The 110922-nt window shown below is 69.9% G+C and carries 105 protein-coding genes (2 of these 105 cut by a window edge); 46 read left to right on the top strand and 59 right to left on the bottom strand.

Going from position 1 to position 110922, the window contains the following annotated elements; translation table 11 throughout:
• Positions 1-474: the 3' portion of a cob(I)yrinic acid a,c-diamide adenosyltransferase gene (cobO, locus tag MFF24_RS16055; RefSeq protein WP_238225552.1), read on the top strand. Its footprint begins 129 nt before the window's first position; the window shows 474 of its 603 coding nt (coding positions 130-603); its start codon lies beyond the left edge, outside the window; the stop codon is at positions 472-474.
• 402 nt (positions 475-876) lie between these two features.
• Here the strand turns inward: cobO and MFF24_RS16060 are convergent, their stop codons facing one another.
• Complete coding sequence (locus MFF24_RS16060) at positions 877-3030, bottom strand: methyl-accepting chemotaxis protein (protein ID WP_238225553.1); 2154 nt, start codon at positions 3028-3030, stop codon at positions 877-879.
• Positions 3031-3377: 347 nt separating this feature from the next.
• Here MFF24_RS16060 and MFF24_RS16065 point away from each other — a divergent pair, with 347 nt between their 5' ends.
• Positions 3378-3737, top strand: a complete 360-nt coding sequence (locus MFF24_RS16065; protein ID WP_238225556.1) for a helix-turn-helix domain-containing protein — start codon at positions 3378-3380, stop codon at positions 3735-3737.
• Positions 3738-3777: 40 nt separating this feature from the next.
• On the opposite strand, the gene fae is transcribed toward MFF24_RS16065, so the two are convergent.
• Positions 3778-4317: a formaldehyde-activating enzyme gene (fae, locus tag MFF24_RS16070; RefSeq protein WP_108942851.1), complete on the bottom strand. Its 540-nt coding sequence runs from the start codon at positions 4315-4317 to the stop codon at positions 3778-3780.
• Between the two features lie 276 nt (positions 4318-4593).
• Here fae and MFF24_RS16075 point away from each other — a divergent pair, with 276 nt between their 5' ends.
• Complete coding sequence (locus tag MFF24_RS16075) at positions 4594-4848, top strand: hypothetical protein (protein ID WP_108939438.1); 255 nt, start codon at positions 4594-4596, stop codon at positions 4846-4848.
• Positions 4849-4854: 6 nt separating this feature from the next.
• Here the strand turns inward: MFF24_RS16075 and MFF24_RS16080 are convergent, their stop codons facing one another.
• Positions 4855-5301, bottom strand: coding sequence for a hypothetical protein (locus tag MFF24_RS16080; protein ID WP_166058890.1), 447 nt, complete (start codon positions 5299-5301; stop codon positions 4855-4857).
• 584 nt (positions 5302-5885) lie between these two features.
• On the opposite strand from MFF24_RS16080, the gene MFF24_RS16085 reads away from it, so the two are divergent.
• From MFF24_RS16085 to MFF24_RS16095, 3 genes are read left to right on the top strand one after another with little or no spacing between them, the layout of a single operon-like run.
• Entirely contained in the window at positions 5886-6797 is a 912-nt protein-coding gene (locus MFF24_RS16085) for a sulfurtransferase (protein ID WP_373322703.1), read from the top strand.
• 44 nt (positions 6798-6841) lie between these two features.
• Positions 6842-8026 carry a YeeE/YedE family protein gene (locus tag MFF24_RS16090; RefSeq protein ID WP_238225558.1) on the top strand — a complete coding sequence of 395 codons (1185 nt, stop codon included), beginning with the start codon at positions 6842-6844 and terminating at the stop codon, positions 8024-8026.
• Positions 8027-8074: 48 nt separating this feature from the next.
• A complete protein-coding gene (locus MFF24_RS16095) occupies positions 8075-8425 on the top strand; it encodes an MmcQ/YjbR family DNA-binding protein (RefSeq protein ID WP_238225560.1) in 351 nt (116 codons plus the stop codon).
• 27 nt (positions 8426-8452) lie between these two features.
• Here MFF24_RS16095 and MFF24_RS16100 read toward each other — a convergent pair whose 3' ends face one another.
• From MFF24_RS16100 to MFF24_RS16120, 5 genes are all read right to left on the bottom strand, one after another.
• On the bottom strand, positions 8453-11353 hold the full coding sequence (locus MFF24_RS16100; protein ID WP_238225563.1) for a PAS domain S-box protein: 2901 nt from the start codon (positions 11351-11353) through the stop codon (positions 8453-8455).
• Positions 11354-11404: 51 nt separating this feature from the next.
• The gene (locus tag MFF24_RS16105) at positions 11405-13495 is read right to left on the bottom strand and encodes a hypothetical protein (RefSeq protein ID WP_238225565.1); all 2091 of its coding nucleotides are present in this window, start codon (positions 13493-13495) and stop codon (positions 11405-11407) included.
• Between the two features lie 88 nt (positions 13496-13583).
• A complete protein-coding gene (locus tag MFF24_RS16110) occupies positions 13584-16418 on the bottom strand; it encodes a DUF4159 domain-containing protein (RefSeq protein WP_238225567.1) in 2835 nt (944 codons plus the stop codon).
• Between the two features lie 13 nt (positions 16419-16431).
• Complete coding sequence (locus MFF24_RS16115) at positions 16432-17346, bottom strand: DUF58 domain-containing protein (RefSeq protein ID WP_238225569.1); 915 nt, start codon at positions 17344-17346, stop codon at positions 16432-16434.
• Positions 17347-17357: 11 nt separating this feature from the next.
• Positions 17358-18368: an AAA family ATPase gene (locus tag MFF24_RS16120; RefSeq protein ID WP_238225571.1), complete on the bottom strand. Its 1011-nt coding sequence runs from the start codon at positions 18366-18368 to the stop codon at positions 17358-17360.
• A 199-nt stretch (positions 18369-18567) separates the two neighbouring features.
• Here MFF24_RS16120 and MFF24_RS16125 point away from each other — a divergent pair, with 199 nt between their 5' ends.
• From MFF24_RS16125 to MFF24_RS16145, 5 genes are read left to right on the top strand one after another with little or no spacing between them, the layout of a single operon-like run.
• Positions 18568-19002 (top strand): PaaI family thioesterase, encoded by a 435-nt coding sequence (locus MFF24_RS16125; protein ID WP_238225573.1) that lies wholly within the window; start codon positions 18568-18570, stop codon positions 19000-19002.
• Complete coding sequence (locus MFF24_RS16130; RefSeq protein WP_238225575.1) at positions 18999-19583, top strand: DUF1285 domain-containing protein; 585 nt, start codon at positions 18999-19001, stop codon at positions 19581-19583. Before MFF24_RS16125 ends, MFF24_RS16130 begins: the two co-directional genes overlap by 4 nt.
• A complete protein-coding gene (locus MFF24_RS16135; RefSeq protein ID WP_238225578.1) occupies positions 19580-20320 on the top strand; it encodes a CoA pyrophosphatase in 741 nt (246 codons plus the stop codon). The genes MFF24_RS16130 and MFF24_RS16135 overlap by 4 nt, the downstream gene beginning before the upstream one ends.
• Before the next feature lie 36 nt (positions 20321-20356).
• Positions 20357-20614: a DUF6111 family protein gene (locus MFF24_RS16140; RefSeq protein ID WP_108939451.1), complete on the top strand. Its 258-nt coding sequence runs from the start codon at positions 20357-20359 to the stop codon at positions 20612-20614.
• Positions 20611-21897 carry a CCA tRNA nucleotidyltransferase gene (locus tag MFF24_RS16145; RefSeq protein WP_238225580.1) on the top strand — a complete coding sequence of 429 codons (1287 nt, stop codon included), beginning with the start codon at positions 20611-20613 and terminating at the stop codon, positions 21895-21897. The genes MFF24_RS16140 and MFF24_RS16145 overlap by 4 nt, the downstream gene beginning before the upstream one ends.
• Positions 21898-22087: 190 nt before the next feature.
• Here the strand turns inward: MFF24_RS16145 and MFF24_RS16150 are convergent, their stop codons facing one another.
• From MFF24_RS16150 to MFF24_RS16170, 5 genes are all read right to left on the bottom strand, one after another.
• Positions 22088-22489, bottom strand: a complete 402-nt coding sequence (locus tag MFF24_RS16150; protein WP_108939453.1) for a F0F1 ATP synthase subunit epsilon — start codon at positions 22487-22489, stop codon at positions 22088-22090.
• Between the two features lie 79 nt (positions 22490-22568).
• Positions 22569-24020 (bottom strand): F0F1 ATP synthase subunit beta, encoded by a 1452-nt coding sequence (atpD, locus tag MFF24_RS16155; RefSeq protein ID WP_108939454.1) that lies wholly within the window; start codon positions 24018-24020, stop codon positions 22569-22571.
• Positions 24021-24045: 25 nt separating this feature from the next.
• The gene (locus MFF24_RS16160; RefSeq protein ID WP_166058903.1) at positions 24046-24936 is read right to left on the bottom strand and encodes a F0F1 ATP synthase subunit gamma; all 891 of its coding nucleotides are present in this window, start codon (positions 24934-24936) and stop codon (positions 24046-24048) included.
• Between the two features lie 189 nt (positions 24937-25125).
• A complete protein-coding gene (atpA, locus tag MFF24_RS16165) occupies positions 25126-26655 on the bottom strand; it encodes a F0F1 ATP synthase subunit alpha (protein WP_108939456.1) in 1530 nt (509 codons plus the stop codon).
• A 70-nt stretch (positions 26656-26725) separates the two neighbouring features.
• The gene (locus tag MFF24_RS16170; RefSeq protein ID WP_238225582.1) at positions 26726-27295 is read right to left on the bottom strand and encodes a F0F1 ATP synthase subunit delta; all 570 of its coding nucleotides are present in this window, start codon (positions 27293-27295) and stop codon (positions 26726-26728) included.
• A gap of 222 nt (positions 27296-27517) precedes the next feature.
• Here MFF24_RS16170 and MFF24_RS16175 point away from each other — a divergent pair, with 222 nt between their 5' ends.
• Positions 27518-27739 (top strand): hypothetical protein, encoded by a 222-nt coding sequence (locus tag MFF24_RS16175; protein ID WP_238225584.1) that lies wholly within the window; start codon positions 27518-27520, stop codon positions 27737-27739.
• 11 nt (positions 27740-27750) lie between these two features.
• On the opposite strand, the gene hemH is transcribed toward MFF24_RS16175, so the two are convergent.
• Entirely contained in the window at positions 27751-28821 is a 1071-nt protein-coding gene (hemH, locus tag MFF24_RS16180; RefSeq protein ID WP_133087961.1) for a ferrochelatase, read from the bottom strand.
• Positions 28822-29017: 196 nt separating this feature from the next.
• Between hemH and MFF24_RS16185 the strand changes: the two genes are divergently transcribed.
• From MFF24_RS16185 to MFF24_RS16205, 5 genes are all read left to right on the top strand, one after another.
• A complete protein-coding gene (locus MFF24_RS16185) occupies positions 29018-29989 on the top strand; it encodes a class I SAM-dependent methyltransferase (RefSeq protein ID WP_133087962.1) in 972 nt (323 codons plus the stop codon).
• A gap of 7 nt (positions 29990-29996) precedes the next feature.
• Positions 29997-31499: a bifunctional metallophosphatase/5'-nucleotidase gene (locus MFF24_RS16190; protein ID WP_238225586.1), complete on the top strand. Its 1503-nt coding sequence runs from the start codon at positions 29997-29999 to the stop codon at positions 31497-31499.
• A gap of 10 nt (positions 31500-31509) precedes the next feature.
• Positions 31510-32208, top strand: coding sequence for a uracil-DNA glycosylase (locus MFF24_RS16195; protein WP_238225588.1), 699 nt, complete (start codon positions 31510-31512; stop codon positions 32206-32208).
• Positions 32209-32653: 445 nt separating this feature from the next.
• Positions 32654-33889 (top strand): HlyD family secretion protein, encoded by a 1236-nt coding sequence (locus MFF24_RS16200; RefSeq protein WP_108939462.1) that lies wholly within the window; start codon positions 32654-32656, stop codon positions 33887-33889.
• Entirely contained in the window at positions 33871-35889 is a 2019-nt protein-coding gene (locus tag MFF24_RS16205; RefSeq protein WP_238225590.1) for a glycosyltransferase family 2 protein, read from the top strand. Before MFF24_RS16200 ends, MFF24_RS16205 begins: the two co-directional genes overlap by 19 nt.
• A 233-nt stretch (positions 35890-36122) precedes the next feature.
• On the opposite strand, the gene MFF24_RS16210 is transcribed toward MFF24_RS16205, so the two are convergent.
• Complete coding sequence (locus MFF24_RS16210; protein WP_238225591.1) at positions 36123-36326, bottom strand: hypothetical protein; 204 nt, start codon at positions 36324-36326, stop codon at positions 36123-36125.
• A gap of 144 nt (positions 36327-36470) precedes the next feature.
• The gene (locus MFF24_RS16215) at positions 36471-37367 is read right to left on the bottom strand and encodes a peptidylprolyl isomerase (RefSeq protein WP_238225593.1); all 897 of its coding nucleotides are present in this window, start codon (positions 37365-37367) and stop codon (positions 36471-36473) included.
• Positions 37368-37772: 405 nt separating this feature from the next.
• Here MFF24_RS16215 and secA point away from each other — a divergent pair, with 405 nt between their 5' ends.
• Together secA and MFF24_RS16225 are read left to right on the top strand one after the other, a co-directional pair.
• Complete coding sequence (secA, locus tag MFF24_RS16220) at positions 37773-40679, top strand: preprotein translocase subunit SecA (RefSeq protein ID WP_238225595.1); 2907 nt, start codon at positions 37773-37775, stop codon at positions 40677-40679.
• 7 nt (positions 40680-40686) lie between these two features.
• Complete coding sequence (locus MFF24_RS16225) at positions 40687-41097, top strand: GNAT family N-acetyltransferase (RefSeq protein ID WP_238225596.1); 411 nt, start codon at positions 40687-40689, stop codon at positions 41095-41097.
• 6 nt (positions 41098-41103) lie between these two features.
• On the opposite strand, the gene ampC is transcribed toward MFF24_RS16225, so the two are convergent.
• The gene (gene ampC, locus MFF24_RS16230; protein WP_238225598.1) at positions 41104-42270 is read right to left on the bottom strand and encodes a class C beta-lactamase; all 1167 of its coding nucleotides are present in this window, start codon (positions 42268-42270) and stop codon (positions 41104-41106) included.
• 55 nt (positions 42271-42325) lie between these two features.
• On the opposite strand from ampC, the gene MFF24_RS16235 reads away from it, so the two are divergent.
• Together MFF24_RS16235 and MFF24_RS16240 are read left to right on the top strand one after the other, a co-directional pair.
• On the top strand, positions 42326-43159 hold the full coding sequence (locus MFF24_RS16235; RefSeq protein ID WP_238225600.1) for a 4'-phosphopantetheinyl transferase family protein: 834 nt from the start codon (positions 42326-42328) through the stop codon (positions 43157-43159).
• Between the two features lie 161 nt (positions 43160-43320).
• Positions 43321-43767, top strand: coding sequence for an NUDIX hydrolase (locus MFF24_RS16240; RefSeq protein WP_238225602.1), 447 nt, complete (start codon positions 43321-43323; stop codon positions 43765-43767).
• Positions 43768-43771: 4 nt separating this feature from the next.
• Here the strand turns inward: MFF24_RS16240 and MFF24_RS16245 are convergent, their stop codons facing one another.
• From MFF24_RS16245 to MFF24_RS16295, 11 genes are all read right to left on the bottom strand, one after another.
• On the bottom strand, positions 43772-45028 hold the full coding sequence (locus tag MFF24_RS16245; protein WP_238225605.1) for an extracellular catalytic domain type 1 short-chain-length polyhydroxyalkanoate depolymerase: 1257 nt from the start codon (positions 45026-45028) through the stop codon (positions 43772-43774).
• 91 nt (positions 45029-45119) lie between these two features.
• Positions 45120-45569, bottom strand: coding sequence for a ribbon-helix-helix domain-containing protein (locus MFF24_RS16250; protein WP_238225726.1), 450 nt, complete (start codon positions 45567-45569; stop codon positions 45120-45122).
• A gap of 204 nt (positions 45570-45773) precedes the next feature.
• The gene (dnaQ, locus tag MFF24_RS16255) at positions 45774-46484 is read right to left on the bottom strand and encodes a DNA polymerase III subunit epsilon (RefSeq protein WP_238225607.1); all 711 of its coding nucleotides are present in this window, start codon (positions 46482-46484) and stop codon (positions 45774-45776) included.
• A 268-nt stretch (positions 46485-46752) separates the two neighbouring features.
• Positions 46753-46980, bottom strand: a complete 228-nt coding sequence (locus tag MFF24_RS16260) for a type II toxin-antitoxin system HicB family antitoxin (protein ID WP_166058915.1) — start codon at positions 46978-46980, stop codon at positions 46753-46755.
• A gap of 373 nt (positions 46981-47353) precedes the next feature.
• Positions 47354-47983, bottom strand: coding sequence for a dephospho-CoA kinase (gene coaE / locus MFF24_RS16265; RefSeq protein ID WP_238225609.1), 630 nt, complete (start codon positions 47981-47983; stop codon positions 47354-47356).
• A complete protein-coding gene (locus MFF24_RS16270; protein WP_238225611.1) occupies positions 47980-48816 on the bottom strand; it encodes a shikimate dehydrogenase in 837 nt (278 codons plus the stop codon). Before MFF24_RS16270 ends, coaE begins: the two co-directional genes overlap by 4 nt.
• Positions 48817-48844: 28 nt before the next feature.
• Positions 48845-49846, bottom strand: coding sequence for a cation diffusion facilitator family transporter (locus tag MFF24_RS16275; RefSeq protein ID WP_238225614.1), 1002 nt, complete (start codon positions 49844-49846; stop codon positions 48845-48847).
• Between the two features lie 14 nt (positions 49847-49860).
• Complete coding sequence (locus MFF24_RS16280) at positions 49861-50505, bottom strand: Maf family protein (RefSeq protein ID WP_238225616.1); 645 nt, start codon at positions 50503-50505, stop codon at positions 49861-49863.
• Complete coding sequence (locus MFF24_RS16285; protein WP_238225618.1) at positions 50489-52156, bottom strand: glycosyltransferase family 61 protein; 1668 nt, start codon at positions 52154-52156, stop codon at positions 50489-50491. Before MFF24_RS16285 ends, MFF24_RS16280 begins: the two co-directional genes overlap by 17 nt.
• Before the next feature lie 149 nt (positions 52157-52305).
• Positions 52306-53451 carry a glycosyltransferase family 61 protein gene (locus tag MFF24_RS16290; protein WP_238225620.1) on the bottom strand — a complete coding sequence of 382 codons (1146 nt, stop codon included), beginning with the start codon at positions 53449-53451 and terminating at the stop codon, positions 52306-52308.
• Positions 53452-53457: 6 nt separating this feature from the next.
• Entirely contained in the window at positions 53458-54288 is an 831-nt protein-coding gene (locus MFF24_RS16295; protein WP_108939478.1) for a pyruvate, water dikinase regulatory protein, read from the bottom strand.
• A 744-nt stretch (positions 54289-55032) separates the two neighbouring features.
• On the opposite strand from MFF24_RS16295, the gene hemE reads away from it, so the two are divergent.
• The 3 genes from hemE to MFF24_RS16310 all read left to right on the top strand — a co-directional run bounded on the left by hemE (position 55033) and on the right by MFF24_RS16310 (position 57042).
• The gene (gene hemE / locus MFF24_RS16300; RefSeq protein ID WP_238225622.1) at positions 55033-56133 is read left to right on the top strand and encodes a uroporphyrinogen decarboxylase; all 1101 of its coding nucleotides are present in this window, start codon (positions 55033-55035) and stop codon (positions 56131-56133) included.
• Positions 56134-56173: 40 nt separating this feature from the next.
• Positions 56174-56614, top strand: a complete 441-nt coding sequence (hemJ, locus tag MFF24_RS16305; protein ID WP_133087981.1) for a protoporphyrinogen oxidase HemJ — start codon at positions 56174-56176, stop codon at positions 56612-56614.
• Positions 56615-56700: 86 nt separating this feature from the next.
• Positions 56701-57042 (top strand): lysozyme inhibitor LprI family protein, encoded by a 342-nt coding sequence (locus MFF24_RS16310; protein WP_133087982.1) that lies wholly within the window; start codon positions 56701-56703, stop codon positions 57040-57042.
• A 107-nt stretch (positions 57043-57149) separates the two neighbouring features.
• Here the strand turns inward: MFF24_RS16310 and hisG are convergent, their stop codons facing one another.
• From hisG to MFF24_RS16330, 4 genes are all read right to left on the bottom strand, one after another.
• A complete protein-coding gene (gene hisG / locus MFF24_RS16315) occupies positions 57150-58127 on the bottom strand; it encodes an ATP phosphoribosyltransferase (RefSeq protein WP_238225625.1) in 978 nt (325 codons plus the stop codon).
• Positions 58124-59278 (bottom strand): ATP phosphoribosyltransferase regulatory subunit, encoded by a 1155-nt coding sequence (locus tag MFF24_RS16320; RefSeq protein WP_133087984.1) that lies wholly within the window; start codon positions 59276-59278, stop codon positions 58124-58126. Before MFF24_RS16320 ends, hisG begins: the two co-directional genes overlap by 4 nt.
• Before the next feature lie 106 nt (positions 59279-59384).
• Positions 59385-60272 (bottom strand): TIGR01459 family HAD-type hydrolase, encoded by an 888-nt coding sequence (locus MFF24_RS16325; RefSeq protein ID WP_238225626.1) that lies wholly within the window; start codon positions 60270-60272, stop codon positions 59385-59387.
• A 145-nt stretch (positions 60273-60417) separates the two neighbouring features.
• Positions 60418-60930, bottom strand: a complete 513-nt coding sequence (locus MFF24_RS16330; RefSeq protein WP_166061382.1) for a TetR/AcrR family transcriptional regulator — start codon at positions 60928-60930, stop codon at positions 60418-60420.
• A gap of 281 nt (positions 60931-61211) precedes the next feature.
• Between MFF24_RS16330 and MFF24_RS16335 the strand changes: the two genes are divergently transcribed.
• Positions 61212-64628: an acyl-[ACP]--phospholipid O-acyltransferase gene (locus tag MFF24_RS16335; protein WP_238225628.1), complete on the top strand. Its 3417-nt coding sequence runs from the start codon at positions 61212-61214 to the stop codon at positions 64626-64628.
• Positions 64629-64820: 192 nt separating this feature from the next.
• On the opposite strand, the gene MFF24_RS16340 is transcribed toward MFF24_RS16335, so the two are convergent.
• Complete coding sequence (locus MFF24_RS16340) at positions 64821-65078, bottom strand: type II toxin-antitoxin system Phd/YefM family antitoxin (RefSeq protein WP_238225630.1); 258 nt, start codon at positions 65076-65078, stop codon at positions 64821-64823.
• Between the two features lie 106 nt (positions 65079-65184).
• On the opposite strand from MFF24_RS16340, the gene MFF24_RS16345 reads away from it, so the two are divergent.
• Positions 65185-65883 (top strand): DsbA family protein, encoded by a 699-nt coding sequence (locus MFF24_RS16345; protein ID WP_238225632.1) that lies wholly within the window; start codon positions 65185-65187, stop codon positions 65881-65883.
• A gap of 7 nt (positions 65884-65890) precedes the next feature.
• On the opposite strand, the gene mbfA is transcribed toward MFF24_RS16345, so the two are convergent.
• Positions 65891-66883, bottom strand: coding sequence for an iron exporter MbfA (mbfA, locus tag MFF24_RS16350; RefSeq protein ID WP_238225634.1), 993 nt, complete (start codon positions 66881-66883; stop codon positions 65891-65893).
• A 49-nt stretch (positions 66884-66932) separates the two neighbouring features.
• Positions 66933-67955: a gamma carbonic anhydrase family protein gene (locus tag MFF24_RS16355; RefSeq protein WP_238225635.1), complete on the bottom strand. Its 1023-nt coding sequence runs from the start codon at positions 67953-67955 to the stop codon at positions 66933-66935.
• Positions 67956-68105: 150 nt separating this feature from the next.
• On the opposite strand from MFF24_RS16355, the gene MFF24_RS16360 reads away from it, so the two are divergent.
• Positions 68106-68558: a molybdenum cofactor biosynthesis protein MoaE gene (locus MFF24_RS16360; RefSeq protein WP_108939489.1), complete on the top strand. Its 453-nt coding sequence runs from the start codon at positions 68106-68108 to the stop codon at positions 68556-68558.
• Positions 68559-68644: 86 nt separating this feature from the next.
• The gene (locus tag MFF24_RS16365; RefSeq protein ID WP_238225637.1) at positions 68645-69850 is read left to right on the top strand and encodes an AI-2E family transporter; all 1206 of its coding nucleotides are present in this window, start codon (positions 68645-68647) and stop codon (positions 69848-69850) included.
• A 140-nt stretch (positions 69851-69990) separates the two neighbouring features.
• Here the strand turns inward: MFF24_RS16365 and mqo are convergent, their stop codons facing one another.
• From mqo to MFF24_RS16380, 3 genes are all read right to left on the bottom strand, one after another.
• Positions 69991-71655: a malate dehydrogenase (quinone) gene (gene mqo / locus MFF24_RS16370; RefSeq protein ID WP_238225728.1), complete on the bottom strand. Its 1665-nt coding sequence runs from the start codon at positions 71653-71655 to the stop codon at positions 69991-69993.
• Between the two features lie 268 nt (positions 71656-71923).
• Entirely contained in the window at positions 71924-72598 is a 675-nt protein-coding gene (locus MFF24_RS16375) for a hypothetical protein (RefSeq protein WP_238225639.1), read from the bottom strand.
• Positions 72595-73785, bottom strand: coding sequence for a hypothetical protein (locus MFF24_RS16380; RefSeq protein WP_238225641.1), 1191 nt, complete (start codon positions 73783-73785; stop codon positions 72595-72597). Before MFF24_RS16380 ends, MFF24_RS16375 begins: the two co-directional genes overlap by 4 nt.
• Before the next feature lie 309 nt (positions 73786-74094).
• On the opposite strand from MFF24_RS16380, the gene MFF24_RS16385 reads away from it, so the two are divergent.
• The gene (locus tag MFF24_RS16385; RefSeq protein ID WP_238225643.1) at positions 74095-75471 is read left to right on the top strand and encodes a hypothetical protein; all 1377 of its coding nucleotides are present in this window, start codon (positions 74095-74097) and stop codon (positions 75469-75471) included.
• A gap of 43 nt (positions 75472-75514) precedes the next feature.
• On the opposite strand, the gene MFF24_RS16390 is transcribed toward MFF24_RS16385, so the two are convergent.
• From MFF24_RS16390 to zwf, 6 genes are all read right to left on the bottom strand, one after another.
• Entirely contained in the window at positions 75515-76678 is a 1164-nt protein-coding gene (locus MFF24_RS16390) for a VWA domain-containing protein (RefSeq protein WP_238225645.1), read from the bottom strand.
• Positions 76675-79002: a DUF5682 family protein gene (locus MFF24_RS16395; protein WP_238225647.1), complete on the bottom strand. Its 2328-nt coding sequence runs from the start codon at positions 79000-79002 to the stop codon at positions 76675-76677. The genes MFF24_RS16390 and MFF24_RS16395 overlap by 4 nt, the downstream gene beginning before the upstream one ends.
• A gap of 8 nt (positions 79003-79010) precedes the next feature.
• Positions 79011-80111, bottom strand: a complete 1101-nt coding sequence (locus MFF24_RS16400) for an ATP-binding protein (protein WP_238225649.1) — start codon at positions 80109-80111, stop codon at positions 79011-79013.
• Complete coding sequence (locus tag MFF24_RS16405; protein WP_238225652.1) at positions 80108-81691, bottom strand: DUF5691 domain-containing protein; 1584 nt, start codon at positions 81689-81691, stop codon at positions 80108-80110. The genes MFF24_RS16400 and MFF24_RS16405 overlap by 4 nt, the downstream gene beginning before the upstream one ends.
• Positions 81691-83064: an SWIM zinc finger family protein gene (locus MFF24_RS16410; RefSeq protein ID WP_238225654.1), complete on the bottom strand. Its 1374-nt coding sequence runs from the start codon at positions 83062-83064 to the stop codon at positions 81691-81693. Before MFF24_RS16410 ends, MFF24_RS16405 begins: the two co-directional genes overlap by 1 nt.
• A gap of 330 nt (positions 83065-83394) precedes the next feature.
• On the bottom strand, positions 83395-84870 hold the full coding sequence (zwf, locus tag MFF24_RS16415; RefSeq protein ID WP_238225656.1) for a glucose-6-phosphate dehydrogenase: 1476 nt from the start codon (positions 84868-84870) through the stop codon (positions 83395-83397).
• A 350-nt stretch (positions 84871-85220) separates the two neighbouring features.
• On the opposite strand from zwf, the gene MFF24_RS16420 reads away from it, so the two are divergent.
• The 3 genes from MFF24_RS16420 (at position 85221) to MFF24_RS16430 (ending at position 86479) form a co-directional block, all read left to right on the top strand.
• On the top strand, positions 85221-85469 hold the full coding sequence (locus MFF24_RS16420; protein WP_238225659.1) for a type II toxin-antitoxin system ParD family antitoxin: 249 nt from the start codon (positions 85221-85223) through the stop codon (positions 85467-85469).
• On the top strand, positions 85466-85756 hold the full coding sequence (locus MFF24_RS16425; protein WP_238225661.1) for a type II toxin-antitoxin system RelE/ParE family toxin: 291 nt from the start codon (positions 85466-85468) through the stop codon (positions 85754-85756). The genes MFF24_RS16420 and MFF24_RS16425 overlap by 4 nt, the downstream gene beginning before the upstream one ends.
• An 81-nt stretch (positions 85757-85837) precedes the next feature.
• Positions 85838-86479: a uracil-DNA glycosylase family protein gene (locus MFF24_RS16430; protein ID WP_238225730.1), complete on the top strand. Its 642-nt coding sequence runs from the start codon at positions 85838-85840 to the stop codon at positions 86477-86479.
• A 50-nt stretch (positions 86480-86529) separates the two neighbouring features.
• Here the strand turns inward: MFF24_RS16430 and MFF24_RS16435 are convergent, their stop codons facing one another.
• On the bottom strand, positions 86530-88374 hold the full coding sequence (locus MFF24_RS16435; RefSeq protein WP_238225663.1) for an FUSC family protein: 1845 nt from the start codon (positions 88372-88374) through the stop codon (positions 86530-86532).
• 281 nt (positions 88375-88655) lie between these two features.
• Here MFF24_RS16435 and pyrF point away from each other — a divergent pair, with 281 nt between their 5' ends.
• Both pyrF and MFF24_RS16445 read left to right on the top strand, forming a co-directional pair.
• On the top strand, positions 88656-89354 hold the full coding sequence (gene pyrF / locus MFF24_RS16440; protein WP_238225665.1) for an orotidine-5'-phosphate decarboxylase: 699 nt from the start codon (positions 88656-88658) through the stop codon (positions 89352-89354).
• Positions 89355-89356: 2 nt separating this feature from the next.
• A complete protein-coding gene (locus tag MFF24_RS16445) occupies positions 89357-89701 on the top strand; it encodes a DUF1330 domain-containing protein (RefSeq protein ID WP_108939504.1) in 345 nt (114 codons plus the stop codon).
• Between the two features lie 139 nt (positions 89702-89840).
• On the opposite strand, the gene MFF24_RS16450 is transcribed toward MFF24_RS16445, so the two are convergent.
• Positions 89841-90467 (bottom strand): TetR/AcrR family transcriptional regulator, encoded by a 627-nt coding sequence (locus MFF24_RS16450; protein WP_108939505.1) that lies wholly within the window; start codon positions 90465-90467, stop codon positions 89841-89843.
• A 236-nt stretch (positions 90468-90703) separates the two neighbouring features.
• Here MFF24_RS16450 and MFF24_RS16455 point away from each other — a divergent pair, with 236 nt between their 5' ends.
• The gene (locus tag MFF24_RS16455; protein ID WP_238225667.1) at positions 90704-91489 is read left to right on the top strand and encodes an SDR family NAD(P)-dependent oxidoreductase; all 786 of its coding nucleotides are present in this window, start codon (positions 90704-90706) and stop codon (positions 91487-91489) included.
• A 159-nt stretch (positions 91490-91648) separates the two neighbouring features.
• Here the strand turns inward: MFF24_RS16455 and MFF24_RS16460 are convergent, their stop codons facing one another.
• Together MFF24_RS16460 and dut are read right to left on the bottom strand one after the other, a co-directional pair.
• Positions 91649-91849 carry a hypothetical protein gene (locus MFF24_RS16460; protein WP_096484556.1) on the bottom strand — a complete coding sequence of 67 codons (201 nt, stop codon included), beginning with the start codon at positions 91847-91849 and terminating at the stop codon, positions 91649-91651.
• Between the two features lie 202 nt (positions 91850-92051).
• Positions 92052-92546 carry a dUTP diphosphatase gene (dut, locus tag MFF24_RS16465; protein ID WP_238225670.1) on the bottom strand — a complete coding sequence of 165 codons (495 nt, stop codon included), beginning with the start codon at positions 92544-92546 and terminating at the stop codon, positions 92052-92054.
• A gap of 103 nt (positions 92547-92649) precedes the next feature.
• Here dut and MFF24_RS16470 point away from each other — a divergent pair, with 103 nt between their 5' ends.
• The 3 genes from MFF24_RS16470 (at position 92650) to MFF24_RS16480 (ending at position 94899) form a co-directional block, all read left to right on the top strand.
• A complete protein-coding gene (locus MFF24_RS16470) occupies positions 92650-93387 on the top strand; it encodes a DUF429 domain-containing protein (RefSeq protein ID WP_238225672.1) in 738 nt (245 codons plus the stop codon).
• 39 nt (positions 93388-93426) lie between these two features.
• On the top strand, positions 93427-93975 hold the full coding sequence (locus MFF24_RS16475; RefSeq protein WP_238225674.1) for an NUDIX hydrolase: 549 nt from the start codon (positions 93427-93429) through the stop codon (positions 93973-93975).
• Positions 93976-94212: 237 nt separating this feature from the next.
• Positions 94213-94899, top strand: a complete 687-nt coding sequence (locus tag MFF24_RS16480) for a carbonic anhydrase (protein ID WP_108939509.1) — start codon at positions 94213-94215, stop codon at positions 94897-94899.
• Between the two features lie 343 nt (positions 94900-95242).
• On the opposite strand, the gene MFF24_RS16485 is transcribed toward MFF24_RS16480, so the two are convergent.
• On the bottom strand, positions 95243-95953 hold the full coding sequence (locus MFF24_RS16485) for a DUF4142 domain-containing protein (protein WP_133088009.1): 711 nt from the start codon (positions 95951-95953) through the stop codon (positions 95243-95245).
• A 122-nt stretch (positions 95954-96075) separates the two neighbouring features.
• Between MFF24_RS16485 and MFF24_RS16490 the strand changes: the two genes are divergently transcribed.
• From MFF24_RS16490 to bfr, 4 genes are all read left to right on the top strand, one after another.
• Entirely contained in the window at positions 96076-97215 is a 1140-nt protein-coding gene (locus MFF24_RS16490) for an acyltransferase family protein (protein ID WP_283214515.1), read from the top strand.
• Positions 97216-97340: 125 nt separating this feature from the next.
• Positions 97341-98204 (top strand): universal stress protein, encoded by an 864-nt coding sequence (locus tag MFF24_RS16495; RefSeq protein WP_108939512.1) that lies wholly within the window; start codon positions 97341-97343, stop codon positions 98202-98204.
• A gap of 366 nt (positions 98205-98570) precedes the next feature.
• Complete coding sequence (locus tag MFF24_RS16500) at positions 98571-98840, top strand: (2Fe-2S)-binding protein (protein WP_108942857.1); 270 nt, start codon at positions 98571-98573, stop codon at positions 98838-98840.
• 44 nt (positions 98841-98884) lie between these two features.
• Positions 98885-99382, top strand: coding sequence for a bacterioferritin (bfr, locus tag MFF24_RS16505; RefSeq protein WP_108939513.1), 498 nt, complete (start codon positions 98885-98887; stop codon positions 99380-99382).
• Positions 99383-99422: 40 nt separating this feature from the next.
• On the opposite strand, the gene msrA is transcribed toward bfr, so the two are convergent.
• Both msrA and msrB read right to left on the bottom strand, forming a co-directional pair.
• Positions 99423-100169, bottom strand: coding sequence for a peptide-methionine (S)-S-oxide reductase MsrA (gene msrA / locus MFF24_RS16510; RefSeq protein WP_238225678.1), 747 nt, complete (start codon positions 100167-100169; stop codon positions 99423-99425).
• Between the two features lie 41 nt (positions 100170-100210).
• The gene (gene msrB / locus MFF24_RS16515; protein WP_238225680.1) at positions 100211-100714 is read right to left on the bottom strand and encodes a peptide-methionine (R)-S-oxide reductase MsrB; all 504 of its coding nucleotides are present in this window, start codon (positions 100712-100714) and stop codon (positions 100211-100213) included.
• A 691-nt stretch (positions 100715-101405) separates the two neighbouring features.
• Between msrB and metX the strand changes: the two genes are divergently transcribed.
• Positions 101406-102623: a homoserine O-acetyltransferase MetX gene (gene metX, locus MFF24_RS16520; RefSeq protein ID WP_166058953.1), complete on the top strand. Its 1218-nt coding sequence runs from the start codon at positions 101406-101408 to the stop codon at positions 102621-102623.
• Between the two features lie 5 nt (positions 102624-102628).
• A complete protein-coding gene (gene metW, locus MFF24_RS16525; RefSeq protein ID WP_238225682.1) occupies positions 102629-103315 on the top strand; it encodes a methionine biosynthesis protein MetW in 687 nt (228 codons plus the stop codon).
• Between the two features lie 115 nt (positions 103316-103430).
• On the opposite strand, the gene MFF24_RS16530 is transcribed toward metW, so the two are convergent.
• The 3 genes from MFF24_RS16530 to MFF24_RS16540 all read right to left on the bottom strand — a co-directional run bounded on the left by MFF24_RS16530 (position 103431) and on the right by MFF24_RS16540 (position 104879).
• Complete coding sequence (locus MFF24_RS16530) at positions 103431-103700, bottom strand: BrnA antitoxin family protein (protein ID WP_238225684.1); 270 nt, start codon at positions 103698-103700, stop codon at positions 103431-103433.
• Positions 103701-103713: 13 nt separating this feature from the next.
• Positions 103714-103998, bottom strand: a complete 285-nt coding sequence (locus MFF24_RS16535) for a BrnT family toxin (protein ID WP_238225686.1) — start codon at positions 103996-103998, stop codon at positions 103714-103716.
• An 89-nt stretch (positions 103999-104087) separates the two neighbouring features.
• The gene (locus MFF24_RS16540; protein ID WP_238225688.1) at positions 104088-104879 is read right to left on the bottom strand and encodes a lysophospholipid acyltransferase family protein; all 792 of its coding nucleotides are present in this window, start codon (positions 104877-104879) and stop codon (positions 104088-104090) included.
• Between the two features lie 434 nt (positions 104880-105313).
• Here MFF24_RS16540 and MFF24_RS16545 point away from each other — a divergent pair, with 434 nt between their 5' ends.
• Positions 105314-106201 (top strand): phosphotransferase family protein, encoded by an 888-nt coding sequence (locus tag MFF24_RS16545; RefSeq protein ID WP_238225690.1) that lies wholly within the window; start codon positions 105314-105316, stop codon positions 106199-106201.
• Between the two features lie 11 nt (positions 106202-106212).
• Here MFF24_RS16545 and ggt read toward each other — a convergent pair whose 3' ends face one another.
• The 3 genes from ggt to MFF24_RS16560 all read right to left on the bottom strand — a co-directional run bounded on the left by ggt (position 106213) and on the right by MFF24_RS16560 (position 108817).
• Positions 106213-107997, bottom strand: a complete 1785-nt coding sequence (ggt, locus tag MFF24_RS16550; RefSeq protein WP_238225692.1) for a gamma-glutamyltransferase — start codon at positions 107995-107997, stop codon at positions 106213-106215.
• Positions 107998-108110: 113 nt separating this feature from the next.
• A complete protein-coding gene (locus MFF24_RS16555) occupies positions 108111-108392 on the bottom strand; it encodes a hypothetical protein (protein WP_133088020.1) in 282 nt (93 codons plus the stop codon).
• 236 nt (positions 108393-108628) lie between these two features.
• The gene (locus MFF24_RS16560) at positions 108629-108817 is read right to left on the bottom strand and encodes a hypothetical protein (RefSeq protein WP_108939524.1); all 189 of its coding nucleotides are present in this window, start codon (positions 108815-108817) and stop codon (positions 108629-108631) included.
• Positions 108818-109076: 259 nt separating this feature from the next.
• On the opposite strand from MFF24_RS16560, the gene MFF24_RS16565 reads away from it, so the two are divergent.
• Positions 109077-109448: a hypothetical protein gene (locus MFF24_RS16565; protein ID WP_238225694.1), complete on the top strand. Its 372-nt coding sequence runs from the start codon at positions 109077-109079 to the stop codon at positions 109446-109448.
• Between the two features lie 13 nt (positions 109449-109461).
• Here the strand turns inward: MFF24_RS16565 and MFF24_RS16570 are convergent, their stop codons facing one another.
• Together MFF24_RS16570 and MFF24_RS16575 are read right to left on the bottom strand one after the other, a co-directional pair.
• A complete protein-coding gene (locus MFF24_RS16570; protein WP_238225697.1) occupies positions 109462-110130 on the bottom strand; it encodes an OmpW/AlkL family protein in 669 nt (222 codons plus the stop codon).
• Between the two features lie 211 nt (positions 110131-110341).
• On the bottom strand, positions 110342-110922 hold the 3' end of the coding sequence (locus tag MFF24_RS16575; protein WP_238225699.1) for a GGDEF domain-containing protein. 679 nt of this gene lie beyond the right edge of the window; 581 of the gene's 1260 nt are visible here — the last part of the coding sequence; its start codon lies off the right edge, out of view — the gene reads right to left on this strand; its stop codon occupies positions 110342-110344.

Raw genomic sequence — 110922 nt, forward strand, 5'->3', positions numbered from 1 at the left:
ACGACGGCCGCCCTCGGCCTCGTGCTGCGGATGCTCGGGCGCGGGCACCGCGTCGGCGTCGTGCAGTTCATCAAGGGCGCGTGGGACACGGGCGAGGCCCGCGCGCTCAAACGGTTCGGCGATCAAATCGCGTGGCACGCGCTCGGCGAGGGCTTCACCTGGGAGACGCAGGACAAGGCCCGTGACATCGCCGCCTGCCGCAACGCCTGGGACACGGCGAAGGCGCTGATGGCGGATGGCAGCATCCGCCTTCTCGTCCTCGACGAGCTGAACATTGCGCTCCGCTACGATTACCTCGATCTCGACGCGGTGCTCGCCGACCTCGCCGCCCGGCGCCCCGACCTCCACGTCGTCGTCACCGGCCGCAACGCCAAGCCGGCCCTGATCGAGGCCGCCGACCTCGTCACCGAGATGGGCAGCGTGAAGCACCACTTTTCGGCGGGCGTGAAGGCGCAGGAGGGGATCGAGTTCTAAGGTTGCACGCGATTCTAGGCCAAAGCCAATCATACCAAATCCGGTTGATCCCTTCGGTATGGCTATCCCCCGTCATCCGGGACCGCGCAGCGGACCCCGGGATCCGCCCGTGATGCGGGAGGCCCGTCCCCTGCGAGGCCAGTCGTGGATTCCGAGTTCGCCTGCGGCGCCTCGGAGACTGAGGTCAATGCAAGGCCGAACTCTTTAAGCGGAAACAGTATCAGATCGACGTTGCAGGGCTGCTAAGGGTGGAAAGCAGCCCTGCCAGCTGGCCAGGACATTTTGGCGAAAAGCGGTCGCCTATTCTTCGCGCATTGATTCCCAGGTTTTTGAATAATCTATTTGATCTGCAACTATGACAATAGTTGCAGATTTCTGTAGTGCGCCAAGCCTTTGCCTGAACTAGGCTGCGCGGACGTTCGCGAGAAACTGCTCCATTTCGACGCGTAGCGCATTGGATTGCCCTGCCAGGCCTTTGGCGGCCGATGCAACGGCTTGAGCGGCATGCCCGGCGCCCTCAGCCTCCTGCGCGACCTCGGCGATGTTCGTGGTCACCTCCGAGGTGCCAGCCGAGGCCTGAGCCATGCTTCGCACGATCTCCTGCGTCGTTACACCCTGCTCCTCAATCGCGGTCGCGATGTTCGTGGTCACGCCGCTCATGGACTGGATCTGGCGGGCGATATCCTGGATTGCCTTAGCAGCGCCCGTGGTCGCTGCCTGGATCGCAGCGACTTGCTGGCCGATCTCGTCGGTCGCACGGGTCGTTTGGCTCGCCAACTCCTTCACCTCCGCAGCAACAACCGCGAAGCCGCGTCCGGCCTCACCCGCACGCGCCGCCTCGATCGTGGCATTGAGGGCAAGCAGGTTGGTCTGACTCGCAATGTTCGAGACTAGACCAACGACGTCCCCAATGCGGGTCGCCGCCTGGGCAAGAGCCGCCATCGTCTCCTCGGTGCACGAGGCTGCCTGCACGGCAGAAGCCGACATCCCGGCGGCCTGCTCTACTTGGCGGCCGATTTCCTCGACGGTCGCGCCGAGTTCCTCCGCCGCGGCCGCCACGGCATTGACGTTGTCGGCTGTCTGATGCGCTGCGCCAGCCACACTGGTCGAACGCTGTGCCGTTCCGGCAACCGCGTTTTGCATCGTGGCAGCCGAGCCCTGCAAGTCTGCGACCGCTTGTGCGACGCTGGTGACGATGCCCCCAACGGAGCGCTCAAACCTGTCCGCGAGGTCGCGCAGCAAGGAGCGGCGAGCCTGCTCCTCACGCAAACGCGCGGCCTCCGTGGTCTTGAGTTGCTCGGCAGCTTCTTCCAGTGACATGTCTCGGATTGTCACCACTGCTCGGGCGATGTCGCCGATCTCGTCGGAGCGCCGGCTGCCGGGAACCTCTGCCAGCGCCTGCCGGGCCGCGAGTGCCTTTAGAGCCCGGGTGAGCGCATCAAGAGGTGTGACGATCGACCGGGCGAACAGCAGGCCGAGGATAGCCGTGCCGACAAGTACCGCCAGTGCGATGAAGGCAAGTGTCCGCGACAGGGTCTGTACGGCACCGATTGCCTCGGCCTCCGCCTGCTCGGCCACGACCGTCCAGGGCGCGCCGAGCACCGACACGGTGGCGCTCGCTGCCATGTGAGTGCCATCGGCGCCCGGGTAGGTGAAACTGCCGCCCACAAGTTGGGCTGCTCTCAAGCCGAGGTCCGATATAGGCGCGCCAGCCTTCACACTGGGGTTGAGCGGTGGGTTTGAGCGTAGGCGCCCATCTGTGCCGGTCGCCAAGATCTGCCCGGTCTCACCGAGCCCTGCACGCTTCGTCAGCGTCCGATCGAACAGCGCCGGGGTGACGCGCAGCGCGACGAAGCCGATCCGCTCCGCGGCCTGTGCCGTGCCCATGGCGACGTTGGCGCGCTTGGTCATCGCGCGGCCGATGAAGGCCGAGGGACCCGTGCCGACCGGGTATGACGCAAAATCCTCGAAGGTCGTTGCCGCCGGATCCTGCCCCTTCAGACGTTCGACGAGACGAGCGAGGCCGGTTTCCTTGATGTTCGGATCATCGAGCGACTTGGCAAAGTCTTCGCCTTTGGTCGTCGTATAGACGATGCGGCCACTCTCATCGAGGAATATCAGGTCCGCATAACCCGGCTCGGCCACGATTCGGCGGGCCACCTCCTGCACCTTGGCGTGACGGCGCCCGTACATTGCTGTTGTCGGTGTGCTGTCGAGTGCAACCCGCGCCTCGACGGTTGCTGGCGATCGGAAAGCCTCGACGATCCCGGTGAAGTCGGGCTTGGCTGGGTCGAGGTTCTCGATGAGATCAGGGAAGTTCGAGACGATTTGGGGGTGTCCAGCTGCGGCCAGGAAATCGGCCTGCATGCGGTCCGCTACCAGTTCGATGCCGTCGCGCCGGGCCGCAGCTGCCAGTTCAAGGCGCGCACCTGCCGCCTCAATGAGGCCGGACTTAGCGGACGACCAACTGAAGCCGCCCATGGCCGCAGCGCTGATAAGGGCAAGACCGATTGTCGTTGCAGGCAGCCGGATCCCGAGCCGGGATGCGTTGATCATGGTGTTGCGTCTCGACGGCATACTCAAGAGATCGCTGGAATGCCCAGTCGAATCTTAACTTTCGTTTAAGTTGCATAAAATTACGCATCGCCTGCATAGATACATCACTGCTGAACGTTAGGCGCCGAATGCATAATCAGGCTGCGACTTTCCGGCCCTGCGAAATGACGCTCAGCCGTAGCACGCAGTCTATCCGCAAGCCCAGTCCCGACTCAGCTCAGGCCTTCAAGGGCCTGATGCACACGCCTGAAGTACGGTTTCCTGATAACGTAGGGAGGGCAGCTTAGGGTCGAAAGCGGCCAGGTCTTAGGGGCACGCTAATTCAGTAGAGACCTTGAAAGCCTGCCATGGAGATCCGCCCGATCCGCACGGGTGTCGACCTGACCGAGGCGTTACGAGAAATCCGCCGGCTCCGGGGCCCTGTGGGAACACCGGAGGGCGGCAAGCTCGATGTCTTGGTCACGCTGGCGGGCGCCTATAAGCGGGCACAGCCTCTGGCGCCGGAGAGCGATCCCGTCGAGATCCTTCACTTCGCCATCGGCGAGATGGGGCGGTCGCAGGCCGAGCTGGCCGGGCTTCTCGGCGCCCGCTCGCAGGCCTCCATGATCCTGAACCGCAAGCGTCCGCTCAGCCTGGAGCAGATCCGGCGGATCGCGGAAGGCGTGGCGGCTGCCGATCGCCGCCCTGGCGAGACCGTATCGCCTTGAGCGGGACGCGGCCTGAGCCGCGCCCCTCACCGACAAAGAATCAATACTCGATGATGTCTTCGAGCGCGTAGTGCTTCACCGTCTTGCGGTTGGCGATCAGCTCGTCGATCGTCGGCTCGCCCTTCATGGCGCGGGCGATGGCGAGCTTCGTCGCCTCGTAGTTGGTGCGGTAGAGATCCTTGCGGTCGAGGTTCTCGTCCTTGCCGCAGCGCTCGTCGAGCCAGATCGTGATGATCATGCACAGCTCGTCGAGCCCGTCCTTCGGCAGGATGCCCTCGATCACGCAATCGACGATCGCATCAGCCGTGGCCGCCTGGACCACGCCGCCGAGAAGCTCGGCGTACTCGGCCGTATGGATCGTGACCTTGGTGGTCATGATCGTGGCGGGGCGCACGAGCTGGTTGAGGTCGCGCACCACGAACATGCGGGTGTGGCCCTGCACCTGCCCCAGCATGCTCGCGAAACCGTGGCCCACGGGCCCGCGGGTGGAGCCGATCAGCACCTCCGGCATCGCGTCGGTGAACTGTCCTTCGGCCGCGAGCACGGTCGCCTCGCCGGTACGGAACCAGATCTCGGACATGTCGGTCATCCCATGATGGTGTGAGGTCGCGCCCGGCGGGCGGTCGGCGCGCAGACACCATCCCCGGCCACGCGCGTCAATCGCCTGCAGGCGCATCGGCGGCCTGCCTCGGCGGCTCTCCTTGGCGGGTCTCGGCGGGACCGCGACCGTCGCTTCCCGCGCCGAATGTCCCGCTGAAGCGACGCCCCTGGTCTGCGACCGGAAAATCGCCCAAGTAGAATCTCCGCTGTAGAATTGCCCGTGCCAGGATCGCACGAAACCGGAAGGACCGATTCGATGAGCGAGCCCGGCCAGGGCGACCGAAGAGGCGACAGGCGCGGCGAGCGGACGGGCCGCGAGGCGGGCTGGAGCCTGTCCGCCACGCCGGAGGGCGAGGGCGTGCGCCTGGAACTTGGCCTGCCCGATCTCGGCGGCCGCCCCGTCACCGCGGTGATCCGCCTCGACCGCGGCGAGGCACGGGCCTTCGCCCGGGCGCTGCTGGCTGCGGCGGGCGATGCGACCGAGCGGACCTTCGTCGAGCCCGACCGCTGATCCGGTTCAGCGCTGCGTGCGCCGTCCGGGCAGGCGGGGCACCACCGTGCCGCGCGGCTCCACCGGCGCATCGCAGGCGTAGGCGAACTCGGTCTGCAGGTCGCTGAACACCGTCTCGCCGGTGATCTTGCAATCCTCGCGCACGGTCTCGTCGAGATAGGTGCGCGCCGCCGTGCGGAAGCGCGCGGCGCGGGTCTCGGCGGGCGGACGGCCGGCGCCGAGGCTGCCGACGTCGCAGCCCGTGGCCTCGCGCAGGGCGTTCGAGACCACCAGAACCCGGCGGCGCTGGCGGTTGTCGTAGATCTCGTAGGGCTCGTTGCAGCCGATGGTGACGACCTGCGGCACTTGGCTGACGTAGGTCTGGGAGATGTAGCCGAAGCCGGTGCAGCCCGAGACGAAGAGGCTGACGCCCAAAGCGAGCGGGAGTGCGAGTCGCCGAACTGTCGTCGCCATCTGCCGCCTCATACCCGCACCATCGTCCGCCCGTCAGAATGGGCGAGAACCGGCGCATTGAAACAGTCCAGCTTGCCCGGTCAAGCCGGTGGCCGCGCGATGGCGTCCGCGCCTGTCCCGTGCAGGCCGGACTTCGAACCCCACGCCGCACGGCAAGCCCGAGCATAACACTCGGCGCCGTCGGCCTCCGTCAGCATCGCTCATACGGCACGGCCTGCGACCGAAATCAGCACCACGTTCGGAAGCTCAAGATAATCCTTCATCTTCGAGCAGGCCCTGCGGGAGCGATCTCTCGGGCCGCACGAAATAAACGGATGATTATTCCGTTGACCCGGCGCGCTCGTCACGGCGACATTGATGTGCGGTCCGGCCTCGACTGCACGCATCCGGCAACAGCCTCCCGAACGGGACTGATCTGCGGCGGGCGATCAACGAGGACGGACGGCCCCAACCCTCCCGAACCCGTCCTCCCGGAGCCCACGCGGCTCCGAACGACCTCGGCTGCCCATTCCGGAGCTTGTCCCGTGCTGCGCAAATCCGTCTTCCTGCTCACGATTGCCGCGGGCCTTCTCGCATCGACAGGCCTGTCCGCCGCGCCGGAGACGGCGGCCAGGGACAACACCACCAAGCCGGGCGCCGCGCAGGACAGCCCCCTCGTCTCGACCGAGTGGCTGGAGAAGAACCTCGATGCCAAGAACCTGCGGATCGTCGAGGTCAGCGTCGAGCCGGGCGTGTTCGAGCGCGGCCACATCCCCGGCGCTCAGAACGTCGCCTGGCACACCGACCTCGTCGAGACGGTGAGCCGCGACATCGCCGGCCCGGAGAAGTTCACCGCACTCGCCCGTCGCCTCGGCATCGACCGGGACACGACCGTGGTGCTCTACGGCGACAACAACAACTGGTTCGCCGCCTGGGGCGCCTGGGTGCTCGCCCAGTATGGCCTGACCGACAACGTCAAGCTGCTCGACGGCGGGCGCAAGAAGTGGGAGGCCGAGAAGCGTCCCTTCGACACGCGCAACACCGAGGTCGCCCCCTCGATCTTCACGGCGCAGGCGCCCTCGGGCAAGCTGCGGGCGCGCTTCGCCGACGTGCTGGCGGTGGCCAAGCGGGAGCGCGACGAGCAGATCCTCGACATCCGCTCGCCCGACGAGTTCAGCGGCAAGGTCATCGCGCCCGCCGGCGTGCAGGAACTGGCGATCCGTGCGGGCCACATCCCCGGCTCGGTCAACATCCCCTGGGCCAAAGCGGTGAACCCGGACGGCACGCTCAAGTCCAAGGAGGAGCTGAAGGCGCTCTACGCGGCGGCCGGCATCGATGGTTCAAAGCCGATCATCACCTCCTGCCGCATCGGCGAGCGTTCGAGTCACTCCTGGTTCGTCCTGAGCCGCATCCTCGGCTACGACGCGCGCAACTATGACGGTTCGTGGACCGAGTACGGCAACGCGGTGGGCGTGCCGGTGGTCAACCTCGCCGGCACCGTCTGGGGCGGCAAGTGAGCGCCGGACCCGCGGGAGAGGCGCTGCCTCTCCCACCCCAAAGCGTGAGCGCGTCCGGAGCCGGGCGCGCTCTTCCCGTTCGGGAAGCCGTTGCCGCGCTCATCGCTGCCGGGCTCGCGGCGGCGTCCTGGCGCCTCTCGGGCGAGCCCGGCGGCACGCGGCTGGCCCTGTCCCTCGTCTTCGGCGCGCTGTTCGGCCTTGTGCTCCAGCGCAGCCGCTTCTGCTTCTACTGCCAGTGGCGCGATTACCTGGTCGTGGGCGACCCGCGGGGAATGCTCGGCATCCTGGCGGCGCTCGCGGCCGGCGCGGCGGGCTACGCCGTGGTGCTCGGCGCCTGGATGCCGGACCCTTCGGGCACGCGCCTGCCGCCGGACGCGCATATCGGCCCGGTCGGGCCTGTGCTCGCTCTGGCCGGGCTTGCCTTCGGCGCCGGTATGGCGGTCTCGGGCTCCTGCATCAGCGCCCATCTCTACCGCCTCGGCGAGGGCTCGCCGACGGCGCCCTTCGCGCTGCTCGGCACCGGGCTCGGCTTCGCCCTCGGCTTCGCGAGCTGGAATCCGCTCTATCTCGCCAGCCTCTCCGAGGCGCCCGTGCTGTGGCTGCCGCGCCATCTCGGCTACGGCTTCAGCCTCGCGCTCACGCTGGCCCTGCTCGCCGCCCTGGCCTGGCCGCTGCTGCGCCGGCTGCCCGAGCCGGAGGCGCCGACCCGGCGCGATCCCTTCCACGCGGTGTTCGTGGCCCGCTGGCCGGTCTGGCTCGGGGGCCTCGCGGTCGGGGCGCTCGGGACGCTCGCCTATCTGCGGGTCGGCCCCCTCGGCGTCACCGCGGAGATCGGCGGTCGCTCCCGGCAGGCGGCGGGCGCGCTCGGCCTGCTGCCGGACCGGCTGGAGGGGCTCGACACCTTCCGCGGCTGCGCCACCGCCGTGCGCGATGCGCTGCTCACGCCCAACGGCCTGTTCATCGGCGGTCTCGTACTCGCCGCGCTGGCCGCCGCCCTCGTCGCCGGCCAGTTCCGGCCCGCCCTGCCGACGCGGGGTCAGGTCGTGCGCGGGCTGAGCGGCGGGATGCTGCTGGGCTGGGGCGCGATGACGGGGCTCGGCTGCAGCGTCGGCACGCTGCTGTCGGGCATCATGGCCGGCGCCGTCTCGGGCTGGGTGTTCGGCCTCGCGATGTTCGCCGGCGCCGCCGGGACGCTGTGGCTCGGGCGGCGCCTGGGGTGGCTCGCCTGACGCCGCTCGCGTCTTCCGTTCCCGGTCTCGATCCGCGATGATCCGCGCATGAACTGGAACGACGTCCTCGCCGTCGGCTTGGTGCTGCCGGAGATGGAGGCCGCGACCTCCTACGGCACGCCGGCGCTCAAAGTCCGCGGCACGCTCGTGACGCGCCTGCGGACCGAGGACGACAGTCTCGTCCTCCTCGAAGTCCCGCCGGACGAGAGCGACATGCTGATCGCCGCCGATCCCGAGACCTTCCACATCACGCCCCATTACGAGGGGCACGCGATCGTCCTCGCCCGGCTGGCGGCCCTGGAGCCGGAGCGGCTCCGGCCCTTCCTCCTGCGCCGCTGGCGGGCGGTGGCACCCAAGCGCCTCGTTGCGCGCTTCGAGACTGCGCAGGAGGAGGCGTGAGGCGCCGGCCCGTCGCGCGCGGCATCCCTACCCGCGTGAGATGATCTCGCGGATGCGCAGGCCGAGCGTTTCGACCACGAACGGCTTGGTCAGCACCGCCATGCCCGGTTCGAGCTGGCCGTTGCCCACCGCCGCGTTCTCGGCGTAGCCGGTGATGAACAGCACCTTGAGATCGGGGCGGGTGACGCGGGCGGCATCGGCCATCTGGCGGCCGTTCATGCCGCCGGGGAGCCCGACATCGGAGATGAGCAGGTCGATGCGCACGTCCGATTGCAGCACCTGGAGGCCCGAGGCGCTGTCGGCCGCCTCGATCGCGGTGTAGCCGAGATCCTCCAGAACCTCGGTCACCAGCATCCGCACCGTCGGCTCGTCATCGACCACGAGCACCGTCTCACCCCGCTCGGCGCGGGGCGCGTCGACCAGGGCGCCGAGCGCGTCCGGCGACTCGGCCTCGCCGTGGAAGCGGGGGAGATAGATGCAGACCGTCGTGCCCTGGCCGACCTCCGAGAAGATCCGCACCTGCCCGCCGGTCTGCTTGGCGAAGCCGTAGATCATCGACAGTCCGAGCCCGGTGCCCTGCCCGGTGGGCTTCGTCGTGAAGAACGGGTCGAACGCCTTGGCCCGGACGTCCGGGCTCATGCCGGTGCCGGTATCGGTCACGCACAGCGAGAGATAGGGGCCGGGCATTACCTCGTGCTGACGCGCGGCGCGCGGATCGAGCCACGTGTTGGCGGTCTCGATGGTGATGCGCCCCCCCTCCGGCATCGCGTCGCGGGCGTTGATGCAGAGGTTCAGGAGCGCGTTCTCGAGTTGCGGCGGATCGACCAGGGAGGGCCAGAGCCCGGCCGCGCCGACGACGTCGATGGTGATGGTAGGGCCGACCGTGCGGCGGATCAGATCCTCCATCCCCATCACCAGCCGGTTCACGTCGGTCGGCCGCGGGTCGAGGGTCTGGCGCCGTGAGAAGGCGAGCAGGCGATGTGTAAGCGCGGCGGCGCGCTTGGCCGCTCCCTGGGCGGCGCCCATGTAGCGATCGACATCCTTGAGCCGCCCTTGGGCAATGCGGGTCTGCATCAGCTCCAGGCTGCCCGAGATGCCGGCGAGCAGGTTGTTGAAGTCGTGGGCGAGCCCGCCGGTGAGCTGGCCCACCGCCTCCATCTTCTGGCTCTGGCGCAGGGCCTCCTCGGCCTCGGCCAGGGCACGGGCCTGCTCCCGGATCGCGGTCACGTCGCGCACCGAGGCGTAGATGAGGCCCTGGCGCGGCACGGTGTTCCAGGAGAACCAGCGGTAGCCGCCGTCGCGGGCGCGGTAGCGGTTCTCGAAGCCGAGCTGCATCTCGCCGCGGGCGAGGGCGGCGGCGGCCTCACGCGTCCGCTCCCGATCGTCGGGGTGGATGAAGTCGAGAAAGGGGACGGCCTTCAGCTCGGCCTCGCTCCAGCCCAGCGTGGCGCTCCAGGCCGGGTTGAGGCTGACGAAGCGGCCCTCGAAATCGGCCACGGCCAGAAGGTCGCTCGACGCCTGCCAGATCTGGTCGCGCTCGGCGGTGCGCGCCGCGACCTGCTCCTCCAGCGTCTCGTTGAGCCGGCGCAGGAGCACGATCGCCCGGTCGCGCTCCTCCGCCACGGCGCGGCGCTCCTCCACGTCGATGAGGACGCCGGGGAAGCTCAGCGGCGTGCCGTCGGGGCCATGATCGACCCGGCCGTTGGCCTCGATCCAGTAATAGCGCCCGTCGGCCCGCCGCACCCGGTACTGGTGGGCGTAGGCGCCGCCGCGTGCGATGGCGGCGTTGATCGCCTCCGCTAGCGCCGCCTTGTCGTCGGGATGGACCGTCTCGACCACCTGGGCGAGGCTCAGGCCCTCGCGGCCGAGCGCCGGATCGAGGCCGAAGGCGCGGGCGAAGGCCTCGTCCACGGTGAAGCGGTCGGTCGTCAGATCCCAGAGCCACGTGCCGACGATGGCGCCGGCCGAGAGCGCGAGCTGGACCCGCTCGGCGTTGACGCGGGCAAGCGCCTCGCTCTCCCGCAGCCGCCGCTCGACCTCGACCCGCTCGGTCACGTCGAGTTCGGCCACCACGCCGCCGACGATGGCGCCCGCGCGATCGCGGATCGGCGCGGCGTTGTTGAGGAAGAGCCGCCGCCCGCCGCCGTCGAACCGCTCGATCTCCACGAGTTCGCCGCGCACGGTCTCGCCGTTGAGGAGGGCGCGGGCCATGCCCCATTCCTCGGCGCTCAGGCGTTGGCCCGTCTCCGGCCAGTAGCCGACCCACTCGCCGTAGCCCTCCCAGTTCGCGGTCTCCGGCGGCACGCCCCAGAGCTCGCGGTTGGCGGGGTTGTCGCGCACGATCCGCCCGTCGGCATCGGCGATGATGACGCCGACGGGCAGCCCCTCCAGGGTCGCCGTGAGAAAGGATTCGCTGCGGCGCAGGGCCGCCTCGCTCTCCCGCTGCCGGGCCTCGGTGCGGACGCGCTTGGTCGTCTCGTTGGTGAAGATGAACAGGCCGGCGACGCGGCCCTCGCCGTCGAGAACCCGCGAGTAGGAGAAGCTCCACCACGTCTCGGCCTCGCCCCGGTCGGTGGCGAGCTTCCACGGCAGGTCCTCGAAGCGGCGGCTTTTTCCGGCGAAGGCGTCGTCGATGATCGGCTTGGCCTGGTCCCAGCCATCCGCCCAGACCCGGTCGAAGCGCTCGCCCATGGCCCAGGACAGGCGGGGGCCGAGCAGCGGGAAGTAGGTGTCGTTGAAGAAGAAGTGCAGATCCGGCCCCCAGGCCAGGATCATGCTCTCGGGCGAGTTGAGGATGAGGCTGAGCGCCGTGCGCAGTGATTCCGGCCAGGTCTGCGGGGGCCCGAGAGGATGATCCGTCCAGTCGCGCTCGGCGATCATGCGGGCGGCTTCACCGCCGCCGGCCAGGAACGGGAGGGATTCGATCATGCCCGACCGGCTTTACACAGGTGAAGCCCGGTCGGACAGAGCCATCTCAGGTCAGGCCGCGCGCCCGCGCCGCCCCTCCACCAGCCACATCGCCAGCACGGCGGCGGCGAGCGCCACCAGTGCCCACAGGCCGATGCCGAGGGGATAGACCTCGACGCCGCGCACGGTGGCGCTGTCGCTCGGGCGGAAGCCGATCCAGTCGGCGCCGCCGAGCCGGCCGCCGCGGGTGATCTGGAGCCGCGGCACGTCGAGGCCGCCACCCGTCGCCGCCACCCGGCGGATCGTGCCGCCGGAGCCGTCGGCGACACCCTTCAAGCGCTCGGTGTCGCTGAACACGTCGGCGAGCTCGCGCGGGTTGGCCGGGCCGACGCTGACGAAGGCGACGAGGTTGCCCGAGCGGATGGTGTGGAGCCCCAGTTGCTCGGCCTCGAAGGTCGCGGTGAACAGGCCGGTCTCGGCCTTGGTCAGGTCGAGGCTCCGCTCCCTTCCGGTCGGGCCGGTGATCGTGACGGGGCCCGCCTCCTCGGCCATGGTCTGGCGCTCGATGCGGATCTCGCGGCCGCGCCCCGTGGTCTGCGCGCGCAGCGCCTCCTCTTCGAGGGCCGGCTCCTTCATCAGCCAGTGGGCGAGGCGGCGCAGCAGGTCGAGATAGGGTCCGCCCTGCTGGTAGCCGCGGGCCCAGAGCCAGGCCTGATCCGACAGCATCAGGGCGACGCGGCCCTTGTCCTCGCGGGACAACGCCAGGAGCGGCAGGCCGTTGGCGCCGGACAGGATCGGCTGAACGCCCGGCCGGGTCTGCGCCGAGACGATGCGCAGCCAGTCGCCCCAGGCCGGCGGGTTGGCTTCCGAGCCCGGCAGCGCCCGGGTGACGGGGTGGCGGTGCCCGGTCTCGGTGAGCGCGGCCTTGAACGGCTGCTCGACCACCTTCATCGAGGGATCGCCCGGCAGGATCGTCGCGAGCCGGGTGCGGGCGAGGCTGGCGGGGCCTGCGAATTCCGGCCCGGCGGCGATGAGCAGCGCGCCGCCCTCGCGGACGTAGCGGACGATGTTGTCGAAATAGGCCTGCGGCAGCACGCTCTGATTGGCGTAGCGGTCGAAGATGATGAGGTCGAAATCCTTGATCTTCTGAACGAACAATTCGCGGGTCGGGAAGGCGATCAGCGAGAGTTCGGAGATCGGCGTGCCGTCCTGCTTCTCCGGCGGCCGCAGGATCGTGAAGTGGACGAGATCGACCGAGGCGTCCGACTTCAGCAGGTTGCGCCAGGTGCGCTCGCCCTGATGCGGCTCGCCGGAGACCAGCAGCACCCTGAGTTTTTCGCGGATACCCTCGATGGGGAGCACCGCGCGGTTGTTCACCGTGGTGAGCTCGCCGGGCAGCGGCTCGACCTCGATCTCGACCACGTTCGGGCCGCCATGCTCGATATGCGTGGTGAGCGAGAACGGCACGCCGGTCGCGATGCTCTGCCGGTCGATCGCCTCGCCGTCGCGGCGCACGGTGACGGTCGCCGTGCCGGTGCCGCCGCGCTCCATCACCTCGCCGCGCAAGGTCACGTCCTTGCCGACGATGCCGAAGCGGGGGGCCTCCAGCATCTTGATCTGACGGTCGCGCTCGTCCGGGCGGCCGGTGACGAGGACGTGCAGCGGCGCCTTCAGCCCGAGGGCGCTGAGCGAGGCGGGGATGTCGTGGACCACGCCGTCGGTGAGCATCACCACGCCGGCGATCCGCTCCGGCGGCACGTCGGCGAGCGCCTGGGTCAGCGCGGTGAACAGCTTGGTGCCGTCATCGCCCTCCGAGCCCTGCGCATCGCCGACTTCGATGAAGCGGGGCTCGATGTTCGTGAGCGTGCCGAAGCGGCGTTCCAGCTCGGCCTTGACCGCATCGGTCATAGCCGGGCGATCACCCAGGCTCTGCGAGCCGGAGCGGTCGACGACGATGGCGGCGACGTCCTTCACCGGGTCGCGGTCCTCGCGCACCAGCGAGGGGTTGGCCAGCGCGAGCACGACGAGGCCGAGGGCCACCGCCCGCAGTAGGGCCGTGCGCCCGCGGGCGAGCACGGCGACGACCGCGAGGATCGCGGCGAGCGCACCGAAGGCGGCGAGCACCGGCCAGGGGATGAGGGGGGTGAAGCTGAGGCTCAGCATGGGCTAGGGCCTCCTGTTGCAATGGCGGAAACCCCCTCTGCCCGCACGCGGGGAGAGGGGAAAACACGAAGGAATCGGCGCGCAGCCATCACTGTCCCAACCGCTCCAGCAGGGCCGGCACGTGGACCTGGTCGGCCTTGTAGTTTCCGGTCAGCGTGTAGATCACGATGTTGATGCCGCCGCGGAACGCCATCTCGCGCTGCCGCTGATCGCCGTTCACGGGGTAGAGCGGCTCGCCGTTGCGGCCGAGCGCCCAGGCGGCAGCGAGGTCGTTGCCGGTGATGATGATCGGGGTGACGCCGTCGCCGGCGCGCGCCGGGCGGCGCTCGCCGCCCTCGCCAGCGGGAGGAATCGTCTCGACCCAGGTCTGGCCAGTGCCATAGCGGCCGGGGAAGGCATCGACGAGGTAGAAGGCCTTGGTCAGCACGTGGTCCTGCGGCACGGGCTCGAGTTCCGGCACTTCGAGGGTCGCGAGCATCTTGCGCAGATACGCCGTCTCCGGGGTCGGCGGGCCGCCGGGGCGGGCGGTCTGGGCGTCACGGGTGTCGAAGATCACCGTGCCGCCGTTCCTCATGAAGGCGTCGATCTTGCGGATCGCCGCCTCGCTCGGCTGCGGACGCCCGGCGACGATCGGCCAGTAGATCAGCGGGTAGAAGGCGAGTTCGTCCTTCTCCAGGTTCAGGCCGGCGGGCTCGCCCGGCTCCAGGGCGGTGCGGGCGGCCAGCATCTGGCTCAGGCCCGATAGGCCGGCGCGACTTGCGGCATCGGTCGCGGCGTCGCCCGTGACGACGAAGGCGAGCCGCGTGGCGAGCGCCGATTCGATGCCGTTCGGCCGGTTGGCGGCCGGCTCCTGCGCCCGCACCGGCAAGGGAGTGCAGGCCAGCGCGAGGCCGACCAGCGCCGGCAGAAGCAGGGCGGCCGGCGCCGCCTTCCCGGGCGAACCTCGGCCGAAACTGCGAAAAAAGCCGCCGAGCCAGAGGCCGGCCAGGGTGTCGAGGGCGAGCAGCGCCAGCGCGAGGCTGAACAGCAGCGCGCGCAGGTCGAGCGTCTCGGCGCCCGCGAGCGAGCCCATCCGTGCCCCCTTCAGGCCGGTGAGGTCGAGAGGTTCGAGCCGATCGCCCGGCACCAGCGCGTTGACGGCGATGCCGCCCTCCGCCGTGCCGTAGAAGCCCGGCGGGTGCTCGGGGCCGGCGCGGTCGGCGAAGTCGGCGGGCACCGCGGTGGCGCTCGCCGGGGGTGAGCCGAGCGCGCCGAAGCCGTCGAGGGTCAGGCGCGGGGCAAGCAGCGCGGCCTTCGCCTGCCGCCCGTCGCCCTCGCCGAGCTTGGCCGAGGGGCCGGCCAGCCCGACGACCCGGCGCAGCATGTCCACGAAGAGCCCTGAGAGCGGCAGGTTCGACCACGTGGTGTCGGCGGTGACATGAAACAGCACCACGAGTCCCTGCCCGCGCTTGCCGGCCGTGACGATCGGCGTGCCGTCCTGGAGCGCCGCCCAGGTCTTGCCCGGCAGATCGCCGTCGGGCTCGGCCAGGATCTGGCGGCGCACGCCGATATCGGCGGGCGGGTTGAGGCCGGCGAAGGGGCTCTCGGGGGCGAAGGCCGCCAGCGTCTTCGGCCGGTCCCAGGAGAGGGTGCCGCCGAGCGAACGCCCACCCCGGCGCAGGCGCACCGGCACCAGCGGGTCGTTGCCGGCGGCGAGCCGCGGCCCGGCGAAGCGCAGGAGCAGCCCGCCCTCGTCCACGAATTGCTCGACCCGCGCCAGCGTGCGGTCGTCGAGCGCGCCGACATCGGCGAGCGCCAGCACCGAGACCTGATTGTCGAGCATCTGGCCGATGGACTCCGCCGTGCCCTGACCGGCGCGGGGCTGCTGCACGTCGGCGAAGGGGGTGAGCGCCTTGGCGAGGTAGTAGGTCGGCGCCAGCAGCGGCTGGGCTTGATCGAGCGTGCCGCCGAAGACGAGCCCGACCCGGCGGCGCTTGCCGCGCTCGTCCATCAGCACCACGGCGCCGGCCGAGCGCTCGCCCTCGATTTCCAGGCGGGCGATGGCGTTGCGCAGCTCCACCGGCAGGTCGAAGCTGACGCTCGTCTCCCGCGCCTCGGGCGGGAGCGTGAACCGGCTCTCGGCGAGCGGCAGGCCCTTCTGGTCGAGGGCCCGCACCAGCCCGGTATCACGGCCGTTGGCTTCGGCCCGCAGCACCTGGGCCGAAAGTTTTTCACCCGGCTGCACGGGAGAGCCTTCGAGGGCCAGCGCCGGAGAGCGCTCGGCCTTCAATACGGACACCGCGCTGCCGTGACGGCTCGCCAGTTCGCCAAGCCCTGTCGCGAAATCGCCGCTGCCCGCGCCGCGCACGCCGTCGCTGATCCATACGATCGAGGCGCCGGGCATCCGCTCCAGGAAGGTGCCGATCGAGGCCAGATGCGCGTCACGGTCGCCGAGATGTGGGCGCGGCTGGATCGCGCGCAGGCGCTCCAGGGCCGCGGCCGGGGCCTTCGCCTCGAAGGGTGCGGGCGCCTCGGCGCTTGCCACCAGGGCCACCGGGCGCCCGTCGCGGGCGGCGGCCTCGATCTCGTCGGTGGCCGCGCGCAGGCGCTCGCGCCAATCGTGGGCGGCGACGACTCCGTTGTCGAGGATGAGGAGCAGGGGGTTGCGTCCCGCGGCGGCGCCGATGCCGCCGGGATTCCACACCGGTCCCGCCACCGCGAGAATCAGGCAGGCGGCGGCGAGGATGCGCAGGAGCAGGAGCCAGGGCGGGGTGCGGGCCGGGGTCTCGCGCTTCGGCAACAGGTCGGCGACGAGCGCCAGCGGCGGGAAGGCGATGCGGCGCGGGCGCGGCGGCGTGACCCGCAGCAGTACCCACAGCGCCGGCAGCGCGACGAGGGCGGCCAGCGCGAGGGGAGCGGCGAAGGTGAGCGGAATCCCGAGCAATACGGTTCGCCTTTCAGCCGAGCCCGCGCGCGGCGGCGACGAGGGTGAGGACGCGCAGGGCTGCCTCGCTCGCCGGCCGGTCGGTGCGGTGGATCGTCAACGTCCAGCCCCGCTGCCGGGCGATCTCGGACAGGCCGTCGCGGTGCGCCGCGATGCGGCTCCGGTAGGCCTCGCCCCAGGCGCCGGCCTCACCGATATCGAGGCTCGCACCGCTTTCCGGATCGTGCAGCACGGCTTGGCCGGTGAAGGGGAAGCTCTCCTCCACCGGATCGACCACCAGCACGAGGTGGCCGCGGTTGCCGTGGACGGAATTGGCCTGCACCGCCTCGCGTACCCGGTCGAGGGGAGTCAGGAAATCGCTCACCAGCACGACCTCGTCGACGCGGCCGGGGCTCGCGTGCGGCGGCAGATCCTGGCTCAGCCCGGCCCGGTCGTTGACCAGCGCCTGGGCCAGGGTCTCGACGATGCCGCGGGAGGCGCTGGCGCGGGTGAGCCCGAGCAGGCCGACGCGCTCGCCGCCCTCCACGAATGTGTCGGCGAGCGCCAGCCCGAGCACCAGGGCCCGCTCGACCTTCGAGGTCTGGGCGAGATCCGAGGCGAAGCCCATCGAGGCGGAGCGGTCGATCCAGATCCAGATATTGTGGGCAGCCTCCCACTCGCGCTCGCGCACGTAGAGCCGGTCGTCGCGGGCGGAGCGGCGCCAATCGATGCGCGCCGCCGCCTCGCCGGTGACGAAGGGGCGGAACTGCCAGAAGCTCTCGCCCGGCCCGGCGCGGCGCCGCCCGTGCAGGCCGTGCGCCAGGGTGCCCGAGACGCGGCGCGACTCGAGCACGAGCCGCGGCATCACCTCGGCGAGCGCCAGCGCGCCGCCGGTCTGCGCACCGCCGGGGCGGCGGCTCTCGGCTTCGACGAGCCGGGTGGAGGCCATCCGCGCGGAACTCAGAGCTTGGCGGCGAGCTGGCCGATCAGGCCGGTCACCGTCTCGCCGTCGGCGCGCGCGGCGAATGTCACCGCCATGCGGTGCTTGAGCACCGGCTCGGCGAGCGCCTTCACGTCGGCGACGGAAGGGGCGACGCGGCCCTCGATCAGCGCGCGGGCGCGCACGGCCAGCGTCAGCGCCTGGCTGGCGCGGGGGCCGGGCCCCCAGAGCAGCTTTTTCGCGATGGCCGGATCACCACCCTCGGGACGGGCCGAACGCACGAGGTCGAGGATCGCGTCGACCACGGCATCGCCCACCGGCAGGCGCCGCACGAGGCGCTGCGCCGTGAGCAGTTGCTCGGTGTTCATCACGGTCTTGGCCCGCGCATCCTCGACGCCGGTGGTCTCGATCAGGATGCGGCGCTCGGCGGCGCGGTCGGGATAGCCGACGTCGATTTCCAACAGGAAACGGTCGAGCTGCGCCTCGGGCAGCGGATAAGTGCCCTCCTGCTCGATCGGGTTCTGCGTCGCCAGCACGTGGAAGGGGCGCGGCAGGTCGTGGCGCTCGCCCGCCACCGAGACGAAATGCTCCTGCATCGCCTGAAGCAGGGCCGATTGGGTGCGCGGGCTGGCGCGGTTGATCTCGTCGGCCATCAGGAGCTGGGTAAAGACCGGCCCCTTGACGAAGCGGAACGAGCGGCGGCGCTCGGCATCCTCCTCGAGAATCTCGGTGCCGAGAATGTCGGAGGGCATTAGGTCGGGCGTGAACTGCACCCGCCGCGCATCGAGCCCGAGCACGGTGCCGAGCGTCTCGACCAGCTTGGTCTTGGCCAGACCGGGGAGGCCGACGAGCAGGCCGTGGCCGCCGGCCAGGATCGTGACCAGGGCCAGATCGACGATCTTCTCCTGGCCGAAGATGACTCCGTGGATCGCCTCCCGCGCCTCATGAATCGCGGCGAGGCAGGTCTCGGCGGTGGCGACGATCCCGTCGTCGAGGCTCGTCGTGCTGGCCGGTCCGGCGCCCTGTGCCATGAAGTGAACCTTGCGATGACCGGGCGCGGTGGCCCGAAAGTGCCTGAGTCTGGCGCCGAACGCCGGCCGAACGCAAGCGCGGCGCTGCCGCGCGGCAGTTCGGCACTATATGGGCGGTCCAGGCGCGGCGGGCAGGACGCCCGCGACATCGTGCATCGCGGGGGGACGAGACCTCCGCAGTTCGGGGAGGCAAGATCGGATGACGGACGAGGAGCGCGCGGCCTTTCCGAAGGGGTGGGAGGCCTTCACCGATCCCGGCTTCATCGCTCATGTCGGGCCGGTCTATCACCGCACGGCCGGCGGTCGGAAGGAATTTGCCTTCCGTACCGACGAGCGGCACGGCAACCTCGTCGGCATCGTCCATGGCGGCATGCTGCTGACCTTCGCCGACCGGGCGCTCAGCATCGTCGTGCGGGACGCCTGCGAGGGCGCGCGGGCCGTCACCATCGAGATGTCGAGCCAGTTCGTCGGCGCGGCGCAGATCGGCGACCTGATCGAGACCGTGCCGGAGATCGTGCGCAAGACCGCCTCCCTCGTCTTCGTGCGCGGCACGCTGACCAGCGGCGGCCGGCCGCTGGCGGCGGTGACGGGAATCTGGAAGGTTCTGCGGGACAAGCCCGGCGACAAGTCATGACCCAGCCTCCCTCCGACGATCCGGCTTTGGCCCGCCTCAGCGCCGCCCTCGGCGAGGTCGGCCAACGCGGCCTGCCGCCGGTGGAGCGCTGGAACCCGGAGCATTGCGGCGCGATCGACATCCGCATCGCGGCCGACGGGACGTGGTTCCACAACGGCTCGCCGATCCGCCGGCCGAAGCTCGTGAAGCTCTTCGCCTCGATCCTGCGCAAGGAGCCGGACGGCTCGACCGTGCTCGTGACCCCCGTCGAGCGGGTGCGCATTCAGGTCGACGACGCGCCCTTCGCCGCCGTCGAGATGGCGGTGGAGGGCGAGGGCGAGGGCCGCCGCATCGCCTTCCGCACCAACGTGGACGACCTCGTGCCGGCCGATGCCGACCACCCGATCCGCTTCGCCGACGGGGGGGACGGGCTCAAGCCCTATCTCCATGTCCGCCGCGACCTCTGGGCCTTGGTGAGCCGCCCCCTGACCTACGATCTCGTGGAGATGGGCGAGGAGCGCGAGATCGACGGGCAGGCGTGGTTCGGCCTCTGGGCCGGCGGCCATTTCCACCGCATCGCCCCCGCCGGCGAGGCCGCATGAGGCTGGACGAAGCGGCGGGGCCATTGGAAGCGGGATCTTCGGAAGCGAGGTCCGCGGAGGGTGCGTCCCCGGATGCGTTCGGCCTCGACGGCTTCCTCGCGCGGGCGGAGACCCGCCTGAGCCACGTGCCGCCGGGGCCGGGCGTGCCGCTGTCGAACCCGCGCGGCGACCACGACCTCCAGCCGGAGGGCTTTGCTGTCGCGCCCGCCACGCCGCACCGGCCGGCCGCCGTACTGGTGCCGGTGATCGACCGCCCGGACGGCGTGACGCTGCTGTTTACGAAACGGGCCGCGCATCTGCGCGACCATTCCGGCCAAGTCGCCTTCCCCGGCGGCAAGGTCGATCCCGAGGACACCTCGCCGATCGACACCGCTCTGCGCGAGGCGCGGGAGGAGATCGGCCTGGAGAGCGAGGCGGTGCGTCCGCTCGGCTATCTCGATCCCTATCTCTCGGGCACGGGCTTCCTCGTGATGCCGGTAGTCGGCCTCGTGGCGCATGAGGCCGTTCTCATCCCGAACCCGGCGGAGGTGGCCGCCGTGTTCGAGGTGCCGCTCGCCTTCCTGATGGACCCGGCGCGGCATCTCGTCCGTTCGGCGGAATGGAAGGGCCGGACGCGCTACTTCTATGCCATCCCCTTCGCGGAGCACCTGATCTGGGGCGTCACGGCTGGGATCGTGCACAACCTCCAAGAACGCCTCTATCCCACCGCCTCGATCCCGGAACACCTCGACGCTTGACGGGCGCCCCGCGGCCCCTCGCAGATTGCGCCATCCATGCTCCGCCTCGTCCTTCAGGAAATCCTCCTGTTCTCCCTGCCCTTCCTCGCCTTCGCGGCGTGGCTGCTGTTCGCCCGGCGCTCGCCGCTCGACCATGCGGAGTGGAAGCCGCACTGGACTCGGCTGGTCCTGGCCGGGTTGTTCATCGTCATCGCCTCCCTGGTCATGGTCGGCCTGACCGGGGAACGCACCCAGGATGGCTACGTGTTGCCCCGCTTCGAGAACGGTCGGCTGGTGCCGGGCCATTTCCGATGAGCGCCAATCCGCTGCCCCCGCCGCTCCCCTCGCCGGTCCCACCTGCCCTTGCCGCGGACGGCCCCGCCCGCCTCCTGGCGCGGGCGGGCGTGCAGGCCTGCCTCGCCGCGCTCGATGGGCCGGGGGAGGAGACGCGTCTCGTCGGCGGTTGCGTACGCGACGCGCTGCTCGGCGCAAGCGTCAGCGACATCGACCTCGCCACCACGCTTCTGCCCGAGGCGGTGATGGCGCGCGCCCGCGCCGCTGGGATCAAGGCGGTGCCGACAGGGATCGAGCACGGCACGATCACCCTCGTCGTCGAAGGTCAGCCGCACGAGGTGACCACCTTGCGCGAGGATGTGGAGACCGACGGGCGCCACGCGGTGGTGCGGTTCGGCCGCGATTTTTCGCGCGATGCCGAGCGGCGCGACTTCACCATCAACGCGCTCTCGCTCGACGCGCAGGGCCGCCTGCACGACACGACGGGGGGCTTGGCCGACCTAACAGCCGGCCGGGTGCGCTTCATCGGCGAGGCCGCCACCCGTCTGCGCGAGGACGCCTTGCGGCTCCTGCGCTTCTTCCGCTTCCATGCCCGCTACGGACACGGCGCGCCGGACCCGGAGGGCCTCGCCGCCGCGATCGCGGCCCGCGACAGCCTGGACCGGCTCTCGCGGGAGCGGGTGCGCGCCGAGTTCCTGAAGCTGCTGCTCGCCCCCCGCGCCGTCGAAGCGGTGGCCTCGCTCAGCGAGACCGGTCTGCTGCTGCGCATCCTCGGCAGCGTCGGCGAACTCGGCCGCTTCGCCCGCAGCGCGGCGGCCGAGCCCGGCCTCGATGCCGTCGCTCGCTTCGCGGCGCTCGCCGTGCGCACGATCGAGGATGCGGACCGGCTGCAGGAGAGCCTCCGCCTGTCCCGCGCCGAGCACGCCCGCCTCACCGACTACGCCGCGGCGCTTGCGATTCTCCACGACCGGCCGGTGATCGCGGTGGAGGCGGTGCCGGCCCTGGTCGCGACCCACGGCACCGGGCCGTTGCGCACTCTCCTCTCCGCCCTCGACGGTGAGCCGCGCCCGCTCGTGACAGCCGAGGCGCGGAAAGTCCTCGACCGGATGGAGGCCTCGGGCATGCAGCCCCTCTTCCCCGTCACGGGCGCCGACCTCGTGGCGCGCGGCGTGCCGCCGGGCCGGGCGGTCGGAGCAGGGCTGAGGGCGGCCCGAGAACTCTGGCTCGCCAGCGGCTGCTCGGCGGATGCGGAGGCGCGGGAACGGCTGATCGCGCGGGCGCTGGAGGTGGCAGGGGCGCCGTAAGACGGGATCCGCCTGGTTGGTTGCGCCTCTCCGCCTCGCGATGACGGGATCGGGCAAAACCTGGGGCCATCCACCCGAAACGCGACAGGATGGCTTCCGCACACCGCCTCGCGAGCGCGCACGTCTTCCGCGAAAACGAAAAAGGCGCCGGTTTCCCGACGCCCTCCAAAATCCGAAACTCCGAAAAGACTCAGAGGCTCAGCGTGTGCTTGGCTTCCTGCATCTGGACGATCTGAGCGTTCAGGGCCTCGCGCTTGGCGTAGTCCTGGGTCGCGTCGCGGGCCAGCTCCGCCGCCTCGATCTCCTTGTCGAGCATGGCGGGGGTCAGCTCTTCGATCGGCGCGGCGCGCTCGGCGAGCACCGTCACGGAGGTCGGCCCGATATCAGCGAAGCCGCCCTGGACGTAGATGCGCTTGCCGTTGCCCGCCGTCTCGGTGACGGTGATGACGCCGACCTTGAGGGCGGTCAGCACCGGGGCGTGGCCCGGCAGCACGGTCATCTCGCCCTCGGCGCCGGGAAGCTGCACCGCCTCGACCTCACCGGAATACAGCGTCCGCTCGGGGCCGACGAAATCGAACTGGAAGGTGGCCATGCGTCAGGTGTCCGCGAGAGGTTGAGCGGTGCGCGGACCGGATCGGTTCCGCGCACCGGGTTGGAAGCGTCGGCCGTTGTTAGGCGGCGAGCTTCTTGGCCTTCTCCTGGGCCTCCTCGATGGAGCCGACCATGTAGAAGGCGGCCTCCGGCAGGTCGTCGTACTTGCCCTCGACCAGGCCCTTGAAGCCCTTGATCGTGTCCTCGAGCGCGACGAGCTTGCCCGGCGAGCCGGTGAACACCTCGGCGACGTGGAACGGCTGGCTGAGGAAGCGCTCGATCTTGCGGGCGCGGGCGACGGTCAGCTTGTCCTCTTCCGAGAGCTCGTCCATGCCCAGGATCGCGATGATGTCCTGGAGCGACTTGTAGCGCTGCAGGGTCTGCTGGACGCGGCGGGCCACGTCGTAGTGCTCCTCACCGAGGATCGCCGGCGAGAGCATGCGCGAGGTCGAGTCGAGCGGGTCCACTGCCGGGTAGATGCCCTTCTCGGCGATCGAGCGGGAGAGCACGGTCGTGGCGTCGAGGTGGGCGAAGGAGGCGGCGGGCGCCGGGTCGGTCAGGTCGTCGGCCGGCACGTAGATCGCCTGCACCGAGGTGATCGAGCCCTTGGTCGTGGTGGTGATGCGCTCCTGCAGGGCGCCCATGTCGGTGGCCAGCGTCGGCTGGTAGCCCACAGCGGAGGGGATGCGGCCGAGAAGCGCCGACACCTCGGAGCCCGCCTGCGTGAAGCGGAAGATGTTGTCGACGAAGAACAGCACGTCCTGGCCCTCATCGCGGAACTGCTCGGCGATGGTCAGGCCGGTGAGCGCCACGCGGGAGCGGGCGCCGGGCGACTCGTTCATCTGGCCGTAGACCAGCGCGCACTTGGAGCCCTCGGCCGAGCCGTTGTTCTCCTTGGGGTTCTTGTTGACGTTGGACTCGATCATCTCGTGGTAGAGATCGTTGCCCTCACGGGTCCGCTCGCCGACGCCGGCGAACACCGAGTAGCCCGAGTGGGCCTTCGCGATGTTGTTGATCAGCTCCATGATCAGCACGGTCTTGCCGACGCCCGCGCCGCCGAACAGGCCGATCTTGCCGCCCTTGGCGTAGGGGGCGAGCAGGTCCACCACCTTGATGCCGGTGACGAGGATCTGCGCCTCGGTCGACTGCTCGTCGTAGGACGGCGCCGGCTGGTGGATGGCGCGCAGGGTATCGGACACGATCGGGCCGGCCTCGTCGATCGGCTCGCCGATGACGTTCATGATGCGGCCGAGCGTGTTGTGGCCGACCGGCACCCGGATCGGCGCGCCGGTGTCGGAGACCTCCTGGCCGCGCACGAGGCCTTCCGAGGTGTCCATGGCGATGCAGCGAACCGTGTTCTCGCCGAGCTGCTGCGCCACCTCGAGCACGAGGCGGTTGCCCTGGTTCTTGGTCTCGAGCGCGTTCAGGATCTCCGGCAGGTAGCCGTCGAACTGCACGTCGACCACGGGGCCGATGACCTGGGTGATGCGGCCCTTGGAGTTGGAGGCCGTGGGGGAAGCGGTGTTCGCCATTGCGATGATTCCTCTTATGCGGCGGTCAGAGCGCTTCCGCGCCCGAAATGATCTCGATGAGTTCCTTGGTGATCATGGCCTGACGCGTGCGGTTGTAGACCAGCGTCTGCTTCTTGATCATCTCGCCCGCGTTGCGGGTCGCGGAATCCATGGCGCTCATGCGCGCGCCCTGCTCCGAGGCGGCGTTTTCCAGGAGCGCCCGGAAGACCTGGACGGTGAGGTTCTTCGGCAGCAGCGTCTCGAGGATGGTCTCCTCGTTCGGCTCGAACTCCATCGCCGCGTCCGATCCGGCGGCCTTGGCGGCGGCCGCGTCGGTCTGCGGTAGCTCGGCCGGGATGATCCGCTGCGCCGTCGGGATCTGCGAGATCACCGAACGGAACTCGGAGTAGAACAGGGTCGCCACGTCGAACTCGCCGGCCTCGAAGCGATTGAGGATGTCGTCAGCGATCTCGGCGGCGAAGGGATAGTCGACCGGCTTGTTGCCGCGGATGTCGCGCGAGGCGATGATCTGGTCGCGGAACTGGCGGCGCAGGATGTCGAGGCCCTTCTTGCCGACCGTGATGATCTTCACGGTCTTGCCCTCGGCCATGAGCCGGTTGGCGTGGTCACGGGCCAGACGCGCGATCGACGAGTTGAACGCGCCGGCGAGGCCCCGGTCGCCGGTGCAGACGACGAGCAGGTGGACCCGGTCCTGGCCCGTGCCGGAGAGCAGGCGCGGAGCGCCGACGCCGCCGATCAGGTTGCCGGCGAGGTTGCCGAGCACCAGAGCCATCTTCTCGGCGTAGGGGCGGCCGTTCTCGGCGGCGTTCTGGGCGCGCCGCAGCTTGGCGGCGGCGACCATCTGCATCGCCTTGGTGATCTTCTGCGTCGCCTTCACCGAGGTGATGCGGTTGCGCAGATCCTTCAAACTCGGCATCGGCGGATTTCCAGATCGCTCGCGGACGTCTCGGCGACGGCCGCTTCCCGGAAAGCGGCCGTCTGGCGTTGCTCTTCTAGAGCCCCCGGCCTGATCGCATCATGCCGAGGGCTCTAGCCCTTTGTTTTGACGCGCATTCTGACGCCGAACCGGCGGCCACGTCGTCGGAATGCGCTCCGATCGACCGCCTTACGCGAACGACTTGGCGATGTTCTCGATCACGCCCTTGAGCGTGTTGGCATTGGCGTCCGACAGGTCCTTGGAGTCGCGCACCGAATCGAGCCAGTCCTGATGCTTCGAGCGGAGCGTGCTCAGGAGCTGGTCCTCGAAGGGACGGACCTTCGCGACCGGCAGCTTGTCGAGGTAGCCGTTGACGCCGGCGTAGATCACCGCGACCTGCTCTTCCATCTTCAGCGGCGAGAATTGCGGCTGCTTCAGGAGCTCGGTCAGGCGGGCGCCGCGATTCAGCAGGCGCTGGGTCGAGGCGTCGAGGTCGGAGCCGAACTGGGCGAAGGCCGCCATCTCGCGGTACTGCGCCAGCTCGCCCTTGATCTTGCCGGCGACCTTTTTCATCGCCTTGGTCTGGGCCGAGGAGCCGACGCGCGAGACCGAGAGGCCGACGTTCACCGCCGGGCGGACGCCCTGGTAGAACAGGTCGGTCTCAAGGAAGATCTGGCCATCGGTGATCGAGATCACGTTGGTCGGGATGTAGGCCGAGACGTCGTTGGCCTGGGTCTCGATCACGGGCAGCGCGGTCAGCGAGCCCTTGCCGGCGGCGTCGCCCATCTTGGCGGCGCGCTCGAGCAGGCGCGAGTGGAGGTAGAACACGTCGCCCGGATAGGCCTCGCGGCCCGGCGGGCGGCGCAGGAGCAGCGACATCTGGCGGTAGGCCACCGCCTGCTTGGAGAGGTCGTCATACACGATCACGGCGTGCATGCCGTTGTCGCGGAAATACTCGCCCATGGCGCAGCCGGCGAACGGCGCGATGAACTGCATCGGCGCGGCGTCCGAGGCGGTGGCGGCGATGACGATGGAGTATTCCATCGCGCCCTGGTCCTCGAGGACCTTCACGAACTGGGCGACGGTGGAGCGCTTCTGGCCGATGGCGACGTAGACGCAGTAGAGCTTGGCGTTCTCGTCGGTGCCCGAATGGGCCGGCTTCTGGTTGAGGATGGTGTCGAGCGCGATCGCGGTCTTGCCGGTCTGGCGGTCGCCGATGATCAGCTCGCGCTGGCCGCGGCCGACGGGGATCAGGGCATCGATCGCCTTGAGGCCGGTGGCCATCGGCTCGTGCACGGACTTGCGCGGGATGATGCCCGGCGCCTTCACGTCGACGCGGCGGCGCTCGGTCGACTGGATCGGGCCCTTACCGTCGATCGGGTTGCCGAGGCCGTCGACCACGCGGCCGAGCAGGCCCTTGCCGACCGGCACGTCCACGATGGCGCCGGTGCGCTTGACGGTCTGGCCTTCCTTGATCTCGCGGTCGGAGCCGAAGATCACGACGCCGACATTGTCCTGCTCGAGGTTGAGGGCCATGCCGCGCACGCCCGACTCGAACTCGACCATCTCACCGGCCTGGACGTTGTCGAGTCCGTAGACGCGGGCGATGCCGTCGCCGACGGCGAGCACCTGCCCGACTTCCGTCACCTCGGCCTCCTGGCCGAAATTCTTGATCTGCTCTTTCAGGATCGCGGAGATCTCGGCGGCGCGGATGTCCATCGTCGGGCCTCTTTAAAGGTCGGGTGCGTGTCTGTTCGGGTGTCGGGTCGGTCGCGAGGGGTCAGGCCCCTCAGCGGGCTTCCCGCATGGCGAGACGGATGCTGTTGAGCTTGGTCCGGAGCGAGGCATCGACCATGCGCGAGCCGATCTTGACGACGATGCCGCCGATCAGGCTCGGGTCGATGTGGAGGTCGAGATCGACCTCGGACTTGGCGACGTCGCGCAGCGAGGCCTTGATCTCCTCGATCACGGCGTCGGAGGGCTTTTCCGCGACGCGGACCTCGGCACGGACGATGCCCTTGGCCTCGCGCACCTGCTCACGATAGGCGCGGATCATGCCCGGCAGGGCGAAGAGGCGGCGATTGGCGGCCGCGAGCTTGATGAAGTTGGCGGCCAGCCCCGAGATGCCCGCTCGCTCAAGCAGGGCGCCGACGGCAGCCGTCTGCTCCGAGGTCGAGTAGGCCGGGCTCTTCACGAGGCGGCGGAGATCCGCGCTCTCGCGATAGAGCGCGTCGAACGCATCGAGGTTCTTGGCAACGTCGTCGACCTGACCCTCGTCGCGGGCCAGCTCGTACAGGGCCAAAGCATAGCGGCCCGCCACACCAGCCAGCAGGGGACCCTCGGAACCGTTCTGCGCCACCCGTCGCTCTCTCTTATCCTTGCCCGCCGGTCCTTCTCGCCCGCCCGATCCGGCGGTGGCTCAAAGTCCGTGGGGATTGGAATTGCACCGGGCTCGGAAGGCCTTGAACGGTCTCCCCGCGGCGCGGCTGTCGCCTAGCATGCGATCCAGGGGGGCGCAAGGCAACGTTAGGGCCATGGTTGAGCGGATTGAGAGGGTCCCGTTTCCCGGAGCGGTGGCAAGATGGGGCGAAGTCCCCTCTCACTCATCATTCCGAGCCGCTGGTCGGCGGACCCGGACCCGAAGGCCCGCGCCGGAGACGTGCAGGCCACGACCAGCCTCGACGCCATGGCTCGGCCGCGCATCACGGATGGATTCCGGGTTCCGCCGCGCGGCCCCGGAATGACGACGCGGATTGCGAGCGGCCGGCGCCGCGGCCGCGTCAATCAGGATGCAGGCTTCTGAGCCGGAAACGCTCAGATCCAGCCCTGCAATTCCCGCCGCACAACGTGCTCGATCACCCGCATGCCGAGGTCGGAATCGTTGAGGCAGGGGATGAAGGCATATTTCTCGCCGCCGTTCTCCTCGAAATAGTGGCGGTTCTCGCCGTCGAGTTCCTCCAGCGTCTCCAGGCAGTCGGCAGTGAAGCCCGGCGCCACGATCGCCATGCGCTTGACGCCGGATTTCGCCAGCGCCTGCACGGTCTCGTCGGTATAGGGCTTGAGCCATTCCTCGTTGCCGAAGCGCGACTGGAACGTCACCCGCATCTGCTCGGGGGTGTAGCCCATCGCCTCGCGGATCAGCCGGCCGGTCTTGAGGCACTGACAATGGTAGGGATCGCCCTTGAGCAGGTAGCTCTTCGGCACGCCGTGGAAGGAGGTCAGGATCACCTCCGGCTCGAAGTCCAGCTTGGCCAGCCCCTCGCGGATCGAATCCGCCATGGCTTGGATGTAGACGGGGTCGTCGTGATAGGGCGGCGAGACCCGCACCGTCGGCTGCCATCGCATCTGCATCAGCGCCTTGAAGGCCTGGTCGCAGGCAGTGGCCGAGGTCGCGGCCGCGTATTGCGGATAGAGCGGCACGAGCAGGATTCGGTCGCAGCCCTGGTCCAGCAGCGCCTGGATGCGAAGGCTCACCTCGGGCTTGCCGTAGCGCATCGCCCAATCGACCACGACGGAATCGCCCATCGCCGCCTGCAGCTTCTCGCACTGGCCGCGGGTGATGGTCTTGAGCGGACCCTCGTCGCGCTCGTTGTTCCAGATGCTGGCGTAGTCGCGGCCCTTCGGCCCCGGCCGCTTGGTCAGGATGATGAGGTTGAGGAGCGGCCACCAGATCAGCCGCGGCACCTCGATCACCCGGCGGTCGGAGAGGAATTCCTTGAGATAGCGGCGCATCGGCCAGTAGCTCGTGCCCTCGGGGGTGCCGAGATTCATCAAGAGCACGCCGACGCGGCCGGTCTTCACCGCCGGGTGATCGGGCGGCAGCGCGGTGGGCGCGACCCGCACGGGGTTGCGCAGAAGGGTTTCGGGTTCGACGCGTTCGTTCATCGGATTTCCGGTCACGGGCGTCCCGCCTTCCTCAACGCGGCCTCAATGCGGCAAGCGATCCGGTTGTGCGGGCCGGCCGTTCGATCTAGAGCAGGCGGCTTTCCAAGGCCAAGATTCTCCGAAGTTCCGCTCGGAGCGTCCGGCCTTTATCTTGCGCAAACCCTTTGCCCGAAATCGCTCCGGAGGCCAGCGCGACATGCCGTCCCCCCGCTACTTCCTGAAGCACTTCGTGCCGTTTACCGGCTACCCCTACGAGGGGGCGCCGGCCGCGTGCAACCTGTGCGGATGCCGCGACGCCGTCACCGTGGCCGAGACCGACCGGCGGCTCAAGACCCTGCGCTCGATCGCCTGCACCCAGTGCGGCCTGATCCGCACCGACCCGATGCCGACGCCGGACGAGCTGGCCGAGTATTACGCGAGCGCCTACCGCGCCGATTACCAGCTCGCCTTTGCCGGCGGCCCGCCGCGCCACCACCTCAACCGCTCCGCCCGCGAGGCGAAGTTCCGCGCCGACCTGCTGGCGCCGAAGCTGAAGGCGGGCGCGCAACTGCTCGATTTCGGCTCAGGGTCGGGCGAGTTCCTGGCGGAAGCCAAGAGCCGCGGCTGCGAGGTGATCGGCGTCGAGCCGGGCCGCGACTACGCGACCTATGCCCGGACCCATCACGGCGTCGAGGTGCTCGACGAGGCCGAGGATCCGAACCGCTTCCCCGCCGGCCATTTCGACGTGATCTCGACGCACCACGTGCTCGAGCACCTGCGCAACCCGGCCGAGACGATGGAGCGGCTGGCCCGCTGGCTGAAGCCCGACGGCATCCTCTACGCCGCGGTGCCGAATATGGCTGCCACCGGCAAGCCGCCGCACGAGCGCTTCCACTTCGCTCATGTCCACGGCTACGTGCGCGAAACCTTCGACCTTCTCGCCCGCCGCGCCGGCCTCGTGCCGCATACCGAGTACTGGCGCGAGGACACCACGGTGGTCTACCGCAAGACCGACGCGCCCGCCGTGCCGCTGACGAATCCGGGGCTCGCCGACCGGCTCGCCGTCGATCTGAAGCCGATGTCGGCGGGGCTCTACTTCGCCTCGGGCGCCTGGATCTGGCCGGCGCTGCGGCGCAACGCCAAGGCGGTGCGGGACGGGATGGCCAAAGACGGGGTCGCCAAGCGCTGAGCCGGTGATGCGCCCGACCCGTCGGCAGACCGTCGCCGGGCTCGGCGCCAGCGTCTTTGCAGCCGGCACCGGGGCGGCGCTCGCGGGCACGCCGACCTTCACCCTGCTCCTCGTCAACGACATCTACGCGATGGAGGCGGTGGAGGGGCGCGGCGGCTTCGCCCGGCTCAACGCGGTGGTGAGGGCCGAGCGCGCCCGCGGCGTGCCGCTGCTCTACGCCCATGCCGGTGACAGCTTCTCGCCCTCGCTGATGTCGGGCTTCGACCGGGGCGCGCATATCGTCGAACTCCTGAACCTGGCGCCGCCCGACGTGTTCGTGCCGGGAAACCACGAGTTCGATTTCGGGCCAGCCGTCTTCGCCGAGCGCCGGAACGAAGCCCGCTTCCCGTTCCTCGCCGCCAACCTGCGCGGGCCGGACGGCGAACGACTGCCCGGTCTCGAGGATGCGCGGCTGATCGAACTCGGCGGCATCCGCGTCGGCCTCGTGGGCATCGCCCTGCAATCGACGCCGGAAAAATCGCAATCGGGAAATCTGCGTTTCGGCCCCGAGATCGAGACGCTGGCCCGCGAGGCGGACACCTTGCGCAAGACCGGCGCGCAGATGATCGTCGGCATCGCCCACACGGCGCGGGTGACCGACGACGCGATCGTGCGGGCGCGCCTCGTCGACATCCTGCTCTCGGGCCACGACCACGACCTCTGCGTCCGCGACGACGGGCAGGCGGTGCTGGTCGAATCGAGCCACGACGCCCACTACGTCACGGCCATCGACGTCTTCGTCACGCCGCGAGCCGACGGATCGGTGCGCTGGCGCGCCGCCTTCCGCATCCACGACACCGCCGAGGTGACCTCCGATCCGGAGACGGAGGCCGTGGTGCGGCGGCTCGCGGGCGAGCTGTCGCGGGAGCTCGACGTCGTGCTCGGCACGACGGAGGGGCCGCTCGACAGCCGCATCGCCACGGTGCGGGCGCGGGAGGCGAGCTTCGGCGATCTCGTCGCCGACGCGGTGCGGGCGGGCACGGGCGCCGAGATCGGCCTGATGAACGGGGGCGGCATCCGCGGCGATCGGCTCTATCCGGCCGGCGCAAGCCTCACCCGGCGCGACATTCTCAGCGAACTACCCTTCGGCAACACCACCGTGCTCGTGGCGATCGACGGGGCGACCCTGCGGGAAGCCCTGGAAAACGGGTATCGCGATCTCGGCCGCACCTCGGGCCGGTTCCTGCAGGTCTCGGGGATCGACGTGACCCTGGACCCGAAGGCTCCGCCCGGCCGGCGCGTCGTCTCGGCGACGGTGGGCGGGGCGTCCCTCGACGAGGCCCGCACCTACCGCGTGGCGGCCAACGATTTCATGCTGGGCGGCGGCAACGATTACGGGATGCTGGCCAAGGGCCGCGTCCTGATCGGTGGCACCGATGGGACCCTGCTGGCGAACACGGTGATGGCCTATATCCGCGCCCACGCACCGCTCCCGGCCGAGACCGGGGGACGGATTCGGGTTCTGCCATAGGGGATTTCGCGTGACCGGACCCGTCGAAGCCGCGCTCGAAGCGTTCCGCGCCAGCGGCTCCCCCTGGCTCGACCTGCCGTTCTTCCGAGAGGGCGCGGCGGACCGGGTCGCGCAAAAGGTCGATGCCCGCGTCGCCACCGGGGCGACGGTTCTGCCGGAGCCCGCGGCGATCTTCCGGGCGCTGACGCTGACGCCCCTGCCCGCGGTGAAAGCGGTGATCCTCGGCCAGGACCCCTATCCGACGCCGGGCGACGCCAACGGGCTCGCCTTCTCCTATGTCGGCCCGCGCCGCCTGCCGGCCTCGCTCAAGGTGATCCTGGCCGAACTGGTCCCCGAGGGGAAGACGCCCGACCTCTCCAGCGGCGACCTCACGCCCTGGGCGGAACGCGGCGTGCTGCTCCTGAATTCGGCGCTCACGACGGAGGCCGGCAAATCCGGGGCGCATCTGCGACTCGGCTGGGCGCAGCTCACCGACGAGGCGGTGGCCGCCGTCTCCGCCCGCGCCGAGCCGGCGGTGTTCCTGCTCTGGGGCGCCCAGGCCCGCGCCCGCGAGGGGCTGATCGACACGCGCCGCCACGGCATCGTCGCCTCGGGCCACCCCTCGCCGCTCAACCGCGCGCGGGATTTTCCGGGATCGCGCCCGTTCGACCGGGCGAATGCGTGGCTCGAAGCGCAGGGTCGCGCGCCGATCGACTGGCGGCTGCGTTAGGGCTGAACCCATCTCTTCGCGACGATGCAGGGGCCCGCTTCGGAACCTGCTTGGACCGCCGGAGTCCCCCTTGCGGGCCATCCGATCCGGGCCTTCGGGTGGACCGAACAGGCCGGAAGCGGGTCCTCTCCCTCGCGGCTGAGGGAGCCGCTGAGCGGAGCATCGCAAGATCCTGGATAGATCGCGACAGGCAACCGTCCGTGCCCGCCGGTCCGGCAGAGCGCGCTCGAACAAGGCCCTCCGGCGGCCAGCGCCGGAGGTCGCGCCTTCACCCGTAAAAACGCAGCAACATCGTTAAGAAAAATGCAACCATCGTGCGATTCCAAGGATCCGCCATGGCATTCCAAGCGTTTTCGCGGTTAATCATGAAGCAACTCATTTCACTTGCTTGAGCTAAATGCCTGAGCCAACAAGGCGCCGCGACGCCGTTTCAGGATGATGTGGCATGTTTTGGAACACGCGTGCTGTTCGCATTCTTGTTGGTCTGGCACTTCTAGCCACAGCCATCGTCGTGATGCTGCCGGGACTCACGGGTTATACTAGCCTCGATGGCACCGTGAACGCGCGCTTCGCCGTGCTGTCGGCACCGATCGAGGGGGTCGTGTCCGATACGCCCCCCAAGGTGGGGACGGCGCTTCCCGAGGATGCGGAGATCTTCCAGATCACGAACGATCGCATCGCCCGCACGGCGGAGGCGCAGCTCGATGCGGATCTCGGTGCGGCGCGCGAGCGCCTGAAGGCCCTGGAGGGGCAAATCGGTCAGCTCACCGCCCTCAAGAAGGAGCTCGCCGGGCGCCTCGGCGACTATCAGAAGGCGAGCCTGCAGAGCATCCAGCAGGAGATCATCATCCGCCAGCAGCGGATCAGCACGGCTCAGGCCAACCGTGTCTCCGCCGAGGCCGACCTCAGCCGCAAGCAGACGCTCGGTGCGACCGGCGTGGTCGCCAACAGCTCGGTCGAGGCGGCGAGGGCTGCGGCGGTCGCCTCAGGCAACGAGGGCACGATCGCCAAGGCCGAACTCGACCGCCTGCATCAGCAGCTCGACGCCCTGAAGCGCGGCACCTTCGTGGGCGAGGGCCGCAACGATGTTCCGTACTCGCAGCAACGGGGCGACGAGGTGGCGATCCAGCTCGCCAACGTCGAGGCGCAGGCCAAGATCGAACGGGCGCGGGTGCAGCTCCTGGAAAAGCAGCTTCTGATCGAGCGCGCCCGCAACGACAGGCTGTCGAGCGCCTCCATCCGGCTCCCGTTTCGCGGCGTGATCTGGCGCAACAACGTCGTCGGCGGCTCGAACGTGGTCGTCGGCAACGAGCTGACCCGCCTGCTCGACTGCCGGGACCTGTTCGTCGACATCCTGCTCGACGAGGTCGATTACGACCAGATCAAACCGGGCGATCCCGCGGAAGTGCGCCTTCTCGGAACCTCGGACGTGATCGCCGGACGCGTGAACTCCGTGCGCGGGTCGAGTGCGGCGGTGGAGGAGGTGACGCTCGCAGCCGTCCCGCCGAGAAGCAAGGGCAAGAATGCCCGCGTCCGGCTCATCCTCGATCAGAACGCGATGCAGACCGACTACGAGAACTTCTGCCATGTCGGACGCACCGTCCAAGTCCGGTTCGCGCGGTCCGCGGCCACCCTTCCATTCGTCAATTGGGTGAAGAGCCTGTGGTTCAGTATCTCCTAGAGCTGGACCTCGCTCCTCTCGCGCCGACCTGCCTCGTCGGAGCTTTCTTCTACATCTTCGCGACGAACTGGCCGCGGCAGAAGACCTGGGCACGGAGCATCGCCTGCGCCTTCGTTCTCGCGGTGGCGGTGCGTTATCTCCTCTGGCGCTTCTTTCACACCGTGCTGCCGCATCCCGCCGACGGCAGCTTTGCCTTCATCTGGACTTGGGCGGTGTTCTGCGTGGAACTCGGCGCCTTCGCCGACATCCTGCTCTTCCTCGTGGTGATGAGCCGCTCGGTCGATCGGAGTGCCGAGGCGAGCCGGCTGGAGCAGGCCTTTTTCGCGCGTCCGGAATCGGAATTGCCGACGGTCGACGTCTTCATCCCGACCTACAACGAGCCGCTCGACGTTCTGGAACGGACCATCGTCGGAGCGCTCGCACTCGATTACCCGCGGGACAAGTTCAAGGTCTACGTCCTCGACGACAAGCGGCGCGATTGGCTGAAGACGTATTGCGAGGAGAAGGGCGCGATCCACGTCACCCGGCCGGACAATTCCCACGCCAAGGCCGGCAACATGAACAACGGCCTCAAGGTCTCCACGGGCGATTTCGTCGCGATCTTCGACGCCGATTTCGTGCCCTACCGCAACTTCCTGCGCCGCACGCTGCCCTTCTTCACCGACCCGACGATCGGCATCGTTCAGACCCCGCAGCACTTCTTCAACAAGGATCCGGTCCAGTCGAATCTCTCGCTCGAAAAGGTCTGGCCCGACGAGCAGCGGCTGTTCTTCGACGAGATGGCCGCGAGCCGCGATGCCTGGGACGTGAGCTTCTGCTGCGGCTCCTGCTCGATCGCCCGGCGCGCCGCGCTCGACGTGATCGGCGGGTTTCCCCACGACTCGATCACCGAGGATCTGCTCACGACGCTGGCCATGCTCAACAAGGGCTACAAGACCCGCTACCTCAACGAGCGCCTGTCGATGGGCCTCGCGGCGGAGAACCTGAAGGGATACTTCGTTCAGCGGGGCCGCTGGTGCCGCGGCGGCATCCAGACGATCTACCTGCATAACGGCCCCCTGCGCGGGCCGGGCCTGAACCTGTTCCAGCGGGCGATGTTCCTGCCGCTGTCGTGGCTGATGCAATACACGACGCGGTTCGTGATTCTCGTGGTCCCGGCCGTCTACCTCTGGACCGGCGCGGCACCACTCTACTTCACCGGCTCGCAGGACATCGTCTTCTATCAGCTGCCCGTGCTCACGGCCTACTTCCTGCTGATGGGATGGCTGACGCCGACGCGCTACCTGCCGCTGGTATCGAGTGCGGTGGGCACCTTCGCGACCTTCCGCATGCTCCCCGTGGTGATCTCCAGCGTGATCAAGCCGTTCGGCGTGCCGTTTCGCGTGACGCCGAAGGGCAGCGGCAACGAGGAGAACGCCTTCGACGCCTACACCTTCTTCTCGATCGCCTTCTGGATCGCCGTCACGGCGCTCGGCCTCGTCATCAACATCGTGCCGGAATGGTCGCGCATCGGCGAGGGCGAGTTCTCGCTCGTCTCGGCCTACTGGGCGGCCCTCAACATCCTCGTTCTGCTGGTGGCGGCCCTGATCTGTTTCGAGAAGTCGCGCCCGCTCCTCGACAGTTTCGCGACCGACGAGCCGGCCCGAATCGTCGTCGCGGACCGGACCCTGGATGCGCGGATCGTCAGCCTGTCGCTCGACCGGGGTGTCGCGTCGTTCCCGACAGATCCCGGCCTGCGCCCCGGTGACCGGATCCGGATCGAGATGGAGCACTTCCCCCACCTTGACGCCACGGTCGAGGACGTGACGCCCGGCCGGCGTCGCAAACCGGCCTGCCTCCGCTTCTCCTACGCTCTCGCAGGCGAACGCCGCGACGCGATGATCGTCAGACTCTACACGGGCCAGTACTCGCAGGATATCGACGACATCGACAAGTCAGCCATTGCCCACGGCCTGTGGCACCGCCTTTTCGGGCGAGGCGGAACCTATGGTCCGGCCTGAGCCGACCTTCGCTTAGGCGACACCGAAGCCCCTGACGGCCGGGATCAGCGCGAGGCCGAGTGTCGACTGAAAGCGGCGATCCGATCACGGCTTCCCGCCCGCAACAGCTCCTGTCGGATCGCGTCGGTTGATCTCGGTTCGAAGAGACGCGCCCGATCGCACGGCGTTTAAAACGAAGCCGCCCCCGGCCGGGTGGCGCGGGGGCGGTTCTGATCGTCCGAAGGGGAAAGAGGTCAGGCGGCGATCTTGGTCGCGCCGACGATGGTGTTCTCGTTGGCCAGCCGGACGGCGGTGGCCGGAGCGCGGTGGGTCGCCTGGATGCTGGTCATCTCGCCGGCGGAGACATGCATGCCACCCTCGGAGCCGAAGCGCTCGGCCAGCATCACGACCAGGGTCACGTTGGCGATGGCAGCGGCGAGAACGATAAGGGCGATCATGGCGGGCACGTCCTTTGGTGCGATGCGATAAAGTCTATATCGCACCGCACCCTGGATCTTGGTATACCAGATACCGAAAGTCCGACATGCGGCCGGCGCATGCCGAAGCGCCGGCTCTCTCCGCCATTCCTACACCCACTTGCCTTACGGCTTCTTGGTCTCGCCCGCGGCCGGGGCGTTGCTGCCCGAGCGCTCGACCTTGGCCGCCTCGCGCAGCTTGACGATGGTGTCCTGCTGCGCCTTGCGGGTGAGGTACTGGTCGATCTGCTCCTTCATCTCGTCGAAAGTCGGCACCGGCTTCGTCCGCTTCTCCTCGACGCGCAGCACGTGCCAGCCGAACTGGGTCTTGACCGGGTCGGAGACCTGGCCCGGCGCCATCTTGAAGGCGGCGTCCGCGAACGGCTTCACCATCCGCTCCTGGGTGAACCAGCCGAGATCGCCCCCTTCCGTCTTGGAGCCGGGATCTTTCGACACCTCGCCCGCGATCTTGGCGAAATCCTCGCCGCCCTTGATGCGGGCAGCGATCGCCTTGGCCTCGTCCTCGCTCTCGACGAGGATGTGGCGGGCTCGCACCTCCTCCTCGGGCTTCATCGACTTCACGGTCTGGTCGTAGAGCGCCTTGGCGGCCTCGGGCGTCACCGCCTTCTTGGCCTCGCGCTCGAGGTAGTCGTCGAGCAGGAGCTTGTCGCGGAAGTAGGCGAGCTTGCGCTTGAACTCAGGCGCGTCGCCGACCTTGGCGGCCTCGGCCGCCTGCGCGCCGACCTTCAGATCGATCATGTAATCGACCAGCAGGTTCTGCTTGGCGCTCTCGTCGACGCCGGGCAGCGACAGGGCCGGATCCTCGCCCGCGAGCGCGAGGTCGGCACCGGTGATCGGCTGCCCGTTGACCCGCGCCACCACCGTGTCGGGCGAGGTTGCCGCGGGCGCCGGCGTCGCCGCTTTCGGGGCGGGCGTCTGGGCGAGGGCGACGCCGGACAGGCACGGCGCGGCGAGGATCAGCGCGAGGGCGCTCGCGCGCCGGAGGGAGAACGGAATCGGCATCGGAAGCGTCGTTCCTTGGGCGTCGTCCCCGCCGGGCCGGTCTTTACGCCGTCCGGCTTCGTCCCGCGGGGCTCGTCGGGATGCGGCAGGTGCCGCGAAGCGCGGACACAGGTGGAATCTCTTCGGGGCAAAGGCAAGCGTGGCCTTGATCGCCCCGCGCGCTCGTGACCGCCGGCCGGTGACGCTCGCGCGCGAAGAGCGCCGCGCGGAGCGAAAGCCTGAACCTGCGGCGGCGGGCGCCGGCGGTTGCAGCCAGCCAAAAAGCAGGGCCGGGCCACCGCTCGGTTGTCCGGTCCGGCACTACCGGATGCGCCTGCGGATATTTACCTCTATAAGCCCGCCCCATGACAGGCCGGCGGCCCCTGAAAATGCCGCCCGCGACGACCTCACGACCGCAGGTTCACGATGCTCGGTGCCCTCGCCAAGAAGATTTTCGGCTCGTCCAACGACCGCCGCGTCAAGGGTTTTCGCCCGCGCGTCGCGGCCATCAACGCGCTCGAACCGGAAATCAGCGCCCTGTCCGATGAGCAGCTGCGCGCCCGCACGCAAGCCTTCCGCGATCAGCTCGCCGCCGGCACCCGCCTCGACGACCTGCTGGTGCCCGCCTTCGCCACCGTGCGCGAGGCGGCCAAGCGCGTGCTCGGCCAGCGCCATTTCGACGTGCAGATGATCGGCGGCATGGTGCTGCACGAGAGCGGCATCTCGGAGATGAAGACCGGCGAGGGCAAGACGCTGGTCGCGACACTCCCGGTCTACCTCAACGCGCTCGAGGGCAAGGGCGTCCACGTCGTCACCGTCAACGACTACCTCGCCTCCCGCGACGCCGAGTGGATGGGCCGGGTCTACCGCTTCCTGGGGCTGACCGTCGGCACCATCGTGCACGGGCTCGACGATGGGCAGCGCAAGGAGGCCTATGCCTGCGACATCACCTACGGCACCAACAACGAGTTCGGCTTCGACTACCTTCGTGACAACATGAAGTACGAGCTCTCGCAGATGACGCAGCGGGGGCACCACTTCGCCATCGTCGACGAGGTCGACTCGATCCTCATCGACGAGGCGCGCACGCCGCTCATCATCTCGGGGCCGGTGGACGACCGCTCGGAACTCTACGTTGCCGTCGACACGATCATGCCGCGGCTGGCGCCCGAGCATTACGATCTCGACGAGAAGCAGCGTCAGGTTTCGCTGACGGAGGCCGGCAACGAGTTCATCGAGGAGGAGCTGCGGGCGGAGGGCATCCTCAAGGAGGGCGACCTCTACGACGCCCACAACGTCACCCTCGTCCACCACGTGAACCAGGCGCTTCGTGCCCACACCCTGTTCACGCTGGACAAGGATTACATCGTCAAGAACGACGAGGTCGTCATCATCGACGAGTTCACCGGCCGCATGATGCAGGGCCGGCGCTACTCGGAAGGCTTGCACCAAGCGCTCGAGGCCAAGGAGCGGGTGACGATCCAGCCCGAGAACCAGACGCTCGCCTCGATCACCTTCCAGAACTACTTCCGCCTTTACAAGAAGCTCGCCGGCATGACCGGCACGGCGTCGACGGAAGCCGACGAGTTCGCCGAAATCTACAAGCTCGACGTGGTCGACATCCCGACCAACAAGGAGATCGAGCGCGTCGACGAGGACGACGAGGTCTACCGCACCGTCGAGGAGAAGTACGACGCCATCATCAAGGAGATCGACAAGGCGCATAGCCGCCTGCAGCCGGTGCTGGTCGGCACCGGCTCGATCGAGAAGTCGGAGCTGATCGGCGAACTCCTGAAGAAGGCCGGCTACACGCTGCTCGACTATTCCGACCCGAACGCGCTGACCGACGTCTACAAGGCCGCCCGTGAGAACCGGGTGACGAAGCGCTTCGCCGTGCTCAACGCCCGCTTCCACGAGCAGGAAGCCTATATCGTGGCGGAAGCCGGCGTGCCGGGCGCCATCACCATCGCCACCAACATGGCCGGCCGCGGCACCGACATCAAACTCGGCGGCAACCTCGAAATGCGCATCGAGAAGGAACTCGGTCACCTCGCCGAGGGGCCGGAGCGCGATGCCGCGATTGAGGCGCTTAAAAGTGAGATCGCCGAGAACCGCGCCAAGGTGCTGGCGTCCGGCGAGAAGGCCGACCCGGAGGCCGGCCGCAAGAAGGACCTGCCGGGCGGGCTCTACATCATCGGCACCGAGCGCCACGAGTCGCGGCGCATCGACAACCAGCTGCGCGGCCGTTCCGGCCGCCAGGGCGATCCGGGCCGCTCGAAGTTCTACCTGTCCCTCAAGGACGACCTGATGCGCATCTTCGGGTCCGACCGCATGGACGGAATGCTGCAGCGGCTCGGCCTGGAGCAGGGCGAGGCGATCATCCATCCCTGGATCAACAAGGCGATCGAGAAGGCGCAGCAGAAGGTCGAAGCGCGCAACTTCGACATGCGAAAGAACGTGCTCAAGTACGACAACGTGATGAACGACCAGCGCAAGGTCGTGTTCGAGCAACGCCGCGATCTGATGGGTCAGGACAGCGTGCGCGACACCATCGACGAGATGCGCCACGGCGTGATCGACGACCTCGTCGCCGTCCACATCCCCGAGAACGCCTATGCCGAGCAGTGGGACGCGGAAGGGCTGAAGCAGCGCGCCCTCGACGTGCTCAACCTCGATCTTCCGGTCGAGGAATGGGTCAAGGAAGAGGGCATCGCCGACGAGGAGATCCGCGAGCGCCTGCGCAAGGCCTCCGACGAATCCTACGCCGCCCGCGTCGAGCGCAACGGCGCGGAGGTGATGGCCTATGTCGAGAAGCAGGTGGTGCTGCAGGTGTTCGACCACCTGTGGCGCGAGCACCTCGTCTCCCTCGACCACCTGCGTCAGGTGGTCGGCTGGCGCGGCTTCGCCCAGCGCGACCCGCTCAACGAGTACAAGTCGGAGGCGTTCGAGCTGTTCAACGGCCTCGTGGCGGCCCTGCGCGAGCAGGTGACGGCGCAACTCGCCCATGTCGAGATCATGCAGCAGCAGCCCGAGGATTTCCCCGGTGCCGGCTTCGAGGGGGCAGGTCTCGGTGAGCCGCAGCTTCCGCCGATGTTCGCCGAGCATCGCGACCCGACCACCGGCGAGAACGAGTTCGCCTATGGCGGCAGCGAGGGCGGAGCGGGCGGCGCCTACGGCTTTGCCGCGCGCGACCTCTCGGCGGATACGGCAGTGCTGGAGCGCAAGTCCGACGACCCCTCCACCTGGGGCCGGGTCGGCCGCAACGAGCCCTGCCCCTGCGGCTCGGGCAAGAAGTACAAGCACTGCCACGGCCGCTTCGCCACCGAGGCGTGAGCCTTCCGTGAGCGGCCCCATCGTCTACGGGCTTGAGCCGGATCTCGACGCGGAGACCTTTCAGGGTGTCCTCGTCGAATCCGGCCTCGCGCCGCGGCGGCCGGCCGAATATCTTGAGCGGCTCGACCGGATGCTCAGGGGCTCCGACCTGATCGTCACCGCCCGACGCGACGGGCGTCTCGTCGGTGTGGCGCGCACGCTGACCGACTTTGCCTTCTGCGCCTATCTCTCCGATCTCGCGGTCGCCCGCGACTGCCAGGGTCTCGGCATCGGCCGCCGGCTCATCGCGGAGACGCGGGCGGCGGCCGGGCCCGAGACCTCCCTGCTGCTCACCGCCGCGCCCGGCATCGAGGATTATTACGAGGCCATCGGCATGCCGCGCGTGCCGCACGCCTTCCGCTACGACAAGGAACGCTGAGCGGGCTCAAGGCGCCTCGTCCGCCAGCGCCTCCAGCACGGCATGCGCCGCCGCGATGCGGGCCGGGATCGGAAAGGCGCGGTTGGCGAGCATGACGAGACCGATGCGCTTTGCGGGCACGAAGGCGACATAGGCGCCGAAGCCGTTGGTGGAGCCGGTCTTGTTGAACAGCGTGGCGCCCTTCGGCGCTTGCGGCGGATCGAGCCGCGCGGCGGGCTGCGCCTCGAACCGCACGGAATCGGCATTGGCGGCCTGAAGGCGCTCGAGCGTGAGCGGATAGGGCAAGAGTTCCCAGCCGAGCGCCTGCACCATCTCCCCGGTCCGGGAATACCCGACACCGGTGCCTTCGACCGCCCGCCGTAGCGGCGGGTCGAGGCGGCCCGGATCGAGAAGATGGGCCTCGACGAAGCGGATCATGTCGGCGGCGCTGGATTTGACGCCGTAGGCCTCGGCATCGAGCACGCCCCGACTGACCCGGATCGGCCTGTCATTCCGGCCGTAGCCCCAGGCGTAGCGTTCCATCTCCGAGGCCGGCACGCGGATGAAGCTGTGCGCAAGGCCGAGCCCCGGAAACAGCCGGGTCTCCATCAGGTCGGCGAAGTCACCACCCATGGCCGCCGCGGTGGCGGCTCCGAACAGGCCGAGGCTCGGGTTGGAGTAGAGCCGCTGCGTTCCGGGCGGCGCGGAGGGCCGCCACTCGCGGAAATAGGCGATCATCGCCGCCGCGTCGGTGACGCCGCCGGGGAATTGCAGCGGCAGGCCGCCCGCGGTGTAGGTGCCGAGATCGAGCAGGCTGACGCGGTCGAGGGCGCTGCCCCGCAGCGGCGGCAGGAACCGGCTCGGCGCGTCAGCGAGCGAGAGCCGGCCGAGCGCCTGCGCGTAAGCGGCAAGCGTCGCGGTCAACGTCTTGCTGACCGAGCCGATCTCGAACAGCGTGTCCCGCGTCACCGGCCGCTGCCGCTCCCGGTCGGCGAGGCCGAAGGTGAAGACCGCGGAGTGCCCGCTCCGCGTTACGGCGACGGCGAGGCCGGGCACGTCGTATTCCTTCAGCAGCGGGCGGTAGGCCCGCTCCACGGCGGCGGCGATCCGTGTCAGCGGGTCTTCGGCCGCCGCGGGCCCCGAGCCGCACAGCAGGCCGCTCAGGACGAGGGCGAAGAGCCCCACCTTTCGCATTGCGGAAATGGCGCGTTTCCTTCTTGGCTGAGGCGAGCGAGGCGGACGGGCAGCCATGACGGGCGAGGAAAGTGCCGAAAGCGCGGCAGGACCGGAGGCCGCCCGCCCGCTGGTGCGGAGCCTGCGCCTCGGCCTCGACGCGCCCCGGACCGGCCCGATGCAGGCCGCGCTCGCCCTCGCCTGCGCCCCGCTCGACTGGCTGGACGCCCATCGCGCCGGCTTTCTGCACGCGGACGAGGAGGCGCTTCTCACCGACCGTCTCCACGCCCGGCGCCGCCACGGCCTGCTGATCGGGCGCTACGCCGCCAAATGCGCGCTTGCCGCGCTCCGGCCCGATCTCGATCCGCGGGCCCTGGCGATTCGGCCCGGCGTGCTGGAGCAGCCGGTCCTGTCCGGCGCGAGTTCGGAACAGAATCTCGGCATCAGCCTGTCCCATGCCGGCCCGGTCGCGGTGGCCGTCGCCTTTCCCGAGGCCTGCCCGATGGGAATCGATCTGGAGCGGATCCGGCCGGCCAACGTCGCGCTTCTGACCAGCCAGACCCATGCGGCCGAGCGGCGCCTCCTCGCCGCCCATCTCGCGGTGCCGGAGGCCGAGCGGCTGACGCGGCTCTGGTGCCTGAAGGAAGCCCTGTCCAAGGCCCTGCGCTGCGGCCTCACCGTGCCGCTCGACCTTCTCGCCGTCGGAGGCGTCGAGGCGAAGGCGACGGGCCTCGGCGCCACCTTCGCGAACTTCGCGCAATATCAGGGCCTGAGCCTCGCGGCCGGCAATCTCGCCGCCGCCCTGGTGCTGCCGCGCCCGCCGGCGGTGACGCTTGCGATCGATGCGAGGGAATGGGCAACGTTCCGGCACGCCCTGGCCGAGGCCGCGGCGTGGGAGCCGGGTGCGTAGCGTGCCCCGTCCGCATCCGCTCGCGACCAGGGCAGAGTGACACCGTCTCCAGCTGCTCGCTTCGCGTTGACCTCACCCGTCATCGCGAGCGGCAGCGAAGCAATGACGATCGCGGGACCGAAGGAATCGAGCGGACGTCGCATGGAAGGGATTGAACGATCATGACCACCTGGCGCCCGCCTCAAGCCATCCGCGTCAAGGTGATCGGGCTGGCTTGGCGCGGGGATGCGCTGCTGGCGGTCGAGGTCCTCGACGATAGCGGCCGGATCAAGGGTGTGCGTCCGCCGGGCGGCAGCGTCGCCTTCGGCGAAACCCGCGAGCAGGCCCTGGAACGGGAGTTTTCGGAGGAACTGGGCTGCGGCATCTCGATCGCCGGCCCCTGGACGGTGTTCGAGAACATCTACCGTCACGAGGGCGCGCTCGGCCACGAGATCGTCTTCGCCGCCGACATCCGCCTGCACGACGCGGCCCTCTACGACCGCGACGTGATCCGTTTCAGCGAGGACGACGGCACGGCCTGCACCGCGCGCTGGCTCGCCCCGGCCGCCCTGCCGGACGGCGTCGCCCTGTTTCCCGATGGGCTCGCGGCGGCGCTGGCCGCGCGGTGAAGGGTTACCCCTGCGCGCCCGGCAGGCGGTGGCTCAGGAAGAAGTCGAGCATCGCCCGCGAGGCATCCGGTCCGTTCGCGTCGGTGTAGCTGCCCGCCGGGCTGCCGCCCGACCAAGCGTGGCCCGCGCCCTGCACCGACCACGCCTCGACCTGTACCCGGCCCGCCTCGTCGGCGTAGCGGGTGCGGGTGTAGCTGTGGCCGCCCCCGTTCCCGCTCTCCCGCTTCGGCGTCAGCGCTTCGACGCCGGCCTGCGCCAGAACGGCCTCGGCGTTGCGGGGATGGACGGTGCCGTCGCCCTCGCCGTGGAAGACGATGGTCGGCACCCGCAGGGCCTGCGTCACCGAGCCTGCGCCGAAGCCGGCGGCCCCGCCGGGCTCGGCCGCGCCGGGCGCACCGACCCGCATCGCGGAGAGCGCCGAGGGCAGGTCGCGGGCACAGCCCGCCGCGAGCCCCGAATGCACGCCGAGCCCGGCGAACAGATCGGGATAGGCCCGGGCGATGTTGGCCGCCGCCGCCCCGCCCGCCGAGAGCCCGGCGATGTAGATGCGCGAGCGGTCGATCGGGTGCTCGGCGCAGACCGCGCGGACCAGCCCGGCGATGATGCCGGCCTCGCCCGATTCCCGGCCCTGGTCGCCGGGCTCGAACCAATTCCAGCACCTTTGCGCGTTGGCCCGGCTCGATTGGCGGGGATAGACGACGTAGATCCCCTCCTCCTCGGCGAGCACGTTCATGCGCGTGCCCGCCGCGAAATCGTCCGGCGACTGGGTGCAGCCATGCAGCATCACCACGAGCGGGCGCCGTCCGCTTCGCGGGCTCGGGATGAACAGCTTGTAGTCCCGCGCGCCCGCCGCGTTGGAGAAGCTGCGCGCGACGAACTGGCCGCCCTCCGGCTCGACGCCCTCGGATTCGAGGCCGTCGGCTCCGGGTGTGTGCCGGCCGCCGCCCACCAGCTCCCGCATAGAGGGGGCCAGCGTGCGCAGGCTCTGCATCATCTGGTCGATGCTTCCGCGCAGCCGCTCCGGGATCGGCGCCGCGTGCGTCGCATCCGTCTCCGCATCGAGCCGGCCCGCCGGGCCTTCGAGCCGCGGGAGAGCGTGGGGAGCCGCCGACGGATCGGTCGGTTGCGGCCTCTCGGACGGCAAGCCTGCGGCGCCGAGGCTGCGCTGGATCAGGGCCGTCGCCTCGCCGAGCCGTCCGGCCTGAGTCAGGCGGGTGGCCTCTGCCATATCGGTGAAGAAGGCGTTGTGACGTTCGGTCATGCGGGTCTCGCTTTCCGGGTCGGCGACGGGCGCGCGCGAGCGCAGCGGGTCACGAGGGGAGAGAGGTGTCCGGATTCATGGTTGTCCGGGGTCAGAGCAGGCGATCGGCCAGGGCCCGCTTCACGGCGGGACTGGCCTGGAGGCTGCCGAGCACTTCGATCGAGGCGATCGCGACGCTGGCGAGGTCGGCGGGAACGTCGTCGGCGATGACGGCGAGGCCGAGGACGCGGATGTCGAGCCGTGTCCCCATCGCCCGCGCCGTCTCCAGTTCGGCCCGGCCGTAGCGGCGCAGGCCGACTTCGATCGGGTTGCGGGCGACCGATTGACGGGTAATGTCGGCGTGCCGCTCGATCTGGTTGCGGACCGCCGTGCGGATGAAGTCGCTGCGGTTGGCGTAGACGCCTTCCGCGACGAGCAGATCGACATGCCCGAGATCGACGAAGCCGAGATTGACCGTGATCTTCTCATGGTCGCCGGATCTCGCCCCGCTCCGCACCACGATCGGGGCTTCGGGCCGGCTCGCCTGCATCCCATCCATCATCGCGCTCATCCCCGCGCCATCCACAGGGATGGTATGGGAACGCTCATGCTGCATCGCAAGGTAAAATTTTTTGCATTGCAGCAAGAGGGGGGGCGTCGGCTTCGATGGATGTCGGCGATCGTCCTTGGCGAACCGTCGGACGATCCAACGCGGAAGCGCGCGTTCGAAGAGCGACTTAGCGAGGCGTAACGGCAGAACGCCGCCTCACGGCTCCAAGTATTCCCGCCAGACGGCGTTTGTTCCGAGGCTCTCGACAAAGCTGCCATGCCGCAGGCGCTCCGCTTCGGTGAGCCGGCTGCGTATCGGCCGGGGTCCGACAGAGCCCGAATCAGGCAAGGCCGCGACCGTCACGCTTCCGGCGGGTTCGGCGATGCTGAGCCCCAGGCTGGTCTGCTTGCCTCCCAAGAGTTCGACGTAGACCTCGGCCAGGATCTGCGCGTCGAGCAGCGCGCCGTGCTTGACCCGGCGGGTGGTGTCGACGCCGTAGCGGTTGCACAGGGCATCGAGGTTGTTGGCCGCGCCCGGATGCTTGCGGCGGGCGAGCAGCAGGGTATCGACCACGTCCTCCAGCGGAATCGGCTTCGGTGCGGCGGGCCCGAGCTTAGCGAACTCCATGTTGAGGAAGCCGACGTCGAAGGGCGCGTTGTGGATCACCAGCCGCGCATCGCCGCAGAAGGCGACGAAGGCATCGACCACATCGGCGAAGACCGGCTTGTCGGCGAGCATGGCATCCGAGATGCCGTGGACCGCGAACGCCCCCTCGGACACCGCCCGCTGCGGGTTGATGAGCTGGTGATAGAATTTACCGGTCTGGACGTGGTTGATCAGCTCGACGCAGCCGATCTCGATCAGCCGGTCGCCGTTCTTGGCGTCCGTACCGGTGGTCTCGGTATCGAGGACGATCTCGCGCAGCATGTTTTTGGTTCCGTGGCCGGCGGGAAGAGTGCGATGGGCCATTGTCATCGGAAAGCGTTACCGAGGCAGGCAAGGCTTCGAGCTACCTCTCAGAGCGCAACCCTACTCAGCCGCAGCAAGGGCGGACGATCATGACGACAAGGCCTGACGGGTCTGAGCAGGGCTGGAGCTGATACGGTGCCATGTCAGATGAGGAGCGGCTCACCGCGGTTCGGGCCGATCCTGATGAACAACCTTCAATGCAGCGGATGCCACGAACGGCGCTGGATCAACCGACGGCGCGTAAGGGCGTGTGCGTGGGCTCCGGGATTCCATGGCCGAGTTCGCGTGCCATCTCGATCCAAGCATCGATCGCCTCGCGCACGTTCCGAAGCGCCTCCTCCGGGGTGTCCCCATCGGACATGCATCCGGGCAGGTCGGGCACCGTGGCAGCAAACCCGCCGCCATCGTCGGCGGTGAGTGGGGTGATCACGACCGGATAGGTGAGTTCGTTCATGGAGCGTCTCTAACTCTGTCGATGAACCGAACGAGGTCGCGGATGTAGATGGGTTTGATGGGTCTCTTCGCGGGAATGGTCAACTTCTCGCGTTGTGTCGGGTGACCCACCCCAAAGTGCGAACCACCGCCACGAGCGGATCGGCAATCGATATTGAACTCTGAGCAAACCGCTTTCACGTCCGCGATGGTCCATCCAGCCTTCGGATTGGCTCGCATCGCCTCAAGGCGCTTCGACATAGCGAATCATCTCCCAACAAATTGGAGACGATTTTTGCAAAACAGCCTTAAAAAGCCCTTTAGCGCGGAGTTTGCATCAATCGGGTTAAAGGGCTGTTAAAATAAAGCCACGCTTGGCTCCTCCTGAAGCCTTCTCATGCGGAAGGGATGGTTTGGGTTGTCAATTGCGAGACGATCCGCCCCACCTCGGCTTCCGCGTGGTCGAACCCGCGGCTCGTGTCGATCACGAAATCCGCCCGCGCCCGCTTCTCGGCATCCGGCATCTGCTTGGCGCGGATCGCCTCGAACGCGGCCTCGGTCATGCCGGGGCGGGCGAGCACGCGGGCTCGCTGAACCTCCAGCGGCGCGGTGACGACGAGGACGGCGTCGCAGCGGGCCTCGGCCCCGGTCTCGAACAGGAGCGGGATGTCGAGGACGACGAGCGGCGCGTCCGCGTGGCGAGCCAGGAAGGCGCGGCTCTCGTCGCGGACCAGCGGATGCACGATCGCCTCCAGCCGCGCGAGCTGTTCGGAATTTCCGAGCACCGCCGCGCGCAGCGCCGGCCGGTTGACGCCGCCCTCCGGCGTCAGGGTGCCGGGAAAGGCATCTCCGATCGCCCGCGCTGCGGCGCCGCCCGGCCCGTAGAGGGCGTGGACCGCCGCGTCCGAATCGTGGACCGGGACGCCGCGGGCGGAAAACATCGCCGCGGTGGCCGATTTGCCCATGCCGATCGAGCCGGTGAGGCCGAGCACCACGGGGCGGCGGGGTGGATCGGTCGCGCTCATGCCGCGGCAAGGTCCGCGACGATCTTTTGGCGCAGGGCCGGCGTCACCGCCGGGCGCAGGCCGAACCACGCGGCAAAGCCCGGCACCGCCTGGTGCAGCAGCATGCCGAGCCCGTCGACCGCCGCGAGCCCCCGCGCCCGCGCCGCGGCCAGAAGCGGCGTCTCAAGCGGCACGTAGACGATGTCGGCCACCGCCGCGCGGTCCGGGAGCGGGGCGAGGTCGAGCGCGAGCGGCGGATGCCCGGCCATGCCGAGCGAGGTCGTGTTGACGAGGAGCCCGGTCTCGGCGAGCGCCTCCGGCACGGCCTCCCAGGCCAGCGCCGCGACGTGATCGGGGTCGAATTCGGCCAGCGCCCGCGCCCGCTCGGGGCTGCGGTTGGCGACGCGGACCGAGAGCCCCCGCTCTACCAGACCGACGACGATGGCCCGCGCCGCGCCGCCCGCGCCGAGCACGAGGGCGGTCCCGCCGGTACGCTCGGCCCAGCTCTCACCGAGGCTCTGATCGAGATGGGCGATGAAGCCCGGCGCATCGGTGTTGTCGCCGCGCACGCGGTCGCCCTCGACGATCAGCGTGTTCACTGCCCCGATTCTTTGCGCACGCGGTGTCAGCGAATCCGCGAGGCGGTAGGCCGCCTCCTTGTGCGGGATGGTGACGTTGCCGCCGGCAAAGCCCGAACCGGGCAGCCCGCGGACAAACGCCTCGAAGGCGTCGGGCGCCACGTCGATGCGCTCGTAAGTGCCGTCGAGCCCGTGCTCGGCGAGCCAGTGGCCGTGGATCAGCGGCGAGCGGGAATGCCGGATCGGGTGGCCGACGACGAAGGCCCTGAGGGTCATGAAATCCTGCCGAAAACGTCGAGGGACATCACGCGGCGCAGCCCTTCGGCAGCGTGCAGGCGGTCTGCCCCTCGATCTCGATCTGAAGGGTGGCGTGGCCGATCCCGAAGCGCACCCGCAATTCGTCCGCGGTCTCCTTGAGGAAGTGCGGATGGTTCGCCTCGCCCGCCACGACGAGATGGGCGGTGAGCGCCGGCTCGGTGGTGCTCATCGGCCAGATGTGCAGGTCGTGCAGTCCGCGCACGCCGGGGCGAGCGGCGAGGTAGGCCCGCACCGCCTCCGGGTCGATGCCCGGCGGCACCGCGGCGAGCGACATCGCCACACTGTCGCGCAGCAGGCCCCAGGTCGCGGCGATGATGAGCGCGGCGATGACGAGGCTCACCAGCGGGTCGAGCCAATCGAAGCCGGTGGCGAGGATGACGAGGCCCGCGAGCACCACGCCGGCCGAGACCGCCGCATCGGCGACCATGTGCAGGTAGGCGCCGCGGATGTTGATGTCGCCCTTCGCGCCGTTGGCGAACAGCCAGGCGGTGAAGCCATTGATGCCGATGCCGATCCCGGCCACCACCATCACCGTGGTGCCGGCGACCGGCGCCGGTTCGAGGAAGCGCTGCACCGCCTCGACGATGATGCCGCCGGTGGCGACCAGAAGCACCACTGCGTTGAACAGGGCGGCGAGGATCGAGGAACCGCGCAGGCCGTAGGTGAAGCGGGCCGAGGGCGCGCGCTTGACCAGCACCGCGGCGATCCAGGCGGCGACGAGGCCGAGCACGTCGGAGAGGTTGTGGCCGGCATCGGCCACCAGTGCCATCGAGTTCGACAGCCAGCCGTAGAACGCCTCGACCCCGACGAAGCCGAGATTCAGCGCGATGCCGATCGCGAAGGCCGGCCCGAAATTTTTGGGGGTGTGAGCATGCCCCCCATGTCCGTAAGCGTGGGCATGGCTGTGCCCGGCCTGATCGTGGCCGTGATCCGAATGGGCGTGATCGTGCTGATGACCTTGCCGCTCACCCTGCCGATGGTCGTCCATCGTCCCTCGCCGTGTCAGAACGCCAGCAGGCCCATGCCCCGCAGCCGCGCGAGGAGAGGTGTAAGCGGCAGGCCGAGGATGGTCGAATGGTCGCCCTCGACCCGCTCGAACAGGTGGATGCCGAGCCCCTCGAGCTGGTAGGCGCCGACCGAGGTCGTCACCGCGACGCCCGCGAGCCGCAGATAGGCGTCGATGGCCTCCGCATCGAGGGGGCGCATAGTCAGCCGCGCCGTCTCCGCGAAGTCCTCCGCCCTGCCGTCGCGCAGGATCGCCACCGCCGAATGAAGCTGGTGGGTCCGGCCCTGGAGCCGGGCGAGATGGGCGTGCGCGGCCTTGAGATCGGCGGGCTTGTGGAAGATCCGGCCCTCGCATTCGAGCACTTGGTCGGCGCCGATCACGACGCGGCCGGGATGGCGGGCGGCCACCTCCGCCGCCTTGGCACGGGCAAGACGCCGCGCCAGGTCCACCGGGACAATCTCGCCGCCCTCGGCCTCCAGCGCGCGCTCGTCGATCCGCGCGGGCGCCGTCTCTACCGGCAGGCCGGCGCCCGTCAGGAGGTCGCGCCGGGTGGCGCTCGCCGAGGCGAGAAGGAGGGGCGCCGGGGCGCGCCAGAGGGAGGAGCCCGGGAGATCGACGGGCAGATCAGAAATCCCAGTCATCGAGGCACTGCTTCAGTTGGGTGGGGCAGATCGTGAAATCGGACTGCATACCGAGGCCCGGCCGGTCGCTGGTCCCGTGCAGGGCGTGGTAACCTCCACCCTTGAGGCTCGTCAGATCGAAGAAGAAATCATCGATCATGTCTCGGTTGGTCATGGCGAGGAGGCGCAGGCCGTCGGGCGCGAACAGGATGTTGGCGAGCGCCGCCCCCATCGCGCCGACCACCCGTTCCGCTCCCGCGAACAGGGCGACCTGATCGCGAAAGCTCAGCGTTTCGGGATGCACGGTGCGATAGCCCCGCTCGGCGAGCAACGCCTCGACCTCGGCCTCGTTGATCAGCCGCCGACGGCCCCAGCGGTTGCGGCTGACGTAGAGGCGAGCCGGGCCATCGCCGTCACCCATCGCCGTCCGGAGCCGGGCGGCGGCCTTCAGGATGAGGGGCGACTTCACCCAGGGCTGGACCGTCACCGGCGTCGGGTAGACCAGTTCGCGGAACCGTACCTCGCGCCGGCCGAGCCAGATCGCCTGTTCAGGGGCGATCCCAAAGGGCGCGAGCGAGTCGAGATAGACCGTCCGCATTCCCGGATGATCGTTGAGCACCACCCGGACGCGGCGCAGATCGACGGTCTCGCCCGCCTGCACGATCCTCGGCAGGCCCTCGACGATCCAGTGGCCGTAGTTCTCGTCCCATTCCTGGGTGAGCAGGACCGTCGTCTCGTCGACGTGCAGGGGCGCCGCCTCGGGGCCGGCCGTCTTGGGATTCGCAATCTCGACATGGGCCGTGCCGTCCGCGTGGAAGCGCAAGCTCTCGTTCTGCTCACCGGGCGGGATGTTGGTCAGGCTCTCACGAACCAGATGCTCGCCGCACCGGATCATCCCGGAGCGGAACACCACGGCGTCGCGGAGGGTGCAGACCAGGGATTCGGGCGGCACCACGGCCTCGTCGGCGTGTTCGGCGACGATCGCGGCGACCCAGTCCGGCGCACCGACGATCCGCGGCACGCCGCGGCGGTAGGACGGCCGGCCGAAGCTGCGTGCGGGCGGATCGGACAGATCGCGGGCGTCGGCGAGACGCAGCCGCCGGATCGCGCGGCGATGCTTCTTGAGGACACAGCCCCGATCCCGGACGCGGACGTGATCGGTTTCGGCGAGGATGGTCTCGGCCGCTCCGTCGTCCGTCTTCCGCGCCGGTTCCCCGAGCAGGCGGCGGGCCACGCCCTCGACGAAGCGGTATGGCTCCGGATCGCTGCCGAGGGAGAGGTCCGCGATGAGGTAGATGCCGCCTGGCGCGAGTTGCCCATAGAGGGCGCGCAGGCATGCGACGTGGCCCCGGCTTGCGCGGGCGCGGTGATCGGCGATGACGGCGGGCGCCGAGGAGAAGGCGAGCCGGGTGGCGAGGTCTTCGAGGAAGGCCGGATCGGCGTGGTCACCGGTCTCGACGTGCAGGCGGGTTGTGAAGCGCTCGGGCGCGGGCTCCGGCACGGCGCGGCGAACCGCGATGATCCGGGCCTGCGGGAAGAAGTCGTGCCACACGGCGACGTCTTGCCAGCCCTCATCGACTAGAACGACGACGACGATCGGTTTCAGGCGCACCGATGCGAACAGTTCCTCGTAGAAGGCGATCGCGTCGTTTTCGCCTTCGACCGCCGGCACCGGCTCGCTGCGACGCCATCGGCGCCACAGAGGGCGGAGCCGGAAGCGGCTAGGCCGCCCACCGGAGAGCCAGCTCACATCCGCATCTGGCATTGGTGGAAGATCCTGCGCGCCTCGTCCGCCGGCGACGGCGGCGGGCCGCGCGCCCCTCAAAGAAGGCCTTCGAGCCAGTCGAGGCCCATGTCAATGTCCTCAGACGCGATCGAGAAGCGGCCGTTAAGCCCGCAGGCGGTACCCACCACGTAGCCGCTCTCGTGTCCGAGGGCGTGGTCGAGGGAGCTTTGCAGGAAGCCGGTGTTCTGGCCGCCCTCCTGCAGGGACAGGATCCGTGCGCCGAACGGCACGAAGAGCGTGTTGTGCAGGCCCGATCCGTACTCGCCGCAGATCGTGCCGGCCGTCCGGAACAGCGCGACCTGTTCGCCGATGCCCATCGACTCCGGCCGGACGATGCTGAAGCCGCGCGCTTGCGCCTTGGCCTCGAACATCTCCCGTTCCACGAGATGGCGCCGGCCGAGCGTGCCGGGATTGATAGAGCGCGCGACGAGCAGCTTGCGCCGTTCTGGCTGTCGGCGACGCGCCGCGAAGGGCCAGGGGAAGCACGGCCCTGACCGGTTGCGTCCGCCCGGCAGGCGGCTGAGCAGGAAATCGCGGACCCGTCCCATGGTCGGCGAGGCCCGGCCCAGGAAGCGTAGCAGCGTCGGCACGACCAGAACCCGACATTCGACGAGTTCTGCCAGCCTGTCGTAGACAATGATCTGATCGTCGGCGATTCCCAGCAGCCGAAGCCATTGCCGCGCGAAGGCCGGGGTGTCGGCAGGCAGGAGATATCTCTGGCGGCGAATGTCGTAGCCGGCCTCCTCGAGCAGGACGAGTTTAGGTAGGAAATCGACCAGCCAGTGCCCGTAGAGCAGATGCCCGGCGCCGGCGAGCAGCACGACCTCGCCCTCGATCCGGCGCCGGCTCAGGCTCGTCCAGAGCCGCGCGATCTCGCGAGTCGCGTTCGCGGCGTCCTCGGGCGTCACGCCGAGCTGGTACGACCAAGCGAGCGCGCCATCGATCAGGATGTGTCCCGCCGCCGTCACCGCCGCCGGCCCAATGCGGTAGAGGCTGGTGCCGAGCTCGACGCTCTGCCCGAAATACTGCCGCAGCAGCAGGGGGGTGACCTGCCCGATCAGGAAGTCGGGCGGCCGGATCGAGGCACGTCGGGAGAGGCTGAGATCGGTCACGCTGCCGTGACCTGCCTCGACCGCCGTCCGCAACTCGACGATGGGCGGTGCTGCCAGGGTCGGTTCCATGCGCCTTCAGGTCGCGATGAACTTGAGGCGGTGCTCGCGGTAGAGGTCGAGGATCGCGGCAGCCGTCTCCTCGATCGAGCGGCGGGTCACGTCGATGGTCGGCCAGCGGTACTTGGCGCAGAGCCGGCGCGAGGCGGCGATCTCGTCGGCCACCGATTCCCGATCGACATAGGCCGAATTCTCGTCGGCCTTGAGGCTCAGCAGGCGGTTCTGGCGGATCTGCACGATCCGCTCCGGACTGGCGATCAAGCCGACGATCAGCACCTTCCTCGCCCGCTCGAAGCTCGGCGGCAGCGGCATCGACGGGACGAGGGGGAGATTGGCGGTCTTGAGCCCGCGATTGGCAAGATAGATCGAGGTCGGGGTCTTCGAGGTGCGGCTGACGCCGATCAGCAGCACGTCGGCCTCGTCGAGGTCGTCGGGCAGCGCCCCGTCGTCGTGGGCGAGCGTGAAGTTCATCGCGTCGATGCGCTTGAAATACTCGGCGTTGAGCATGTGCTGCGCGCCCGGTCGCTCGGTCGAGGTCGCGCCGAGATAGGAGCGCAGCAGCGCGTGCACCGGCTGGAGCACGTTGAGCGTCGGCGATCCGGTCTCGCGGCAGGCCTCCTCCAGGCGCTCGATCAGCTCGTGGCCGACCAGCGTGTAGAGCACGAGGCCCGGCGCCGCCTTGATCTCGGAGATCACCCGTTCGAGCTGCGCGCCCGAGCGCACCAGCGGGTAGACATGCTCGATCGCCGAGATGCCCTCGTACTGCACCGCCGCGGCACGCCCGACATTGATCAGCGTCTCGCCGGTGGAATCCGAGACGAGGTGGAGATGGAAGTAGCTGCGGCTCATCGTCGGCCCGTCTCTGCCATGACGCGTCGGTCACAGGGACGACTTGGCCGCCCCTGGGGATGCTTAGAGCATTTTTTCGCGCCAAGGCGATGCCGAATTGCCGGGCCGCCGTGGAGGCACCGGCGGCGCGCGGATGAATAGGCGGTCGCCGCGGTGCCTGGATCGCGTCCCTGAGCCTTGATGAGGATCGAGGCGGCACGCTCCGTCATCGCGCGGCTCGGCGAGAGCGATCCAGCGGCCCGACGCCACCGGTCAAAGCCGCCCCATCTCCACGCATTCCGCTGTGTTTTCAGAGGTTTGGAACGGGGCCACCCCCACGTGGTCCCCAGGGCGCGTCCAGGGAGTCGACAAGTGGGGACAATCCAGCCCTTTGGACACGCGACGGCGGGTTGTCCCGAAAACCGTCGACTCCGCCCTCAACATGCCGACCGCGAGCACATGTTGGAGTCGCCGGATTGGGAGAATCCGGGACCGAGGCGGCCATCAGGGCAGGCAGGCCCACGCAAGCCTCTGCTGAGCTTGGCCTATCGTGGACATTAGATCCAATCCGTTAAGAGGCGATTAACGCCGCGGCTGTGGGGAGGGCCTGTGGACGCGCTTGCGGCATCACGATCCAACGTCCAAGAGAAAAAACAGAGATTCTAGAATCTCTCTTTCTTTGAGTAGGGCCGGGGTGGGGATGGCGCGGTCGCGACCTCTCCGGACTCCCCCGAACGGCAACCAGGCAGGATGCGGGCTTCAGGCATGGCGGAGGCAAGGACGGCGGACAGGCCGGTGCTGCGGGTGATGTCGGGGGAGGCGATCTCCCCGCCCCCGGCCTGGATGATGCGCCAAGCCGGCCGCTACCTGCCGGAATATCGGGCGACGCGGGCGGAGGCCGGCTCCTTCCTCGACCTCTGCTACAATCCGGCCTTCGCCACCGAGGTGACGCTCCAGCCGATCCGCCGCTTCGGCTTCGAGGCGTCGATCCTGTTCTCCGACATCCTCGTGGTGCCCCACGCGCTCGGCCAGGACGTGCGCTTCGTCGAGGGCGAGGGCCCGCGCCTCGACGCGCTGCAGGGAAGGGCGCAGTTCGAGCGGCTGCGCGAGGCCGGCGACCCGGCGATCTTCTCGCATCTGGCGCCCGTCTTCGAGGCGGTGGAGCGCATTCGGGGTGCCCTCCCGAACGAGACCACGCTACTCGGCTTCTGCGGCGCGCCCTGGACCGTGGCGAGCTACATGATCGGTGGGCGCGGCACGGTGGATCTCGCCCCGGCCCGCGCGCTGGCGGTCTCCGACCCGGCGCTGCTCGACGCGCTGCTCGACCGGCTTGTCGCCGTCCAGACCGAGTATCTCGTGCGACAGCTCCGCGCCGGCGCCGACGCGGTGCAGATCTTCGAGTCGCATGCCGGCGTGCTGCCGGCTCTTGAGCAAAAAGCCGGCGTGCTGCCGGACTCCTCCGACGGCGATGCGCTCAAGCGCTTCTCGCTCGGGCCGATCGCGCGGATGGTCCAGGGCATCCGCGCGCAGGTGCCGGACGCCAAGATCATCGTCTTCGCCAAGGGATCGGGGCTCGAAGGCCATGCCCGGGTCGTGCCCGAGACCGGCGCCAGTGCCGTCGGTGTCGATTGGGGGGTCGATCTCGCGGCCATGCGGGCCCGTGTGCCGGCCTCGACGGTGACGCAGGGCAACCTCCACCCCGAGACGCTGATCGAGGGTGGGCGGGCCCTGGACGCGGCCGTGGACGCCATCCTGGAGGCGACGGCGGGCCTGCCGCACATCTTCAACCTCGGCCACGGCATCACCCCGCAGACGCCGATCGCCCATGTCGAGCAGATGCTGACCCGGCTCCGGGCCGGCCGCTGACCGTTCTTTTCGCGTTGCGTATCGAGGAGTTTCTCAGCCGGTGCTCGAGACCCTGTACCCCTGGATCAAGGCCTTCCACGTCATCGCGGTGATCGCCTGGATGGCGGCGATGCTCTACCTGCCGCGCCTGTTCGTCTATCATGCGGCGCTTCCCGCCGGCTCGCGCGTGCAGTCCGAGACCTTCAAGGTCATGGAGCGGCGCCTGCTCAAGGCGATCATGACGCCGGCCATGATCGTCACGTGGATCCTCGGGCTCTGGCTCGCGTGGCAGAGCGGCTACTACGCCGCGCCCTGGCTGCACGCGAAGTTCGCCCTGGTGCTGGCGATGAGCGGCGTGCACGGCTTCCTCGCCCGCACGGTCAAGGACTTCGCCGCCGACCGCAACACCCGGAGCCAGCGCTTCTACCGGGTCATCAACGAGGTTCCGACGCTCCTGATGATCGGCATCGTCATCCTCGCGATCGTGAAGCCCTGGAGCTGATTCTTTTTCGCAGAGGCGGGCACCGGGACGGGAACGGGCCGTTGGAAGGACAAAGCGTGGCCGTAGCCCGCGATGGAGCCTGTCCGATGCGTACCCCGTTTCTCGCCCTCGCCTTGAGCCTCGCCGCGGCCTCCCCTGCGGCGGCGGCCAGCTTTCCCTGCGCCAAGGCCGAGACGCCGGACGAGAAGACGGTCTGCGACACCCGTGCTCTCAACGATCTCGACGTCGAGATGGCGGTGCGCTTCGACATCCTCAAAGACCTGCTGCCGATGGGCAACCGCACCAAGATGCAGGACGATCAGGAGGCGTGGCTCAAGGACCGCCGCGCCTGCGGCACCGACGTCGCCTGCCTGACGGCGGCCTACGAGGGACGGCTCAAGGTGCTGCGGGGCGTGCTGTCGGAATTCGCCAAGCAGGGCGGGCAGTAGTCCGCATCGTCATCGCGAGGCGGAGCCGAAGCGATCCAGTGCGCCGCCCGATCCGGAGAGGTCGCGCTTCTGGATCGCTTCGCCATTCGGCTCGCGATGACGACGCGCTACAACCGCGCCAGCAGCCGCTCCGCCAGCGGGTTCTCCGCCGCGAAGGCGTAATCGATCCGCCGCACCGTCACCGCCCGCGCCCCGGCCTGGACCAGGGCGTCGGAGAGGTCGAACACCGCGTCCACGGGACAGCGCATCACGATCTCGCCGTCGGCGCCGCGCGGGGCGCCGTAGGGCAGCTCCGCCTCGTGCAGGCCGGCGAGGGTCGCCAGATCGATCCCGCCGGTCTCGGGCAGGCCGGCGCGCACTTCGCGGGTGGTGCGGGCGCGTTCCTCGGCCGCGATCCGGCCGAGCACGGTGCGTAAGGCGGCCCGCGCCGTCTCGCCCCAGGGCGCCTTCAGCGAGGCGACGAGGTTGGCCTCCGAGCGCAGCATCACCCCGTCGTCCAGAACCTTCAGGGCGTTGGCCGCGAGCGTGGTGCCGGTGGTGGTGATGTCGACGATGATCTCCGCCGAGCCCGCCGCCGGCGCGCCCTCGGTGGCGCCCAGGCTCTCGACGATGCGGTAATCGGCAATGCCGGCCTCGGCGAAGTGACGGCGCGTCAGGTTCACGTATTTGGTGGCGATGCGCATCCGCCGGCCCTGGCGCAGGCGCATCTCGCTGGCGACCTCGTCGAGGTCGCTCATGGCGCGCACGTCGATCCAGGCCTGGGGCACCGCGACCACCACGCTGGCATGGCCGAAGCCGAGCGGCGTCAGCAGCTCGACGCTGCCGGCCGGGTCGGGCAGCATCTCGCGGATCAGATCCTCGCCGGTGACGCCGAGATGGGCGGCGCCGCTGGCGAGCTGGCCGGCGATCTCGGAGGCCGAGAGGTAGCGCACCTCGACGCCGGGCAGGCCGGCGAGCGTGCCGCGATACTCGCGCCCGCCCGCCTTCTGCACGAGCTTGAGCCCGGCGCGGGAGAAGAAGGCGCTGGCATTCTCCTGCAGCCGGCCCTTGGAGGGGACGGCGAGGACGAGAGGGGAATCGGTCACGCGACACCTCCTTCAGCGCTTCCGTCGGTGCAGCGCGACAGCCAGAACGCGCAGCCCACCGCCGGCAGCGGCACCGGACTGCCGAGCTGCTGCAGCAGACCGTCGTAGCGACCGCCGCCGACCAGCGTCGGCCCTCCGCGCGCACCGGTCACCTCGAAGATGAAGCCGGTATAATAGTCGAGGTTGCGCGCGAACCCGCCGCTGAAGCGGAAGCGCTCGACCGCCAGGCCGCGGGCCGCCATGAAGCCGGTGCGCTCCTCGAACAGGGCAAGTGCGGCCTCCAGCCCCTCGTGGGCCAGCCCCGCCTCGCGGGCGAGCGCCCGCACCGCCGCCGCCGCGGCGTCGGGATCGCCGGAGATCGCGCAGTAGCGCTCGATCAGCTCGCGGTTGCCCGCATTGAGACCGGCACCCCCGTGCGCCTGCGCCGAAGCCTTGGCGAGGAAGCGCTCGGCGATGGCCCCGGCGCTGCGCCCGCCGACCTGCGAGATACCGGCGATCGACAGCACGTCCTCGACGAAGGCGCGAACGGCGCCCGCATCCTGGCCCTGGATCGCCGCGAGGAGGCCGGCGTGGCGATCTTCCGTCTGCGCGGCGTTGGCGACTTCGTCGAGGGAGCGCCCGGCGGCGATGGCCCGCAAGGTCCGGCGCTTGGCGACCGGCGGCACGGCGAGCGCGTCGAGGAAGGCGTGGGTCAGGCCCATATCGCCGAGCCGCACCGCGACGTCGGCGCGCCCGAGCAGGTCGAGCCCTTCGAGCGCGAGCCCGAGCACCTCCGCATCCGCCGCCGGGGTGTCGCTGCGCCCGATCGACTCGATGCCGCCCTGCACGAACTCGTCGGGCTCGCCCGCCGCGACCCGGAAGACGGGACCGAGATAGCTGTAATCGGCGCTCTCGCCCGGCCGCGTCGCCTGATGCAGGCGGCAGACGGGAATCGTGAATTCCGGACGCAGGCAGAGTTCGGCCCCGGTCGCGTCCTGCGTCACGAAGATGCGCCGCCTTATGTCCTCGCCCGACAATTCGAGGAAGGGCTCCACCGGCTGCAGCACGGGGGGTGAGGCGGGCACGTATCCGCAGGCGGAAAAATGCGCCGACAGCCGCACATGGCGCAACGCCTCCGCCCCGCTCGGGCCGCCTGCCTCCGGTCTCGTCATCGTCTCGGATCCAGCTTGATTTCGGCCCCCATAGCAACCGCGTCACCGGTTGGCGACCGGGGAGAGGCATTTCCGCAAGGATCCGACTGCGTAAGGGCCGCCTCGCCTACCAGACCAGACGCTCGATCACCGCGTCGGGCCGCACGGGTTGGCGGCCGAGCCATTCGGCGATGTCGCCGAGGCTGTGGTGCTCGGCCGTCACGCCGAGTTCCTCCGCGTGGATGCCGCGGGCGACCAGGATCGAGGGGATGCCGTAACCGGCCGCGCCCGCGATGTCGGTGCGGATCGCGTCGCCCACCGCCACGGTGCGGCTCACCTCGGGCGCAGGCCTACGATCGAGCTCGCCGGCCATGGCGAGCGCCGTTTCGTAGACCGGCCGGTACGGCTTGCCCGCATAGACGACCGACCCGCCGATGGCTTCGTAGGCCTGGGCGATCAGGCCGGCGCAGGGGATCAGCTTCTTGTCACGCTCGACCACGAGATCGGGGTTGGCGCAGATCATCGGCACGTTCCGCTGGCGGAACTCGGCCAGCGCCTCGCGGTAATCTTCCGCCGTCTCGGTGTAATCGTCGAACAGGCCGGTGCAGACGATGCGCTGGGCGTCGTCGGCCGAGACCAGAGTGAGGTCGAGACCGTCGAAGACCGGCGCGTCACGCTCGGGGCCCAAGTGATACACCCGCTCGCCCGGATGTTCGGCAATCAGCCGCCGGGTCAGGTCGCCGGAGGTGAGGATCGCATCGTAGGCCCCCCGCGGAACGCCGTAGCCGTCGAGGATTTTCTGCACGCCCTGCCAGGGTCGCGGGGCGTTCGAGACCAGGATGACCCGGCGCGGCCGCGGGCCGGGCAGCTCCCGGAAGCGGATCAGTGCCTCGCCGGCCGCGACGTGGCCGCGCGTTCCGTCATGCAGCACGCCCCACACGTCACACAGGATCAGGTCGTAGCGCTCGGCCACCGCCTCGAAGTGGCGCAGCGTCGGGACGGAGGGTGCGGTCATCGAAGGGTCCGGTCGCGGTGAGAATGCGGGCTCTATAGCGGGGTTTGCGGACCGCTGAAGGCTCTAAACCTTCCCCGCAGAGGGCCGGGTTGCAATCCAGTTCAACTTCGCCGTCATTCCGGGGCTGCCAACGGGATTGCAAAAATCACCCGAGAAATCGCCCCACCAGCAGCCGCGCCAGATCCCGCGGTGGGTCGGGGGTGAGCACGGCGAGCTTGCGCGAGGTCGAGAGCGAGGCGAGCCCGTGCAGGGCGGCCCAGAGGGCGGCCACCGCCCGGCGGCGCTCGTCCGGTTCGGCGATCAGCGGTGCCAGCACCGTGTCGACGAGCCCGACCGGCTCGGCCAGGGCCGCGGCGTACCAGGGCGGAAACGGCTGGTCCGGTGCGGCGAGGTGCTCGAACAGGAGGCTCCAGACCCGCGGGTCGGCGGCGACGAAGACGAGGTACGCGTCGGCCAGCGCCAGGGCATTGTCCCGCGGTGCCCGTTTCGGATCGATCACCGCCTCCAGAGCCGCGTGCAGGCGAGCGAGCGTGCGGGCATTGACCCGCAGCACCACCTGATCGAGATCGCCCACGGCGTTGTAGATCGAGTTCGGCGCGTAGCCGATCGCCGCCGCCAGCCGCCGCATGCCCAGCGCGCGAAAGCCCTCGTTGCGCACGAGGCTCTCCGCCGTACCCGCGACGAGGGCGATGAAGCCCTCGCGATCGTGCTCGCCCCTCGGACCGGTGCCGCGCGTCTTTCCCGCCAATTCAATGCCTCGCTGCTGGGAGTCACTCGCCATCGTGCGGGCCCGCACCCGACATCGGGGTTAGATTGCACGATGTTCAAAATCAAGCTTGCGCGGCTTTCGGCCCCGTTTAATTTGAACATCGTGCAAAAAGCGGATTTGACGCCTAAGCCGTCGGCAGGCAGTCATGCCCGGAGCCGGGAGAGACCACGATGTTCCGCACACTGATGACGACGCGACGCTTCGCGCCGCTGTTCTGGTGCCAATTCTTCTCCGCCTTCAACGATAATTTCCTCAAGAACGCGCTCGCCCTGCTGATCCTGTTCCAGGTCAGCGCCCAAGGCGAGAGTTCGGGCGGGGTGCTGGTGACGCTGGCGAGCGCGGTGTTCATCGGCCCGTTCTTCATCCTCTCGGGCCTCGGCGGTCAGATGGCCGACCGCTACGACAAGGCGCTGCTCGCCAAGCGGCTGAAATTCGCGGAGATCTTCGCGGCTCTGCTCTCGGTGCTCGGCTTCTGGCTGCACTCGGTGCCGCTGCTGTTCGGGGCGCTCGGCCTGTTCGGCATCATCGCGGCGCTGTTCGGGCCGATCAAGTACGGCATCCTGCCCGACCACTTGAAGCGCGAGGAACTGACGGCCGGCAACGCGCTCGTCGAGGCCGCGACCTTCCTCGCCATCCTGCTCGGCACCATCACCGCCGGGCTCGCCATGGCGATGGGCGGCCACGCGCTGGGCTTGAGTGCCGGGCTGATGGGCATGGCGGTTCTGTGCTGGCTCGCCGCGCGGATGATCCCCGCCACCGGCGAGGGCGCCCCGGACCTCGTCGTCGACCGCAACGTCGCCCGCTCCACTGCCGAACTCCTGCGCGACCTGTGGGCCGATACCCGGCTGTGGCGCGGCTCGGTGATCGTGAGCTGGTTCTGGCTCGTCGGCGTCGTGATCCTCTCGCTGCTGCCCGTGCTGGTGCGCCAGACGCTGAACGGCACCGAGATCGTCGCCACCACCCTGCTCGCGATCTTCTCGGTCGGCATCGCGGTGGGCTCCGGCCTCGCCTCCTGGCTGGCGAGCGGGCGCATCGTGCTGCTGCCGACGCCGGTCGGCGCGGTGCTGATGGGCCTGTTCGGCCTCGATCTCGCCTGGACCGTCTCGCACCTGCCCCCGCCGGCCGGCGAGCCGATCGGCGCTCTCGACTTCATCACCAGCGGCCACGGCCTGCGCATCGCCGCCGACTTCTTCGGGATCGCTGTGGCCGGTGGGCTCTACGTCGTGCCCTCGTTTGCCGCAGTGCAGGCCTGGACCGAGAAGGCCAAGCGCGCCCGCGTCATCGGCGCGGTCAACGTGCTCACCGCTGCCTTCATGGTCGGCGGAACGCTCGCCCTTGCCGTGCTCCAGGGTGCAGGGCTTTCCATGGCCCAGCTCCTCGGCCTCGTGGCGGTGCTCAACCTGATCGTCGGCGCGGTGATCCTCGTGACCCTGCCGACGAACCCCCTGCGCGACGCCCTCTCGATCCTGTTCCGCGCCTTCTACCGCCTGGAGGTGAAGGGCCTGGAGAACGTCGAGAAGGCGGGCCCGAACGCGATCATCGCCCTCAACCACGTCTCCTTCCTCGACGCGCCGCTGGCACTCTCGCTCCTCGACCAGGAGCCGGTCTTTGCCATCGATCACGGCATCGCGCAGCGCTGGTGGGTGAAGCCGTTCCTCAAGGTGACGAAGGCGATGCCGCTCGACCCGACGCGCCCGCTCGCCACCCGCACGCTGATCAACGCGGTCAAGAGCGGCGAGACGCTGATCATCTTCCCCGAGGGCCGGCTCACCGTCACCGGTAGCCTGATGAAGGTCTATGACGGCGCGGGACTCATCGCCGACAAGTCCGGCGCCATGGTCGTGCCGGTGAAGATCGACGGGCCGGAGCGCACGATCTTCTCGCGCCTGAAGCGCGATCAGGTCCGCCGCGCGTGGTGGCCGAAGGTGACGGTGACGATCATGCCGCCGGTGCGCCTCCACGTCGATCCCGAACTCAAGGGCAAGAACCGCCGTCGCGCCGCCGGTGCCGCGCTCTACGACATCATGTCGGACCTCGTCTTCGAGACCGCCGACATCGAGCGCGGCGTCTTCTCCGCCCTGATCGAGGCGGGCCAGCTCCACGGCTGGCGGCGCACGGCGCTCGAAGACCCGGTGACGGGCACGATGAGCTATGCGCGCCTCGTCATGGGCGCCAACATCCTGGGCCGGAAGCTCCAGGCGCTCCTGCCCGACGCGAAGAAGCCGGTCGGGCTGATGCTGCCCAATGCCAACGGCGCGGCGGTGACGTTCTTCGCGCTCGCCAGCGCCGGCCGCGTGCCGGCGATGATCAACTTCTCCGCCGGCCCCGCCGCGGTGCTCTCGGCCTGCCGTGCGGCGCAGGTCGACACCATCCTCACCTCGCGCGCCTTCATCGAAAAGGGACGCCTCGGCACCCTGATCGAGGGCATCCAGGGGACGATCCGCCTGATCTATCTGGAGGACGTGCGGGCGGGCGTCACCACGGGCGACAAGATCCGCTGTTTCTTAAGCCCCCGGCAGCCGCTCGTCGCGCGGAAAGGGACCGACCCGGCGGCGATCCTGTTCACCTCCGGCAGCGAGGGCACGCCGAAGGGCGTGGTGCTCGCCAACCGGGCGATGCTCGCCAACACCGCGCAGGTCGCCGCCCGCATCGATTTCGGGCCGCGCGACAAGGTGTTCAACGTGCTGCCGGTCTTCCACGCCTTCGGGCTGACGGCGGGGCTGGTGCTGCCGCTGATCTCGGGCGTACCGGTCTACCTCTATCCGTCGCCGCTGCACTACCGGATCGTGCCCGAACTGATCTACGGCACCAACGCCACGGTCCTGTTCGGCACCGACACCTTCCTCACCGGCTACGCCAAGATGGCCCATTCCTACGACCTGCGGAGCCTCCGCTACGTCGTGGCCGGCGCCGAGCCGGTGAAGCAGGCGACCCGCAAGACCTGGGCGGAAAAGTTCGGCCTGCGCATCCTGGAGGGCTACGGCGTCACCGAATGCGGGCCGGTGCTTGCCCTCAACACGCCGATGTTCAACCGCTTCGGCACCGTCGGCCGGCTGCTGCCGGGGATCGAGTCGCGGCTCGAACCGGTGCCCGGTATCGACGAGGGCGGACGCCTCGCCGTGCGCGGCCCCAACATCATGCTCGGCTATCTGCGCGCGGAGAATCCCGGCGTGCTCGAGCCGCCGCCGGACGGCTGGTACGACACCGGCGACATCGTCGCCTTCGACGCCGACGGCTTCATCACGATCAAGGGCCGGGCCAAGCGCTTCGCCAAGATCGCCGGCGAGATGGTGTCGCTGGCCAGCGTCGAGGCGCTCGCCGCCGAACTCTGGCCCGACACGCCGAGCGCGGTGGCCGCCGTGCCCGATGCCCGCAAGGGCGAGCGCCTGATCCTGTTCACTGAGGCCAAGGGCGCGACGCGGGCCGCCTACCAGAGCCACGCCAAGGGCCGGGGTGCGGCCGACGTCGCCATTCCCGCAGAGGTGGTCGTCGTCGAGGCGCTGCCGATGCTCGGCACCGGCAAGATCGATCAGGTGAGCGTGACCAAGCTCGCGCGGGAGCGGGCGGCGACGGCGGAAGCCGCGTGAGAATCGGGATGCGCGGCCGCTCCCCTTCGCTCCTCTCATCCTGAGAGGCTGCCGGAGCGGCCTCGAAGGATCTTCCGGATCCCGCGCAATTTCGGGGTGATCCTTCGAGAGCGACGTTTCGCGCTGCCATCTCAGGCTGAGGGTGAGGACAGGAAGCGGCCGCTGCTCATCCTTCGCGCGGTGACCACTCGGTCATAGCGGCAATCCGTCCTCGCCGTAGAGGAAATCCTGGCTGCGGGCACCGTCCGGTCCAGCGAGCGCTGTCACGACGGCGGAACGCCGAACCTCGTCCAGCACGGCCCGCCGTGCTCGGCGATCCGGCACACGCCGGATCGGTTCGATACGTGCGACGGGCTGCCCCTCCCGCGTGAGGACGATGGTCTCGCCCGCTTGGGCGCGCCGAACGAGGTCCCGTAACCGACCCTCGGCATCCGCCACGGAAACGCACATCGGCCTCTCCCATCGCAACGCTCCAGCCTCGGCCTTCGCGGAAGTCGAACTTAAACCATTCTTGACCCTATCCTCGGCCGCCTCACCACCCGCTGGTCCGTTGCCGATGCCCCTCTCCCGCCGCCGCTTCCTCGCCTCCTCGCTCGGCCTCGCCATCGCCGGCCCGGCCGCCGCGCAGAGCTACGGCCAGACCTTCAAGGTCGAGAACGACGAGGGCCGGCCGGTGGCCAACATGCGGCTGCCCGGCGAGATCACCGGACAGATCCAGGAGTTGCGCGGCGTCACCTATGTCGGCCCCCGCGAGGCCGAGGTGACCCTCTACGAGTTCTTCGACTACAACTGCCCCTGGTGCCGCAAGGCCGCCGCCGACGTCACCGCGCTCGCGGGCAGCGATCCGGGCTTGCGGATCGGCCTCGTCCACAACCCGATCCTGTCGCCGATGTCGGCCCAGGCCGCCAAGGTCTCGCTCGCGGTGCAGCGCAAGCTCGGCTCGGCGGCAGCCTTCGCCTTCTACGGCCAGTTGCTGTCGACCAAGGGTCAGATCGACGGGCTCAAGGCGCTGGACATCGCCGCCAAGACCAGCGCCAAGGCCGGCGTGTCGCGCGCCGAACTCGAACAGATCGCCGACAGCGACGAGGTGCGCGAGGCGATGCGCGCGCACATGAACGTTGCGGCCAATCTCGGGCTTTCCGCGACGCCCTCCTACGTCCTCGGCAATACCGGCGTGCTCGGCCATCCCGGCGTGAAGTCTCTGGCAAAGATGATCGCGGCGGTGCGGCGCTGCGATCAGATCGCCTGCGGGTAGACCTGCCTCAGGTCCCGCCGATGAGGATGCCCGTCGCGAGCACGAGGCCGCCGCCGAGAACGATCTGGAAGGCCGCCCGCAGGAAGGGCGTCTCCATGTAGCGGTTCTGGATCCAGACGATGGCCCAGAGCTCGACGAAGACCACCGCGAAGGCGATGCTCGTCGCCAGCCAGAAATTCGGGATCAGGTACGGCAGCGCGTGGCCGAGGCCGCCGATCGCCGTCATCACGCCGGAGGCGAGGCCGCGCTTGAGCGGCGAGCCGCGCCCGGAGATCTTGCCGTCGTCGTGGGCGGCTTCCGTGAAGCCCATCGAGATGCCGGCGCCGATCGAGGCCGAGAGGCCGACGAGGAAGGTCGTCCACGGGTTCTGCGTGGCGAACGCGGTGGCGAAGATCGGCGCCAGCGTCGAGACCGAGCCGTCCATGAGTCCGGCGAGCCCCGGCTGGACCCAGGTCAGGACGAACTGGCGGTGGGCGACCGCATCCTCCGCGTCGCGGCCGGCTCCATCGAGATGCTGCTCGCTCAGCGCCTCGGCCGTGCGCTCGTGCGCGCTTTCCGCCGCGGCGAGATCGCCGAGCAGGGCCCGCGTGTCGGCATCGGTCGAGCGGCGGGCGGCAGCGAGATAGAAGTCGCGCGCCTGCCGCTCCATCGCGGCGGCCTCCTCGCGGACGCGGTCGAGCCCGAGGTTTCGCATCAGCCAGACCGGCTTGCGGGCATAATAGCCGGCGATGTGCTCGCGGCGGATCGGTATGATGAAATCGCCGAAGCGCTGCTTGTAACGCGCGATCAGGCGGCGGCGGTGCTCGTCCTCGGCCTCCGCCATCGCGTCGAACAGGGCGGCGGAATGGGGATAATCGGCGCGCAGGCGTGCCGCGTAGGCCCGGTAGATCTGGCCGTCCTCCTCCTCCGAGCCGATCGCGAGCGCCAGGATCTCCTGCTCGCTCAGATCGTCGAAACGCCGCCGGCCGCCGAGCGTCAGCATCGAGAGACGGCTCATCATCGGTGCGTCGATCCCCAGAAAGGGCGCATCGCAGCAGGTCTGAGAGACGTCACCCCTCCTGCTCCTGCAGGAGCCGATACTCGCGGCCGTGGCGGCAATAGCCCTCGACGATATGCGCCATCAACGCGCGCTTCTTCGCGTCGAGCGTGCCGAGGATGCGCGCGGGCCGCCCGCCCCAGAGATGGCCGCCCTCCAAGAGCTGGCCCGGATCGGTGGTCGAGCCACCGGCCAGCATCACGTCGTCGGCCACCACCGTGCCCGGCGCCAGCACCGAGCCGATGCCGATGAGGGAGCGGGCGCCGATCCGGCAATCGGCCATGCGCACGTTGTGGCCGATGGTGGTGTCGCGCCCGATCACCACGCCCTCGCCGCGGCTGCGGATCACGGTGTTGTCCTGGATGTTGGTGTCCGCGCCGACCACGATCGGCCCGACTTCCGCCGAGAGTTCGCAGGAGAACAGCACCGTCACCCCGGCGCCCAGCGCGATGCGGCCGGAGAGCCGGGCGGTGCGGGCCACGAACACGCTGGCGTCGGTCTCCGGCGGCTCGGTCGGCGCCGGGGGGCTCGCCGTCTCGCCGGAGGCCTCGCGGAGGCGCTCGGCCCGCTCGGCCAACTCCTCCGGCGTGACCGGGCGCAGGCGCTTGGCCGGGTTGCCGCCATAGGCGAAGCCACTCTCGAGAGTCGAGCGGGGGAAGATGGTGGCGCCCGCCTCGATCAGCACGTTGTCGCCGACAATCGCCCCGTCGAGGATGATCGCGTCGTCCTCGATCACCACGTCCGAGCCGACGGTGCAGGCATGCACCACCGCGTTGCGGCCGACCGTGACCCGGTCGCCGATATGGGTCGGCAGCGATTCGGTGGCGATGTGGACGGTGGAGCGGGCGCCGAGCCAGAAGCGGTCGCCCGCGGTGATCGGCTGGCCGTCGCTGCGGATCACGCTGTCGTCCCCGAGCCAGGCCTGGGACCCGAGGGTGGCGGTGCCGATCACGGTGCTGGCGCGCCCGCACCAGACGGGGCGGCTGGCGAAGACGGGCAGGATGCCGTCATGGGGCAGGATCAGGTCGGGCGTCACGTCGCGGCTCGCTGTTCTTCGAAACGGCGCCGGTGGCGCGGTCCTCTTCTTGAGCCATATAGGCCCACGGGCAAATGGAGTAACGGGCCGGCGCGAAAACGCTCTCGCCGGACCATCCCTGCCCGCGTACGCGTTCCCGAAGAGGCGGTCATGACGGTCAGCATCCAGTCCGAGCCCTTCGACACCGCCGCCGAGATCGCCCGGATCGAGGCGGAGCTGGCCGGGCGGGCGGGGGCGGTCGTGACCTTTTCCGGCCTGTGCCGCGACGAGGCGGGCCGGCTCGCCGCGCTGGAGCTGGAGCATTATCCCGGCATGGCCGAGGCGGAGATCGCCCGCGTGGTGGAGGAGGCGCGCGCGCGCTGGCCGGTCCAGGCGCTGCGGGTGATCCACCGCCACGGGCTGGTGCGGCCGGGCGAGGGCATCGTCCTCGTCGTCACGGCCTCGCCCCACCGCAAGGCCGCCTTCGCGGCGGCCGACTTCCTGATGGACTACCTCAAGACCCGCGCGCCCTTCTGGAAGCGCGAGCACCTCGCCGACGGCACCACCGGCGGCTGGGTCGAGGCGACGGAGGCCGATGCCGCCGCCGCGCAGGCTTGGACGTGAACATCCGGACCTGAACATCTGGACCTGAACGATCGATCGTCCCGGGCCAGCCGCCTCACACGAACCGCGAACGGATTCCCGACCTCATGACGGCTCCCCCTTTCAGCCCGCCGGCCAACCCGCCGGGCGCGCGGCGCCTCGCGGTCGCCGGCATCGCGGTCGTGGCGTTCGCCGCCGCGCTCTGGCTCGCCTGGACCGCGGCGGCGACGCTGCTGCTGATCTTTTCCGGCATCCTGTTCGCCGTCTTCCTCGACGGGGTCACCCGCGGTCTCGGCCACGTGCTGCCGATCGGGCGCGGCTGGCGCCTCGCCCTCACCTGCCTCGTGCTCGCCGCCCTCGCGCTGGGTCTCACGGCCTTCGGCGGCGCCACCGTGGCAAGCCAAGCGCGCGACCTCGGCACCACGGTGCGCCAGCAATCGGAGACCGTGCGCGATTGGCTGAAGGAGCGCGGCATCGAGATCGACCTGTCTCAAGCGACCCCGGCGCCCCAGGGTGCCGGTGCCGAGTCCGGTCAGGGCGAGAAGGACGAGGGCCAAGCTGGAAAGAGCCAAGCTGGAAAGAGCCAGGACGGAAAGAGCCAGGACGGAAAGGGACAGAAGCAGGGCGGTCTCGCGGGCCTCGCCTCGGGTGCCCTGAAGAGCCCCGGCTCGCTCCTCTCGGATGCCGGCAACGTGCTCGGCCCGGCCACGACCGTGGTGATCGCGCTGTTCAACGCGCTCGGCAACGTGCTCGTGATCATCTTCCTCGGTGTCGCGATCGCCGCCGATCCGGGGAGCTACCGCGACGGCGCCCTGCGGCTCGTGCCCCGGCGCCACCGCGAGAAGGCCGCGCGCGTCCTCGACGGGTCGGGCGAGACCCTGCGCCACTGGCTGTTCGGCCAACTCGTGACCATGGCGGCAATCTTCGTGCTGACCTGGGCGGGGCTGAGCTTCCTCGGCATCGGCGGCGCGCTGATCCTCGGGCTCCAGGCCGGCCTGCTCGCCTTCGTGCCGACGATCGGGCCGCTGATCGCGGGCGTGGTGATCCTGCTGAGCAGCCTCGCCTCCGGGCTGAACGGCTTGCTCGGGGCGCTCGGCGTCTACCTCGCGGTGCAGACGGCGGAGAGCTACGGACTCACGCCGTTCATCCAGCGGCGTGCCCTCGACCTGCCGGCGGCGACCATCTTCGCCGGCCAACTCCTGTTCGGCGTGCTGTTCGGCCTGTGGGGCGTGGCGCTCGCCCTGCCGCTCGTGGCGGTGATCAAGGTGCTGCTGGACGAGCTTTACATCGAGGACGGGGCGGAGGGAGCCTGACGCGGTGTCCCGCTGATCGCTCCGGGACAAGTGGTATTCCCCCTCCCCCACATGCGGGGAGAGGGGGATCAACGGCTTCCGAAATGATCATCCGGAAACCGTTCGATCGTCTGATCCGACCGCCTTACGGCGCCATGTCCTTACGGCGCCATGTCGGGGACCGGCTTGACGGTGCCCATCTCGGCCGCGGGGGTCGGCCGGGCCGGGGTGCCGATCTGCGGCGGCGGAGTGAGCTGCAACTGCTCGCTGGTATAGGCGAGCTCCTGGTAGACCCGCTGCGGATCGTCGTTCAGCTTGGTGCCGTAGCTCGGCACGATCTGGCGGATCTTCGCCTGCCATTCCGGGCTGGCGACCTGCTTGGCAAACACCTTCTCCAGCACGTTCAGCATGATCGGCGGGGCGGTGGAGGCGCCCGGCGAGGCGCCGAGCAGCGCGGCGATGCTGCCGTCCTTGGCCGACACCACCTCGGTGCCGAGCTTCAGGACACCGCCCTTTTCCGCGTCGCGCTTGATGATCTGCACGCGCTGGCCGGCCTGGACGAGGCGCCACTCGTCCTTCTTCGCGTTGGGGAAGTACTCGCGCAGGGCTTGGTAGCGGTCCTCGTCGGACAGCATCACCTGGCCGGCGAGGTACTCGATCAGCGGGTACTGCTCCACGCCGACGCGGACCATCGGCCAGACGTTGCTGGTGGTGGTCGAGGTCAGCAGGTCGAAATACGAGCCCTCCTTCAGGAACTTGGTCGAGAAGGTCGCGAACGGTCCGAACAGGATCACGCGCTTGCCGTCGAGCACGCGGGTGTCGAGGTGCGGCACCGACATCGGCGGCGAGCCGACCGAGGCCTTGCCGTAGGCCTTGGCGAGGTGGCGCATCGCCACCTCCGTGTTCTCGGTGACGAGGAACGAGCCGCCGACGGGGAAGCCGGCATAGTCGTCAGCCTCGGGGATGCCGGTGGCCTGGAGCAGGTGCAGGGCGCCGCCGCCCGCGCCGATGAACACGAACTTGGCATCGACCGTGGACCGGGTGCCGTCCTTCAGGTTCTTCGACGTGACGCGCCAGGTGTACCCGTCCTTGCCGTCCTTGATGCGCTCGAAGCTCTCGACCTCGGTCGAGAGGCGCAGGTCGAATTTCGGCTGGCTCTTCAGGGAGGCGATGTACTGACGGGTGACCTCACCCCACTCGCAATCGGTGCCGAGCGGCGACCACGTGGCGGCGACCTTCTGTTTCGGGTCGCGCCCCTCCATCATCAGGGGGACCCATTTCTTGAGCTGCTCGGGGTCGGTCGAGAACTCCATTCCGGCAAAGAGCGGGCTGGCTTTCAGCGCCTCGTAGCGCTTGCGCAGGTAGGTGATGTTGTCGTCGCCCCAGACGAAGCTCATGTGGGGCGTGGAATTGATGAAGCTGCGCGGGTTCTTGAGCACGCCCTGCCGGACCTGCCAGGCCATGAACTGGCGGGTGACCTGGAAGGCCTCGTTGATCTCGACGGCCTTCTTGATCTGGATGTTCCCCTTGGAATCCTCCGGCGTGTAGTTGAGTTCGGCCAGCGCCGAGTGGCCGGTGCCGGCATTGTTCCAGCCGTTGGAGCTTTCCAGCGCCACGCCGTCGAGCCGCTCGACCATCTCCAGCGACCAGTCGGGCTCGAGTTCGCGCAGCCAGACGCCGAGCGTCGCGCTCATGATGCCGCCGCCGATCAGCAGGACATCGACCTTGCGGGCCTCGCCCGCGGCGAGCAGGGGCGACGCCGGCAGAGCGGTTGCGGCCAGACCGGCCAGGGCGCCGCCGAGGACTTGACGCCGGTTCATCGGCATTGGGCTATGTTGCACATTGGCGGAGCGAATGTGCATTTTATCGTCAGCGTTCATTTTATTTTACGCGCCGCTCAAAAATTTATTGGTCCCGCGGGTGCGCTACAACAGGATTGGGCCAGCCACAATCCGGTGATTACATGGCTGCCATGCCCTGAAAACTTGAACAGGGACGGCGGATTGTCAGGCCTCACGGGAGAGGTCCGTTCGGCCCCGCCCGGGCCTGAATCAAGGGCGACCTGAGATGACTGGCGTTCCTCTCTTGGAAACGTCAGCGTGCGGCTGAGCGCTCGACCCGCCGCATGCTGGCGAGAATGGAACGGGCCGCTTCGTGCCGGACCGCGCCGGTCTCGCAAGTCTTGCAGATCGCTCCGAGATAGCGGCCGTCGACCACCGTCTCGGCGAACAGGCCCGACTTGAAGCGCGGCGCCGCCTCGGTCTCGACCGCGATCCAATCGCGGGCGCCGAATCGCTCCGGCCCGAGCGGCCTGCGGATCGAGGCGCTCGCGCTCGTGCTCTTCAGGACCGCGCGCAGGCGGACATAGCGGGAGAGCGGCGTGGCGTGGAGGCCGGCGAGGCGGGCGGCGTCGTCCTCGCCCTCGACCGCCTTCGGGCGCAGGCGAAGCGTGCAGGCCTCCCTCGTGCGGGCACAGGCCGGGGTCTCGCACACGATTCGCACCACGCGCCGTCCGGAGGCATCACCGGGATCCCCGCCCGCCTCCTCCAGCACCCAGCCCGGCGGCAGATCGAGCCGGAAGCCCTGATCCAGGCGCAGCGTGATCGGGTCCGCCGGGGTGTCCGCCGAATCCGTACTCACATCCGGTGCCGGGTCCTCGGTCGAGTCCGGCATCTCTTCGGCCCGGGCCGGGGTGAAGGCGGATAAGCCGGCCAACAGGCAGGAGGCGAGAAGGGCCGCGCGCAGGCGGTGGGCGGGCGCATCGGTCATCGGGCGCGTGTCTCCGCTGGGATGTGGCGTTCGGCGAGAGCCTCGACGCGGGCGCGCGCCTCCGGCTCGAAGATCCGCAGCGGCACGGGCAGCACCTCGTCCCAGCGCATCGGCAGGATCATCAGGTCGCCGACGCGCTCGCGCCCGCGGAACAGCGACCAGCCGAGATGCGCGCGGGCGCCGTCCTTCGCGGTGGTGATGCCGGATTCGTCGATCACGATCTCGGCCTCGCCGGGCGGCGCCTCGGCCTCGAGCTGACGGGCGAGATCGCCGGCGAACCAGCGGCTCGCGCGGGGATGGACCGCGAAGAACCCCACGATTACCGCCGCGGTGAAGGCGGCGGGCTTCCAGACGTCGTTCGCGACCATCTCGGCGAAGAGCAGCAGCGCGTCGGCGAGCGGCACCCGGTAGGGATCGACCGCCCAGAGCATCGCCAGCAGGGCCGGATAGAGCAGGGTCAGGCCGACGAGCCACGCGGCGGCGCCGGTGAGCCGGGCGCGGCGGGCCCAGGGATTGCCGAGGCTGCGCAGGATGAGCGGCACCCGTTCGTCGGCCGTCAGGCGCATCGTCGCGCGCACCGCCTCGGGCCCGGCGGCCGGTTCGGTCGGCGGCAGTGCGGGAGCGGGTCGGCCGGCGCAGGCCTGGACCCAGCGCTGGATGCCCGCGATCGTCTCCGGGCTCAGAGACGCCTTGGGCAGGACGATCGGGACCTCGCCGATCTCCGTCGGCAGGAAGAGGTGGTGCCGGTCCTCCCCGAGCGCGCCGATGCGCGGCCAGGGCACGAAGCTCGTGAGATCCGGCGCGGTCTGGGTCAGCCCGGCGCCGTCGAGCCGGTAGCGCACTGGCACGGGACCCGGATCGCGACCGTCGCCGCCCGGCGGCCCCATCAGGGCCCGCACCCGGCGGCGGGCAAACCAGGGGTGGAGCGCGTAAGTCGCGAGCAGGGCGAGCGTGATCAGCCCGAGATAGGCGGCGAGTGGCAGCGGATCGAAACTGGACAGGTCGCGCCAGAACGCGGACAGCGTGCGGCGCCCACCTGCCGTCGCCCAGCCCGAGACCGCGCCGAGCAGGATGAGAAACCACACCACCGGCAGGCCGAGGGTGAGGATGCGCCGCCGCTGCACCGCGAGCGGCCCCCGCTGCGCGTAGAGGTTGCCGGTGATCCGGTCCGCGAAGGTGAGCGGCACCTCGAAGGTGAGCGGCGCCTCTGGAACGGGCGGGCGGCCGGAAATAGAGGGGACGACGGACAGGGTTGGACCTCGTGGGCTGGAGCGCTCTCGGCCGAAGCGGATGCCGGTTCAGCGGCGCAGGCGTCGAGCCGAGACTGGGGAGCCACTGCCGAGTGCCGGATGACGCCTGGTAGGGTCAGCAGTTGCATTGTGGGACGCGCTGCCCGCTCTACATGCGCGCGCATGCCGATCCGACATTCGCCCCCCTCGCTTCGCCGCCTCCGAACCGGGTGGCCGGCCGGGGCGCTGCTCTGGGCGGGGGCGGCCGTGGCCGCCCCGGAGGCTCCGCCCGCTGCGGCGGGACCCGATCCGATCAGGATCCCCATCGGCGACGCGGTGCATGTGGTGCGCCTCGACGCGCTCCAGCGCTTCGGCGCGACCCCGCTGCCCGAGATCTGCGAGGGGCCGCCGGAGACGGAGACGATGCAGGCCTTCCTGCTCACCCTGATCTGCGACGCCGAGCAGGGGAAGACGACCGAGAACGGCAGCGGGGCGCCGAGACCGGGCGAGGCCGCCCTGATGCTCGCGGCGGAAAGGCTCGACGCGTTGAAGGATCGGCCTGCTGCAGAGCGCGAGACGCCGCTGCGGGCGGTGAACGGGCTGATCCTCGCCGGTCTGCGCCGCGGCGAAGGCGGGCTGCTCGAATCCCTGGCCAGCCGCTTCTCCGACCTCGGCGAAGAGGCCCGCGACGGCACTCCTTTCGCCATCGCCGGCGAACTCCTGCTGGCCCGGACCGCGTTCTGCGACGCGGCCGACGGGCATTGCCGCGCCGGGGCCGAGACCGCTTCGGCGGATGAGTTCGTGCAGGCCTGCCGCTGGCACAACGACGTCGATCAACTGCGGCGGGCCGGCGAGATAGCGGAGCGGGCCGAGCGCGGCGAGGGGCCGGAACCCCGCCAGCTCGACGAAAGAGGGCTGTTCAAGGCCCGCAACGCGGCCGGCGCCGCCTACAGCTACGCCGCGGCCTTCGCCGAACCGGCGGAGCGCCGGCCCTTTATGGAGCGATCGGTGGCGGCCTACGAGCGGGCGCTGCCGAGCGCGGAGGCGCAGGCGCCGTCCTTCGCCTCGGCACGGCTGTGGCACAATCTCGGCGCGGCCTATGTCGACCGCGCGGCGCTGACCAGGAACCTGAACGATTTCGAGCGTGGCGTTGCTCTCTACGAGCGGGCGATCCCGCTTTTCGATCCCCGGGACGACCGGCGGGCCCTGGCCCGCGCGCGCTCCAATATGGGCCGCGCCCGCAGCCGGATCGCGACGCGCACGCGCGACCTCGCGATCCACGACCGGGCGGTGGCCGACCAGCGCGCGGCGATCAAGGGCTACGAGGCGGCCTCCGAGACGTTCGACGCCGCCTTCGCCCGCTACCGGCTGGCGCAGGATCTTTTCGACCGGGCGAAGACCGCCGACGGTCTCGCCCGCGATCTCGCGGCGAGCCGGGCCGGCGACGCGGCGCTGCGGCGCGACGTGCTGATCCGGATCGCTGCGGAGAGTCGCGAGCAGGCGCTGGCCCGGATCGCGCAGGCCGTGCCGGTGCTCGAACGGGCGGGCGCGACGCAGTATCTCGAATGGGCGCGGGAGCTCGAAGCGGAGATCCGCGTCGCCGAGCCCAAGATTGAGCCCAAGATCGAGTCCAAGACGAGATGAGAGGCGGGCGGGCGGCGCCATCGCCATCTCAGCCGTCGCCATCTCAGCCTTCTTGGGCAGCCGGGACGGCGGCGATGCCGGCGCCCGCGGCCCAGGCGTTGAGATCCTGCTTGCGGATCGCCGCCGCCATCATGTCGGGGAAGAGGTCGGGCGTGCAGGCGAAGGCGGGCACGCCGAGCGCCGCGAGCCGTGCGGCGAGCCCCCGGTCGTAGGCCGGCGCGCCCTCGTCGGAGAGGGCGAGCAAGGCCACCACCTGCACGCCGGCTCCGACGAGGCGCTGCGCCTGGGCGAGCAGGCCGGCCTCGACCCCGCCCTCGTAGAGGTCTGAGATCAGCACCAGCACCGTGTCCTCGGGCCGGGTGATGCGCGAGGCGCAGTAGCCGACCGCCCGGTTGATGTCGGTGCCGCCGCCGAGTTGGACCGAGAACAGCACCTCGACCGGATCGTCCATGGCGTCGGAGAGATCGACCACCTCGGTGTCGAACACCACGAGCCGGGTCGAGACGGCCGGCAGCGAGGCCATCACCGCGCCGAAGATGCTCGAATAGACCACCGAGTTGGCCATCGAGCCGGATTGGTCGATGCACAGGATCACGTCTTTGAGCGATCCGCGGCTTTTTCGCCCGTGGCCGAGGCGGGTCTCGGGGATGATGGTGCGGTACTCCGCCTGATAATGGCGCAGATTCGCCCGGATGGTGCGGTTCCAGTCGATCTCGGCGTGGCGCGGGCGGCGGTTGATACTGGCGCGGTCGATCGCCCCGGTCACGGCCTGCCGCAGCGGCTCCTCCAGCCGCTTCATCAGGGCGTCCACCACCTTGCGCACCACGAGGCGGGCCGTCTCCTTGGTGCGCCCACCGAGCAGGCTGCGCATCGAGATCAGGGTCGAGACGAGGGACACGTCGGGCTGGACCGCCTCCAGCATTTCCGGCTCGGTCAGCATCCGCTTGAGGTCGAGCCGCTCGAAGGCATCGCGCTGCATCACCTGCACCACGGAAGCCGGGAAGTAGTCGCGGATGTCGCCGAGCCAGCGCGGGACGGACGGGGCGGAGGCCCCTAAGCCGCCCTTGCGGTCGGAATCGTAGAGGGCGCCCATCGCCCGGTCGAGGCGCCCGTCGCGCTCGCTCAGGGTGCAGCCGGTGCCCTCGGCCGCCCCGCCGCCGAGGACGAGGCGCCAGCGGCGCAGACGTTCCGCTTCGCTCATCCTCATGCGGCGTCTCCCGTGGTTTCGCCGGCGGATTTGGCGGGTTCGGGGCCGAGCAGCAGGCGCAGGATCGGCAGCACTTTTGCCGCCCGCGTGGCATCGAAGCCGTGAGACCCTTCCGCCTCGCCGGGAGCGGCTCCGCCCGGCCGGGCCAGCGCCTCGCCGATCGCCCGGCGCTCGGCCGGCGCCAGGGTCGCAAAGGTGCGGCGTACCAGCGGCAGCAACTCGGTGAACAGCGCCTCGTCGAGGCCGCAGAGCCATTCATCGACCACCGCGAGCAGTTCGCGCCCGTGGATCAGCACGGTGCCGCTGTCTTCCAGAAACCCCTCGATCCAGGCGGCGGCCGGGACGGCGCCCGAGGCCCGCGACAGGGCGAGGCGCAGGCGCTCGCCGGCCTCGGTGGCGGCGATGGCGCGGTCATCGAACAGCAGGCGCACGGCGCGGCCGACGACGCGGCCGTGAACGTGTTCCTGGTCGGCCAGCGCTCGCAGCGCCTCACGCCACACCGCCTTCAGCTCCGGCTCCTCGATCAGCGCGACCGCGCCGGAGACGGCGACGATGCGCGCCTTTGCGGCGGCCGCCGCGTCGTCGTCGAGGCTCTGGCAGGCGGCGACCAGCCCGGCGGCGGCGCGCGGCACGAGGCCCCGCACGACGGCGAGCACCGGTTCGGTGTCGGAGGAGCGCACGGAGCCGTAGCGGGCGAGTTCGGCGAGCGCGGGCAGCGCGTCCATCAGGTCGAACACGTCGGCCGAGACTGCGGCGCGGTCGTTGAGCGCGCGGATCACCTCCGCCGTGGCCTCGGCGAGGTCGGCGTCGAGCAGCGTGCCGATCAGGCCGGAGAGGTCGGCGACGCGGGTCGCCTCGCGGGCGCGAACCCGCACCCGGCCAGCGGCCGCCTCGGCGACCGTGCCGCCCTCGGCCGACGCCGCCACCAGCTCCACCACCCATTCCGGTTGCCAGGCGAGGAACCACGCCTCCTTGAAGGTGCCGCGCCCGCGCGCCTCGCGCCGCTCCCCCCACGGGATGCCGATCAGGGTGAGCCGGTTGAGGAAATGGCTGCGGGCGAGATCCGTTTCTTTCCGCAGATCGAGGGTGATCTCGCCGGCGGACGCGCCGGGCTTCAGGCGCAGACGCTTGCACTGCGCCTCGAAATCCGCCTCCACCGGTGTGCCGGGGCTGTCAGGCGGGGTAGCGCCGAGGCGCTCGCCGATGACGAGCTTGCGCCGGATCAGACCCATCGGCGCCGGGTCGGCGAAGCAGAGCGTGGCCTGCGCCGCCTCGTCGAGGTCGTCGAGGGAGGGCCGGGACCGGCCGCGAAAGCCCGCCAGCGCCTCGGCGAGCCGGGCTGCCTCAATCACCGAGGCCGGCGAGGCGTCGAGATCGTTTTCGCGCAGCAGCGCGGCGGCCCGCGCCAGCCAGCGGGCGGCGACGCGCCCCTCGTGGTGCCACAGGGTGTCGTACCATTCCGGTGAGAGCACCCCGGCGCGGTAGCCGGAGGCGAAGGCCAGCCTCTCGTAGGACCAGGGCGCCCAGGCGGCGGCGACCTTGGTCTTGGGCAGGTTCTTCAGAGTTGCGGTGTCGGCGCCGGCCTGGCCCTTGGCATCGTGGCGGGCGAGCGCCGGCACGTGCCACGCGCCGCAGATCACGGCGATGCGCTCGAATCCCTCCTTGGCCGCCTTCCGGATCGCGCTGCGCATATGCGCCTCGCGCGCCTCCTCGCGGAAGGCGTCGTCGGGGTCGGGCTCGGCACCCTCGCGGAGCGCTCCCATCGCCTCGCCGATCGCGGCGAACACGTCGCCGTCGGCGCCCGCGCGGCTCTCGACCAGCGCGTCCCACCAGCGCTCGCCGTCCGGGTAACCGGCGAGCGTGGCGAGTTCGCCGAGCGGATCGCGCCGGATCGCGGCTCTCGCCGGATCGGGCCCGTGCTCGGACGGCGCTTCGGCCGCCTCGGAAACCGGCTCCCCATCGATCGGCGCGGCCTCGGGTGTGGCGTCCGGCACGCCGAAACCGTCGGCGAGCTGGTTCGCGTGCGGCAGGTCGATGAAGCGCACATTCGCGCCGGCCGCGATGCCATGGTGCATCGCCACCCATTCCGGCGAGAACGCCGCGAAAGGGAAGAAGGCGCAGTCGCGGGGCCGGTCGGGCCGATAGACGAGGAGCGCGACGGGGGGCGCCATGCCCTCCCGCGCGGCAAGCGGGATCAGCGCGTCGGCGTCCGGCGGACCCTCGATCAGCAGGCAGTCAGGGGTGAAGGCTTCGAGCGCCGCCCGGAGTGAGCGGGCCGAGCCGGGGCCGTGGTGGCGGATGCCGAAGAGACGGATGTCGGACATCGTTCGGGTCACGCGCTCGCGCGGGCGGCCTTGTAGAAGTCCTTCCAGTCTGCGCGCTCCTTGACCACCGTCTCGAGGTATTCGCGCCAGACGATGGCGTCCTGCACCGGGTCCTTCACCACGGCGCCACTGATCCCCGAGACGAGGTCGTGCGCCGAGAGGCGGCCGTCGCCGAAATGCGCCGCGAGCGCCAGCCCGCTGCCGACGACGCTGATCGCCTCCGCCGTCGAGAGCGTGCCGGAGGGCTGCTTCACCTTGCTCTTGCCATCCGCCGTCACCCCCTCGCGCAATTCGCGAAAAATCGTGACGACGCGGCGGATCTGGTCGGCGCCCGGCGGCTCGGCGGGGATCTCGAAGGCGCGGCCGAGCGAGGCGACGCGGGTCTCGACGATGGCGATCTCGGCCTCGATCGTGGCGGGCGGGGGCAGCACCACGGTGTTGAAGCGGCGCTTCAAGGCGCTCGACAATTCGTTGACGCCGCGATCCCGGTTGTTGGCCGTGGCGATGAGGTTGAAGCCCTTCTGCGCCGCCACCTCCTCGTTCAGCTCGGGGATCGGCAGGGTCTTTTCCGAGAAGACGGTGATGAAGCTGTCCTGCGTCTCGGAGGGGATGCGGGTCAGCTCCTCGACGCGGGCGATGCGGCCCTCGTTCATCGCCCGCATGATCGGCGAGGCCACCACCGCCTCGCGGCTCGGGCCCTTGGCGAGCAGCAGCGCGTAGTTCCAGCCGTAGCGGATCGCCTCCTCGCTGGTGCCGGCGGTGCCCTGGACGATAAGGCGCGAGGTGCCGCAGATCGCCGCCGCCAGATGCTCGCTGACCCAGCTCTTGGCGGTGCCCGGCACGCCGAGCAGGAGCAGCGCCCGGTCGGTGGCGAGTGTGGCCACCGCGACCTCCATCAGGCGCCGGTCGCCGATATACTTCGGGCTGACCTCGAAGCCGGAGGCGAGTCGGCCGCCGAGCAGGTAGGTGACGACGGCCTGCGGCGACATCTGCCAGTTCGGCGGGCGCGGCCGGTCGTCGGATTCGCGCAGCGCCGCGATCTCCTCGGCGAAGGCATCCTCGGCGGCTTGGCGCAGCTGCGCGGTCTTGACGGCGTGGGTCGATGTCATCCTTGGGCCGTTCCCCCTGTGGTGGTCTCCGGTCGGAAATCGCGCCGGATCGCGGCGCGCAGTTCCAGCACGCCGGTCAATCCCGTGAGCTGCGTGCGCAGGCGATCCGCATCCTCCTCCGGCAGCCGCGCCAGGATGGCGGCGGCGGAAGCAGCACTGTCGTCGCTCGGCCAGAGCCGGTCGCCGAGACGCGCGATCACCCAGGGCTTGGCCAGATCACGCCGCAGGGCATCCGAGCCCCGGGTGACGAAGGCGAGCCAGTCGAGCAGGGTGGCGCTGAAGCTTTCCGAGAAATGCTCGGGGCCCTGGGCCAGCACCGCCAGCACCACCTCGATCTTGCGGGCGCGGATCAGCGCGCCGACGCGGGCCTCCCACGCGGCGTCGGGCAGGAGGTCGAGCGCCTCCGCCCACATCCCGAGCACCTCGTTGGTGCGGCGGACGCCGGTGACCTTGCCCTCGTAGGCCTCGGCAGTGATGTCGGCCATCGCCTCCGCCCAGGCCGGGTCGAGGGTGCGCTTGGCCGCCGAGAACAGCCCGTGGAAGACCGGGTCGGCCCACTCGCTGCGGAGTGCCAGTTCGATCCAGAGCCGCGGCGGATGCGCGGCGAAGGCGTGCAGCGGGGCGCGTGCCAGGATCGCCCGCAGCAGGCCGGCACGGGCGCCGCCGCCGCGCCGCTCCCATTGGTTCGCTTCGATGCCGTCGCGGGCCAGTTCCGGGCTCTCCTCCGGCAGGGTGACGACGAGGCTGTGCGTGGTGCCGCCCAGCAGCTTGCGCTTGCTCTCGACGCTCAGTGCGGCGCGGGCGCGCGCTGCCATGCGCTCGGCATAGCGCGAGTCGGGAAGCCTCGGCAGCAGGTGCTGCGCGGCCAGCCGCACCCCGTTGGCGCGGTCATCGAGACAGGCCTCGAGGAAGGGCTCGTCGGCCTGCGACAGGCCGGTCGCCAGGGCGTGGACCAGGGCCTCGCGCGCGTCGGCTTTCTCCTTCCGGAAGACCGGCTCCAGGGCGGCGCGCGCGCCTTCCGGATCGCGGACGCGGAGGGCGGTGAAGGCGGCGCGGCGCTCGGCCACCGTGCCCTCGGTCCAATCCGACGCGTCCGCGGTCTCCGCTCCTTGGTCCGGTGCCTCGCCGCAGGCGCGGGCGAGCCAGTCGAGTTCGGCGCCGATGACGGCGGGGGCGGTCGTCGGCAGGCTGTCGCGCTGCTGCATCAGCACCTGGAACAGCCAAGCGGGCGGGCGCGAGCCCGCGGCGGCGGCGAGTTCGAACCATTCCTCGACGCGGCTGCGCGCGCTGTATCCCTCGGTGAGGAGGCCGTAGAGCCGCGTGGCGGCCGCGGGCGGACATTCGGGCCCGAAGGCCTCGCGCGGTTCGATCGGCGCCAGCGCCTCCGGCCCGAGTTCCGTGCCGGCGAGATGGTGGACGCCCTCCGCCGCGAGCCGCGCCAGCAGGGCGGCGCCGGGATCGCTCTCCGCGACGAGTGCGGTCAGCAGACCGGGCGCGGGCGGCGGGGCGCGCTCGGCCCCGAGAAGCGCGGCGGCGAGCGTCGGCTCCCAGCCATCGGTGACGCGATCGGCAGCGTCCATCAGGCCACCTGCAGCAGGACCGGCTGCGCACCCTGCGCCGGCATCGCGTAGAGGCGGCCTTGCGCGACGAGGGCGAGCGGATGGAGGCCATAGCCGTCGTAGAGGCCGAACAGATCGACCGGTCGGCCCGCCGCCACCGCGAGCAGGCTCGGCAGGCGCGGGTCGGCCCCGAGCGCGAGGCTGCCGGTCTCGTCGCCTGCCGCGAAGGCAACCTTGCCGCCGGCTGCGGTGGCGAGGCGCCCGAGCCGGACATTGGCGAGCCGCACCGGCCAGCGCTCCAGCCAGGGCGCGCGAGCCAGCACCTCTGCGAAGGTATCCCGCGCCGCCGCGACGCTGGCTGCGCTGGGTAGCACGGCTTGCGCCGCCGGGCCGGCACGGCCCTCGCGGAAGACGGCGCGCAGCGGCGGATCGCCGGGCTGGAAGGCGAGGCTCCCGCAAAAATCCTGGCCGGCGGCGGGGGCCGGCGGCAGGGGCGAACCGGCCGTGCCGTAATCGATCACCTGGGCCAGGGCGCCGCTGGTGCGGCCGACGAGCCAGACCGAGCGGGCGGTGAGCCGATCCTCCTCCTCGACCGCGTGGGCCAGCACCGCCCAGGTGTCGGCTTGGTCCGGGCGAGCCGCCATCTCCTCGGCGGTGACGGGGTAGCCGAGCGCGGCGCGCACCCCCGCCGCCTGCTCGGGCGCCAGGGCGTCGAGGCGACGCGCGGCGCGCAGCAGCAGGGCGAGCCGGCCGAGGCCGAGCCCGAGCGCCGCCTCCGGCCGGGGGGCACCGGCTCGAGGTGCCGCCGCGATCAGCCCCGGCAGGACCCGCACCCGGCGGGCGAGGCCCGGCGCCTGCCCGTCCACGAGGCGGCCGGCCATGCGGTCCCAGAAGGCGTAGGGCTCGGAGCGCGCGGCGCCGAGCCCGCGCCGCATCAGGTCGCGCAGCCAGAGATCGAGCTCGTCGAGCGACGCCGCGACCCGGTCCTCGCGAGCCTGCCGGCGCTTGGCCTGCGCCCGCTCATCGACCGGCTTGGCGGGGTCTTTCGCCCGGGTCTCGGCCGCGGCGGCGCGGGTCTCGCGCCCCTTCATCCAGGCGGCGGCCCAGTCCGGCGGCTCGGCCTCCGCGATGGTCGAGATGGCATCGACCAGCATCAGGCCGAGCGCATGCTTGCAGGGAAATTTTCGGCTCGGGCAGGTGCATTTCGAGGCGGGGCCGGCGAGATCCGCCACCGTGCGGTAGGGGCTCGCTCCGCTGCCCTTGATCTCGCCCCAGATCACCGTGCCCGCCCGGCCGAGGCCGGCCCATTTCTGCGGTTTCGCCTGATCCTGCCCGGCCTTGCGGCTCGATGCGTCGGGGGCGAGATCGAGGATCTGGGCAGTCGTCAGGCTCATGCAGCGGGCGGTGTGGTGTCCGTCAATCGAATCGGATGATCAGGCTCAGTCTAGACAAATCGGACCGACGGGCAAGTTTGATGCGGAATTCTCTCCTGTTCGAGCAAGCCGGCAAACGTCTCGCCGACGAATGATTCGCGACTAATCTAAGAATTATTCTAGAATATCCGCGGATAGGTCGTCGGCGATCGCATCGGTGACGGCGCAGCCGGCAGAGCTGAGCTGCTCACCGCGATCGGGCGTCTCCCGGACATCGGGCGTTCCTCTTCGAACACGACGGTACGGCAGGCGCTTTGCGAGCACCCTGACCCTTTGGATCGTGGTCGGCGTTCAGCCCTGCTCGTCGGTGTTGCGCCATTCCCGCTCGAAGGGCAGGCGCCAGGCCTGCGGCGCCACGAGCTGGTGGATCGATTTCGGGCCCCAGGAGCCCGGCGCGTAGAGCCGCACCGGCGGGGGCGCCTCGAGCAGCGGCGTCGAGACCTCCCACAGCCGCTCGATGCCCTCGGCCGTGGTGAAGAGCGTGTGGTCGCCGCGCATGGCGTCGAGGATCAGCCGCTCGTAGGCCTCCAGCACCTCGCCCATCAGGCCGGTGTCCTTCATGTTGAACTGAAGCGAGAGCTTGTCGAGCCGCATCCCCGGCCCCGGCCGCTTGCCGTAGAACGAGAGCGACATCTTCGAGGCGTCGGCGAGATCGAAGGTGAGGTGGTCGGGTCCCTGTGCGCCCACACCCGAATTGACCGGGAACATGCTTTTGGGCGGTTCGCGGAAGGCAATCGAGATGATGCGCTGCCCCTCCGCCATCCGCTTGCCGGTGCGCAGGAAGAACGGCACCCCCGCCCAGCGCCAATTGTCGATGCGGCACTTGAGGGCGATGAAGGTCTCGGTGTCCGATTGCGGATCGACGCCGGGCTCGTCGCGGTAGCCGGCGTATTGCCCGCGCACCACCTCGCGCGGGTCGAGCGGGAGCATGGAGCGGAACACCTTGTTCTTTTCCTCCGAGATCGGGCCCGGTTCGAGCGAGGTCGGCGGCTCCATCGCCATGAAACCGAGGATCTGGAACAGGTGGGTCACCACCATGTCGCGGTAGGCGCCGGTCGCCTCGTAGAAGGCGGCGCGAGTGCCGAGCCCGAGCGTCTCCGGCACGTCGATCTGCACGTGGTCGATGAAGGTGCGGTTCCAGATCGGCTCGAACAGGCCGTTGGCGAAACGGAAGGCCAGGATGTTCTGCGCCGGCTCCTTGCCGAGGAAGTGGTCGATGCGGAAGATCTGGTCCTCGGAGAAGACTTCGTGCAGCCGCTCGTTGAGCGCCACCGCGCTCTCCAGATCGGTGCCGAACGGCTTCTCCATGACGATGCGCGAGCCGGCCGCCAGATCCGCCTCGGCGAGCAGACGCACCACGGTGAGCGCGGCCGCCGGCGGCACGCTGAGATAGTGCAGGCGCTGGCTCTCCTGCCCGAGGCTCGCCTCGGCCCGCCCCACCGCCTCGGCGAGCGCCGCGGCGCCGGCCGAGAGCGGCACGTAGTCGAGCCGCTCGGCGAAAGCCGCCCATTCCCCGTCCCTGGCCTGTCGGGTGAAGAACCGGTCGATCGCCTTGTGGGCGCGTTCGCGGAACGCCTCGACGCCGATGTCATCGAGCGACACGCCGACGATCCGCAGGTCGGGGATGAAGCCGGCGCTGAACAGGTGGTACAGGCCGGGCAGCAATTTCCGCTGGGCGAGATCGCCGGTGGCGCCGACGAGGACGACGACCTGCGGATGTTTCGGGCCGACGCCCGCCCCCAACCGTGACGCGCGTGAACCTGCCAAGCGGGCCTCCCTCAGCGCGCCGGATGCGCGCGGTAGGTGAGGTAGGGCCTGCGCGATTCGTGCCAAGCTTGTGCGGGCAATCCTGCAATCGATGGAGGCAGGGCCGCCCCGGAGCAACAGCGACCGCATCCTGCTCGTGGCAGCGCCCCGCCGGCCACGCGGCATCGCACGGTCCTTTCGCCGGGCCGCCTCGTGCCGGCCAAGACCCGTCTGTTCGTGGAGGCGGTCGCCCACGGTATCCGTGCGGGCTGGGCGCGGTGACGCATCGCGCGCCGCAACTCGGCCCCGTTGGCCCGCCGAGATTGCAAAATACCAAAATCGGGTACACGTTGCCGCTCGGAGGGCGCTTCATGCCGCGAAACACGTCCGTCTCACTCGGCGAGCACTTCGCGCAGTTCATCGACCGTCAGGTCGAGGGGGGACGTTACGGGTCTGCAAGCGAAGTGGTTCGCGCAGGCCTTCGCCTGCTCGAAGAGCGAGAGGCCGCCGTCGAGAGGCTGCGGGCCGCGCTGATCGAGGGTGAGGAGAGCGGTCCGCCGGAGCCCTTCGATCCCGAGGTCTTCCTCCGGGAAAAGCGTGCAGGCGCGGCCCGAGGGTGAGCGTCCGCCTCTCGCCGAGGGCGCGTGCGGATCTCGGCCGGATCTGGGACGACTCGGCCGAACGCTGGGGTGCGGATCAGGCCGATCGCTACATCCGCCTTCTGGCCGGAAGCTTCGCTCGACTGGCTGAGGGGTCGGTCCAAGGCCGGACGGCCGACGAGATTCGCAAAGGCTATCTCCGCCTCTCCGTGGGGTCGCACATTCTGTTCTACCGCATGGGCGCCGATGGCGGCGTCGAGGTCATCCGCATCCTTCATCAGCGGATGGATTTCAAACGCCATCTCTGAGGAAGCCGGGCGATTGTGCCGACGGGCTTCGGGCGCGGTGACGCATCGCGTGCCCGGCCGACCCGCCCCATCTTCCAGGCGATGTCCGTCGTCTCCGAAAAAACCTTCGACGCCACCGTCGCCCGCCTGCGCGCCTGCCGGCTCTGCCGCGACGCGCCGCTCTCCGGCGCACCCCTGCCGCACGAGCCGCGCCCCGTGGTGCAGGGCTCGGCCACCGCGCGGCTGCTGATCGCGAGCCAAGCGCCGGGCAACCGGGCGCATCGCAGCGGCATCCCGTTCAGCGATCCGTCGGGCCGGCGCCTGCGGGCGTGGCTCGGGCTCGACGAGGCGGCCTTCTACGATCCCGCGCGGGTGGCGATCCTGCCGATGGGTGCCTGCTTCCCCGGCCTCGACGCCAAGGGTGGCGACCGGCCGCCGCGTCGCGAATGCGCGCCAACTTGGCGGGCCGACCTCCTCGCCGGTCTGCCGCAGCTCGATCTGATCCTGGTGATCGGCCAGTATGCGCAAGCCTGGCACCTCGGGCCGCGACCCGGCGGCCTCACCGAAACGGTCGCCGGCTGGCGCGCCATCCTCGCGGCGTCCGCCCGGCCGCGGGTGCTGCCCCTGCCGCATCCCTCCTGGCGCAACAACGGCTGGCTCCGGACGAACCCATGGTTCGAGGCCGAGCTTCTGCCGGTGCTGCGCGCCGAGGTGGTACGGGTGATGGCGGATACGCTGGCGTGAGGCGGCTCGCTCGCCGCTCGCGTGAACGGCGAGCCGCGGCAGGGCATCCGTCAGGCACCCGTCCTTGCTGAGGACGTGGATGGGGCGGGGTCGTCGGTCTCGGGAGAATCGGAAGCGGCCCTTCGGTCGTACCAGAGGGCGGCGGCCTCGCCGGCTAGCCGGCGCGCGGCCATGAGGTCGGCGATGTCGGCCTCCGTCGGCGCTGCCCCGAGAATCCGGTCGGGGGCATAGAAGGCGATCTCGGCCTCGGTGCTGGCGATCCCGGCGGCACGGCGGGTCGTCGCGATCAGCGCCGGGTCCCCCGATAGGACGGCGTCGAGATAGGCCCGGTTCGCCGTGAGCGCCGCACCGGCGAGCGCTGCCGTGGAGGCCGGCCGTTCGGGCCAGACGAGAACCGTCGCCGTGATCGCCGCGAAACTCCCGAGGATGTTGTCGAGCATGCGCGCCGACGCGATCCCGTGGCCGGGATTCAGCACGCCCATGGTCAGGACGAACAGCAGGGTGAGGAAGACGACGAACAGCGTGTAGTTCACCGAACGCACCGCGATCGTGGCGGCCGTCGCGGCCACGATGATGCCGATGAGCAGCGGGGACGAGGACACGAGTGTCAGCAGCATCTGCGCCAGGATGCCGCCGACCACGGAGCCGACCATGCGCTCGATGGCCCGGCTCCAGCTGATCCGCCGCACCGGGGACAGGACCACGACCACGGCCATGGCAGCCCAGTACGGATAGCCGAGTGCGAACCAATGGGCGACGAGCGTGACGATGCCCACGCCGGTTCCGCTGCGGATCGCGGCCTGGAGGATGCGGCGGCTCGCATCGGCCGAGGCCTGTTCGCGGGCGAGCGCAGCCTCGGGTGAACGGTCGTTCGGGACGGCCAACGCCGCCGCCATGGCCCGCATGGCTGCAGCCGCGGCGCCGCGCCGCCCGGCGACGCGCTGCCTCAGCGCCTCCGCCTGGCGCGCGACCTCGGCGGCTTCGGTGGCCTCGGACCCCCGGCTCGTCAGGGTGCCGCCGCTCGCGCGCAGCAGCGGCGGTATCGCCTCCAGCATGGCCTTCGTCTCCCGATCGAGCCGCGGATGCAGGTGCTCCAGCGCCAGGAGCGCGTGGAAGACTTCGTCTGCGGCGAGCAGCGCCTTGCGCAGCCTGACCGCGCCGACCGCGTCGTCCCCCTGGATCCGGGCCAAGCGCAGGTGAGCGCGTTCGAGGGCGCCGCGAACGGCTCTGCGGTGCTGGGTCTGCCCGATATGCGGCTTGTCCGCGCGCCGATGCACGAGATCCGAGGCCATGTCGTGGAGCCGTGCATAGACGGCCGTGACGGCCTGGCGCGTCGGCAGCCAGCGATCGGTCCGCCAGACCAGGATCCCGATCACGAACGCCCAGGCGCTGCCGCACAGGAACGCGCCGGCCAGCACGGCGGCCTCGACGGCCGGTCTCGGATAGCCGACCGCCACGACCGCCACGACACCGAGCAACGTGGCCACGAGGGACGAGGCGTTCCACCGGATCGGCAGGAGCGCGGTCATGACGACGAGGACAGGTCCCGCGGCGAGGGCCGCCTCCGGACTCAACCCGGCCAGCCACGAGGCCACGAAGGTCGTGAGCGTGCCGAGCAGCACGAAACCCGCCAGCAGCGCGCGCCGGGTCCGCTCGGGGCCCCCGGTGTCGGCGAGACATGTCCAGAAGGCCGCGAAGATGATCCAGCCGAACCCTCGTTCCCCCGTGGCGGCGATCAGCACGAGAGGAACGGCGATGATGAATGCCGCGCGCGCGCCTTCGGCCGGATCGAAGTATTCCGGCATCAGCCCGACGGCCCGGAGCTCCAGCCAACGCGCGAACCGTCGCAGCCGCGTGATGACATCGACGCCTCGACGCCCTTCGTTCGCGAACATCACTCGCCATTCGTTCGAGCGCGTCCGCCCCGGCTGCAGCCGGGAGCAGACCAGCGCCGGGGCGGGGGAGCACCCGACGGCCCGCCGTCTCTGCCGCGGCGGCGGGCGCGGAATCAACGGTTCCCGCGACAATCCGGATCGACTGTCTCGCCCCCGTCGGACGATCGACCGGCCGACATCGCCCTCGCCGCGTCGCCGCCATTCCGTCATTGACAGGCAGCCCCCGCAGGGGGATCGCTGCCGCGCCCAAGCCACCGACGCGTGTCACCGACGAGAGCCCGATGCCGGAGAGTGCCGACCCCCGCGACCGCCTGATCGTCGCCCTCGACCTGCCCGACGTGGCGGCGGCCGAGCGGCTGGTCGCGCGCATCGGCGACGCCGCGACCTTCTACAAGATCGGCTATCGGCTGGCTTACGCGGGCGGGCTCGATTTCGCCGCGCGGCTGGCGCGCGCGGGCAAGAAGACCTTCCTCGATCTCAAGCTCCACGACATCGGCAACACCGTCGAGGAGGGGGTGCGCTCGGCCTCCGCGCTCGGCGCGACCTTCCTGACGGTGCATGCCTATCCGCAGACCATGCGCGCGGCCGTGCGCGGTCGGACGTCGGGGCTGAAGATCCTCGCGGTCACCGTGCTGACCTCCTACGACGATGCGGATGCGGCGGAGGCCGGCTACGCGCTCCCCGTCGCCGAACTCGTCGCGCGCCGCGCCGAGCAGGCGGCCGAGATCGGCATCGACGGCATTGTCTGCTCGGCGGCCGAGGCGGGGGCGGTGCGCGAGCGGATCGGCCCGTCGCGGCTGATCGTGACGCCCGGCATCCGGCCCGCGGGCGCGGAGGCCGGCGACCAGAAGCGGGTGATGACACCGGGGCAGGCGCGGGCGGCGGGCATCGACCACGTGGTCGTCGGACGCCCGATCACCGGGGCCGACGACCCCCGCGCGGTCGCGCAGAGAATCGTTGCCGAGATGGAGGACGCTTAGACATGACCAAGGGCTACTGGATCGTGCGGGTCGATGTGAGCGACGCGGAGGCCTACAAGGCCTACGCGGCGGCCAACGGCGCCGCCTTCGCCCGCTTCGGCGGCCGCTTCCTCGTGCGCGGCGGCGCCTTCGAGGCGGTGGCGGGACAGGCGCGGGCGCGCAACGTCATCGTCGAGTTTCCGAGCTACGACGACGCGCTGGCCTGCTGGAACTCCGACCTCTACCAATCGGCCCGCGCCCTGCAGAAGGGCGGCGCCGAGGCCGACATCCTGGTGATCGAGGGCTATGACGGCCCGCAGCCCGTCGTCTCCGAGCCGGCCCCGACGCCGGGCACCGCCTCTGAATAAGCGTGCCTCGTGAAACTCCCGGACACCGGCCGTTCTCGCTTTGACGAGGACAGCGCAGCGGGCGTTTCGTGAGACATACGAAGCGGGTCTCGAGAAGCGGGTCTCGACGAGGTTCCTGCAGCTCTCCCGGCCGGCCGCCTCAGCGGCCCGCCGCCCGCAGGGCGCCGAGCAGGAAGGCGATCATCACCGGCAGCGGCGGCTCGATCGTGTTGGGCTGCCGGCCGACCAGCATCGGATGGCAGTAGCGGGTGACCCCGGCCTGAAGGCAGGCTGCCGCGCTCTTCGGGTCGGCGACGGTGAAGGCACCCTCGCGCATCCCGTCGGCCACCACCCGCGCGAGCACGGCGCCGATGCGGTCGACATGGGCCTGGCACACCCCCCAGCTCTCGCTCATCGCCGCCTCGACCATCTCGTGGACGCGCGGATGCGCCTCGAAGCGGCGGCGGCAATCGTCGTGGAGCGCGGTGATGATCCGGCTGAGCCGCTCCGGCGCATCGAGGTTCGGCGCGTCGGCGATCGTGGCGATCATTGCCTCGATCTCGCCGGTCAGTTGCTCGACCACCGCCTCGTTGATCGCCTTCTTCGACTCGAAGAACCGGTAGACGTTGGCCGGGCTCATCTTCAGCGTCCGGGCGATGTCGGCGACCGTGGTCTTCTGATAGCCGATCTCCTGGAACGAGCGGGCCGCCGTCTCCACGATCCGCTCGCGCGTCGTCGGGGTGGCATCTTCGACAGGAGGAAGGATCTGGGCCGTGGCGGCGGACATTGTTGTTCGTACCTAAGCTTCGACACCGGCCGCGTCAAAGCGGATTGATGCGAACGGTTGGCTTCACAAAGCACCAGAGGGGCAGGCTGTTCCAACGCCTCCGCTTGCGTCCCGGAACCGGGTCGCTCCGGCCGTGATTGCCCTGGAATCACCGCTTCCGAAAGCGCGTGCCGGCCATGCACGGTGCATCGTCGCAACCATCGGAGAGCGGCAGTTTTCCGCGGATGGAACGTCTCATGAAGCTCGAAGGCAAGCGGGCCCTGATCACCGGCGCCGATTCCGGGATCGGCCGGGCGACGGCGATCCTGTTCGCGCAGGAAGGCGCGGATGTCGCGATCACCTACAACACCGATGCGGCGGGCATCGCCGAGACCGCATCCCATGTTGAGGCCGCCGGCCGAAGGGCGCTCGTCATCCGGAACGATGTCGGCGATCCGGCCTCGGTCGCCGCGACCTTCGACACGGCCGCACGCGATCTCGGAACGCTCGACATCCTGGTCAACAATGCCGGGCAGGCGATGGGCGGTATGGAGGTCGCCGAGATGGACGACGCGGTGCTGGAGCGCATCCTGCGCGTCAACCTGATGGGGCCGCTGTTCTGCGCCCGCGCCTTCATCCGCATGCGCCGCGCGGCGGCCGGGAACGGCAAGCCCGCCGGCGGCAAGATCGTGATCGTCTCCTCGGTCGCCCAGCACCTGCCGACCCCGGGCAGTGCACCCTACGGCATGTCGAAGGCAGGCGTCGGCTCGCTCTGCCGCAGCCTGTCCCGGGAGCTCGCCGAGGACCGGATCAACGTCAACGCCATCGCCCCCGGCCTGATCGAGACGCCGATGACCGCCGACCGCTTCGAGCACACGGAGACGCTCGAACAATCGCTCGACCGGATCCCGTGGCACCGCGCCGGGCAGCCGGACGAAATCGCCCGCGCCGCGCTCTACTTGGCTTGTGCGGATTCGGATTACGTGACGGGGCACACCCTCGTGGTCGATGGCGGATTGACGATGCAATGGGGCGGCGCCTGAGAGGCGGCGCGCTCGTCATGTCGGAGAGGATGGCGTGTGGCCCTTGCGGCGTTCATTTCTTCGCAAGGTCACGGCACTGGCATTGGAAGCCGGGCCGCGCCAGCCTGCCGGCTTGCCCAGGCATCGTCGTGACGCCCGAGCACCGTGTGCCGGACTCGACTACGAGCCGAACTGCGAGCCGAGCTGTTCCAGATACTCCGCGAGATCGAGGCCGCCGACGCGCCGGCCGTACTCGAAGCGCATGCCGCGCCGGATATCGACCTGGGTCGAGCGGGTGTTGAGCGTGAAGGGTCGGACGCAGACCCAGGCACCGTCGGTCCGGTGCTCGAAGAAGCCGAGGATGTCGTGAGGGGCGGCCATGGTTCATCTCGCGGGTGGATGCGGAGAACCAACGGAAGCGGCGCAGAAGAGTTCAATCGTCCTGCGGCCCTTTCTCTCGATTTTCGCTCGGCGAAGCTTGTCTTGATATCGCTCGAGGCTTCGAATGGCCAAGATTACTCTTCGGCAGACTTGTACTTCGGGGCTTAGCTAGGCCGTATTCGGGGTCCGAGCAGGTCCTGTCTCAGCGCCGACCGGTCGAGCCGAAGCCGCCCTGCCCGCGTCCGGACGGTGGCCCATCCGGCTCCGCCGCGCCCTCGCGGATCTCGAAGTCCGGCCGCAGGACGCGGGTGAAGACGAGCTGCGCGATGCGCTCGCCCGGCTCGATGAGGATCGCCGCCCGGCCGCCGGACGGGTTGCGGTTCCAGGCGGAGATCATCAGCGGCCCCTCGTAATCGGCGTCGATCACGCCCGTGCCGTTGCCGAGCACCAGCCCTTCCCGGTGCCCCAGGCCGGAGCGGGCAAAGACCAGCCCGCACCAGTCGGGATCGCCGATCCGCACCGACACGCCGGCCGGGATCAGCGCCGGCGGCGCCTGCGGTTCGAGGAGCAGCGGCGCGTCGAGGCAGGCATGCAGATCGAGCCCCGCGGCCGCCGCGCTGCCCCAGCGGGGGAAGCCCCATCCGGTCAACCGCGGATCGAGGAGGTGGAGGCCGACCTTCGGGAGGGAATCTGGCAAAGGGGTCTTCTCGACGTCTGGATGAGCGTGCGGGACGAGCTTTCCGCGAACCGGGCGGTCAGGGCAATCCTGGGCGGGGACGGATCAGGGGAGAGACGAGCGGATGGCGCGCTGGGTGGCGGGGCTGGACGGGTGCCGCGGGGCCTGGGCAGGTGCCCTGATCGATCTCGACGATCCGGCGCGCTGGCGCTGCGCCCGTTTCCCGCGGGTGATCGATCTGCTCGACGGGCCGGAGGCGCCGGTCTGCGCCGGCATCGATGTGCCGATCGGCCTGCCCGACCGGGTAAGCGGTGGCGGGCGCTCAGCCGATCGGGCGGCGCGGGCGTTCCTCGGGGCGGGGCGTTCCAGCGTCTTCCCGGTGCCACCCCGCGCGGCGGTCTATGCCCCGAGCTACGATGCGGCCAAGGCGCTGTCGCGGGCCGCATCCGAGCCGCCCTTCGCGCCCTCGATCCAGTGCTGGAACATCCTGCGCTACGTCCGCGAGGTCGATGACTTGCTCCGCGCGCAGCCGGATCTCGCGACGCGCCTGCACGAGGTGCATCCGGAGGTCGCCTTCTTCCGCCTCAACGGTGACAGGCGTCTCGCCGCGGGCAAGAAGGGCCCGGCCCGCCTCGAAGGGCTTTCCGCGCGCCGGACCTTGCTGATCGCCGCCGGGCTTCCCGAGGCGCTGGTCCGATCGCCACCGCCGACAGGCGTGGGGGCCGACGACCATCTCGACGCCATGGCGGCTCTCGTCGTCGCCCGCGACATCTTTGCGGGCCGCGCCGAACCGCTTCCCAACGCGATCGAGCGCGACAGCTATGGTCTGCCGATCGTGATCTGGGCGCCCGCAGCCCCGTGACCGCCCCGATCCGGCCCTGTGCCGTGAGGAGTTGAGCCCGTGACCGACCGCCCCGACGCGGACCTGCCCACAGATCTGCCCGCAGACTTGCCGACACGCGATATCGCCCGCGCCCTGGTCTTCGACCCGGCGAACCGCCTGCTCCTGATCGAGTACGAGGCCGTTCGTCCCATCGACCCGGCCAGGCCCGAGGCCCGCGGCTTCTGGTTCATGCCCGGCGGCGGACTGGAGCCGGGCGAGAGCCACGAAGCCGCGTGCCGGCGCGAACTCTCGGAGGAGATCGGCGTCACGGAGGTGGAACTCGGGCCCTGCGTCGCCGTCTGCGACGGGCCGTTCCACCTGTTCCGCAAGCCGCGCTGGGCCCGCGAGCGCTACTTCGTGGTCCGGCTCGCGAGCGACGCCGTCGATACGAGTCGGCTGGCCGAGACCGAGGACAACCCCGTGCGCGGCACCCGCTGGTGGCCGCTCGCCGAACTCGCGGCCTCGGCCGAGCGCATCGAGCCCGCCGGACTGGCCGAATTGGCGCAACGAATCGCCTCCGGCGACGTTCCGGACCAGCCCGTCCGCCTCGACTGGCAGAACGCCTGACCCTCTCACGCGAGAGGCCCGCCACCATCCGCGGCGAGGCCTGCTGACGCGTGCAGGTCCGGCGCCTGACGCGTCGCTGGCAGGATCGTGTTCGATCCGGCCCTTTCGGGCGCGCCATGAAATTACGCCCGCTACTCAGGATGTGCGCAAGCGCATCTGCCGGAGGGGATGGATTTCGAGCGTCAGATCGTTTGGTTAGCGCGTCCCACGACAGCAAGGATGAAAGGATAACCGACCATGTTCCCGCAGGTTCTGACCGATGGCTATCGCAGCTTTCTCGGCGAGCGGCTCCCCAGCGAGCGGCGCAAGTACGAGACGCTCGGCAAGGAAGGCCAGGAGCCTGAAGTGCTGCTGATCGGCTGCTGCGACAGCCGCGTCGCCCCGGAGGTGATCTTCGACACGGGGCCGGGCCAGATCTTCACGATCCGCAACGTGGCCAACATCGTGCCGCCCGCCGAACACGACACCGCCTATCACGGCACCTCCTCGGCGATCGAGTTCGCGGTCCAGGCCCTGAAGGTGAAGCACATTGTCGTGCTCGGCCACGCCACCTGCGGCGGCATCAAGGCCGCGGGGCTCGGCGCCGACCCGCTCTCGTCGGGCAACTACATCGGCCGTTGGGTCTCGCTGGTCGAGCCGGCGAAGAAGAAGCTCGATGAGGCCGGCGACACCCCGGACAAGGAAGGCTTCCTCACCCGCCTCGAATACGCGATGGTCGCCCAGAGCCTCGAGAACCTGATGACCTTCGACTTCATCCGCGAGGCCGTCGAGGCCGGCCGGCTGCACCTGCACGGCGCGCATTTCGGCATCGTCACCGGCGAGCTGCGTATCCGCGACCCGAAGACCGGCGAGTTCCAGTCGGTGGTCGAGCGCGATGGTCAGACGCTCTCCGCCTCCGCCCTGATCGGCTGCACCCAGGCGTAGGACGCCTCGCGGCCGCTCCAACGCCTCCGACACGTCTGCGGCGCCTCCGATCTCGGAGGCGCCGTTTTCGTGTTCGTACGCCGCGATAGGCGAGCGGCGCTTGCGGCTCGTCCATCAGACCCGCGCAGACCCGCGCACGAAAAGAGGCGGCGGACTCTCCGGTCCGCCGCCTTCAATCCCTGTCATACCAAATCCGGTTGGTCCCTTCGGGATGGCGGATTTGGCTTTCGGCGTGATCCCATCGCGCCCGCGCGATGGGATCTCCTCAAGCGCCGCGCGGGCTTGCTGATCCGATCCCCGCTTTGATGACGCGGAGACCGTATCAGAGCGCAGGACCGTCGCCTTAGCGGGCGCCGGGCAGGCGCTGGGCCTGGGCGTAGTGCTGCTGGAGCACCGGCAGGGCCTGCTGGGCGTAGTTGCGCAGGGCCGGATTCGGGCCGGACTGGGCGTAGGACTGCGTCATGCTGATCGACATCTGGTGCGCCATCACCTGCTGCTGACCGTAGAGGCGGTCGAAGCGGGCGCCGGGCGGCGTGGCATTCAGCTCGGCCAGCATCTGCTGCTGCTGCGGGTTCGGCTGCACCACGGTGGTGCCCGCGGTGGTGTCCGGGTCGAAGGCACGGGCGCCGGCGGCTGCGCCGCGGCTCAGGCCGGTGCCGGCGCCTTCGATCGCGCCGACCGGGCCACCCTGCAGGGTGCCGCCGACCACGCCGGTCGCCACACCCGTGGCCGCGCCGACCGCGCCGCCGGCGATGGCGAGCGGGGCCTCGACCAGACCGCCGACGAGGCCGCCGGGGCCGGCCTGACGGGCGGCCATGTAGTTGCGCTCGCCGCCGGCCAGGGCGACGTTGGCGGCCTGATGGTCACGCAGGGCCTCGCGGGCATAGGCCCGCACCGTCGGGTTACGGCTCTTCTGCAGCGCGATCTGAGCGGACTGGATCTCGAAGGCATTTGCCTGCATGGCGTCCAGGCGGAAATCGCCCCCGACCTGGGCGAAAGCGGGGGTCGCCATGGCAACGACGAGAGCGGACGCAGCAGCGTATTTCTTCAGCATACCTTACCTCAAATATCGGATTGTCGACATGCGGACTGGCCTCGACGACCGGATGGACCGGTCGAGGCCGTGAAGATCACTTCGACGCGTCAACGACGACCTTCCAGGCTGGTTCCCCAAATTTGATTAAGCTTTTTCATCCCGATCCCATTCGGGGAAAACTGGTCCTCGTACAAGGGCTTCGTGCCCTGGCTGCGCTGATGGTGGTCGTTCACCATGCGCAGAACGAGGCCGCGATCCTGGCCGGACGGACGGGAGCTGATTTCATTCCGCGCCACTGGCTGCCCTGGCCGGCGGGAGTCGACATCTTCTTCGTCATTTCCGGTTTCATCATCGTTCACGCGGCGGGCCCGCTCTATGGCCGACCGGGCGCGCGGAGCCGCTTCATCGCCCACCGCGTCGCCCGGCTCGTGCCGCTCTACTGGCTCGTGACCGGGCTCTATCTCGCCCTCGGTCTGGCCATGCCCGCCCTGCTCAGCGGCGAGGGCGGACCGCCGGACGCGGCGCGCACCCTCGCCTCCTTCCTGTTCTGGCCGATGGCCCGGCCCGACGGTGCGGTGCTGCCGCTCTACGGGCTGGGCTGGACCCTGAACTACGAGATGGCCTTCTACGCCCTGTTCGCCCTCGGCCTCGGCTTCTCCCGGCGCGGGGCTGTGGCGTGGCTGGTCGGCGCCCTGGCGCTTGTCGTGCTCGCCGGACAGCTGACCCCCGCGGCGCCGGTCCCCCTCGCCTTCTGGTCCGACCCGATCGTGCTCGAATTCGCCTTCGGCGCCGGCCTCGGCCTTCTGCGCGCGGATGGGTTTCGCCTCCACGCGCCGTCCCGGGCCGCGCTCGCCGCCGCCGGCCTGTTCGGCCTGGCCCTCGCTCCCTCCGAGACGAGCGTCCGCCTCCTCGCCTGGGGCCTGCCCGCGGCCTTCCTCGTCGCGGCGGCGGTGCTCGGCCGGGACCGGCCCGAATCCGTGCCCGGCGGCGGGGCCGCCCGCCTCCTCGGTGCGGCCGAGCGGCTGGGTGATGCCTCCTACGCCCTCTACCTGCTGCATCCTTTCGTTCTGCGGGCGGTCCGCGAGGGGCTGCTGCGCACCGGTCTCGCGGCCCCGCTCGGCCCCTGGCCGAGCCTCGTCCTGTTGGTCGTGCTGACCCTGCCGGCGGCGCTCCTCGTCCACCGTTGGGTGGAGCGGCCGCTGACCCGCCTCGTCCGCCGCCGGCTCGAACCCGCCCAGCCGGCCGCGGCGCCGGACAGCGCGGTGACGCGTGAGCGATGACGGCGGGAACGGCGACGCGGGCGGGGATGACGGCCTGCCGCGCGGTTTTCCCAGGCGCCGTTTCGATCTAGCCTTTCGGCGCCCGACACGTCCCTCTCGCTCCTCGCCGTTTTCGGAGGCCGGCCATGAAGACCCTGCTCGTTCCGGTCACCCTCCACGACGCCCTGCCCTCGGTCTTCGCCACCGCGGTGCTGGTGGCGCGCCGCTTCGGCAGCCTGATCGAGGGCGTCGCCCTGCGCCCGGCGCTCGCCGAATACGTCCCCGTGGACATGGTCGGCGGCATGACGTGGCTGCGCGACGAGGAGGCCGACCAGGCCGAGGCGCAGGATGCGGGTCAGCGCTTCGTCGCGGCGATGGAGGCGGCGGGGCTCCCCCGGCGCGAGCCCGGCGCCTCCTGCGCCCCGGATGCGGTGGCCAATGCCGGGCCGCGCTACCGCTGGCAGCCCGACGTGCCGCCCGGCGACGCCTTCCTCGGCCAGTACGCGCGGCTGTTCTCGGCGACCGTGGTCGGGCGCCCCGGCGCCGATGACGGCGCGCCGCGCATGACCACCTTCGAGACCGCCCTGTTCGAGAGCGGGCGCCCGATCCTGCTGGCGCCGCCCGCGGCTCCCACCTGTCTCGGCGAGGCGATCCTGATCGCCTGGAACGGCTCGACCGAGACGGCGCGGGCCATCGCCTTCGCCATGCCCTTCTTGCGCCGGGCCCGGCGCGTGCTCGTGCTCAGCGCCGAGGGCGGAATGGTGCCCGGCCCGAGCGCGGAGGACGTGGCCCGCTCGCTCGCCTGCGAGGGGATCGAGGCCGAGCACAAGGCGCTGCCCGCCGGCCGCCGCACCCCCGGCGAACTCTATCTCGACACCGCCGAGTCGTTCGGCTGCGACCTCCTGATCAAGGGCGCCTACACCCAGAGCCGCCTGCGCCAGATGATTTTCGGCGGGCCGACCAGCCACATCCTGTCGCATGCGACGGTGCCGGTGCTGATGGCGCACTGAGAAGCGGCGCTCGCGCGTCCACGAGCCCAGGATTTGGGCCTGCGCGGATTTCGCGTTTCCGGTGAACACGTTCGACGCCGGACCGATCGACCCGTGAGCCGGCTCCGGGGCGCCACTGCCGTTTCGCGGCCGGCCGCGGCGAAGGCTCGCGCCGTATTCAATTGGGCCCTTCAGGAGTTGCCAGGACCGTCTTCGATGGCTAAATTCCTGAAAAGGTTGAAGTTTTCAATCATTCTAATCTGCACTCGCCTCAAATCGGCCTGTTTCCGGTGGCTTTGAGCGACGCGAATGATCGGAAGGCTTCGGGCTCCGCCGGTTCTCACGGGCCAGCATTTCCGACAGGCACGACAGGTTGCGATCGCCCGCATGATTGTCTGCTCTTGCAACGTCCTCTCCGACGGACAGGTGCGCGCGTGCCTGCAACCGGGGCCGGGCTGTCCCCGCACCCCGGCCCAGGTCTATGGCTGCCTCGGCTGCAGCCCGAAATGCGGACGCTGCGCCCGCACCATCCGTTCGATCCTGCGCAAGGCCATGGATGAGGCCGCGCCCGCTCACGCTTGCTCGACCGCGTGCGAAGCGTCTTGCAGTTTGGGATCATTCCAAACTACAAGGGAGCGGGAGGGCGTCGCAGCCTGAGACGAGCGGTCGCTCGTCCCGACGCCTCACGAGGAGAGTGACGGATGAAGGGCGATGCCAAGGTCATCGAGTATTTGAACCGGGGCCTGCGCAGCGAGCTGACGGCCGTCAACCAGTACTGGCTGCACTTCCGTCTGCTGAACGACTGGGGCTACGTCGACCTCGCCAAGTTCTGGCGCAAGGAATCGATCGAGGAGATGAACCACGCCGACCGGTTCATCGACCGGATCCTGTTCCTCGACGGCTTCCCGAACCTGCAGGAGCTCGACCCGCTGCGGATCGGCCAGAACGTGCAGGAGATCATCGAGTGCGATCTCGCCGCCGAGAACGAGGCGCGTGCGCTCTATCTCGAAGCCGCCAAGTACTGCGATTCGATCAACGACCGCGTCTCCAAGCGGCTGTTCGAGGATCTGGCCGAGGACGAGGAAGGCCATATCGACTTCCTTGAGACGCAGCTCGACCTGATCGGGCAGATCGGCCTGCCGCTTTACGCCCAGCGCCATGTCGGCGGCCTGGAGCAGATCGCGCCCGAGAAGGAGTGATCCTTCCTGTCCCCTCCCCGCGCGGGGAGGGGAGCCCCGGTCAGGCCGGCGGGCGGCCGACCAGCACCGGCTGGGCGTTCGCCCGCTCGGGGAACAGCGCCTTCAGGTCCCGCAGCTTCGGCGCGTCGTTGGCGACGATGTAGCTGTTGGTCGGGTGGAGCGTCATGTAATCTTGGTGGTAGCCTTCCGCCGGGTAGAAGGCGCCGGACTCGATCTTTGTGGCGATGGGCTTCGAGAACGCCTTCGCCCCATCGAGCTGGGCGATGTAGGCCCTGGCTACCCTCGCCTGCTCCGCATCCGCGGGAAACAGCGCCGAGCGGTATTGCGGGCCGGTATCCGGGCCCTGCCGGTTCACCTCGGTCGGATCGAGCGCCACCGAGAAGAAGATCTGCAACAACTCGTCGTAGCGCACCACCGCCGGATCATAGGTCACCTGCACCGCTTCCGCGTGGCCGGTGCGGCCGGTGCCGACCGCGTCGTAGCGGGCGCTCGCCTGCGTGCCGCCGGCATAGCCGGAGACCGCGTTCTTCACGCCCTTCACGTGCTGGAACACGCCCTGCACGCCCCAGAAGCAGCCGCCGGCGAAGGTCGCCGTGCGCAGGTTCGCGCCGCCCTTCGCTTCATCCCCGGCTAGCTCCTGGGCCGTGATCGCCGCCTCCGGCAGGCGCCGTCCGCCCTCCTCCGCCGTGGCGGAGACCGGGGGCAGGGCCGCGCCGGCGAGAAGGGCGAGGCCGGCCAAGCCGCCGATGACGTAAGAGGTGAGCGGGCGGAAGCGTTCGCGCGTCATGGTCGTGCTCCTCGGATGTGGTCCTCGTTCCAGCCCGCCTGTCAGGCTGGGCCGTCGGCGGCGGGCTCGAAGCGCAGGGAGACGCCGTTCATGCAGTAGCGCAGGCCCGTCGGCTTCGGTCCGTCATCGAAGACGTGGCCGAGATGGCCGCCGCAGCGGCGGCAATGCACCTCCGTGCGGCGCATGCCGTAGGCGGTGTCGACCTGCGTGCCGACCGCGTCGGGAAGCGGTTCGAAGAAGCTCGGCCAGCCGGTGCCGCTCTCGAACTTGGTCTTGGAGGAAAACAGCGGCAGGTCGCAGCCGGCGCAGGAGAAGCGGCCCGCGCGCTTCTCGCCGTTGAGCGGACTCGTATAGGCCCGCTCGGTGCCGTGCTCGCGCAGCACCCGGTAGGCCTCGGGCGAGAGCCGCGCGCGCCACTCGGCCTCGGATTTCTCGATCTCGAAGCCTGCCGCGGCAGCGGGAGAAGTCGATAGGCCCGCGAGACGGGCGGCGGCGAGCAGGCCGAGCAGCGAGGCGCCGGCTCGCAAGGTCTGGCGGCGGTTCATGCGCGGAACTCCGACTGATCAGGCCCGGCGGCGCGCGAGGGAGACGATCTCCCCGGCGGTGCGGGCGGCACGTACAGGATCATCAATCGCGCGCAATCGATAGCACGGAAGGGCCTCGGCCGCCGCGAAGACGAACCGCCGCAGGTATCCGTGTGGGGATGCGGGCAGCCTCGCTCACACCGGTGCGAAAAGAGCAAAGAAAACCCCGCGGCCGGTGAAGGCGCGGGGCAAGGAGGGTTGGTGTATGACATCCTCGGAGGGACATCCGAGGCAGGAGCAGCGTTAAGGCGCAGCCGCTTGGCCTGCATTGACATCCGTTAGGGTTGTGCCGGCCTCGGAGGCTCGCTGTCGGGTTCGATCCGCCCCAGGGCCTCGCCGCTCGCGGCCACATCCCGTCAAGCGCGTTCCAATCCGGCTCGGTTTCCGCTCCGCAGCGGGGCAGCGCATGGCGGCGGAGGGCCAGAGTCGAGGGCATGTGCGCCGCGGCACCGTTGTCCGGTCCGCCCACCGCGTCGCCGCGCCCCGGCGCGTTGACGCTCGGGGATGCGCACATTACCTCCTTGGGGCAGCCGGCCAAGACAGGCTCTCAAGGTACGCGCGCGGGCGCAACCGTGACCGCCCGCACGACCGGCGGGACGGTCGATGCCGGGCCGCTCGGGACCGGTTCCAGGGCCGGCACCCGGGACATGCCATGGATTCCACCCTCACCCCGAACGCCGAGCGCGACGCCGAGACCGTCCGGCAGGAGAGCGCGCGCCGGGCGGTCTACGAGGCCTCGCCGGCCTCCGACCCGCGCAGCCCGGTGATGCTGTTCTCCGCCGACGAACCGCTCGCGATGGATTCGGGTGCGCGCCTCGGGCCCTTCCAGATCGCCTACCAGACCGCCGGCACCCTCAATGCCGCCCGCTCGAACGCGGTTCTGATCTGCCACGCCCTCACCGGCGACCAGCATTTCGGCCAACCCCACCCCGTGACGGGCAAGCCCGGTTGGTGGGAGACGCTGGTGGGGCCGGGCAAGCCGGTCGATACGAACCGCTACTTCGTCGTCTGCTCCAACGTCATCGGCTCCTGCATGGGCTCGACCGGGCCGGCCTCGCTCAATCCGGAGACCGGCCGCCCCTACGGGCTCGACTTTCCCCTGGTGACGATCCGCGACATGGTCCGCGCCCAGGCGATGCTGCTCGACCGGCTCGGCATCTCGGACCTGTTCCTCTGCATCGGCGGCTCTATGGGCGGGATGCAGGTGCTGCAATGGGCCTCGCTCTTCCCCGAGCGGGTCTTTGCGGCGATGCCGATCGCCACCGGCGCGCGCCACTCGGCGCAGAACATCGCCTTCCACGAGGTCGGCCGGCAGGCAATCATGGCCGATCCGGCCTGGGCCGACGGGCGCTATCTCGAAGCCGGTACGCGGCCGGCCAAGGGCCTCGGCGTCGCGCGGATGGGTGCGCACATCACCTACCTGTCCGAGCCGGCCCTGCACCGCAAGTTCGGCCGCCGCCTGCAGAACCGGGCAGCGCCGACCTTCTCCTTCAACGCCGACTTCCAGATCGAGAGCTACCTGCGCCACCAGGGCCTCAGCTTCGTCGAGCGGTTCGACGCCAACGCCTACCTGTATCTCACGCGGGCGATGGATTATTTCGACCTCGCCGAGGACCATGGCGGGGTGCTGGCCAACGCCTTCCGCGGCTCGAAGACCCGCTTCTGCGTGATGTCCTTCACCTCGGACTGGCTGTTCCCGACCGCCGATTCCCGCGCCATCGTCCACGCGCTCAATGCCGTGGCGGCCCCCGTCGCCTTCGTCGAGGTCGAGAGCGACAAGGGCCACGACGCCTTCCTGCTCGACGAGCCGGCGATGTTTTCCGCGGCACAAGGCTTCATCGACGCGGCGGCCCGCGCCCGAGGACTCTAGACACGATGAGCGAGAGCTTCACCGACGCCGCCTCCGGCGTGCCGTGGGACGCCGCCGAGTCCCTGCCCCGCGGCGAGGGCGCGACGCGTATCGACCACATCGTCGTGCTCGGCCTCGTGCCACCGGGGGCGCGCGTCCTCGATATCGGTTGCGGCGACGGCTCGCTCCTGGCGCTCCTGCGCGACCGGCGCGGCGTCGATGGCCGCGGCATCGAACTCTCGCGCGAGGGCGTCAACGCCTGCCTCGCCCGCGGCCTGCCGGTGATCCAGGGCGACGCCGACACCGATCTCGCCAACTACCCCGACGACGCCTTCGACGTGGTGGTCCTGTCCCAGACCATCCAGGCGACCCGCAACCCGCGCATCGTGCTGGAGCACCTGCTGCGGATCGGGCGGCAGGTCATCATCTCGTTCCCGAATTTCGGCCATTGGCGGGTGCGGGCCGAACTCGCTTTCCGCGGCCGGATGCCCGTCACCGAGATCATGCCGGAGACGTGGTACGAGACCCCCAACATCCACCACTGCACGATCCGTGACTTCGTCGGCCTCTGCCGCGACGTCGGCGCCCGCATCGAGAAGGCCACCGCCCTCGACGCGCGGGGGCGCCCGATGCGCTTCTCGATGCCGTGGTGGTTCTGGAACCTGATCGGCGCGCAGGGGGTGTTTTTGCTCAGGCGCGGCGGAAGGGAGTAAGAGTGCCTCACAAAATTCCCGGTCATCGACCGTTCTCGCTCTGGCGAGGACAGCGCGGCGGGAGTTTTGTGAGAGACACTAAGTTCCGGGTCTCCCGAAGCTTTGCGAGAGCTGGTCAGCCCGCTCTCTCCTTCGCCCGCACATAGCTCTTGAGCACGGCGTTGATCCGGGATTGATAGCCCTTTCCGGTGCCCCGGAAATGCCTGAGCACATCGGGATCGAGACGGAGGGTGATCTGCTCCTTGGTCTCGACTTCGACGGGCTGTGCCGTGTTCCAGAACTCGGCCGGGATCATGCCGGCATCCGGGTCAGCGGCGGCACGACGCTCGACCTCGTCGTCGGTCAACGCGTTGAAAGCACCGCTCAGCGGTGCGGCGGGCGGCATGTCGTCGAGGCTGTCAAACCGGACGAGCTTGTCGTGCGGTCGTGTAGGCTTTTCGGTCATGTCGGCTCGCCTTCCATGCTGAGATGATGCGAACGTCCCCATCGCGCAGGGTGTAGACCACCCGAAGCACCTCGTTGTCGTACTCCCCAAGGGCGATGAAGCGGCGTTCGCCATAGTCGCGCCGGGTGTCTTCGCGGATCAGCCGGAAGCCCCGAAAAATTTCAGCCGCCTGACGGAAGCCGATGAGGTGCTTGGCTTGGTTGGCCGCATCCTTCTCGAGGTCCCACTGAAAGCCCATGCTCGAGGCGTAACTACAAAACGTAGTTCCAGCAAGATCGTTTCATGTCGGCCCGGTGAAACCGATCCCATCCTGTCGATGGACCGGCCTCACAGCGTCCCCGACGTATCCACCGATGGCGCCGAGCCGCCCATCGCCACGGCGACGGGGTGACCGTGGCGGGCGAGATCGGCGCGCCCTTCCGCGAGCAGCGCGTCGGAGGCCGTCTCGATCCGCGTCTGCACCTCTTTGAGGAAGTCGCTGCGGGACAGGCCCGGCGGGATCACCGGCAGGAACTCGATCACCGTCGTGCCCGGCATCCGGCGGAAGCCCCGGCGGCGCCAGTACAGGCCGGTGTTCAGCGCCACCGGCAGGCAGGGCACGTTCAGGGCCGTGTAGAGGTGGGAGGCGCCCTGCTTGTAGGCCGGCGGTGCCCCCGCCGGACGGCGGGTGCCCTCGGGGAAGATGATGAGCTGGCGCCCGTCGCGGATCGCCTGCGCCGCCGCCTTGTTCATAGCCGCCATCGCCCGGGCGCCCTTCGAGCGGTCGATCGGCACCATGCCGCCGCGGGCGAAGTACCAGCCGACCACCGGGACCCACATCAGCTCGCGTTTGAGCACGTAGCCGAAATCATCGAACGGGATCGTCAGCGCCAGCGTCTCCAGCGCCGATTGGTGCTTGGCGGCGACCAGCAGCGGACCCTTCGGGATGTTCTCCAGGCCGCGGAACTCCACCCGCGTGCCGCCGACGACCCGGAGCAGCCACAGCACCGTGCGGCCCCAGAACTGCGCCACCCGGATCACGCCCTTGCGTGTGACGAACGCGGGCAGTCCCAGGATCGCGATCAGAGCGGTCGCGACGTAGAACGAGAGGTTGAAGGCGAGCGAACGGAGGAGGAGCATCGGTGGTCCGCGTGAGAGTGCCGCTCCTTTATCGCGGGTGCCCGCTCTTGCCCACCGTCGCTCGGCGGAAACCCCTCGCCGCTCGATGTGAGCTGTCACACCGACCGCCACGCGTCTCTCCCGCAGGCTGTCGATGCGGTGAAGGCCATCGCCCGGACCAACTCGAAGCCGGTGACGTCGATTGGTGGTCCGATCGAGCGGGGTGTGCTTCTGCGCACATCGATGTCAGTATATCTTTTGATTAAATAGGATTTAATTCAGAAATATTTCGACTTCGTCAAATGTTGGAATATTTTACGCGGACTTGTTCTGTATCGTTGCTTAACAAAAGGCATTTACACTTGATCACCCTGTTGGTATCGCTCGGTTAAGGGGACGCAGAGGGCATTCGCGAGCGAAAGGACCCTCCTTGGAGCGCGCGGGGAGCGGCATCCATGATCTGTGCCCCGTCCCTCTCCTTCTCTTGCCCGCTCGGCTTTGTGCCGGATCGCATCGGGGCCGGCCGTTCCTCGGAGGTGTTCGCCGAGGGGCCGGACCGGGTGGTGAAGCTCTACCGGCAGCCCTTCGAGCCGCAGGCCGTGGTCAACGAGTTGGCGGCGAGCCGCCTCGCCCACGGCTTCGGCCTGCCGGTGCCGCGAGCCTTCGGCCTCGTCGGCCGGGCCGGGCGCACCGGCATCCTGTTCGCGCGTCTCGACGGGCCACCGATGATGGTGCGCTACGCCTGCAACCCGTTCGGGCTGCTTCTGGCGCTGCGCCGCATGGCGCGGATCCAGCACGCGATCCATGCCTGTCCCGCTCCGGGCCTGCCCTCGCAGCATGGCCGCCTCCGCCACCAGATCGCGGGGGCGCGGGTGCCCGAGCCGCTGCGCGCGGCGGCGCTGGCCGCCCTCGACCGCCTGCCGGCAGGCGACCGCCTCTGTCACGGCGACGTGCATCCCGGCAACGTCATCGCGACCTCGGCCGGGCTGCACCTGATCGACTGGCAGAAGGCCGCCGCCGGTAATCCTGCGGCGGACGTGGCCCGCTCCGAACTGATGCTGCGCTACGGCCGGTTCGGACCGGCCTGGTTCAGCCGGCTACCCCCCGTGCGGACGGCGCGCCGGCTGATCGCGGCGTGGTACGTGGCGAGCTACCGCGCGGCGAGCGGCCTGCCGCAGGAGGCGATCGCCGCGTGGCGCCTGCCGGTGGCGGTCGCGCGCCTGTTCGGCCAGCCCGCCGGCACCGACGCCGAATTGCTGGCCGCGATCGAGGCGCTGGCCCGCCAAAGTCCGGAGTTCGAGAAGGCGATCGTTTTCGCGGGTCTAGGGCAGAACCCTGGTTGAGGGACCGTCCCTCACAATCCTTCGGCCAAGGTCCCGCGCTGACGCGGATCGGACGCGCCCGCCAGCAGGCCGTCCTCGGCCATCACCGAATTGGCCGAGCCCGAGGTCGCGCCGACCTTCACATTGTGGCCCTTGGCCCGCAGCAGGGCGAGGGTATCGGGCGAGATCCCCTCCTCGGCCATCAGCACGTCGGGCTGCCACTGGTGGTGGATGCGCGGGGCCGCGACGGCTTGCGCGAGGTTCATGCGGAAATCGAGCACGTTCACGATGACCTGGAGCGTGGTCGTGATGATGCGGCTGCCCCCCGGACTTCCGGTGACAAGGAACAGCCGGCCGTCCCGAAACACGAAGGTGGGCGTCATCGAGGAGAGCGGGCGCGCTCCCGGCGCCACGGCGTTGGCCTCGCCGCCGACGAGGCCGTAGGCGTTCCGCGCCCCGGTCTTGGCGGAGAAGTCGTCCATCTCGTTGTTGAGCAGCACTCCCGTGCCTTCGGCGACGAGCCCGATCCCGTAGGAGAAGTTCAGCGTATAGGTGTTGGAGACGGCGTTGCCCTCGGCATCCACCACCGAGAAATGCGTGGTCTGGTCGGATTCGTACGGCAGCGGGTTGCCGGCGCTCACCTCGGCCGCGGTCTTCGCCCGCTCCGGATCGATCTTTTCGCGCAAGCCGGCGGCGTACGCTTTATCCGTGAGCCCGGCGACGGGGACCTTGGTCCGCGAAGGGTCGCCGAGCCAGGTGGCCCGGTCGGCATAGGCCGGCTTCATCGCCTCGGCCAGCGTGTGCAGGGCCCCGGCGCTGCCTGCCCCCATGCCGGCGAGGTCGTAGCCCTCCAGGATGTTGAGGATCTCGATGAGATGCACCCCGCCGGAGCTCGGCGGCGGCATCGAGACGATCTCGTAGCCGCGATAGGTGCCGCGCACCGGCGTGCGGATCTCCGGCCGGTAGGCGGCGAGGTCGGCCGGCGTCATGATCCCGCCCGCGCCCTGCACCGCCGCCGCGATTTTTTCAGCGATCGGCCCCTCGTAGAAGGCGTCCGGCCCGCGCTCGGCGATCGTCTTCAGGGTGTCGGCGAGGTCGGTCTGGCGCAAGGTCGCGCCGCGCGGGAGCACGTGGTCGCCGTCAAAGAACACCGCCCGGCTCGACGGCCACTGTCCAAGGAGCCCCGAGGCCCGCGGCAGGGAATCGGCGAGCCCCGATTCGACCGGGATGCCGTCGCGGGCGAGTTTTTCCGCTGGGGCGATCAGTTCGGCGAGCGTCAGCTTGCCCGAGCCGTAGCGCCGGTGCGCCTCGGCGAGGCCCCGCACCGTGCCGGGCACGCCCACCGCCTTGCCGGAGCGGGTGGAGGCGGCGCGGTCGGGCTCGCCCTGCGGGTTCAGGAACATGTCGGCGGTGGCGGCCGCCGGGGCGGTCTCGCGGTAATCGATCGCGATCGTTTCCCTGGGCGTCGCGCGATGCACCATCATGAAGCCGCCGCCGCCGACATTGCCCGCTCGCGGCAGGGTCACGGCCAGCGCGAAACCGACCGCCACCGCCGCATCGACGGCGTTGCCGCCCTTCCGCAGGATCTCGACCCCGACGCGGGTGGCGAGCGCGTCCTGCGACGAGACCATGCCGCGGCTGGCGAGAACCGGCAGGAGGCGGGCCTCGTCCGACTGAATCGGCGGCGTCTCGGGCGCAGGCGGCACTACCGGCGCTTGGACTGGCGCTTGGGCCTGCGTCTGGGCCTGGACCGTCCCCGCAAGGGAGGCGGCGAGGACGAGCGCGAGGGCGACGCGAGCGGGCGAGGTCGGATTCATGGCCCGAACTTATCGCAAATGCGAGGCGCGGCCATGCGGCTTGCTGCGCCTGACGTGCCGCGCGCGTGTATCGTCCCGAACGGTCGGCCCCGGATTTCGGGGCAGCCGATGCTCTATTGCCCACTTAAGGACGGGCCGCCCGCGGTGCCGCCGGTGCCGGGTGGTCCGCTGGTCGGGGTGCCGCCGATCACCGCGCCCGGCGTGCCGCCGACGACCGCCGGCTCGTTCGGGGTGCCGGCCGGAGGGACGCCCGTATCCGGACCCGGCACCGGCCGCGATCCCGTGGCCGAGGCCTTGGGGCTCGGCGGTGAGGGACGTCCCTCTTCGGCCGCTTGAACCGCGGCCGCCGTCGGGATGCTCAGCGCCAGCGCCAGCACGATCGTGGTGAGCCGCATGGGGTGTCCTGTGCGAGGGAGATGCGAGGAAAGGCAGCCTCCCTCAACCCGATGGCTTCCGGAAAGTTCGCGCGGGTCCGTTCCGGCGCGGGCGCGAACCGGATGCGAGGCCCGGTCGCGGTGCCACGGCGATGGACGCCGCGCCGAGGCCGAAGGCACGGCGCCGGTATCCCACTCCCGAACGGCTCGAGAGTGGGTATCGGCACCGGCCGTCCTGCGGTAGCGGGGCGCGTGGGTCAGGCCTCTCCCACCTCGTCCCCGTCGAGGATCGATTCCAGATCGCCCGTGAGCGCGTCGAGCTGCTCCGAGGTCGCCCGGATCTTGAACTTCGTTCCGTCCTCGGCTTCCACCGCGATCTCGATGTGGTCCTCGACCTTCGCGGCGAGCGCCTGTCTGAGGGTGTAGGTGGTCACGTCCTTGGCCATGCGGTCTCCCGTAGCGGCGTTGATCGTCGGGAGGTGGGAAGCGCCGTGGAGCGGACTCGTTCCTTCGACGGCCCGTCATCGGCTCTCGGGTCGCTCGCTCGGCGATCCGTTAAGTCGGTCTTGATGGCTTCGGGAGCATCTCGCCGCCATGAACGCGCCGAGGCTCCTCACCGCTCCGTTCGTTGCTCGATCCAAGGCTTCGTGCTTGGCTTCGTTCTTGGCTTCGTGCTTGGGTTCGTTCTCGGCCTTGGTCCCGGTCTTGTCGCTGGTCTTTTCGCTGGTCTTGGCCCTGTCCGTGATCGGCGGCAGCCTCGGTGCCGCGGCGGCCGGCCTGCACGATCTCGACACCCTCGAAGCGGCTTGGCACGGCTGCGTGCGGGAGGCCTATGCCCGGCAGCGGCCGGAGCAGGGCCGGGTCGGCGCACAGCGCAACACCCTCGACGAGTGCCGGGAGCACGAGGACCGGCTGGTGGCCGCCACGATGCGCGAACAGGTTCGCGCGGATGAGGCCGCGCGCCGGGCCGGCCTTCCCCTGAGCGTCCGGGCCGGCGCTTGGGCGGCCTCGGTTGCGGCCTACGTGGTCGATCCCGTGAGCTCGTGGTTGCAGGGCTGGCGCGGCGCCGCCCGCTGAGGGCGGCTTCCGCTCAGAAGCGGTAACCGACGCCCGCGCCGATGATCAGCATGTCGAGCCTCACGGTCGTGCTGCCGGCGCCGATCCGCGAGACCTGTGCCGGCAGGAAGATCTTCTTGATCTCCATGTTGGCGTACCAGTTGCCGACAAGGTGATAGTCGAATCCGGCCTGGAGCATCGGTCCCAGTTGCGGATCGGCCTTCATCTTCGTGACGAACGGCTTCGCCGGCTCGTAGGCGATCGGATGGGTGTAGCCGGCACCTGCGCCGAGATACGGGTTGAAGGCGTTGCCGGGCAGGAAATGGAACTGGACCGCGCCGGTCATGGAGAAGCTCCACGTCGAGCCGATCGGCAGGTCGCCGATGAACGACCCGCGGATCGAGGTCCGGGTCGACACGACGCCGGCCTGGGCCGCCACCGCGAAATGATCGGACAGGAAATAGGTCACGTCGAGATCCGGCAGGGCGCGCGCGGGGGTGATGACGCGCCCGCCGATCGGCTCGATGCGCGAGTACTGGCCGACCGGGATCGAGCCGATGACCCGGCCCCGAACGAGGAGGCTCCCGGCGGTCAGCCCCCCCGCGGGCGCCGTATCCGCGGCCGGCTCGGCTGCCTGACAGGGAGCGGAGGCCCCGAGCAGGCAGAGCGCGGCTGCAAGCGAGAAGACCCGCCGCGCCGCCATCGACATCGGTTCAGGGAGCCCCTCCCTGCTCTTGCCGCGCGGTGGCGGCCGGCGCCGGAGCGATGTCCGATTCTGTGCAGGCCCCTCGGCAGGACCCTCGGCAGGACGCTCGGCAATGCACTCGGAAGGAGGCCCCCGCCGGGAAGAGGAGAGAGACAGGGCGATACGGTCGAACATGGATCGTTTTTTCAGGAACCCGTGAGAAATCGTTTCAGGCTGGCTCGGACCGCGGCTGTCCGGCGATCTGGATGGCGTCCATGGCTCCGCGAAGCCCGGAGAGCGGCTCCGTTCGGGCGGCTTTGATGTCCGGCTGAGACAGGGGCCGTTCCAGGCAGACCCGATTGCGGCCATCCCTCTTGGCGGCGTAGAGGGCCGCGTCCGCACGGGCCAGGGCAGGCTCGATCCCCACCTCGCCGGCCGCCACGATCGAGACCCCGATGCTGGCGGTCACGGTCACGGCCGCTCCGTTGACGGTGAAGGGCTGCCCTGCCACCGCACGTCGCAGCCGCTCGGCGGCCGCAACGGCGGGGTCGACGTCGTCGGTGGCCTGATCGAGCACGATCAGGAACTCCTCGCCGCCCCAGCGGGCGATGATGTCGTTCTTCCGCACCACGTTGCGCAGCCGCTCCGCGAAGCCGATCAGAACCGCGTCGCCGCCATCGTGTCCGTAGGTGTCGTTGAGCGACTTGAAGTGGTCGATGTCGGCCAGCAGAATCGCGCAGCGCGGCGGGGGAGAGGCGGGGCTGGCCCGCCGATTGATCGCCGCGAACAGCCCGCGCCGGTTCGCGAGCC

The sequence above is a fragment of the Methylorubrum aminovorans genome (assembly GCF_022179725.1).
GTDB lineage: Bacteria > Pseudomonadota > Alphaproteobacteria > Rhizobiales > Beijerinckiaceae > Methylobacterium > Methylobacterium aminovorans.

What these genes read in the sequence shown, in the direction of transcription:
- MFF24_RS16060 (WP_238225553.1), bottom strand. Translation starts at nt 3,030, where the DNA reads ATGATCAACGCATCCCGGCTCGGGATCCGGCTGCCTGCAACGACAATC.
- MFF24_RS16065 (WP_238225556.1), top strand. Translation starts at nt 3,378, where the DNA reads ATGGAGATCCGCCCGATCCGCACGGGTGTCGACCTGACCGAGGCGTTA.
- fae (WP_108942851.1), bottom strand. Translation starts at nt 4,317, where the DNA reads ATGTCCGAGATCTGGTTCCGTACCGGCGAGGCGACCGTGCTCGCGGCC.
- MFF24_RS16075 (WP_108939438.1), top strand. Translation starts at nt 4,594, where the DNA reads ATGAGCGAGCCCGGCCAGGGCGACCGAAGAGGCGACAGGCGCGGCGAG.
- MFF24_RS16080 (WP_166058890.1), bottom strand. Translation starts at nt 5,301, where the DNA reads ATGGCGACGACAGTTCGGCGACTCGCACTCCCGCTCGCTTTGGGCGTC.
- MFF24_RS16095 (WP_238225560.1), top strand. Translation starts at nt 8,075, where the DNA reads ATGAACTGGAACGACGTCCTCGCCGTCGGCTTGGTGCTGCCGGAGATG.
- MFF24_RS16100 (WP_238225563.1), bottom strand. Translation starts at nt 11,353, where the DNA reads ATGATCGAATCCCTCCCGTTCCTGGCCGGCGGCGGTGAAGCCGCCCGC.
- MFF24_RS16105 (WP_238225565.1), bottom strand. Translation starts at nt 13,495, where the DNA reads ATGCTGAGCCTCAGCTTCACCCCCCTCATCCCCTGGCCGGTGCTCGCC.
- MFF24_RS16115 (WP_238225569.1), bottom strand. Translation starts at nt 17,346, where the DNA reads ATGGCCTCCACCCGGCTCGTCGAAGCCGAGAGCCGCCGCCCCGGCGGT.
- MFF24_RS16120 (WP_238225571.1), bottom strand. Translation starts at nt 18,368, where the DNA reads ATGGCACAGGGCGCCGGACCGGCCAGCACGACGAGCCTCGACGACGGG.
- MFF24_RS16125 (WP_238225573.1), top strand. Translation starts at nt 18,568, where the DNA reads ATGACGGACGAGGAGCGCGCGGCCTTTCCGAAGGGGTGGGAGGCCTTC.
- MFF24_RS16130 (WP_238225575.1), top strand. Translation starts at nt 18,999, where the DNA reads ATGACCCAGCCTCCCTCCGACGATCCGGCTTTGGCCCGCCTCAGCGCC.
- MFF24_RS16135 (WP_238225578.1), top strand. Translation starts at nt 19,580, where the DNA reads ATGAGGCTGGACGAAGCGGCGGGGCCATTGGAAGCGGGATCTTCGGAA.
- MFF24_RS16140 (WP_108939451.1), top strand. Translation starts at nt 20,357, where the DNA reads ATGCTCCGCCTCGTCCTTCAGGAAATCCTCCTGTTCTCCCTGCCCTTC.
- MFF24_RS16145 (WP_238225580.1), top strand. Translation starts at nt 20,611, where the DNA reads ATGAGCGCCAATCCGCTGCCCCCGCCGCTCCCCTCGCCGGTCCCACCT.
- MFF24_RS16150 (WP_108939453.1), bottom strand. Translation starts at nt 22,489, where the DNA reads ATGGCCACCTTCCAGTTCGATTTCGTCGGCCCCGAGCGGACGCTGTAT.
- atpD (WP_108939454.1), bottom strand. Translation starts at nt 24,020, where the DNA reads ATGGCGAACACCGCTTCCCCCACGGCCTCCAACTCCAAGGGCCGCATC.
- MFF24_RS16160 (WP_166058903.1), bottom strand. Translation starts at nt 24,936, where the DNA reads ATGCCGAGTTTGAAGGATCTGCGCAACCGCATCACCTCGGTGAAGGCG.
- atpA (WP_108939456.1), bottom strand. Translation starts at nt 26,655, where the DNA reads ATGGACATCCGCGCCGCCGAGATCTCCGCGATCCTGAAAGAGCAGATC.
- MFF24_RS16175 (WP_238225584.1), top strand. Translation starts at nt 27,518, where the DNA reads ATGGGGCGAAGTCCCCTCTCACTCATCATTCCGAGCCGCTGGTCGGCG.
- hemH (WP_133087961.1), bottom strand. Translation starts at nt 28,821, where the DNA reads ATGAACGAACGCGTCGAACCCGAAACCCTTCTGCGCAACCCCGTGCGG.
- MFF24_RS16185 (WP_133087962.1), top strand. Translation starts at nt 29,018, where the DNA reads ATGCCGTCCCCCCGCTACTTCCTGAAGCACTTCGTGCCGTTTACCGGC.
- MFF24_RS16190 (WP_238225586.1), top strand. Translation starts at nt 29,997, where the DNA reads ATGCGCCCGACCCGTCGGCAGACCGTCGCCGGGCTCGGCGCCAGCGTC.
- MFF24_RS16200 (WP_108939462.1), top strand. Translation starts at nt 32,654, where the DNA reads ATGTTTTGGAACACGCGTGCTGTTCGCATTCTTGTTGGTCTGGCACTT.
- MFF24_RS16210 (WP_238225591.1), bottom strand. Translation starts at nt 36,326, where the DNA reads ATGATCGCCCTTATCGTTCTCGCCGCTGCCATCGCCAACGTGACCCTG.
- MFF24_RS16215 (WP_238225593.1), bottom strand. Translation starts at nt 37,367, where the DNA reads ATGCCGATTCCGTTCTCCCTCCGGCGCGCGAGCGCCCTCGCGCTGATC.
- secA (WP_238225595.1), top strand. Translation starts at nt 37,773, where the DNA reads ATGCTCGGTGCCCTCGCCAAGAAGATTTTCGGCTCGTCCAACGACCGC.
- ampC (WP_238225598.1), bottom strand. Translation starts at nt 42,270, where the DNA reads ATGCGAAAGGTGGGGCTCTTCGCCCTCGTCCTGAGCGGCCTGCTGTGC.
- MFF24_RS16235 (WP_238225600.1), top strand. Translation starts at nt 42,326, where the DNA reads ATGACGGGCGAGGAAAGTGCCGAAAGCGCGGCAGGACCGGAGGCCGCC.
- MFF24_RS16240 (WP_238225602.1), top strand. Translation starts at nt 43,321, where the DNA reads ATGACCACCTGGCGCCCGCCTCAAGCCATCCGCGTCAAGGTGATCGGG.
- MFF24_RS16245 (WP_238225605.1), bottom strand. Translation starts at nt 45,028, where the DNA reads ATGACCGAACGTCACAACGCCTTCTTCACCGATATGGCAGAGGCCACC.
- MFF24_RS16250 (WP_238225726.1), bottom strand. Translation starts at nt 45,569, where the DNA reads ATGATGGATGGGATGCAGGCGAGCCGGCCCGAAGCCCCGATCGTGGTG.
- dnaQ (WP_238225607.1), bottom strand. Translation starts at nt 46,484, where the DNA reads ATGCTGCGCGAGATCGTCCTCGATACCGAGACCACCGGTACGGACGCC.
- MFF24_RS16260 (WP_166058915.1), bottom strand. Translation starts at nt 46,980, where the DNA reads ATGAACGAACTCACCTATCCGGTCGTGATCACCCCACTCACCGCCGAC.
- coaE (WP_238225609.1), bottom strand. Translation starts at nt 47,983, where the DNA reads ATGAGCGCGACCGATCCACCCCGCCGCCCCGTGGTGCTCGGCCTCACC.
- MFF24_RS16270 (WP_238225611.1), bottom strand. Translation starts at nt 48,816, where the DNA reads ATGACCCTCAGGGCCTTCGTCGTCGGCCACCCGATCCGGCATTCCCGC.
- MFF24_RS16275 (WP_238225614.1), bottom strand. Translation starts at nt 49,846, where the DNA reads ATGGACGACCATCGGCAGGGTGAGCGGCAAGGTCATCAGCACGATCAC.
- MFF24_RS16280 (WP_238225616.1), bottom strand. Translation starts at nt 50,505, where the DNA reads ATGACTGGGATTTCTGATCTGCCCGTCGATCTCCCGGGCTCCTCCCTC.
- MFF24_RS16290 (WP_238225620.1), bottom strand. Translation starts at nt 53,451, where the DNA reads ATGGAACCGACCCTGGCAGCACCGCCCATCGTCGAGTTGCGGACGGCG.
- MFF24_RS16295 (WP_108939478.1), bottom strand. Translation starts at nt 54,288, where the DNA reads ATGAGCCGCAGCTACTTCCATCTCCACCTCGTCTCGGATTCCACCGGC.
- hemE (WP_238225622.1), top strand. Translation starts at nt 55,033, where the DNA reads ATGGCGGAGGCAAGGACGGCGGACAGGCCGGTGCTGCGGGTGATGTCG.
- MFF24_RS16310 (WP_133087982.1), top strand. Translation starts at nt 56,701, where the DNA reads ATGCGTACCCCGTTTCTCGCCCTCGCCTTGAGCCTCGCCGCGGCCTCC.
- MFF24_RS16320 (WP_133087984.1), bottom strand. Translation starts at nt 59,278, where the DNA reads ATGACGAGACCGGAGGCAGGCGGCCCGAGCGGGGCGGAGGCGTTGCGC.
- MFF24_RS16325 (WP_238225626.1), bottom strand. Translation starts at nt 60,272, where the DNA reads ATGACCGCACCCTCCGTCCCGACGCTGCGCCACTTCGAGGCGGTGGCC.
- MFF24_RS16335 (WP_238225628.1), top strand. Translation starts at nt 61,212, where the DNA reads ATGTTCCGCACACTGATGACGACGCGACGCTTCGCGCCGCTGTTCTGG.
- MFF24_RS16340 (WP_238225630.1), bottom strand. Translation starts at nt 65,078, where the DNA reads ATGTGCGTTTCCGTGGCGGATGCCGAGGGTCGGTTACGGGACCTCGTT.
- MFF24_RS16345 (WP_238225632.1), top strand. Translation starts at nt 65,185, where the DNA reads ATGCCCCTCTCCCGCCGCCGCTTCCTCGCCTCCTCGCTCGGCCTCGCC.
- mbfA (WP_238225634.1), bottom strand. Translation starts at nt 66,883, where the DNA reads ATGATGAGCCGTCTCTCGATGCTGACGCTCGGCGGCCGGCGGCGTTTC.
- MFF24_RS16360 (WP_108939489.1), top strand. Translation starts at nt 68,106, where the DNA reads ATGACGGTCAGCATCCAGTCCGAGCCCTTCGACACCGCCGCCGAGATC.
- MFF24_RS16365 (WP_238225637.1), top strand. Translation starts at nt 68,645, where the DNA reads ATGACGGCTCCCCCTTTCAGCCCGCCGGCCAACCCGCCGGGCGCGCGG.
- mqo (WP_238225728.1), bottom strand. Translation starts at nt 71,655, where the DNA reads ATGCCGATGAACCGGCGTCAAGTCCTCGGCGGCGCCCTGGCCGGTCTG.
- MFF24_RS16375 (WP_238225639.1), bottom strand. Translation starts at nt 72,598, where the DNA reads ATGACCGATGCGCCCGCCCACCGCCTGCGCGCGGCCCTTCTCGCCTCC.
- MFF24_RS16390 (WP_238225645.1), bottom strand. Translation starts at nt 76,678, where the DNA reads ATGAGGATGAGCGAAGCGGAACGTCTGCGCCGCTGGCGCCTCGTCCTC.
- MFF24_RS16395 (WP_238225647.1), bottom strand. Translation starts at nt 79,002, where the DNA reads ATGTCCGACATCCGTCTCTTCGGCATCCGCCACCACGGCCCCGGCTCG.
- MFF24_RS16400 (WP_238225649.1), bottom strand. Translation starts at nt 80,111, where the DNA reads ATGACATCGACCCACGCCGTCAAGACCGCGCAGCTGCGCCAAGCCGCC.
- MFF24_RS16405 (WP_238225652.1), bottom strand. Translation starts at nt 81,691, where the DNA reads ATGGACGCTGCCGATCGCGTCACCGATGGCTGGGAGCCGACGCTCGCC.
- MFF24_RS16410 (WP_238225654.1), bottom strand. Translation starts at nt 83,064, where the DNA reads ATGAGCCTGACGACTGCCCAGATCCTCGATCTCGCCCCCGACGCATCG.
- MFF24_RS16420 (WP_238225659.1), top strand. Translation starts at nt 85,221, where the DNA reads ATGCCGCGAAACACGTCCGTCTCACTCGGCGAGCACTTCGCGCAGTTC.
- MFF24_RS16430 (WP_238225730.1), top strand. Translation starts at nt 85,838, where the DNA reads ATGTCCGTCGTCTCCGAAAAAACCTTCGACGCCACCGTCGCCCGCCTG.
- MFF24_RS16435 (WP_238225663.1), bottom strand. Translation starts at nt 88,374, where the DNA reads ATGTTCGCGAACGAAGGGCGTCGAGGCGTCGATGTCATCACGCGGCTG.
- pyrF (WP_238225665.1), top strand. Translation starts at nt 88,656, where the DNA reads ATGCCGGAGAGTGCCGACCCCCGCGACCGCCTGATCGTCGCCCTCGAC.
- MFF24_RS16445 (WP_108939504.1), top strand. Translation starts at nt 89,357, where the DNA reads ATGACCAAGGGCTACTGGATCGTGCGGGTCGATGTGAGCGACGCGGAG.
- MFF24_RS16450 (WP_108939505.1), bottom strand. Translation starts at nt 90,467, where the DNA reads ATGTCCGCCGCCACGGCCCAGATCCTTCCTCCTGTCGAAGATGCCACC.
- MFF24_RS16455 (WP_238225667.1), top strand. Translation starts at nt 90,704, where the DNA reads ATGAAGCTCGAAGGCAAGCGGGCCCTGATCACCGGCGCCGATTCCGGG.
- MFF24_RS16460 (WP_096484556.1), bottom strand. Translation starts at nt 91,849, where the DNA reads ATGGCCGCCCCTCACGACATCCTCGGCTTCTTCGAGCACCGGACCGAC.
- MFF24_RS16470 (WP_238225672.1), top strand. Translation starts at nt 92,650, where the DNA reads ATGGCGCGCTGGGTGGCGGGGCTGGACGGGTGCCGCGGGGCCTGGGCA.
- MFF24_RS16480 (WP_108939509.1), top strand. Translation starts at nt 94,213, where the DNA reads ATGTTCCCGCAGGTTCTGACCGATGGCTATCGCAGCTTTCTCGGCGAG.
- MFF24_RS16485 (WP_133088009.1), bottom strand. Translation starts at nt 95,953, where the DNA reads ATGCTGAAGAAATACGCTGCTGCGTCCGCTCTCGTCGTTGCCATGGCG.
- MFF24_RS16495 (WP_108939512.1), top strand. Translation starts at nt 97,341, where the DNA reads ATGAAGACCCTGCTCGTTCCGGTCACCCTCCACGACGCCCTGCCCTCG.
- MFF24_RS16500 (WP_108942857.1), top strand. Translation starts at nt 98,571, where the DNA reads ATGATTGTCTGCTCTTGCAACGTCCTCTCCGACGGACAGGTGCGCGCG.
- bfr (WP_108939513.1), top strand. Translation starts at nt 98,885, where the DNA reads ATGAAGGGCGATGCCAAGGTCATCGAGTATTTGAACCGGGGCCTGCGC.
- msrA (WP_238225678.1), bottom strand. Translation starts at nt 100,169, where the DNA reads ATGACGCGCGAACGCTTCCGCCCGCTCACCTCTTACGTCATCGGCGGC.
- msrB (WP_238225680.1), bottom strand. Translation starts at nt 100,714, where the DNA reads ATGAACCGCCGCCAGACCTTGCGAGCCGGCGCCTCGCTGCTCGGCCTG.
- metX (WP_166058953.1), top strand. Translation starts at nt 101,406, where the DNA reads ATGGATTCCACCCTCACCCCGAACGCCGAGCGCGACGCCGAGACCGTC.
- metW (WP_238225682.1), top strand. Translation starts at nt 102,629, where the DNA reads ATGAGCGAGAGCTTCACCGACGCCGCCTCCGGCGTGCCGTGGGACGCC.
- MFF24_RS16530 (WP_238225684.1), bottom strand. Translation starts at nt 103,700, where the DNA reads ATGCCGCCCGCCGCACCGCTGAGCGGTGCTTTCAACGCGTTGACCGAC.
- MFF24_RS16535 (WP_238225686.1), bottom strand. Translation starts at nt 103,998, where the DNA reads ATGGGCTTTCAGTGGGACCTCGAGAAGGATGCGGCCAACCAAGCCAAG.
- MFF24_RS16540 (WP_238225688.1), bottom strand. Translation starts at nt 104,879, where the DNA reads ATGCTCCTCCTCCGTTCGCTCGCCTTCAACCTCTCGTTCTACGTCGCG.
- MFF24_RS16545 (WP_238225690.1), top strand. Translation starts at nt 105,314, where the DNA reads ATGATCTGTGCCCCGTCCCTCTCCTTCTCTTGCCCGCTCGGCTTTGTG.
- ggt (WP_238225692.1), bottom strand. Translation starts at nt 107,997, where the DNA reads ATGAATCCGACCTCGCCCGCTCGCGTCGCCCTCGCGCTCGTCCTCGCC.
- MFF24_RS16555 (WP_133088020.1), bottom strand. Translation starts at nt 108,392, where the DNA reads ATGCGGCTCACCACGATCGTGCTGGCGCTGGCGCTGAGCATCCCGACG.
- MFF24_RS16560 (WP_108939524.1), bottom strand. Translation starts at nt 108,817, where the DNA reads ATGGCCAAGGACGTGACCACCTACACCCTCAGACAGGCGCTCGCCGCG.
- MFF24_RS16570 (WP_238225697.1), bottom strand. Translation starts at nt 110,130, where the DNA reads ATGGCGGCGCGGCGGGTCTTCTCGCTTGCAGCCGCGCTCTGCCTGCTC.